The sequence below is a fragment of the Candidatus Nanosynbacter lyticus genome (genome assembly GCF_030253515.1).
Classification (GTDB): Bacteria; Patescibacteriota; Saccharimonadia; order Saccharimonadales; family Saccharimonadaceae; genus Nanosynbacter; species Nanosynbacter lyticus_A.
This window is the reverse complement of sequence record NZ_CP124549.1, coordinates 1-115,343: the sequence shown is the minus strand read 5'-3', so window position 1 is coordinate 115,343 and position 115,343 is coordinate 1. Positions and strand designations below refer to the sequence as shown.

General features: G+C 50.3%; 112 protein-coding genes and 6 tRNA genes (1 of these 118 running past the window's edge). 37 read left to right on the top strand and 81 right to left on the bottom strand.

From position 1 onward, the window contains the following. On the bottom strand, positions 1-43 hold the beginning of the coding sequence (locus NLML1_RS00590; RefSeq protein ID WP_285441655.1) for a nucleoside-diphosphate kinase. 485 nt of this gene lie to the left of the window's left edge; 43 of the gene's 528 nt are visible here — the first part of the coding sequence; the start codon lies at positions 41-43; its stop codon lies beyond the left edge, outside the window. A gap of 83 nt (positions 44-126) precedes the next feature. Between NLML1_RS00590 and xerA the strand changes: the two genes are divergently transcribed. Then, positions 127-1,047: a site-specific tyrosine recombinase/integron integrase gene (gene xerA / locus NLML1_RS00585; RefSeq protein ID WP_285441654.1), complete on the top strand. Its 921-nt coding sequence runs from the start codon at positions 127-129 to the stop codon at positions 1,045-1,047. Positions 1,048-1,054: 7 nt separating this feature from the next. Here the strand turns inward: xerA and NLML1_RS00580 are convergent, their stop codons facing one another. The 16 genes from NLML1_RS00580 to NLML1_RS00505 form a co-directional block, all read right to left on the bottom strand. Beyond that, entirely contained in the window at positions 1,055-2,209 is a 1,155-nt protein-coding gene (locus tag NLML1_RS00580; protein ID WP_285441653.1) for a hypothetical protein, read from the bottom strand. Next, entirely contained in the window at positions 2,202-2,936 is a 735-nt protein-coding gene (locus NLML1_RS00575; RefSeq protein ID WP_285441652.1) for a PilW family protein, read from the bottom strand. Before NLML1_RS00575 ends, NLML1_RS00580 begins: the two co-directional genes overlap by 8 nt. Beyond that, positions 2,920-3,480 carry a PulJ/GspJ family protein gene (locus NLML1_RS00570; RefSeq protein ID WP_285441651.1) on the bottom strand — a complete coding sequence of 187 codons (561 nt, stop codon included), beginning with the start codon at positions 3,478-3,480 and terminating at the stop codon, positions 2,920-2,922. Before NLML1_RS00570 ends, NLML1_RS00575 begins: the two co-directional genes overlap by 17 nt. Continuing rightward, complete coding sequence (locus NLML1_RS00565) at positions 3,464-4,201, bottom strand: type II secretion system protein (RefSeq protein ID WP_171270895.1); 738 nt, start codon at positions 4,199-4,201, stop codon at positions 3,464-3,466. The genes NLML1_RS00570 and NLML1_RS00565 overlap by 17 nt, the downstream gene beginning before the upstream one ends. A gap of 27 nt (positions 4,202-4,228) precedes the next feature. Next, complete coding sequence (locus tag NLML1_RS00560) at positions 4,229-5,095, bottom strand: prepilin peptidase (protein WP_285441650.1); 867 nt, start codon at positions 5,093-5,095, stop codon at positions 4,229-4,231. 78 nt (positions 5,096-5,173) lie between these two features. Then, positions 5,174-5,647: a type II secretion system protein gene (locus tag NLML1_RS00555; protein WP_138076206.1), complete on the bottom strand. Its 474-nt coding sequence runs from the start codon at positions 5,645-5,647 to the stop codon at positions 5,174-5,176. Between the two features lie 65 nt (positions 5,648-5,712). Further along, the gene (locus tag NLML1_RS00550; RefSeq protein ID WP_162453963.1) at positions 5,713-6,924 is read right to left on the bottom strand and encodes a type II secretion system F family protein; all 1,212 of its coding nucleotides are present in this window, start codon (positions 6,922-6,924) and stop codon (positions 5,713-5,715) included. 3 nt (positions 6,925-6,927) lie between these two features. Beyond that, positions 6,928-7,998, bottom strand: a complete 1,071-nt coding sequence (locus NLML1_RS00545) for a type IV pilus twitching motility protein PilT (protein WP_138076202.1) — start codon at positions 7,996-7,998, stop codon at positions 6,928-6,930. An 18-nt stretch (positions 7,999-8,016) separates the two neighbouring features. Further along, positions 8,017-9,780, bottom strand: a complete 1,764-nt coding sequence (locus NLML1_RS00540) for a GspE/PulE family protein (protein ID WP_285441649.1) — start codon at positions 9,778-9,780, stop codon at positions 8,017-8,019. A gap of 12 nt (positions 9,781-9,792) precedes the next feature. Then, positions 9,793-10,023, bottom strand: a complete 231-nt coding sequence (locus NLML1_RS00535; RefSeq protein ID WP_162323030.1) for a hypothetical protein — start codon at positions 10,021-10,023, stop codon at positions 9,793-9,795. Further along, positions 10,020-10,697 carry a hypothetical protein gene (locus NLML1_RS00530; RefSeq protein WP_162453961.1) on the bottom strand — a complete coding sequence of 226 codons (678 nt, stop codon included), beginning with the start codon at positions 10,695-10,697 and terminating at the stop codon, positions 10,020-10,022. Before NLML1_RS00530 ends, NLML1_RS00535 begins: the two co-directional genes overlap by 4 nt. Continuing rightward, positions 10,697-11,428 carry a hypothetical protein gene (locus NLML1_RS00525; RefSeq protein WP_285441648.1) on the bottom strand — a complete coding sequence of 244 codons (732 nt, stop codon included), beginning with the start codon at positions 11,426-11,428 and terminating at the stop codon, positions 10,697-10,699. The genes NLML1_RS00530 and NLML1_RS00525 overlap by 1 nt, the downstream gene beginning before the upstream one ends. Next, positions 11,425-12,471 carry a type IV pilus assembly protein PilM gene (pilM, locus tag NLML1_RS00520; protein ID WP_285441647.1) on the bottom strand — a complete coding sequence of 349 codons (1,047 nt, stop codon included), beginning with the start codon at positions 12,469-12,471 and terminating at the stop codon, positions 11,425-11,427. Before pilM ends, NLML1_RS00525 begins: the two co-directional genes overlap by 4 nt. A gap of 40 nt (positions 12,472-12,511) precedes the next feature. Further along, complete coding sequence (locus tag NLML1_RS00515) at positions 12,512-14,521, bottom strand: hypothetical protein (protein ID WP_285441646.1); 2,010 nt, start codon at positions 14,519-14,521, stop codon at positions 12,512-12,514. Beyond that, positions 14,522-16,180, bottom strand: a complete 1,659-nt coding sequence (locus NLML1_RS00510) for a hypothetical protein (protein WP_285441645.1) — start codon at positions 16,178-16,180, stop codon at positions 14,522-14,524. Next, complete coding sequence (locus tag NLML1_RS00505; protein WP_285441644.1) at positions 16,158-16,652, bottom strand: hypothetical protein; 495 nt, start codon at positions 16,650-16,652, stop codon at positions 16,158-16,160. Before NLML1_RS00505 ends, NLML1_RS00510 begins: the two co-directional genes overlap by 23 nt. Before the next feature lie 64 nt (positions 16,653-16,716). On the opposite strand from NLML1_RS00505, the gene ychF reads away from it, so the two are divergent. Further along, a complete protein-coding gene (gene ychF / locus NLML1_RS00500; RefSeq protein WP_285441643.1) occupies positions 16,717-17,796 on the top strand; it encodes a redox-regulated ATPase YchF in 1,080 nt (359 codons plus the stop codon). 17 nt (positions 17,797-17,813) lie between these two features. Here ychF and NLML1_RS00495 read toward each other — a convergent pair whose 3' ends face one another. The 5 genes from NLML1_RS00495 to rpsF form a co-directional block, all read right to left on the bottom strand. Further along, entirely contained in the window at positions 17,814-18,584 is a 771-nt protein-coding gene (locus NLML1_RS00495; protein ID WP_285441642.1) for a TlyA family RNA methyltransferase, read from the bottom strand. 445 nt (positions 18,585-19,029) lie between these two features. Beyond that, on the bottom strand, positions 19,030-19,590 hold the full coding sequence (gene efp / locus NLML1_RS00490) for an elongation factor P (RefSeq protein WP_285441641.1): 561 nt from the start codon (positions 19,588-19,590) through the stop codon (positions 19,030-19,032). 281 nt (positions 19,591-19,871) lie between these two features. Beyond that, positions 19,872-20,075 carry a 30S ribosomal protein S18 gene (rpsR, locus tag NLML1_RS00485; RefSeq protein WP_138076177.1) on the bottom strand — a complete coding sequence of 68 codons (204 nt, stop codon included), beginning with the start codon at positions 20,073-20,075 and terminating at the stop codon, positions 19,872-19,874. Between the two features lie 11 nt (positions 20,076-20,086). Beyond that, positions 20,087-20,515: a single-stranded DNA-binding protein gene (locus NLML1_RS00480; protein WP_162453954.1), complete on the bottom strand. Its 429-nt coding sequence runs from the start codon at positions 20,513-20,515 to the stop codon at positions 20,087-20,089. 37 nt (positions 20,516-20,552) lie between these two features. Next, a complete protein-coding gene (gene rpsF, locus NLML1_RS00475) occupies positions 20,553-20,912 on the bottom strand; it encodes a 30S ribosomal protein S6 (protein WP_162453953.1) in 360 nt (119 codons plus the stop codon). Between the two features lie 136 nt (positions 20,913-21,048). Here rpsF and NLML1_RS00470 point away from each other — a divergent pair, with 136 nt between their 5' ends. After that, positions 21,049-21,858, top strand: a complete 810-nt coding sequence (locus NLML1_RS00470) for a prephenate dehydratase (protein ID WP_285441640.1) — start codon at positions 21,049-21,051, stop codon at positions 21,856-21,858. 1 nt (position 21,859) lies between these two features. Here NLML1_RS00470 and NLML1_RS00465 read toward each other — a convergent pair whose 3' ends face one another. The 8 genes from NLML1_RS00465 to NLML1_RS00430 form a co-directional block, all read right to left on the bottom strand. Then, entirely contained in the window at positions 21,860-22,474 is a 615-nt protein-coding gene (locus tag NLML1_RS00465; RefSeq protein WP_285441639.1) for a hypothetical protein, read from the bottom strand. A gap of 362 nt (positions 22,475-22,836) precedes the next feature. Further along, positions 22,837-25,059 carry an FtsK/SpoIIIE family DNA translocase gene (locus tag NLML1_RS00460; protein ID WP_285441638.1) on the bottom strand — a complete coding sequence of 741 codons (2,223 nt, stop codon included), beginning with the start codon at positions 25,057-25,059 and terminating at the stop codon, positions 22,837-22,839. 71 nt (positions 25,060-25,130) lie between these two features. Beyond that, positions 25,131-27,299: a ribonuclease J gene (locus tag NLML1_RS00455; protein WP_285441637.1), complete on the bottom strand. Its 2,169-nt coding sequence runs from the start codon at positions 27,297-27,299 to the stop codon at positions 25,131-25,133. A gap of 140 nt (positions 27,300-27,439) precedes the next feature. Continuing rightward, entirely contained in the window at positions 27,440-28,018 is a 579-nt protein-coding gene (locus NLML1_RS00450) for a uracil-DNA glycosylase (RefSeq protein ID WP_285441636.1), read from the bottom strand. Between the two features lie 63 nt (positions 28,019-28,081). Then, positions 28,082-28,960 (bottom strand): hypothetical protein, encoded by an 879-nt coding sequence (locus NLML1_RS00445; protein ID WP_285441635.1) that lies wholly within the window; start codon positions 28,958-28,960, stop codon positions 28,082-28,084. A 60-nt stretch (positions 28,961-29,020) separates the two neighbouring features. Continuing rightward, the gene (locus NLML1_RS00440) at positions 29,021-31,138 is read right to left on the bottom strand and encodes a polyribonucleotide nucleotidyltransferase (RefSeq protein WP_285441634.1); all 2,118 of its coding nucleotides are present in this window, start codon (positions 31,136-31,138) and stop codon (positions 29,021-29,023) included. A gap of 128 nt (positions 31,139-31,266) precedes the next feature. Further along, on the bottom strand, positions 31,267-32,034 hold the full coding sequence (locus tag NLML1_RS00435; RefSeq protein ID WP_285441633.1) for a hypothetical protein: 768 nt from the start codon (positions 32,032-32,034) through the stop codon (positions 31,267-31,269). Between the two features lie 21 nt (positions 32,035-32,055). Further along, a complete protein-coding gene (locus tag NLML1_RS00430; RefSeq protein ID WP_285441632.1) occupies positions 32,056-32,676 on the bottom strand; it encodes a hypothetical protein in 621 nt (206 codons plus the stop codon). Positions 32,677-32,796: 120 nt separating this feature from the next. Here NLML1_RS00430 and NLML1_RS00425 point away from each other — a divergent pair, with 120 nt between their 5' ends. Further along, positions 32,797-33,390: a sortase gene (locus NLML1_RS00425; RefSeq protein WP_285441631.1), complete on the top strand. Its 594-nt coding sequence runs from the start codon at positions 32,797-32,799 to the stop codon at positions 33,388-33,390. Between the two features lie 60 nt (positions 33,391-33,450). Here NLML1_RS00425 and rpsO read toward each other — a convergent pair whose 3' ends face one another. The 4 genes from rpsO to NLML1_RS00405 are packed head-to-tail and all read right to left on the bottom strand — an operon-like array spanning position 33,451 to position 36,708. Next, a complete protein-coding gene (rpsO, locus tag NLML1_RS00420) occupies positions 33,451-33,717 on the bottom strand; it encodes a 30S ribosomal protein S15 (protein WP_285441630.1) in 267 nt (88 codons plus the stop codon). 52 nt (positions 33,718-33,769) lie between these two features. After that, a complete protein-coding gene (locus tag NLML1_RS00415) occupies positions 33,770-34,264 on the bottom strand; it encodes a type II secretion system protein (protein WP_285441629.1) in 495 nt (164 codons plus the stop codon). 17 nt (positions 34,265-34,281) lie between these two features. Next, positions 34,282-34,938, bottom strand: a complete 657-nt coding sequence (gene truB, locus NLML1_RS00410) for a tRNA pseudouridine(55) synthase TruB (RefSeq protein ID WP_285441628.1) — start codon at positions 34,936-34,938, stop codon at positions 34,282-34,284. Between the two features lie 3 nt (positions 34,939-34,941). Beyond that, entirely contained in the window at positions 34,942-36,708 is a 1,767-nt protein-coding gene (locus tag NLML1_RS00405) for a hypothetical protein (RefSeq protein ID WP_285441627.1), read from the bottom strand. A gap of 170 nt (positions 36,709-36,878) precedes the next feature. Between NLML1_RS00405 and rpsT the strand changes: the two genes are divergently transcribed. Further along, on the top strand, positions 36,879-37,247 hold the full coding sequence (rpsT, locus tag NLML1_RS00400; RefSeq protein ID WP_285441626.1) for a 30S ribosomal protein S20: 369 nt from the start codon (positions 36,879-36,881) through the stop codon (positions 37,245-37,247). Positions 37,248-37,311: 64 nt separating this feature from the next. Here rpsT and NLML1_RS00395 read toward each other — a convergent pair whose 3' ends face one another. The 7 genes from NLML1_RS00395 to NLML1_RS00365 form a co-directional block, all read right to left on the bottom strand. Then, positions 37,312-38,169: a hypothetical protein gene (locus tag NLML1_RS00395; protein ID WP_285441625.1), complete on the bottom strand. Its 858-nt coding sequence runs from the start codon at positions 38,167-38,169 to the stop codon at positions 37,312-37,314. A gap of 96 nt (positions 38,170-38,265) precedes the next feature. Next, positions 38,266-39,177: a DNA polymerase III subunit delta gene (holA, locus tag NLML1_RS00390; protein ID WP_285441624.1), complete on the bottom strand. Its 912-nt coding sequence runs from the start codon at positions 39,175-39,177 to the stop codon at positions 38,266-38,268. A 51-nt stretch (positions 39,178-39,228) separates the two neighbouring features. Continuing rightward, positions 39,229-40,110 (bottom strand): hypothetical protein, encoded by an 882-nt coding sequence (locus tag NLML1_RS00385; RefSeq protein WP_285441623.1) that lies wholly within the window; start codon positions 40,108-40,110, stop codon positions 39,229-39,231. A 26-nt stretch (positions 40,111-40,136) separates the two neighbouring features. Further along, the gene (gene mutM, locus NLML1_RS00380; protein WP_285441622.1) at positions 40,137-41,024 is read right to left on the bottom strand and encodes a bifunctional DNA-formamidopyrimidine glycosylase/DNA-(apurinic or apyrimidinic site) lyase; all 888 of its coding nucleotides are present in this window, start codon (positions 41,022-41,024) and stop codon (positions 40,137-40,139) included. A gap of 9 nt (positions 41,025-41,033) precedes the next feature. Then, positions 41,034-41,681, bottom strand: coding sequence for a hypothetical protein (locus NLML1_RS00375; protein ID WP_285441621.1), 648 nt, complete (start codon positions 41,679-41,681; stop codon positions 41,034-41,036). A gap of 118 nt (positions 41,682-41,799) precedes the next feature. Next, positions 41,800-43,572, bottom strand: a complete 1,773-nt coding sequence (locus NLML1_RS00370; RefSeq protein WP_285441620.1) for a DUF262 domain-containing protein — start codon at positions 43,570-43,572, stop codon at positions 41,800-41,802. A 17-nt stretch (positions 43,573-43,589) separates the two neighbouring features. Then, entirely contained in the window at positions 43,590-46,124 is a 2,535-nt protein-coding gene (locus NLML1_RS00365) for a DNA polymerase I (RefSeq protein ID WP_285441619.1), read from the bottom strand. Positions 46,125-46,158: 34 nt separating this feature from the next. Between NLML1_RS00365 and NLML1_RS00360 the strand changes: the two genes are divergently transcribed. Beyond that, entirely contained in the window at positions 46,159-46,746 is a 588-nt protein-coding gene (locus tag NLML1_RS00360; protein ID WP_285441618.1) for an AAA family ATPase, read from the top strand. A 61-nt stretch (positions 46,747-46,807) separates the two neighbouring features. Here NLML1_RS00360 and rpoD read toward each other — a convergent pair whose 3' ends face one another. Both rpoD and dnaG read right to left on the bottom strand, forming a co-directional pair. Continuing rightward, on the bottom strand, positions 46,808-47,773 hold the full coding sequence (gene rpoD / locus NLML1_RS00355) for an RNA polymerase sigma factor RpoD (protein WP_138076119.1): 966 nt from the start codon (positions 47,771-47,773) through the stop codon (positions 46,808-46,810). After that, positions 47,770-49,503 (bottom strand): DNA primase, encoded by a 1,734-nt coding sequence (gene dnaG / locus NLML1_RS00350; protein ID WP_285441617.1) that lies wholly within the window; start codon positions 49,501-49,503, stop codon positions 47,770-47,772. Before dnaG ends, rpoD begins: the two co-directional genes overlap by 4 nt. 54 nt (positions 49,504-49,557) lie before the next feature. Between dnaG and NLML1_RS00345 the strand changes: the two genes are divergently transcribed. Further along, entirely contained in the window at positions 49,558-50,178 is a 621-nt protein-coding gene (locus tag NLML1_RS00345; RefSeq protein WP_285441616.1) for a hypothetical protein, read from the top strand. Positions 50,179-50,249: 71 nt separating this feature from the next. On the opposite strand, the gene NLML1_RS00340 is transcribed toward NLML1_RS00345, so the two are convergent. From NLML1_RS00340 to orn, 3 genes are all read right to left on the bottom strand, one after another. Beyond that, a complete protein-coding gene (locus NLML1_RS00340; RefSeq protein WP_162453930.1) occupies positions 50,250-50,585 on the bottom strand; it encodes an MmcQ/YjbR family DNA-binding protein in 336 nt (111 codons plus the stop codon). Positions 50,586-50,600: 15 nt separating this feature from the next. Continuing rightward, positions 50,601-51,314 (bottom strand): hypothetical protein, encoded by a 714-nt coding sequence (locus NLML1_RS00335; protein ID WP_162453929.1) that lies wholly within the window; start codon positions 51,312-51,314, stop codon positions 50,601-50,603. A gap of 86 nt (positions 51,315-51,400) precedes the next feature. Next, the gene (orn, locus tag NLML1_RS00330; RefSeq protein WP_285441615.1) at positions 51,401-51,955 is read right to left on the bottom strand and encodes an oligoribonuclease; all 555 of its coding nucleotides are present in this window, start codon (positions 51,953-51,955) and stop codon (positions 51,401-51,403) included. A gap of 43 nt (positions 51,956-51,998) precedes the next feature. On the opposite strand from orn, the gene NLML1_RS00325 reads away from it, so the two are divergent. Then, positions 51,999-52,703 carry a uridine monophosphate kinase gene (locus tag NLML1_RS00325; protein ID WP_285441614.1) on the top strand — a complete coding sequence of 235 codons (705 nt, stop codon included), beginning with the start codon at positions 51,999-52,001 and terminating at the stop codon, positions 52,701-52,703. A gap of 94 nt (positions 52,704-52,797) precedes the next feature. Here the strand turns inward: NLML1_RS00325 and NLML1_RS00320 are convergent, their stop codons facing one another. The 10 genes from NLML1_RS00320 to NLML1_RS00275 form a co-directional block, all read right to left on the bottom strand. Further along, positions 52,798-53,232 carry an MscL family protein gene (locus tag NLML1_RS00320; protein WP_162322991.1) on the bottom strand — a complete coding sequence of 145 codons (435 nt, stop codon included), beginning with the start codon at positions 53,230-53,232 and terminating at the stop codon, positions 52,798-52,800. Positions 53,233-53,278: 46 nt separating this feature from the next. Next, the gene (locus NLML1_RS00315) at positions 53,279-53,671 is read right to left on the bottom strand and encodes a hypothetical protein (protein WP_285441613.1); all 393 of its coding nucleotides are present in this window, start codon (positions 53,669-53,671) and stop codon (positions 53,279-53,281) included. Between the two features lie 96 nt (positions 53,672-53,767). Then, positions 53,768-54,358 (bottom strand): hypothetical protein, encoded by a 591-nt coding sequence (locus NLML1_RS00310; RefSeq protein ID WP_285441612.1) that lies wholly within the window; start codon positions 54,356-54,358, stop codon positions 53,768-53,770. Between the two features lie 23 nt (positions 54,359-54,381). Next, complete coding sequence (gene argS / locus NLML1_RS00305; protein WP_285441611.1) at positions 54,382-56,013, bottom strand: arginine--tRNA ligase; 1,632 nt, start codon at positions 56,011-56,013, stop codon at positions 54,382-54,384. A 30-nt stretch (positions 56,014-56,043) separates the two neighbouring features. Then, on the bottom strand, positions 56,044-56,199 hold the full coding sequence (locus NLML1_RS00300) for a hypothetical protein (RefSeq protein ID WP_162420377.1): 156 nt from the start codon (positions 56,197-56,199) through the stop codon (positions 56,044-56,046). A gap of 53 nt (positions 56,200-56,252) precedes the next feature. Further along, positions 56,253-57,830, bottom strand: a complete 1,578-nt coding sequence (locus NLML1_RS00295; protein ID WP_285441610.1) for a CTP synthase — start codon at positions 57,828-57,830, stop codon at positions 56,253-56,255. A 49-nt stretch (positions 57,831-57,879) separates the two neighbouring features. Continuing rightward, on the bottom strand, positions 57,880-58,053 hold the full coding sequence (locus tag NLML1_RS00290) for a hypothetical protein (RefSeq protein WP_285441609.1): 174 nt from the start codon (positions 58,051-58,053) through the stop codon (positions 57,880-57,882). 58 nt (positions 58,054-58,111) lie between these two features. Then, positions 58,112-58,510, bottom strand: a complete 399-nt coding sequence (locus NLML1_RS00285; protein WP_285441608.1) for a pyridoxamine 5'-phosphate oxidase family protein — start codon at positions 58,508-58,510, stop codon at positions 58,112-58,114. 5 nt (positions 58,511-58,515) lie between these two features. Beyond that, positions 58,516-59,493, bottom strand: a complete 978-nt coding sequence (locus NLML1_RS00280; protein ID WP_162453920.1) for a ribonucleotide-diphosphate reductase subunit beta — start codon at positions 59,491-59,493, stop codon at positions 58,516-58,518. Between the two features lie 137 nt (positions 59,494-59,630). Continuing rightward, entirely contained in the window at positions 59,631-62,033 is a 2,403-nt protein-coding gene (locus tag NLML1_RS00275; protein ID WP_285441607.1) for a ribonucleoside-diphosphate reductase subunit alpha, read from the bottom strand. Positions 62,034-62,231: 198 nt separating this feature from the next. On the opposite strand from NLML1_RS00275, the gene NLML1_RS00270 reads away from it, so the two are divergent. Further along, entirely contained in the window at positions 62,232-63,470 is a 1,239-nt protein-coding gene (locus NLML1_RS00270; protein WP_285441606.1) for a bifunctional folylpolyglutamate synthase/dihydrofolate synthase, read from the top strand. Positions 63,471-63,474: 4 nt separating this feature from the next. Here NLML1_RS00270 and NLML1_RS00265 read toward each other — a convergent pair whose 3' ends face one another. The 3 genes from NLML1_RS00265 to NLML1_RS00255 form a co-directional block, all read right to left on the bottom strand. Beyond that, entirely contained in the window at positions 63,475-64,290 is an 816-nt protein-coding gene (locus NLML1_RS00265) for a hypothetical protein (protein WP_285441605.1), read from the bottom strand. A gap of 30 nt (positions 64,291-64,320) precedes the next feature. Next, the gene (locus tag NLML1_RS00260) at positions 64,321-64,548 is read right to left on the bottom strand and encodes a hypothetical protein (RefSeq protein WP_285441604.1); all 228 of its coding nucleotides are present in this window, start codon (positions 64,546-64,548) and stop codon (positions 64,321-64,323) included. Between the two features lie 21 nt (positions 64,549-64,569). After that, a tRNA-Ser gene (locus tag NLML1_RS00255) sits at positions 64,570-64,661 on the bottom strand. 71 nt (positions 64,662-64,732) lie between these two features. Between NLML1_RS00255 and NLML1_RS00250 the strand changes: the two genes are divergently transcribed. Both NLML1_RS00250 and NLML1_RS00245 read left to right on the top strand, forming a co-directional pair. Continuing rightward, on the top strand, positions 64,733-65,899 hold the full coding sequence (locus tag NLML1_RS00250; RefSeq protein ID WP_285441603.1) for an ABC transporter ATP-binding protein: 1,167 nt from the start codon (positions 64,733-64,735) through the stop codon (positions 65,897-65,899). Further along, positions 65,896-67,113 (top strand): ABC transporter permease, encoded by a 1,218-nt coding sequence (locus tag NLML1_RS00245; protein ID WP_285441602.1) that lies wholly within the window; start codon positions 65,896-65,898, stop codon positions 67,111-67,113. The genes NLML1_RS00250 and NLML1_RS00245 overlap by 4 nt, the downstream gene beginning before the upstream one ends. Positions 67,114-67,208: 95 nt before the next feature. Here NLML1_RS00245 and NLML1_RS00240 read toward each other — a convergent pair whose 3' ends face one another. Then, positions 67,209-68,246: a bifunctional phosphoglucose/phosphomannose isomerase gene (locus tag NLML1_RS00240; protein ID WP_285441601.1), complete on the bottom strand. Its 1,038-nt coding sequence runs from the start codon at positions 68,244-68,246 to the stop codon at positions 67,209-67,211. Positions 68,247-68,323: 77 nt separating this feature from the next. On the opposite strand from NLML1_RS00240, the gene NLML1_RS00235 reads away from it, so the two are divergent. After that, the gene (locus tag NLML1_RS00235) at positions 68,324-68,794 is read left to right on the top strand and encodes a hypothetical protein (RefSeq protein ID WP_285441600.1); all 471 of its coding nucleotides are present in this window, start codon (positions 68,324-68,326) and stop codon (positions 68,792-68,794) included. A gap of 113 nt (positions 68,795-68,907) precedes the next feature. Here the strand turns inward: NLML1_RS00235 and groL are convergent, their stop codons facing one another. The 4 genes from groL to NLML1_RS00215 all read right to left on the bottom strand — a co-directional run bounded on the left by groL (position 68,908) and on the right by NLML1_RS00215 (position 71,960). Beyond that, complete coding sequence (gene groL / locus NLML1_RS00230; protein WP_285441599.1) at positions 68,908-70,551, bottom strand: chaperonin GroEL; 1,644 nt, start codon at positions 70,549-70,551, stop codon at positions 68,908-68,910. Between the two features lie 19 nt (positions 70,552-70,570). After that, positions 70,571-70,837 carry a co-chaperone GroES gene (locus tag NLML1_RS00225; RefSeq protein ID WP_162322973.1) on the bottom strand — a complete coding sequence of 89 codons (267 nt, stop codon included), beginning with the start codon at positions 70,835-70,837 and terminating at the stop codon, positions 70,571-70,573. Positions 70,838-70,906: 69 nt separating this feature from the next. Next, positions 70,907-71,326 carry a hypothetical protein gene (locus NLML1_RS00220; protein ID WP_162322972.1) on the bottom strand — a complete coding sequence of 140 codons (420 nt, stop codon included), beginning with the start codon at positions 71,324-71,326 and terminating at the stop codon, positions 70,907-70,909. A 28-nt stretch (positions 71,327-71,354) separates the two neighbouring features. Next, entirely contained in the window at positions 71,355-71,960 is a 606-nt protein-coding gene (locus NLML1_RS00215) for an MjaI family restriction endonuclease (RefSeq protein ID WP_285441598.1), read from the bottom strand. Between the two features lie 394 nt (positions 71,961-72,354). Between NLML1_RS00215 and NLML1_RS00210 the strand changes: the two genes are divergently transcribed. Together NLML1_RS00210 and NLML1_RS00205 are read left to right on the top strand one after the other, a co-directional pair. Continuing rightward, positions 72,355-73,641 (top strand): UDP-N-acetylmuramoyl-tripeptide--D-alanyl-D-alanine ligase, encoded by a 1,287-nt coding sequence (locus NLML1_RS00210; RefSeq protein ID WP_285441597.1) that lies wholly within the window; start codon positions 72,355-72,357, stop codon positions 73,639-73,641. After that, complete coding sequence (locus NLML1_RS00205; RefSeq protein WP_285441596.1) at positions 73,641-74,168, top strand: hypothetical protein; 528 nt, start codon at positions 73,641-73,643, stop codon at positions 74,166-74,168. Before NLML1_RS00210 ends, NLML1_RS00205 begins: the two co-directional genes overlap by 1 nt. On the opposite strand, the gene NLML1_RS00200 is transcribed toward NLML1_RS00205, so the two are convergent. The 6 genes from NLML1_RS00200 to NLML1_RS00175 form a co-directional block, all read right to left on the bottom strand. Continuing rightward, complete coding sequence (locus tag NLML1_RS00200; protein WP_285441595.1) at positions 74,157-74,456, bottom strand: hypothetical protein; 300 nt, start codon at positions 74,454-74,456, stop codon at positions 74,157-74,159. The two genes, NLML1_RS00205 and NLML1_RS00200, sit on opposite strands and share 12 nt — an antisense overlap. A gap of 1,622 nt (positions 74,457-76,078) precedes the next feature. Further along, entirely contained in the window at positions 76,079-76,372 is a 294-nt protein-coding gene (locus NLML1_RS00195) for a hypothetical protein (protein WP_285441594.1), read from the bottom strand. Then, complete coding sequence (locus NLML1_RS00190; protein WP_285441593.1) at positions 76,362-78,029, bottom strand: GDSL-type esterase/lipase family protein; 1,668 nt, start codon at positions 78,027-78,029, stop codon at positions 76,362-76,364. Before NLML1_RS00190 ends, NLML1_RS00195 begins: the two co-directional genes overlap by 11 nt. Before the next feature lie 19 nt (positions 78,030-78,048). Next, the gene (locus tag NLML1_RS00185) at positions 78,049-79,575 is read right to left on the bottom strand and encodes a hypothetical protein (RefSeq protein ID WP_285441592.1); all 1,527 of its coding nucleotides are present in this window, start codon (positions 79,573-79,575) and stop codon (positions 78,049-78,051) included. Positions 79,576-79,650: 75 nt separating this feature from the next. Further along, complete coding sequence (locus tag NLML1_RS00180; RefSeq protein ID WP_285441591.1) at positions 79,651-81,807, bottom strand: RNA ligase; 2,157 nt, start codon at positions 81,805-81,807, stop codon at positions 79,651-79,653. Between the two features lie 3 nt (positions 81,808-81,810). Then, the gene (locus tag NLML1_RS00175) at positions 81,811-83,109 is read right to left on the bottom strand and encodes a UDP-N-acetylmuramoyl-L-alanyl-D-glutamate--2,6-diaminopimelate ligase (protein ID WP_285441590.1); all 1,299 of its coding nucleotides are present in this window, start codon (positions 83,107-83,109) and stop codon (positions 81,811-81,813) included. 40 nt (positions 83,110-83,149) lie between these two features. On the opposite strand from NLML1_RS00175, the gene NLML1_RS00170 reads away from it, so the two are divergent. The 3 genes from NLML1_RS00170 (at position 83,150) to NLML1_RS00160 (ending at position 88,062) form a co-directional block, all read left to right on the top strand. After that, complete coding sequence (locus NLML1_RS00170) at positions 83,150-84,394, top strand: tRNA (adenosine(37)-N6)-threonylcarbamoyltransferase complex transferase subunit TsaD (RefSeq protein WP_285441589.1); 1,245 nt, start codon at positions 83,150-83,152, stop codon at positions 84,392-84,394. Positions 84,395-84,412: 18 nt separating this feature from the next. Next, complete coding sequence (locus NLML1_RS00165; protein WP_285441588.1) at positions 84,413-85,336, top strand: lipid II:glycine glycyltransferase FemX; 924 nt, start codon at positions 84,413-84,415, stop codon at positions 85,334-85,336. A 170-nt stretch (positions 85,337-85,506) separates the two neighbouring features. Further along, a complete protein-coding gene (locus NLML1_RS00160; protein WP_285441587.1) occupies positions 85,507-88,062 on the top strand; it encodes a valine--tRNA ligase in 2,556 nt (851 codons plus the stop codon). Here NLML1_RS00160 and NLML1_RS00155 read toward each other — a convergent pair. Then, positions 88,049-88,402 carry a hypothetical protein gene (locus NLML1_RS00155; RefSeq protein ID WP_162322958.1) on the bottom strand — a complete coding sequence of 118 codons (354 nt, stop codon included), beginning with the start codon at positions 88,400-88,402 and terminating at the stop codon, positions 88,049-88,051. The two genes, NLML1_RS00160 and NLML1_RS00155, sit on opposite strands and share 14 nt — an antisense overlap. A 195-nt stretch (positions 88,403-88,597) precedes the next feature. After that, positions 88,598-88,690: transfer RNA gene (locus tag NLML1_RS00150), tRNA-Ser, on the bottom strand. Positions 88,691-88,798: 108 nt separating this feature from the next. On the opposite strand from NLML1_RS00150, the gene NLML1_RS00145 reads away from it, so the two are divergent. The 7 genes from NLML1_RS00145 to NLML1_RS00115 all read left to right on the top strand — a co-directional run bounded on the left by NLML1_RS00145 (position 88,799) and on the right by NLML1_RS00115 (position 91,495). After that, positions 88,799-89,206: a hypothetical protein gene (locus NLML1_RS00145; protein WP_171271611.1), complete on the top strand. Its 408-nt coding sequence runs from the start codon at positions 88,799-88,801 to the stop codon at positions 89,204-89,206. Between the two features lie 31 nt (positions 89,207-89,237). After that, on the top strand, positions 89,238-89,768 hold the full coding sequence (locus tag NLML1_RS00140; RefSeq protein ID WP_171271610.1) for a hypothetical protein: 531 nt from the start codon (positions 89,238-89,240) through the stop codon (positions 89,766-89,768). Between the two features lie 107 nt (positions 89,769-89,875). Next, a tRNA-Arg gene (locus tag NLML1_RS00135) sits at positions 89,876-89,952 on the top strand. Between the two features lie 9 nt (positions 89,953-89,961). After that, a tRNA-Ser gene (locus tag NLML1_RS00130) sits at positions 89,962-90,049 on the top strand. Between the two features lie 23 nt (positions 90,050-90,072). Further along, positions 90,073-90,162 (top strand) — tRNA-Ser (locus NLML1_RS00125). 11 nt (positions 90,163-90,173) lie between these two features. After that, positions 90,174-91,046 carry a GDSL-type esterase/lipase family protein gene (locus tag NLML1_RS00120; protein WP_285441586.1) on the top strand — a complete coding sequence of 291 codons (873 nt, stop codon included), beginning with the start codon at positions 90,174-90,176 and terminating at the stop codon, positions 91,044-91,046. Next, positions 91,043-91,495 carry a 23S rRNA (pseudouridine(1915)-N(3))-methyltransferase RlmH gene (locus NLML1_RS00115; RefSeq protein ID WP_285441585.1) on the top strand — a complete coding sequence of 151 codons (453 nt, stop codon included), beginning with the start codon at positions 91,043-91,045 and terminating at the stop codon, positions 91,493-91,495. The genes NLML1_RS00120 and NLML1_RS00115 overlap by 4 nt, the downstream gene beginning before the upstream one ends. On the opposite strand, the gene NLML1_RS00110 is transcribed toward NLML1_RS00115, so the two are convergent. Beyond that, on the bottom strand, positions 91,428-92,192 hold the full coding sequence (locus NLML1_RS00110) for a ComF family protein (protein ID WP_285441584.1): 765 nt from the start codon (positions 92,190-92,192) through the stop codon (positions 91,428-91,430). The two genes, NLML1_RS00115 and NLML1_RS00110, sit on opposite strands and share 68 nt — an antisense overlap. 95 nt (positions 92,193-92,287) lie before the next feature. Here NLML1_RS00110 and NLML1_RS00105 point away from each other — a divergent pair, with 95 nt between their 5' ends. Continuing rightward, positions 92,288-92,776 carry an Hsp20/alpha crystallin family protein gene (locus NLML1_RS00105; RefSeq protein WP_162453891.1) on the top strand — a complete coding sequence of 163 codons (489 nt, stop codon included), beginning with the start codon at positions 92,288-92,290 and terminating at the stop codon, positions 92,774-92,776. A gap of 112 nt (positions 92,777-92,888) precedes the next feature. On the opposite strand, the gene NLML1_RS00100 is transcribed toward NLML1_RS00105, so the two are convergent. The 6 genes from NLML1_RS00100 to NLML1_RS00075 are packed head-to-tail and all read right to left on the bottom strand — an operon-like array spanning position 92,889 to position 95,213. Then, positions 92,889-93,269 carry an Mbov_0395 family pilin-like conjugal transfer protein gene (locus NLML1_RS00100; RefSeq protein ID WP_162453890.1) on the bottom strand — a complete coding sequence of 127 codons (381 nt, stop codon included), beginning with the start codon at positions 93,267-93,269 and terminating at the stop codon, positions 92,889-92,891. A 58-nt stretch (positions 93,270-93,327) separates the two neighbouring features. Further along, positions 93,328-93,702 (bottom strand): Mbov_0395 family pilin-like conjugal transfer protein, encoded by a 375-nt coding sequence (locus tag NLML1_RS00095; protein ID WP_171271605.1) that lies wholly within the window; start codon positions 93,700-93,702, stop codon positions 93,328-93,330. A gap of 17 nt (positions 93,703-93,719) precedes the next feature. Then, a complete protein-coding gene (locus NLML1_RS00090; RefSeq protein WP_285441583.1) occupies positions 93,720-94,085 on the bottom strand; it encodes a hypothetical protein in 366 nt (121 codons plus the stop codon). Then, positions 94,082-94,381, bottom strand: coding sequence for a pilin (locus NLML1_RS00085; protein ID WP_171277449.1), 300 nt, complete (start codon positions 94,379-94,381; stop codon positions 94,082-94,084). The genes NLML1_RS00090 and NLML1_RS00085 overlap by 4 nt, the downstream gene beginning before the upstream one ends. Then, positions 94,378-94,836, bottom strand: a complete 459-nt coding sequence (locus NLML1_RS00080; RefSeq protein WP_285441582.1) for a pilin — start codon at positions 94,834-94,836, stop codon at positions 94,378-94,380. Before NLML1_RS00080 ends, NLML1_RS00085 begins: the two co-directional genes overlap by 4 nt. Continuing rightward, positions 94,836-95,213 (bottom strand): hypothetical protein, encoded by a 378-nt coding sequence (locus NLML1_RS00075; RefSeq protein WP_138076025.1) that lies wholly within the window; start codon positions 95,211-95,213, stop codon positions 94,836-94,838. Before NLML1_RS00075 ends, NLML1_RS00080 begins: the two co-directional genes overlap by 1 nt. Before the next feature lie 97 nt (positions 95,214-95,310). Here NLML1_RS00075 and NLML1_RS00070 point away from each other — a divergent pair. The 12 genes from NLML1_RS00070 to NLML1_RS00015 all read left to right on the top strand — a co-directional run bounded on the left by NLML1_RS00070 (position 95,311) and on the right by NLML1_RS00015 (position 112,633). Continuing rightward, positions 95,311-95,388 (top strand) — tRNA-Asp (locus NLML1_RS00070). Positions 95,389-95,584: 196 nt separating this feature from the next. Beyond that, on the top strand, positions 95,585-96,562 hold the full coding sequence (locus NLML1_RS00065; protein WP_285441581.1) for a hypothetical protein: 978 nt from the start codon (positions 95,585-95,587) through the stop codon (positions 96,560-96,562). 97 nt (positions 96,563-96,659) lie between these two features. Beyond that, the gene (locus NLML1_RS00060; protein WP_285441580.1) at positions 96,660-99,800 is read left to right on the top strand and encodes a TrbL/VirB6 family protein; all 3,141 of its coding nucleotides are present in this window, start codon (positions 96,660-96,662) and stop codon (positions 99,798-99,800) included. Positions 99,801-99,843: 43 nt separating this feature from the next. Next, on the top strand, positions 99,844-102,459 hold the full coding sequence (locus NLML1_RS00055; RefSeq protein WP_285441579.1) for an inorganic phosphate transporter: 2,616 nt from the start codon (positions 99,844-99,846) through the stop codon (positions 102,457-102,459). A gap of 9 nt (positions 102,460-102,468) precedes the next feature. Further along, entirely contained in the window at positions 102,469-103,368 is a 900-nt protein-coding gene (locus NLML1_RS00050; protein WP_285441578.1) for a PrgI family protein, read from the top strand. Between the two features lie 11 nt (positions 103,369-103,379). After that, complete coding sequence (locus tag NLML1_RS00045) at positions 103,380-104,453, top strand: TraC-like domain-containing protein (protein WP_285441577.1); 1,074 nt, start codon at positions 103,380-103,382, stop codon at positions 104,451-104,453. Beyond that, positions 104,446-106,308, top strand: a complete 1,863-nt coding sequence (locus NLML1_RS00040) for a VirB4-like conjugal transfer ATPase, CD1110 family (protein WP_138076015.1) — start codon at positions 104,446-104,448, stop codon at positions 106,306-106,308. The genes NLML1_RS00045 and NLML1_RS00040 overlap by 8 nt, the downstream gene beginning before the upstream one ends. Positions 106,309-106,323: 15 nt before the next feature. Then, positions 106,324-109,539 (top strand): C39 family peptidase, encoded by a 3,216-nt coding sequence (locus NLML1_RS00035; protein ID WP_285441576.1) that lies wholly within the window; start codon positions 106,324-106,326, stop codon positions 109,537-109,539. Beyond that, positions 109,536-110,030, top strand: coding sequence for a hypothetical protein (locus NLML1_RS00030; RefSeq protein ID WP_285441575.1), 495 nt, complete (start codon positions 109,536-109,538; stop codon positions 110,028-110,030). The genes NLML1_RS00035 and NLML1_RS00030 overlap by 4 nt, the downstream gene beginning before the upstream one ends. An 8-nt stretch (positions 110,031-110,038) precedes the next feature. Beyond that, the gene (locus NLML1_RS00025; protein WP_285441574.1) at positions 110,039-110,506 is read left to right on the top strand and encodes a hypothetical protein; all 468 of its coding nucleotides are present in this window, start codon (positions 110,039-110,041) and stop codon (positions 110,504-110,506) included. Continuing rightward, positions 110,491-111,837: a phage tail tip lysozyme gene (locus tag NLML1_RS00020; protein ID WP_285441573.1), complete on the top strand. Its 1,347-nt coding sequence runs from the start codon at positions 110,491-110,493 to the stop codon at positions 111,835-111,837. The genes NLML1_RS00025 and NLML1_RS00020 overlap by 16 nt, the downstream gene beginning before the upstream one ends. Beyond that, entirely contained in the window at positions 111,824-112,633 is an 810-nt protein-coding gene (locus NLML1_RS00015) for a hypothetical protein (RefSeq protein WP_285441572.1), read from the top strand. Before NLML1_RS00020 ends, NLML1_RS00015 begins: the two co-directional genes overlap by 14 nt. Position 112,634: 1 nt before the next feature. Here NLML1_RS00015 and dnaN read toward each other — a convergent pair whose 3' ends face one another. Further along, the gene (dnaN, locus tag NLML1_RS00010; protein WP_285441571.1) at positions 112,635-113,735 is read right to left on the bottom strand and encodes a DNA polymerase III subunit beta; all 1,101 of its coding nucleotides are present in this window, start codon (positions 113,733-113,735) and stop codon (positions 112,635-112,637) included. A gap of 261 nt (positions 113,736-113,996) precedes the next feature. Continuing rightward, entirely contained in the window at positions 113,997-115,343 is a 1,347-nt protein-coding gene (dnaA, locus tag NLML1_RS00005) for a chromosomal replication initiator protein DnaA (protein WP_285441570.1), read from the bottom strand.

Below are 115,343 nucleotides of genomic sequence, written 5' to 3'. Positions count from 1 at the left end.
TTCGTTCAATGCCACACATATTCTTTTCTTTTGATTCAGTCATATGTCTCCTTCGTGTATTATTTTCTTCATCATAACAAAAAGTATTCGTTTGATAAACGGTATAGATGTTGTTAAAATTAAACTATGTATCTCTCAGAAGCATTAGCAGATTTCCTAGAACATCTCGAAGTTGAAGGTGGTCGCAGTCCGCGCACCATTGAGAACTACAAATTATACCTTGAGCGCTTCATTGATTTTGCTGGTGATATTGATGTTGCAAAAATAACATCAGAGACAATTCGTAAGTATCGCCTCTGGTTAAACCGTTATAAAAATAGCAACACCGGTGAAGAATTGTTGTTAATTACACAAAATTACCACTTAATTGCCCTACGTGGATTATTGACGTATTTATCACAACGAGATATTCCATCGCTGGCAGCCGACAAGATCATCCTACCAAAAACCGTTCGCAAACAAGTCACATTTCTCCACTACGACGAGGTGGTACGGCTCATCGAGCAGATCCCATTGGACAATGAACCAGGCCTTCGCGACCGCGCAATTATTGAGCTTTTGTTTTCAAGCGGACTGCGCGTGTCAGAGCTTGTTAACCTGAATCGTGACCACATCAATCTCGCTCGACGCGAGTTTATGGTGCGCGGTAAGGGCCAGAAAGACCGGCCGGTATTTGTCTCGATGTCCGCTGCTGAGCATGTCAAAAACTACCTTGATTCGCGCAGTGACAGCCTACCGGCTCTATTTATCAGCTATAGCAGGCGCCTAACAAAACCATCAGTTTCCGGCGATTATCGTCGGCTGAGTGCTCGCTCGATCCAGCGGATGGTATCACACTACGCCCGGCTTGCTGGCATCACCAAACACGTTAGCCCGCACACTATGCGCCATAGCTTTGCAACCGACCTTCTGATGAATGGAGCAGACCTGCGGGCGGTACAATCAATGCTTGGCCACAGCAATATTGCCACGACTCAGATTTACACACACGTCACCGACCAGCACCTCAAAGATGTCCACGAGCGCTTTCACAGTGACACCAGATAGGTTCATGCTACGGTCGACAATTACCCGGTGTCACACTACCCTCGGTCACCGAAAAGTCTTTACAGAGGCTATTCTCAAGATCAATAGCATTTTCAGGATACGGGAAGTCGTCACCTATCTGAAGGCGCGCCTCAACCCGCCGAAATACATTACTAGCACGACCAGTTGCATCAACCGCTGGCTGAACACCATCAAATTTAACCGGTTCTGCACCATTATATAGGGCAATTCGCACGTGTGACATGCGATATAGCGGCGTCAGACGCAAGAATGAATTAACGCTGGCGGCAGCCGTAACAGGTGATATATCAATTGTGACTCGGCACGAATAACCACTATTCGCAAAATCCGGAGAACAGCTCACCGGTGTCGGAGCATTATTAAATTGCCCACCACCGCCCGCTCGCGGTAGATTAATTGCCGATACACCTCCGTTCGTCGGTCCGGGGACACTCAGCGTCCGTGGATAAAGGAACATTGTCGCAACACGAGAGCTATCAAGACTAGCAAGGTCGAATGTATCGCCTGGAAAAATCATCTGAGTGCGCAGTAGCGCGGGTGCAGGACGAGACGGCGACTCATCCCAGTCACTGTATGCCGGCAGCGAAGTTGATACGGAGGCAGCATTTTTTACTCGTCCAGCAGCCACGTTGCCGTTCGCGTCCTCTTTAGTAAACCACTCGAGGACAATTTTATTAAATTCAGATTTGGCTTTCAGCGGCACCAAACGAGATGATCCTTCGGGTATGCTAACCAGGAAATCTTCCGTGTCCATCGTGATGTTGACGCAGGTATAGGCTTGGTTGAACTCTTTACCATCCCCTGAGCGACGTGACTGAATCAGCGTCTCGTTAGCGGCCACATTACCGGCAACGCCCGCACGTGCGACCACTTTACAGTCATCAGGCAGTCGTAACTGTTCGCAAGCCTTGCCACCGTTATCTCCTTTTTGACAGGCACGCACGACTCGCTTGGCGTCTTCAACACCGGACAGGGCTGCATCATACGCACTTTGTGACAGCTCATTGTTCAGGGCCTGTCGCTGATCAACCATTATGAGCCGCATGAAGCCGAGCATCAAAACCGTTAGTAACAGTGTCGCAAAGATCACTGCAAATAACGACACCGCACCTGATTGATTATTTCTCGCTATTTTATCCATTTGTCCTCACAATCATCTCAAAACTATTTATCGCGCAAAAGTCGAGATTCTCACTGTTATCCGCCGGTGGCTTACAGGTGCCATTAGCGGTGTTAACTGCCTCAAGCTGACTGGTTCCAAGGACAAATTCCAAACGATACAGACTGTCTGCCCCGCTATCACCCGCCACTCGCGCTGCTTTCATTTGATGAATTGCCAGCACCACATCATTCGACCCGGCTGGCTTGAGAAGATGTGTCACTTTATCCGTCGCGACTGTTGACATGTACGCCCCCGTTGTTTCATTTTTCTGGCACAGCATACCATCTGGGTCAATCACTCGAGCAAAATTAATCGGACGACCAGAATGCGGCCCACCAACTTCGGTAATAATACCCGCACCGGCCTTCACTTCTCCAGAGACAACCTTTGGCACATTCCAGACATATGAATAGTCACCGAGGCAGAGTCGGCCGCTCCGATCAGCACCACCCGCCTGCACCATGACAACGGCCGAATTAGCATTACCACTTATCTTGCCAGCATTAGCCTGCAAAAAGTCACGCCGCAAGCTATCGCTAATTTCGCGGCCGGACTGATTGATACTTTTGAGCGTGAGGCCTCGATTATACAGCTTGCCGGCCTGGATTGCTATCGTAGCAATCGCCAGTAGCAACACCGACACGAATGCCATCGCCAGCATCAGCTCAACCAAGGTAAACCCATATCGTCTATACCGCCGTGTCATACATCCTCACAATCGTCCCCGTGGTCATCGGCCGGTCGGTCCCCACACTCATCCAGCAGGCCTGAATGTACGCATCATAGGCGCGGCCGCCTTCAACACGTACCAGCTGAATTGAAATGCCCTGAGAAATTGGATTTCGAGCAGTTGAAATCTTGGCATATGTCGGCGATAATTCATACTTATTGGTAATCAACTGAAAGGTATTTTTGCTGGGTGCTAGTGCGAATCCCCCACTCGGCATTGCCTCTGGACATCGATTAACATTCAGTAGCGAATTGGCGTGGTCAATAGTCCGACCTTTCATCGCGTCCCAGAGGGTAGCAAATGAGCTGCCGGCCTGAGATGACTTGTCGTGAATGTAGCGCAGCATTTCTGCTTGACTATCAATCTGTTGCCGCACAAGCGTCAACTCTAATGATCGCTGCGCCATAGCAATACCGCTATTCATGAGTGCCATGATACCGATCGCCAGCATGCTAAACATCGCTACCGCCATCACCACTTCAATGATCGTGTCGCCCTGCGCGCTATGCCGTCGCTTCATTATCGCACCCCTTTGTCGCATGACCAACTGTCACTGCCTCGCTCGAGCCAGCCTTTGCTCCCAAAAAGACTGACAGCCTCTGGCCAACCGACCAGCCAGTATCATAGATACAAAACTCTCGCTGCCGCAGCTGTAAATCAGCCGTATACATACCGCCATTCGGCTGCATATTGCGAATAAAATTATTAATATTAGCTGGTGAATACGGTGCGTCATTCGTGCGTACGATAACCTGCCCGCTATCTGGGTCGCGGTATATTAATAAAGCCAGTTCTCTACCAATGGTATTGGTTGCCGTGAGTGATCGTACCTGCGCACCCCAGCCAACCGTATAGGTATTTGCCTCACTTTCACTATAGCTATACGTCCACACTCCCGAGCGTTTCAGAGCATACAGCGGATAGGCGGTAAATGAACGTGCCTCGGAATTCGTCGACTTGACATAGCGACCAACGACAACGCAATTCGACTGGCCCCGAGCTCCGTCGTTTGTTGCACCCTTAACAGGACATGTGTCGCGATCGCCCCGATCATTCTCGATACTAATCACTCGGCTATACTGATCACGAATAAAGCCGGCGAACGATTGAACAGCGTCATGATACTGCTGTTGACGCAGCGCAGCGCTCACGCCAGCTAACAAGCCAACGGTCAATAGACCGGTGATCGCCAAGAACAACACCACTTCAACGATTGTAAACCCGGATTGCCACCGCTTCATATGCTCATTATTATAGCATAAGCACTATCAAATCACGATAAGCCAATCCACGATCCTCACGCCGAAAAACCACGAAATAAGAAAGCCGACGATTAGTAGCGGCCCAAATGGGATTCGCGCTCCACGCTGCACTGTACCCCGAAGCATCCCCGGTAGTACCAGTAGCGTGCCGAGTAAATTCGCTAAAAAGAGCGCGAGAAATGCTAGCCGCCAATCCATCAAAAAGAGGGCGAGGCCGAGTGTCAGCTTGACATCACCGAACCCTATCCAGCGACCACTCGACACAACGTAGAGCGATGCGTACATGCCACTGAGGATAACAACCGCCGCTATCAACCCCAGCACTCCGCCCGGCAGCTGGCCAGTTGCTACGTGAATCCCAGCAAATAGCGCCCCCAACATCACGAACGGCCAATTCGCCACGTCCGGAAGCAAAAACCACCGCTTGTCATACACGAACAGGAACGCTAGATACGATAGCCCCATCAACATAATCGCAACCTTCGTTATCACTAGTGGCGCCGTAAACGTCATCATGCCATGCCACGTCACTGCGACAAACAACCCGGCCATCGCCACCTCGAGCCCCAGCTCCATCCAGCCAATCGGTGCCTGGCAGTACCGACAGCGACCTCTAGCAACCAGCCAGCTCACCACTGGCAGCAAATCATACCAGCGTAGCTCGTGCCCGCAGGAAAGACACTGCGATCGATCGTCCTTGAGAGGTTTGAGCAGCGGCTTCAGGCGGCGGAGCTCCAGCGTATCAACCGGTTCGCCGGCCTGCTTGTCTTCAACGAGCTGCCGAGCACGGACTCGCCACACCTGAGCACCGATAAAACTTCCCGTCACCGCGCCGAGGATCGCCACGCCCACCAGTATTGTCACTATCATCATACTGTTAATGGTAACAAGAAATCATGAAAAAAGCAGCCCCCTGATAGTAGGAGGCTACCAATAATTCGTTGTCTCTGGTTAGTTTTGGTTGTCTTTACAAAACGCACCGCTTCCTTCCAGCTGCACCTTGACGGCAAATGACCGCGGTGAGCCACTTTTGGCAACAATATTTTCGCCATCACATTGAGCGCTCGTGGCATATACCATCTTCTCGGTCGTTGCCGAGCCCTGCTGAGCGACGCCAGTTACCACGCTGTAATTATTGCCGGTCTGCGGATCCTTGAATTCACCATTGCCACGCTTCATATACGAATCGAGGAAGCTATTAATCGATCCTGTATCGGTTTTCGGAATACTTCCCTTGTTGTTCGTCGCGTAACTATTCACCTGCGAGACAAACCTGGTCACATCGCTCCGTCGTTGTGTATCGCGCTGACTGCGCTGCAGGGCCGGCCATGCCAAGAATACCATCAAGAATATCAGCCCAGCGATTGCCAGCACCAACACGACCTCGATGATTGTGAATCCTTTATTTGCTTTTTGCTGAGCCATGAAGTTGCCCACCTTTCTGTGACTTAACTTTCTCTTGCTATTATACTGTACTGCTTATGGATTGTCTAGAGGCTAATGTCTCCGACCAGATTATAAATTGGAAAGATTATCGCACCCACCATCACGCCGGCCACGACCGCCAAGACCACCATCAGCACTGGTTCAATGGTCGTCGTGATCGCCTTGATCTCTTCATCCAGCTCATCTTCGTAAATCTGCGCACACTTGCCCATCATCTCATCAATCTTACCCGACTGTTCGCCAATCTTGATCATCTGCGGCACCATTGGCAAGATATAGTCCTCATTTTTTAAGGACACCGACAGCGCCTTGCCGCCCTTCACCTTCTCGCTAGCATGCTCAATGCCTTGACGGATAACTGAATTATTGACTGCCCGAGCGGTGATGCGCAGCATGTCCAGCATCGCCACCCCGCTATTGAGAAGCGTTTGACCGGTACGGGTAAAGCGAGCCATGTACAGCTTGCGGAACATGGCGTCAAACACTGGTATGTTCAGCTTGAACGTATCTTTAGCGCGAATACCAGCCTCGGTTTTGAGATACTGCTGAAAGAAATACAAACCGATACCAAGTAAAATCACCAGCGCCCACCAAAACTGCGCCAAAAAACCAGCGACGCTGACCATGGCCTTCGTTGTAAACGGTAGCTCTTTATGTAAGCTACCATACAGTCCTTCGACCTGCGGCACTACCATCACGAGCATGAATACCACCACCGCGATGATCACTAACAGCACAATCGCCGGATAGACCATGGCGCCACGCACTTTGCTAAGCATCGCTGTATCTTTTTCTTGTTGTGACGCGATGCGCTTAAGCGCTTCATCCAACGTTCCTGATACCTCACCGGCCGCCACCAATGCTACATACACATTGTCAAATACTTCTGGATGCTTCTCGAACGCACTTGATAATTGCCGACCGCCTTCGATATCGGAAATTATCTCCTGAATGATACTCTGCATCCGCTTGTTTTGCGTCTGCTCCAGTACCGTATGCATGCTCTGCGCCAGCGGCAACCCCGCACCAATCAACGTCGCTAGTTGCCGCGTAAAGACGATCTTGTCCTTGGACGATATTTTATTTGACAATCGCTGAAAGAAGCCCTCACGCTCATCCTGCAGCTCAATTTTCAGCGGCACGAAACCCTGAGCGCTCAATAGCTTCGCCGCAGCGACCTCGCTCTCAGCCTGCACAACCGACTTGGTAATCTTTTGCGTGGCTGAATCCCTGGCTTCATAGTAATATTTTTTCATGTGCTATCCCCTGATAAGCCGCTCAAACTCCGCTAGATCAACCGCAAACTCACGGGCACTATCATAGGTAATCGTACCGTTTTGTACCAGATTTACCAGCGTCCGATCCATGGTCTGCATACCCTGATCAGCACCCGTCTGAATGACGGCATCCAGCTGATGGCTCTTGCCTTCGCGAATAATGTTACGCACCGCTGGATTAGCAATCATGATCTCGGCCGCCACCACCCGACCGCCACCGATAGACGGCACCAGCCTCTGCGAACAAATTGCCATCAGGATGTTTGATAGCTGCGCCCGGATTTGCGGCTGTTGATGCGGCGGGAAGACGTCGATCATACGGTCAATCGACTGCGCCGCCGAGTTGGTGTGTAGCGTCGCAAACACCAAGTGCCCGGTCTCGGCAATGGTAATCGCCGCCGAGATTGTCTCGAGGTCGCGCATCTCACCGATCAGCACCACGTCTGGGTCTTGGCGCAGGCTTGAACGCAGCGCCGCCGAGAACGAATAAGTGTCATAATGAACCTCACGCTGCACCACCACTGATTTTTTTGACTTGTGCGTAAATTCGATCGGGTCTTCGATAGTAATGATGTGCTGCGACTTTTCGGCGTTAATTTTGTCGACCAGCGCCGCCAGCGTCGTCGATTTACCAGAGCCAGTCGGCCCCGTCACCAACACCAAACCGCGTGGGAAATCGGCAAATGTATTGACAATTGGCGGCATGCCCAGCTCCTGCGCAGTCTTGATCTCGTTTGGAATTAAGCGCAGCGCCGCTGCCAAATTACCCCTCTCGTGAAAGGCATTCACCCGGAATCGTCCCAGTGTACCGAACGCAAACGAAAAGTCAAACTCCTTATCTTTGAGCAAAATTTGCCGCTGATCCTCATCAAGAATCTGAAATACCAGCCGCTCCACGGTTGCCTCATCAAGCGGCTGCGTGCCCGTTGCTGCGACCAACGTTCCGTCAATACGCAGCATCGGTGGCAGGCCCACTTGAATGTGAAGGTCTGAGGCCCGCTTTTTAACCACCTCTTCGAGTAAAATTTCGATGCGTAATTCTTGATTGTTCATAATCGTCCCCCTTTTCTTTTATGCTGTATCGGCTGCTACCCGATTTACTTCTTCTAATGTTGTCACGCCACTGAGCGCCTTGAGATAACCATCTTGACGCATCGTTATCATGCCTTGCTGAATGGCGAGCCGCTGAATCTCGGCGCTCGTTGCCCGCTTGACGATCAGGTTTTGAACTTCCTCAGTGACGTCCATAACCTCGTACAAACCGCACCGGCCAGAGTAACCTTGCGGCGTCTGCGGCATATCGCGGCCCCTGACTAAAGTATAAGCGGCTTGACCAGATAATGGCAAGGCCTTGTAGCCCAAATCCTGCGAAACGGTCGGTATATCAGCCTGGGTTTTCGGCAGGAGATGACCGACCGTTGACTTAATAGTCTCCGTTTCAAGTGGTGACGATTGATATGAATCATATTTTGGCGCCACTCGCCTGACCAGCCGCTGACCAATAATGGTGTTCACGGTACTAGCAATCAAGAACGGCTCAATCCCCATATCCAGCAGCCGCGGCAGCACACCCGCCGCCGAATTAGTGTGCAGTGTCGAAAATACCAAGTGTCCGGTCAATGCCGCCTGCACCGCCAAGTTCGCTGTCTCGGTATCGCGGATCTCACCGACCATCACCACGTCAGGATCCTGCCGGAGGATTGACCGTAAGCCCGATGCAAACGTCAGTCCAACATCAGCGTGCACCTGAATCTGATTGACGCCGTCAATCTTGTACTCCACCGGATCCTCCAGCGTCACAATATTGATCGAGTCGTCCTTGATTTCCTTGATCAGCGCATATAGACTGGTTGATTTACCTGAACCGGTCGGCCCAGATGTCAAGATCATTCCGCTCGGCCGCTTGATGCCTTTTTGGATGGCTCTCAGTGCGCGCCCGGCGTATCCCATATCAGTCAGATCAAACGAGTTACCTGTCTTATCCAGCAGACGAATCACCACCTGCTCTCCCCATACCACCGGCGAAATCGCGATACGTAGGTCGACGTCCTTGCCGGCTACATTGACCGCGAACTGGCCATCCTGCGGAATTCGATGCTCATCAATTTTGAGATTTGATAGAATTTTAATACGGCTAACTAGCGCTGGTTCAATACTTTTTGGTAGCTGCATAATTTCCCGCAACACGCCATCAACACGGCAGCGAATTTTCAACGCCTTTTCTAACGGCTCAATGTGCACGTCCGAGGCATGGCTCTTTACTGCATACTCTAGGATTGTACTAAGCGCCCGCGAGATCGGCGAATCTTGAACGATCGTCACAATGTTCTGCGACGACTCATCCAGTGCTTCGCGCTGCGAGTCTTCCGCTGCCTCATTGACCGATGATAAGTCTGTTCTGTACTGGCCAAGGACATGACGGATGCTTTCTTCGGAGGCCATAAATACCTTGAGCGGTCGCTGGATACGATTTGCTAGGTAATCAACCGCCTGGACATTATTAGCATCAATCATCGCCACCGCCAAGCGCCCCTGCACCTCGGCCAGCGGTACCGCCATAAATCGCTCGGCAACATCCTCCGGCAGCAGGTTCAAGATGTGCTGCTCAATCACGCTGCTTGCGAGATTAACATACGGCACACCAGACAATTGCGCCACCGCATGCACCAATAATTCATTCTCCAAAAGGTGCTCCTCGGTCAACAGCGACAGTAACGGCTTACCCAACTCGCTGGCACGCTTTTGCGCCTCCTTAACAACCGACCGCTCAATCAAGCCCTCGCTCGTCAGCAAGCCAATCAATTTTCCCTGCATATCATCCGTCAGTAGCGCCATATCACCTCCGCGCTAACTACCAGTCGCTTTACCAACAATTGCTTCCACCGTTGGGTTAATAGCATCGCGATGAAACACTGCCTTATCCGGCTGCTCAATATCTGGACTAATTTTTGATATCGTCTGTACTTCTACACCCGATGATGGTACGCGCAAGAACGGAATACTACTGGCAACGAAATATGCCACTACAACGCCGAGACTGGCTATCAACACAATCATTGCTATATCGCTCTTCTTCATGGCTTGATCACCTTCTTTCCTAATCCAACTTTTTGCGCCGGCTCAAAATAAGCCTTGCCAGAGATATCCATCGTCATCTTGCCGTCCTCGCTGGCCTGCATCTCGATCTCGGTAATATTGATAACCCGAATTGATTTTTCAAAGCGCGTCAATAGCTCCTTGAGGCTCGATGACGTGCCGCTCACTGTCATGGTAAAACTCACCGCCGAGCGACCATCACCAGCGTCCTCTTGCTCCGCACCCGACTCATTCGCCGTATAGTGGACCGAGATACTTTCTAGTGACAGACCGGCGATGCCATTAACGAACTTCTTCTGGATGGATGCACCAAGCGCATCGGCATTCGCACTAGCCGGCAGTGCATCAAGAATCGTCTGCAATGGACTACTACTATCCTTTAACTTCACTGAGTTAAGCGCCTCATTCGCCTCTAGTGAACGCACATTATCTTTGAGCGACTCGGCCGCCTTTTTATTATTCTCCAGTGTGTTGATGGTGTCTTGCTTCGCAAGGACAACTGCGCCATGAAACAAAATCTGCCGCACGAGGAAGAACGACACCACAATCGCTACCCCGCTAACAAATGCCGCACCCGCCACGAACAGAAACATGGTTTTCTTTGATGAATCAATCTGCTGGCGCTTACGGATGGCAACGTCTTTATTTTCAGGCATTAGTTTTTCTCCTTATTTGAAGCGTCTTTTGGCTTCTTGGCAAATAGGCTCTCTGGCACCCCCAGCCGCGAATCAGTCACATCAACTTTACCGTTTGGCGTCGCAATCACCACTGAGCTACTCGTTTTCGAGAATAATTCTGCCGGATAGGTAAACGTGAACGAGAAGCGCAACACCTTCTTACCGTTGGCATCTTCACCAAAGCTAGCCTCACCCGCCTGCAGATTCTCAGCCAGCGGTTGTTTAACCTCTTGCCCATTTTGTGTTGTCTGCACAGTCGTATTAGTAATCGTCTTCTTAAATATCTCCAGCGCGATATAGCCATTCTCGGCTGATCCCTCAATAGTAATTGTCCGTGACTCTGGTTTGAGCTTTAGCGTCGCAATTTTAATACTATTTGGCGCCACCGGATTGACTGCCGTCATCACGTCAAATAGTCGCGAATCGGCCTGACGCTCACTTGATAGTTTGTTAATTGTCGCCAGCTGATGCTGGATGGTCACTAACTTATCGAGATCTTCGATCGACGTCAGCTCGCGCGTCTTACTCTTAATTGTTCCATCATGCAGTGCCTCTAAGGCTATCTGACCACCAAAGATTAAGCCGAGGGCAACCGCCACCCCGACCGCGATCATGCTGACGGTTATCGACATCGCTGTCACGGTGTTGCGCATCATTTTTGCCCGAAGCAGCTCGCGCTTGACATCGGGAATCAAGTTAATCTCAATCACGACCCACTCCTCCGCTGCGCTAGACCAACAACCGTCGCAAACTCCGAGGCAATTGGTGCTAATTTTTGCTGATCGGCCTGCCCAAGGCTGACATGCTGCCACGGATCAGCCGTAGTCGCCGGTATGCCGGTCTTGCTAGCAATATAATTATCCATCATCGGTATCGCCGCGCCAAAGCCTGACAGCAGAATTCCTGACACGGAAATACTCGGATAGCGCGTCTGAAAGAACTTGATTGATTTGGTCAGCTCGGTCGCAAAGTTATCCAGCACGCCGTCAATCGCCCTGAGGACTTGCCCTTCAAGCCGGTCAGGCGCCAAACCAAACTTGATAATAAACTGGCGAGCCTGATCATCCTGCACGTTGAGATTTTGCACCGCCGCTCGCACCAACGCCTGCAATCCGCTCGGCACCGTGCGCACTAACCGCGGCATATCGCCATAAATGACCGCCAAATCGGTCGAGTGTTCGCCCATATCTAGTACTAACTTTGCGGTCGCTCCATCAGTCGGCGCTAATGCCCGAAGCATCGCGATCGGATCCGGCTCCTCAGCAACCACATTAAAGCCAAGACCTTCGATGAACTCAAGCCGCTCCTCGACATAGCTAATCGCTGCACTCGTCAATAACACCTCATACTGGCCTTGCTCGCGCAAACTGTCACCGAGCAGCGCCCAATCAACCTTGGCATCCTCAATCGCCATAGGAATGTACTGATCGACCTGGTATTTCATGGTCGCCTTTAGCTCTTGGTCTGACACTTTTGGCACATCAATAATCGCCGTAAAGGTCTTGCTCGACGGTAGTCCAATCGCTACATTTTGCGTCTTGATACCGCTCTGTCCGACAGCAGTCATGATCACTTCACCAAGCTTACGCTGCGCCTCTGGCGAATCACTACCCGTAACCTTCGGGTCAACAGGTGCATAACCATAGTGCAGCAGATTCCATCCGTTGCTCGTTCGTGCCAACTGAACGACACGCACCGCATTCGTCCCGATGTCTAATCCGAAAAAGTCGCCCAGCCCTTTAGCTAATTTCATACTATTCTATTATACATAAGCATATTGAAATGTAAAACCCTTAAAATCGTGGCGGTAGCTCTTTTAGATGCATCGTTTTGATAGCCCCCGATTCTTTCGACCGCTCATTTCCCCACAAATATGCATCAGCACGCAAATTCAATATTTCCGCCGGCTCGCCCGGATTATTGCCAGAGGTATCGCCACCCTTGGTAAAGGTACGACGCAAAAAGAGGTGCTTCGCGATAATCGGACCGTTGATCCGCAGCTGTTTTTCGCAGGTTTTTGCATCCAGCCCCAACAGCCACTGACGACTATCACGAACTATGGTATCACAGGTATTGATTGTACCATTCTTGGCCACCAGCCAAGCATCAAGCTGCGTGACATTCGGCTCAATGATAATATGCCGAGCGCTGATAATCAGCTGTGGCAAATCTCGAGCCGCCGAATAGTTACCGCCCTCCTGCTTTACGTCACCCTTGATAGTCACCACGCCGCCCGATTTGATAACAATTTGCCGGCCACGCTTAATTTCTCCTCCGGTAATTGTCAGATTGCCAGCCTGATACACGCCACTAGCCACGTCGCTCATAGACACCGCCCCAGACAAATTTCCCGTGTTCGTAAAATAGGCATCAGGTGTTCGCACGGTCGGCATCTTGTCACGGAAATTACCAAACGGGGTGTTAGTGTTCTGAAACGTCAGATCATTATATTGCCGTGCCTCAATCGCCCCCGTTCGCCCTGTCGGCGTAGATGATAGTCCTGCTCCCGAAGAGGAAATAATTTGTCCAGGCGCACTGATGGCATATTCTGCCCACGATCCGTATAGCCGCGGCTCCCCTGGCACTGGCTGCCACCCCTTTGGCGCATACACACCGAGCAGCCACCGAGCAGCCGCATTAGCATTGGCGAGGCTAGTTGGAGCAATCGCATCTTGCACCTCTAGAGCAATCACATTATCACCAGCCCGTAAATAATCCGCGATGATTCTCTTCATCTCGACACCAGACGACGCTTTCGGATTGGCAAAGACTGGCTTGCCATTAATGTATACCGCAGCATAATCATCAACCGCCAAACGCAAGTATAATCCCGATCGTCCGTCGTTCAATAAATCCAGCTGGCGAATCTCTTCAAGCTGCTGGCTCGTCAGCCGGAATTTCTGCCGAAATAGTGTTATACCAGACGACTTCACGTAATTTCCACCGTTGGTATCAGCTTGCGGCGCATTATGACGCCGAGTCAGCACCTCTTTCAACTTTGTCTCGTCCTTACAGCGCGCGCCCCAGAGCGGCTTTGATTGGCCGCCTTGATCATACATTGACTGCCGAAAAGCCCCGTCAGTCGCCCACGCCGATGTCCCCGATTCCTTGGCAACCCCGCCGCATTCGGCAAACTCAGCCGCCCCAGTCACGCCCGATCGCTGGGCAGGTACACCAAATGGTACTTTCGTCGTGGCATTAGCATCCGTCGCCCAGCCACCATACGCTCGTGGATTAACATATGCTCCACCCGCTCGACCACCGCTATTGGCCGCTACCACATCGTCAAACCAACTCGGTGCTGGCGTTGCCGAAGACGTGCTATTTTCACCGTCCGGTGCCGTCCATGCTGACACCGATCCGCTACATTTATCCTGACCGACTGTCCGATTACCAGACATCGGTGTTGGCATCATCGTAAACCCACCATAATTAAACGTCCCGCCAATACCATCGACCACTGTCGTAGCATTTGCGTTCACACGACAGTCAGATCCACCATCCCCGGCCGTTGGCCAACTACTAATCCGTTCTGGCGTTCCGCCGATCTGCTCTCTCTCGCCAACCGGATATTTCTCCCATGGCATGTGATATGACGTGGCTGGGCCATAACTACTGCCGCCCGGTGGCGTTGTCGTACTTGCTGCTAGCACCACCCTCTCGACGTGAGTTACGTCAGGCGCTACTTGCGCCGTCACGCTGATATAATGACGCCAGATATACACTCCAAGGCTTCCGAATACCACTAACCCAACGGTACCAACCCCGATCCACCACCTGTGGGTTTTTAACTGCAGCGCCATCTATCGCCTCACCCTCGTCAGTGATGTCCTGACTTCCGCATTATTGTTACCCGCACTACCGTCTATCCCGACACCAACTCGCACATCCGCCCCCCAAAACTGAACTTTTGGCCGTCCGGCAACCTTTGCACAGTCTACCGCATAGCGAAACGTACTGGTATTCACATGTTGGTTGTATGTACTCACAATAGTCATATAACACAACTGGTCACCAGTCGTCATCGTCACTCCACTCAAATTATCCTTACCGAGCGGAATTTCCAGCCCACCTCGCTGGATAATTGTTCCCGCGCCATTACGTGCCAAATTATTTGATGTACAATCTGCCACTTGTAAACCTGGTCGACTATTTTTAATCGTGTTCTTGGCGATATAACAATCCCAATCGCCCACTAAATTACCTGGCGAACGTCTATCATACGGCACAACAACTCCCTCACCGCCTGGCACGGTATAATTTCCACCGCCCCTTAACACAAACCGCACCACAGCATAATTTGCCCGATTTGACCGTGTCGATCCTGTATGATTAATTCGCGCAGTCACGCCACTCACCTCAATCGTTCCTTCATTAATATAATCTGGCGCCTGCACTTCAGGTCGCAACTCATAGTCATACGGCACCGACGCACAGGCATTCGATGAGACCCCCCAGCCATCAGTATTCCACGCGCCCGGCAGCCATAAAATCTTTTGACACACTGTTTTACCGACATCATCCTGCGTCACGATCCCCTCAGCCCCAAAGACATTATTATATGGCTTAACATCGCTCGGCTCATAAAACGTATTCCACGGACTAGCACTATGCGTATACGGCGACGCCCACGCGTGATGCGTTGTCGTACCATTAACATCCTGATTAATTCCTATGCGCTTTAGGGTGTAGGGAGGAATCGTATATGAAGAATTATTCCGTAGATAATGAAAAAATCGTACGCGCTGTCCTGGCGCAGCGGTCGCGTTTTGCACTAAACTACCACCATTGATTGATACTCGCGATTGTCCTTCGACAGTCCATTGGTTTGGCGCCTGCTCACGCTTAATCCACACCTCAACATCTTGTGTCGCACAAACACCGCTACCGCCTGGACTACTATAGAAACAGCGCCGCACCTGCAAAATGATACGGCCGGAACTTCCTGGTGCAATTACGCCAGATATATCAATCCCATTTACTCGAATGCTGCTACCGCCATCAACCCAGTGGTACGCGCCCGATGGATGCGTCCCACGATCAAGCGTACCGCCAGATACTAATGTCCGACCATTCTGACTAACCGTTACATTTGTCGCCCACACCCGCGCCTGCGACTGGCCATTACCATTCACCGACCCCCTCAAGTCGAGTGATAATGACGTCGCATTCCAGCTAGCAGTGTTAATAACATCATTCGTATACGACGTCCCAGGCGACGACATCCACATCGCACCGCACCGCGTTCCGCCGCCCTTACAGATATATTGCACCGCAAACCGTTCACCATCATTGCGCGCATTAATACACATCAAATGTCGTCGACCGCTCAAACCGCTACAGTCCACCGCCTCTGCTTTATCCGCACCAATAATCACCAACGTCGATGCGACAACCACAAGTGCCAGCATATAGCCAATAATGAGCCGCAGTCCGACCCTAGCCCTGACCCGGTGTACCATCCTTATTCCCCGCACCCGCATCAGCCTTACCGATCTCGACCAGTGCCTTTACCGTATCCTGATTAATACCCAGTCGATAAAACGGCTCGACCGCCTGGCGCATCTTCATTGAGTTGATCAACCCTTGATGAATCTGATCAATCCGCTGGCGATCATTCCGTAGTGATGCATCGTGAAGCACAATATAGTGACACACCGTATCGTCACCCGGGCCGCCACGCTCTGAAATCTTCTTCACCAGCCCCTCAAGCGCTGTCGGACCATACCCATTCGGTGCAGCGATAATTGATTGATATTCTTTTATCATATCCTCGCCACATATCATCTTAGCGGTTGGCGCGATATCTTGGCTCGGCTCTTTTAATCCAACATGCAATCGCCCCATCACCATCATGATAACGGCGACTATCGCCCCGACACTCAACACGATACCCACTATCATAAATATTCGCGAGACAATAATCTTATTCATACTGCTTATTCTAATACATATTATATACTGAGGCAAGTTTGTATAATTTGTTATAATACACGATATGAGTCTATCAATCGGAATCGTCGGCCTGCCAAATGTCGGTAAGTCGACCATATTTAATGCACTTACTAACAATAATATTCTAGCGGCTAATTACCCGTTTGCCACCATTGAACCGAATACTGGCATCGTACCGGTTCCCGATGAGCGGCTCGATGTACTCGCAAAACTGTATGATACGCAAAAAATTATCCCCGCGACCGTAACGTTCGTCGACATCGCTGGATTGGTAGCTGGCGCCTCAAAAGGAGAAGGGCTTGGCAATAAATTCCTGCACAATATTCGCGAATGCGACGCCATTATCCACATCGTTCGCGCCTTTGAAAACTCAGATATATTACGACACGACAATACCCCGATTAACCCTCAAGCCGACATTGACATCATCAATACCGAACTTATCCTTGCCGACATCCAAACCATAGAACATCGTCTGCCTCGTCTCCAAAAAGAAGCCAAAGCCAAGCCGGAGGCACGACAGGTCGCTACATACCTTGAAACACTCCTGACATCACTTAATTCAGGTACGCCGATAGCATCCATAGAAAATATCAAATATGAGATAATTAATGATCTTCATTTACTCACTGCCAAGCCAATTATTTATACATTTAATGTTGACGAGGCGGGGCTCGGCGACCATGTCCTACAGGAAAAACTTGCCAAACTCGTCGCGCCAGCTCGAGTATTATTTATTTGTGCCAAGCTTGAAGAAGAGCTCAGAGAATTGTCAAATAATGACGCCTTGGAACTGCTCGATAGCTACGGGGCTTCCGAAACTGGATTGTCGCAGCTTATCCATGCCGCGTACGACATACTTGGTCTACAAAGCTATCTCACGGCAGGTCAGAAGGAAGTTAGAGCATGGACAATACATAAAGGCTGGACGGCGCCACAGGCTGCTGGCGTCATCCACTCAGACTTTGAGCGCGGATTCATCGCTGCACAAGTCATTAGCTACCACGACCTTGTTGCCGCAGGTTCAGAAGCTAAGGCCCGTGAAGCGGGTAAAATACGTACTGAGGGTAAAAATTACATCATGCAGCCTAACGATGTCGTCGAATTTCGGTTCAATGTCTAGCCTTATTGTATAGTATACTACGTTGCCCTAAATACAACGATGCTATTTTTACTACAGTTATTACCTCTGTTTATTTTTAGCTGTAGCTTATAGAAGCGCTCAACGTTACCCTTACTGCCAGCGACGGTGCTATCCTTTTTATCAAGAACTACAAAATACTGTTTTGCCCATTGCTCAAAATCGGTCAGGATCTTTCGTCGTATAGCGGCATTTTTTACAACACCCTTTTGTACCAAATGACGCCCTGCCTCAAACTGCGGTTTTACCATTGCTACAAGCACCGTCGCACTGCCCATCAGCCGTTTTGCAACGTGTGGTAGAATGTCGCGCAGACTAATAAATGACACGTCTCCCACGATAATGTCTGGTGGACAATCAAGCTCAAAGTCACGAATGTCTGTCTTTTCGTGTAATATTATACGCCGATCGTCACGCAGTCGATGATGCAACTGATTCGTGCCCACATCAACAGCATACACGCGTCGGGCGCCATGACGCAGCGCAAAATCAGTAAATCCACCAGTACTCGACCCTATGTCCAGCACTGTTTTCCCCTGAAAGTCCAACCGAAAACTATCCGCCACACTCGCTAGTTTGAGGCCTGCACGCGAAACGTACCGCTCACGAGTCAGCAATGTAATGTCTGCTGTATCATTAACGAAACATCCGGGACGCGTCGCCACCCTACCATTGACCATGACTTGCCCTAAGCCTATCCAATTCTCTGCTTCTGAACGCGATTCAACCAACCCGCGTTCTAGTATCATTTTATCTAATCGCTGCTTCATGTCACTTCTCATTGTAGCCTGAATACATATTTTTCTCAATCACTAGTGACCTATTGTGATAGTAGAACTGCTGTTATAAATACATCAATAATTATTCTTACTCTTACCTATAGGCCGATCTTCGCTATCGTTAATTCTACGTTAACTAAAATACAACGTTGTATACTACACATCAGTGTACTTTATACATCAATAGTTATATTTACCTCTGTACTAGTCAAGAAGGCTCTCACCATTATCGCGAATAGGCCCATAATTTTCATGAAAACAATTATCATATGTATCACTAAAAACACTCTACCAGCTATATATATTATTACGTTGTATTTTTAGCATCAATATCTAAAATCTTGTTCCATTCTTTATCGTTATTTGATGTAGTTACAACAACGAAAAGCGTCGCCCGAACACTCTGGGCGACGCTTCCGACAAGAAGGTCCTTTTGTTATTTTTTGCGCTCTCGATATTCACCCGTCGCTGTGTCAACACTGACAATATCGCCCTGTTTAATGAATGCTGGTACCTTAATAACGAGGCCCGTCTCAAGCGTTGCATCCTTAAGTACGCTTGAGGTTGTATCGCCCTTCACGACATCTTCGGTATATGTAACTTCGAGATAGAGATTTTTTGGTAATTCAACATTAATCACTCGCCCGTCAAACACCTGGAGATTCAGCTCACAACCCTCTTTCAAATAATCTTTCGCCTCATCTACCACATCATTAGACAATTCAAATTGTTCAAAACTTTCTGGATCCATGAAGCAGAAGATATCTCCGTCATGATATAAATATTGAACAGTCTTGCTAGCCACTTCAGCTGGCTCAATTTTGTCTTGACCCTTAAAGGTCTTCGGGATGACACTTCCATCCAGTAAGTTTTTCAATTTAACGTTCACAATAGAACCTCCACGCCCCATAACCTTCTGTCCATATTCAATGACGCGGTATGGCTTACCGTCAATCTGACAAACCGTACCCTTTTTAAGATCTGTCGGCTGATACATATTGTTTTTCCTTTCCTATAACCATTAAGCTACCGTACCTAATTCTAACATTCTTTCGGACGGCAGAGTATTTCTCGCTGACTGAACATATTTTTTACCCAAACATCCCACAGTGGGCTTAGTAGCATCACATAATACTATCTTGTATCAAAAAATAAAAATACGCTGTACAGCAGTCCACAAACAACAGTGGCCCGTGCCTTACCCTGCACAGACCACTCGACTCTCTTTCTTATCTATAAATACGTTCGGGGGCTAGAGAGTTCCCTCAACGTATACTTTTATTGCCCTTGCGATACAAACGGCAACAATGCTAAGTGCCGAGCACGCTTGATTGCCACTGCCAAGCTACGCTGCTGCTTGACACTGAGACCCGTCTTCGCTATCGGCTCAATTTGACCATACGCATTAACATAGCGCATTAATGTTTTAACATCCTTATAGTCAAAAACCGTTGGGGTGTCCTTCTTTAATCGTTTTGCCATTTTGTTCTCCTTTAGAACGGTATCTCGCTAAGATCGATCGGCTTATCGTCAATATCCGCTACGGTCTCAGCCTGCTTGGTATTAGTATTACGTGGTGCGGTTGTATTCGCGCTATCGCCGCTCGGAGCGTCAAGGAATGTTACGTCGGTCGCCGTCACTTCAATACGCGAGCGGCGCTTGCCGGTTTCTTTATCATCCCAGCTGTCCTGTCGCAACCGACCCTGGACCAACACGCGGCGGCCTTTTGACAGGTACTGCATCACCAGTTCGCCCAATTTTTCCCACGCGGTAACGTCGAAAAAATCAGCTTGATCATCCTGTCCGGCACGATCAACCGCGATACTAAAGCTAACAACTGTCCGACCTGATGGCGTTGTCCGCTGCTCTGGATCGCGCGTTAACCGCCCTAGTAAAATAACTTGGTTGATACTTCGTGCCATGATGACCCTCCTTTTTTATTATGTATCGCGTCGAATATTAGGCTTCTTTATCAGCCGCCTCGGTAGCGACCTTAGCTTCGCGCTCTTTCTGCTCAGCAAGCGCTCGACGTGTCTTCTCGTCGGTCTTAACCAACAAATAACGAAGCACCTCGTCGGTGATATTCAGAACATTTGATATCTTGAGCGGCGCACTGCTTGGCAACTTCACCTCAAAGTAAACATACACCGCAAAGTCTTCACGACGAATTGCATAGGCTAGCTTTTTCTTGCCCCAATTGTCTTCTTTAGTAATTTCGCCACCATTGGTAGTGACAAGCGACCGGACCTTGTCTAGGGCCGTATCCAAATTTGCTTCCAAATCTGGGTGAATAAGAACAGTCAGTTCGTATTCGTTCATGTTTCCTCCTTTGGAATCCATTACGGATGGTTATGTTATCGCACATAACCTTAGGTTATTATTCCTCCGTATTATACGGTAATCTAATGCAAAAGTCCAGTGATGCACCCCGCCAGACCATGCTACAATAGGGTCCATGCGTATCGCCATTCAAGGACAAGCTGGGTCATTTCACGAACAAGCGGCAAAACAATGGTATGGATCTGACATCACCATTGTTCCGTGCATGACCTTTGGCGATGTCTTTCAAACCTATGCTCGCAGTAAGGCCGACGCCGTTGTCGTGGCAGTGGAAAATACCATTTACGGCACCATCAACGAAACTTACCGTCACATTGAATCCTGCAGTGCTCCCATCGTCGGGGAAGTAACACTTACCATTCAACAAACACTCATCACCAATCTGGGCACAAAACTTGAAGACATTACCGCTGTCTATTCACATCCTGTCGCTCTGTCGCAATGCCATCAATTTCTCCAAGAACGCCTGCCACAAGCCACACAAATTGAATATTTTGATACCGCTGGCGCTGTCGAATTTATCAAGCAACAGGGTTCACCACACCTGGCAGCCATCGCTAGCGAAGCCGCTGCCCAACTATACAATATGCCAATTCTTAAACGCCACATCCAAGATGCCCAGGACAACATCACGCGTTTCCTGGTCCTCGACCAGATAACGACAGTGACTGATGCCAATCGAGCAACGCTCGTAGTGACCACCGCCCATCAGCCAGGCAGCCTCCTTGAAATACTCCGCACATTCGCCGATCAGTCCATTAACCTCACCAGCCTCCAATCCCAGCCCATCGTCGGCCAACCGTGGAACTACAAATTCTTTATGACCGTCGATGCTGCCGGCCCGTCATTGCAGCGTGCCATCAATAAAATCACCTCAACTGGGCACAAAATAACATTACTTGGTGAATATCTGGCGGCACGTTAGTTTACTGAGAAGGCAAAAGATCGGATATATCACCATCGGTCGCGAGCCGATTGAATAGGCTTTTTGCCGCATCATATACCTTAGCACTCTCCACGGCCCGACCATTAATCTCTCCCTTAGCCGGTACCGCCGCTATGCTCTCATAATCTGGTCTCGATGGCGAGACAGACTTTGGTGAAACGATTGTAATTTCCTTAGTCTCCGACCAACCATCAGCAGTCTGTCTGTGCGACCATTCCACTTTCGTCGGTAACACGCCTTCTAGAGCCGGTAGTAGTGCTTCTGGAGATTCAATATGCTGATGTGCCACAGGTTCTGGAGACAAAAAATCCAACCGCCACGTTATCCGGTCCGTCTGTCTACTCTTTGCGCCGACCTCAATCATATCAGTGGCAACTTCTACTGCGATCTCACTTCCACCAAGCCTTTTGTCGCCTTGAGTAACATCAACCGATACCACATTTCCCCTATCATCTGTAATCGCTATTGACTGCTGTTTAAGCCTATTGTGATCATCATGATAATCTTGGCGAGTAAGTCGAGCGGCCTTACTATCAACCAACTTCCCCGCAGCAGTAAGCACTCGTCCGGCAATACCGCGTGCCTGTCGAAGCATATCAGGATTCTTTAAAAAGACCTCTGCCTCTTGACGGCCTTCGGTGTCTGGTAGCGTAAATGTAATTTCTTCCGCTCTCGAACTATCATTGGACTCTTTGAATGTTCCACCATCGGTATTTTCTACTGATGGTGCGGGCGGAACATTGTGTGACCGGCCAAGACTATACCCAAGTATACCTGATACGGCTAACGTGACCGCAGCAACCCCACCACAAGAGGCCTCCTTAACTTGTCGGCTCTACTATTAGGAGATAATTCTCCATTATTTCTACAACTTATGCGCGCCACGTAGCCATCCTTCCACATACAAATCAATTTCTCACTTAGCGTATTATAACCTATAAAAATAATTATGTCAAGCTAGCTATTACCCAGCTCGTCTATACTTGAGACCAAAACATCACGAGCTTTTGAGCCGTTCGCTGGGCCGACGATGCCACGCTCTTCCATCTCTTCAATCAGTCGCGCTGCCTTGCCGTAGCCAATCCGTAGCCGCCGCTGCAAATAGCTGGTAGAGGCCTTGCCACCCTCAATCACCACTCGCACCGCGTCCATAAATGCTTCGTCTTCACCGCCGCCGCTAAAGTCAACTGCCAGGCCGCCCTTGCCATTTAGTTGTACTGGCTGCGCCACCACCTCATCATTATACTGCGGTGCTGACTGCATCCGCAAATGGTCAGTAATTTTATTGACCTCGTCATCGGTCACCCACGCGCCCTGGATACGTTTTGGCTTACTCATGCTCGGCGTATACAGCAGCATATCACCCTGGCCAAGCAGTTTCTCGGCACCAATTTGGTCAAGAATGGTCCGCGAGTCAACCTGCGACGCCACGGTAAAGCCGATACGCGCCGGTACGTTCGCCTTGATCAGGCCAGTAATTACGTCAACACTTGGCCGCTGCGTTGCCAGGACCAAGTGAATACCCACCGCCCGCGCTTTCTGCGCCAAGCGAACAATCAGTGCCTCGACGTCGCGTGCTGCCACCATCATCAAATCGGCTAGCTCATCAATTACAATAACGATGTACGGCATCGCCCCGTCTTCGTGCTGTTGAATGTTGCCATCAGCGTCCGCTACCGGGATTTTTTTAGCTCGCGTGGCTAGCCGTTGATTATACCCTTTAATATCACGAATCTTCTCCGCCGCCAGTAATTTATAGCGCCGCTCCATCTCATTGACCGCCCATTTCAAGGCCGAAATAGTCTTTTCTGGCTCAGTAATCACCGGGGTCAGCAAATGTGGAATGTCTTCATACGGCGCCATTTCCACCTGCTTTGGGTCAACCAAAATCAACTTCATATCGCTCGGGCTGTTGCGATATAGCAAACTGGTCAGTAGGGTATTAATCATCACCGACTTACCAGAACCAGTCTGTCCAGCGATCAACATATGTGGCATTTTGTTGAGCTCACCGACCACTGCTTCACCAGAGATGTCCTTACCAATTGCAAAGCTCAGCGGCTCGCGAGCATTCTTCCACTGCTTAGAATCCAACACGCCATACAGCCGCACATCAGCCGCTCGGCGATTTGGCACCTCAATACCAACGGCTTTTTGCCCAGGAATTGGCGCTTCAATCCGCAAGCTCTGTGCCGCCAGATTCAAAGCAATATTCGTCTCCAGTGCCGTGATGCGTGTCAATTTCACACCACTCGGCGGCCGCAAGGTATACTGCGTCACCTTTGGTCCAATATTTGCGTCTTCCATCTCCACATCAATGTTAAATTCTGCCAAGGTATCATGAATAATCTGCGCATTCTGCCGAATATCACCAGCATCAGCTGGACTTTGCTTCTTCTCCAATAGATCAAGGCTCGGTGCCTGCCAATTCGGGTCGTGTGCCGCCACCAGTGCTGCCTGCTCCTCAGCTGCCTTATCCCGCGCTACACTACCACGCAGACTGCTCAACGGCGATGCCTTTTTATCCTTTGGCGTAACCGGATCGACGGTTGGGACGCCGGCATTCAACTTGATGTCGCTCGATGATTTGGCGCTGGCCGCATCTTCACGAGCCGCCTTCTTCATCACCGCCGCATTGTTATCCTCCTCGGAGTGGTCGCGCTTGAGCGCCTCGGCGATTTTCTTGATCACCATAAACGGCGACGTCTGAGTAATAAATAGCGCGGTAATAATGATGAGGACCACATATATCAAAGCAGCGATGCCCGGGTCGACCATGGCGCTCATCGCCCGATTGGCCGTATCACCGATAAATCCACCAGCATTTGGGCGGGTTGGTGTCTTTAATAATCCAAACAAACCAGACAACCACACCACCTCGAGGATGGCTGCTAATTTCATCGCCAGCGGCAACCGATTATTCTCCGCCCGGAAAATCTCCACAGCAATATATATCAGCAAAATCGGCAGCCCATACATCGCGTAACCAAGCATGCTCAGAGTCGCCTTATGTAGCCACTCCAGCACCGGGCCACCAACACCAAACCACGCCACCATCAGAAGAAGCGACAACACAACGAGAAGCACCGCGCCGACTTGCGCCCAAAAGCCGCTCGGCACATCATGCTTTGGAGCTGTGGAAACTGATTTCTTGCGGGTAGATTTTCGTTTTTTTGGCATAACTACTTTTATTATATCACTTTACCGACATTCACATTGTAGCATATTTTACAACAAATAGCAAGCGTGAGCTAGTACGCGCGCACTCGGCCGACCTCTCGAGCCTTGGTATCATTCGCCTCGGTGTCTGGCACCTGGCGGCGCGGGAAACGGCGGCGCGGCATAGTTGGTAGCGTCATTTTCGGTTCCGCCGCCGAGTTAGTCACAACCTTTTTACTGCGCGCCGGTGCTTTTGTGGTAGAAACACTCGAGGTAGCGGCCGATTTTACTGTCTTCAAGCCACCCACCTCATTAATTACCGGAATAACAATCGGTGTCCGGCGCGTCTGGTCGTACAAAATATGCGTAACTTCGTCCTTAATTTCTTTCTTTACTACATCAAGGTCGTACTTGCCAGCAAAACTGCGCGCCGCTTTTTGCTTCAAGTACTGGCGAATCATATTCATCAATTCCTCGGAATCACGCAGGTAGATGAAACCGCGGGAAATAATGTCTGGACTGGTTAGTAACCGCCCGGTGCCGCGTTGCACCGTCAATACCACCACAAACATTCCCTCTTGAGACATGTGAATGCGGTCTTTCAGCACCACTTCGGAAACCACTGCGCCCGTATCATCATACATCACGCCGCCAGCCTGAATTCGACCGGCTTTCTTAGCCTGCCGTTCAATATCAATTTCAATAATATCGCCAGCGTCGCACACAAAGATATTCTTCCTCGGAATACCACACTCTTTCTCTGCCAGCCGCGCATTGTGCACCAGCATGTGGAATTCACCGTGAATTGGCATGTAGTATGTTGGGTTCAACGCGTTAATCAACTTGACGTGATCATCGTAATAACCATGTCCCGACAAGTGCAGCGGCCCAATCCCCGTCAAGTGTGTCTTGCCGTTCTGAATCACATCAGAACCTTCGCGCATCAAACCATCAACGGTTCGCACTACGTTTTTCTCATTGCCCGGAATCGGATTAGAGCTAAACACCACCACGTCAGAGCCTTTAATCTTCATGTATTTATGCGCGCCAGTCGCCATACGACTGAGCACGGCATTAAACTCACCCTGCGAACCGGTACAAACCACGGTGATCTGGCTATCCGGCAGCTTGATGATATCTTCCATCTTCATGACAGTATTTTTCGGGATCTTAATGGTGCCTGAACGCAGCGCCACTTCCAAGTTCTGGATCATCGAAAATCCCGCAAACGCCACCTTGCGTCCATGCTTATGCGCTTCTTCCAAAATCAATTGCAAACGATGCACCTGCGACGAGAAACAGCTTAAAATCACTCGGCTGTTACTGAATTTATCCATCACCTGGCCGATGGAATATTGAATATCAAACTCGGTGTGAGTATGCGTACCGGCCGATTCACAGTTGGTCGATTCGTTCATGAACATTAAGACGCCTTCTTTGGACGCCACTTCAGTCATCCGCTTGAGGTCAAATTTCTGACCGTCAACCGGACTTTCCTCAAATCGCCAGTCGCCAGAGTCAATAATCACACCCAGCGGGGTTCGAATAATCACCGCCGTTGAATCTGGAATTGAGTGATTAACCCGTACCAACTCCACGGAAAAATGCTTCGACACCTGAATAATTTCATGGCTCAATGGATCCATCACCCGAAAATCTGGCTGAAAATCGGTATCCGCATCAGCCATCGACTTATCTAGCATACCGATAGTGAACTTTGACCCGTACACCGGCGCTGGAATTCGGTGAATAAAGTGCCGGAAAGAACCGATGTGATCAAGGTGCCCGTGGGTGAACACATGCGCCTTGATTTTATGTTTATTTTCCTCCAGCCAGGTGATATCTGGCGTGATGTAGTTGATACCTGGATAATCACTACCCGGAAACAGGAAACCCATGTCCACAACGATGATTTCATCGTCATACTCAATGGCGTTCATGTTTTTTCCGATGCCCATTTCGCCGACACCGCCGATTGGGATAATCCGTAGTTTTGGCTTGCCGCCGCGAGTGCGTTTTGGCTGCATTTTGGCGCTAAATTGCTCGCCGCCATAGCCGTTGTAAACTGATTTATTGACCGGAATATCGATCACGTGCTGCGACGCCCTGAGATTAACATTCTCGCTCGTCCGCCGCTGCGCCCGAAACACCTCGCCCTTGCGAGTAGTGGTACTATTCATCACCGCTGTGTTACTTTTTTTGGCAGCTGGTCGTTTTGACTGATCATCGCCCTTCGGCGTCGCAAGTCGTCTCTGGCCCATGCGTATTGTTCTCCTTTTATAAAAATATACCTTGCAAAATTAGAATGACAAGTGATAGACACGGGGGCAACGTACAACAAATCTATCCCTTAACAATTAAGACCATTCTAGCACAGGATGCCAGCTCTTGTCAAAATAGCCTAAGCGCTGGCTTGGACGGCCAGTTGTGCTGCCCGCACAAAATCATCAATTAACGTCTGCCGCAACGCCCCGTTATACAGCGCCGCTGCCGGATGATACAGCGGAATTACCAAGAACTTCAAACCGTTGAACTGTGCCCAGCGCGGATTGCCATGATCACGCGAGATCGCCAAGTCAGGAATGAATGCCATGCCACTATGCCGACCCAGTGTGATGACTACCTTTGGTTGAATAATTTGCAATTGGCGCATCAAATACGGCCAAAAAGCGCGCTTCTCCTCCGGCAGCGGGTCACGATTGTTTGGCGGCCGATATTTAACGATATTGGTGATATAGACATCTTGACGACGTAACTGGGCTGCGGCTAACATCTCGTCAAGAAATGTACCAGCTGCCCCAACGAATGGTTTGCCCTGAAGGTCTTCGTTTTTTCCTGGCGCTTCACCGATAAATACAATGTCTGCGTCAGCCCGACCATCACCCATCACCAGCTGCGTCGCCTGCAGCGCCAAGTCATGACAAATATCACCAGCGATAATCTCTGCCGCCAAAACCTCCAGTTGCGCTGCCTCATCCATATTTCTATTATACAAAACACCTCGTCACTATGCGAGGTGTTTTGCTTGATGCTGAGGCGAAAATTACTTTTCAGCTTTTTCTTTCACTAAGTTGATGAATTCTCGCTCGTGTTTCTGTAGGTTTGACTCTTGAATCTTTTTAGCAAAGCCGGCCAGTGGATTTGAGCTACCCGACGGTAGACGCGGTACCCGAGTAGTGTAGTCTTTATTAGCGCGTGCCACGAAGTAGTCACCCAGCAACTTGTAATACTCTTTCATTTGCTTGCCAAAGTCCTGTGCTTCTTTCTGTTCTGATTTGGCAACGTTATCGAGTAGCTTATAGCAGTCGCTCATCTTTTCATCGTAGAGCTTCTTTACTTCGTCTCCTGACTTACCGACATAGCCGAAGAAGCTTGGTGCGCACTTCTTAGAAAAGTCCTTCATATCTCCTATCAGACTGGCAATGGCAAGCAAATTCGGGCGTACTTTTTCGTAGGCAGTTTTGTATTCACCGAAAGATTTTTTAGTCTCCTCGTCGCGCATAATCTTTGATGCATCAAGTTTTTTCATCATTGTATCAGCACGCTCCACCGCCTCTTCAATCAGCTTCTTTGCGTTATCAGCATTCGACGACTTGAGTGCCGAGTTGAGGCTGTTGCCGTCAAACTCTTTCATGGCCTTAGCAGCTTCTTGGTAATCAGCCTTTGATGGCCCACCAAGGAATATAACTGCCAACACGATACCAACGACAATGACTATCAAACCAATTGAGCCACCGATGATACCCCATAGCGCACCCTTGCTCAAGCCCTTTTTGGGCTGCATTGGCGCACCCTGCTGCAGCGGCTGCTGCGATTGTGGAGCCGATGGTACTGGCTGTGGTACTACTGGAGCAGCCTGCTCATTTGCTGCTGGCGGTGTTGCTGTCGGTTGTGGTACGTTTTTATTATTCTTATCGTCCATAATCCCCCTCAATTAGTCTTATATTCTCCTATTGTAGCGTACTTTGCTAAAAAGCAAAAGTTACAACCCGATCATCGTCAAGTTAATCTTACCGCGCTCATCAATACCAGTGATTTTCACGCGAACGGTTTGTCCTTCCTTGACCACATCAGTCACCTTAGCCACGCGATGATCGGCCAGCTTCGAGATATGCACCATCCCGTCAATCCCCGGCAAAATATTCACGAAGGCCCCGAAATCTTTGATGCTGACTACCGTACCTTCGTAGATTTTACCAACTTCTGGCTCTTCGACCAGGCTTTTAATCCAGTTGAGCGCCTTCTCAATTGATTCGCCGTTCGGACTGGCGATGGTGATCAAGCCGTCTTCCTTAATATCAACCTCGGCGCCAGTCTCGCTGGTGATCTTGTTAATCACCTCGCCGCCCTTGCCAATGACCGCACCGATTTTATCTGGGTCAATTTTTAGCTTTTCAATCCGCGGCGCGTATGGGCTGAGTACTTCGCGCGGCGCTGGCAAAATACTTAGCATATGGTCAAGGATAAATGCCCGGCCAGCCTTACTCTGCTCAATCGCTTGGCGCAGCACTGCCACCGGCAAACCATGCACCTTCATATCCATCTGCAGCGCCGTGATGCCCTTGGCTGTACCAGTCACCTTGAAGTCCATGTCACCGGCAAAGTCCTCGGCATCGGCAATATCGCTCAATACGTACGGTGTATCACCGTCCATCATCAGACCCATGGCGATACCGCTAACTGGTGCCGAGAGAGGCACGCCAGCATCCATCAACGCCAGACAGCTCGAACAGGTCGCTGCCATCGACGTCGAACCGTTCTGGCTCATAATTTCGGTAACGCTGCGAATGGCGTACGGGAAGTCTTCTTCGCTCGGCAACACCGGCGTCAAGGCTCGCTCCGCCAAGTAGCCGTGGCCAATCTCGCGCCGGCCCGGGCTGCCCATCCGCTTGACCTCGCCAACCGTATAGCCCGGCGCATTGTAATGATGCATGTAGCGCCGTTCGCCGTCGTTGACCTCCATAGTATCAACCAGCTGCGCGTAACTCAACGGCGCTAAAGTCACGATATTCATACCTTGAGTCACGCCGCGAGTAAACAAGCTCGAGCCGTGCGCTCGTGGCAGCAAACCAACTTCTGAGCTGAGCGGGCGAATTTCCGTCAAGGAGCGGCCATCTGGGCGCTTACCTTCCTCAACGATACCGCGGCGCACATCTTTGTGTAGCGCCAATGTGAACGCCTCATCATAATCATTGCGAACTTCACTATATTCTTCTTCGTCTATGCCAAGTTTTTTGGCCATCGCTTCATGAAATTCAGCGCAAATATTGCTAATCATTTCGTTGCGCTCCGGATATGGTCGGCGAATTTTCTCGCCCAGCTTGCCATCAACCCACGCATCAGCCGTCTGCTGAATTGCTTCATCAGGTAAAACTAATTCATATTCTTGTGCGGCTGGCGCCACTTTGGCTGCCAACTCTCGCTGCACCTGAATCGCTGGCTGCATCATCTGGTGCGCCCACACCATCGCATCGACGATCACCTCTTCTGACACCTCCCGAGCGCCGGCCTCCACCATGGTGATACCACTCTCGATACCAGCCACCACCAGATCCAAATCAGATTGCTCACGCTCCTCCGGCGTCAAAAAGGCCTTAAACTCGCCGTTCACACGACCCACCCGCAGGCCCGCCACCGGCCCGTCAAACGGCGTGCCGGTCAGCATCAAGGCACTCGACGCTGCAATCATCGCCACCACGTCCGGGCGGAAATCCGGATCCATGCTTAAGACTGTCGCCACTACTTGCACTTCTTGGCGGTAGCCCTTTGGAAACAGCGGCCGAATCGGACGGTCGATCAACCGGCCGATCAGCACCGCCTCGTCGCTCGGCCGACCCTCGCGCTTAATAAACCGCGAGCCAGAAATTTTACCCGCCGCATAAAACCGTTCTTCATAATCAATCGACAGCGGGAAATAATCTAGCTGCACCGGCCGGCTGCCCACCTGAGCACTGCCCAAAACCACCGTATCACCATAGCGCACCAGCACACTACCGGTCGTCCGAAAACCAACACGGTTGACCTCCAGCGTCAACGGCCGCCCGCATAATTCCGTCGTAACCGAAAAAATCTCCTTACCACTTGGATTAATAATTGCCATAGATCCTCTCTTTCTCGCAAAGACAGTAACAGGTGTACGCGTGCTGGTTTACTATCAACACACCACACATCCATCACCGTCTGCGGGTTATGCTTCGTACCATCCATTATATCACAGCGCCACACACGTTATAGAAAGTCAGCCTCACGAAGCTCGTTCTGAATACTACCAAAAACTTCACTAACACCAGAGAGCGTTTCATCTGTCGGTGAAAGCCACTGTAACCCATGCCCACCTCGATGACTAATCGTAAAGCCCTCCACACCCGGTGCCAGCGTATACCTCTCATAGTTCTGCTCGCTACCATGTGAAACGTGTGGCGGCCGCTCCAACTCTGGCACGAAAGACAAAGCAATCACGTCTGGAGCATACCGCTCGATATGTTTCAAAAAATCCTTATCCGTTCGCATCGCCACCCGCGCTACAGTCCACGTCGCATTCATTTCAGCTACCGTAAGGCTTGGCTGGCCAGTTTGGAGCAAAAGACGAATCCCCACTTCAACTTGTGAATCATCGTCAGGAGCCGACACCATCACAGACTCCATGTGAAAACTACTCTTACCATTTTTCACCACTGCTTCTCCGGTCATAAATCCATACCCCTTCCCGCCAGTGCGCGATACTGAGGCTGGCGGTGGTAGCGCTAATGGCTCACGACCAGTAAATACGGGAGTCGTAGGCACTTCTCTAATACATCGTAGGAACATATCGTACGCCGCATTATATATCTCATACGCCCCATCAAGGTCAAGCTTCGGAGCATTCGTCTCTACCGATACTCTCCGTTGACTTTCATCGCCACGATTCATAAGCAGCCCACCAGCTGTGGCCGCCGCTACCCCAACCGCACCACATAATAGACCGCGCCGACTTACCCTTGGTGGCTCTGCATTCATATTTCTTACCATGACAAACTCCTATTTGCACAAATACTCATGCGCACTTGAGCACTCAACTTCAATAACATTTTGTTGAGTAACCGTATGTAGTGCCAGCACATAGAGCATAAACATTGCCTCCTTAAGATCGGCAAGGTGCTCTTCATCAGCTGCTGACTCCAGGGTAACAAGTTTGTGGCTATCAATATTGGTATCCTCAAATAACATCCCAAACAGCTGCTGAACCGATGTGAGGAGTTCTCCTCCCGCCAGCTTCAACCGTTGTCGCGGTGGTTTGCTTAGCACAACCGAGCCCAACAGCTCATCCTTCTCAAACATTTCATCCGGAAAGAAGTACTGCCAAAAATTATTAACAAATTTACTCGGCAGTTTTTCAGATGTATCAGATTCGTCTTGTGACGGATTTGCTCGCGACGGATCCATACCGTTTTTCCAAAAATCATCCGCATCTGTAAATCTTGAATTATGATCATCAGCACTCAGCTCTTCCAACCTCTCAAGATGCAGCGGGCCATCACTTAATCGTCCCCCATCCGGACCAATCTGCTTCTTAACAGCAGCCACAACTTCACTGACTCTTGCCGCTTGTTTAGCCACATCTGGCGGTAATTTATCAGCCCGCGGCGCGTATTCATTCATACTTTGTAATTTAGCATAAAAACTATAAAAAGTCAAACAACACCAAAAAACAGATCGGCTCACCCCGGTAAAACAACGACCCATGCTGCTAGGCTGACCCGCCCATGCTACAATTAACAAGTGAAGCAGACAACCCACGCCAAAAACCGCCGCCGATGGCTCAGTATGAGTCTGGCTATCATCATGCTCGCTGGCGGCGGCTACACACTCATCACGGCGTTTAGTCCATTCTTTCGCGCTCAGCTCATTGATCCAACGCGTAACGAAACCACCCAGCTTCTCGCCGCTACGCCAGAAACCAGCATCACCGAGGACCGCCTCTACATCCCCAAAATTGACATTAGCGTACCGTACGCTACTGGCGGCGCCGAAACTATGGAGCGAGGTGCATGGTGGCGTCGGCCAGAGAATGGCAATCCAGTCGACGGCGGCAACTTCGTCTTGTCGGCCCATCGATTTATCATGGGCCTGACGCCGCAGCAAACCATCCAAAAATCACCATTCTACAATATTGATAAACTACGCATTGGCGATGAAATAATCATTGACTACCGTGGCAGGCGCTATACCTACGTCATATCCCGGCTATTTGATGTCAAGCCGGATGCCGTTCACATCGAAAACCGAACCAACAAGCCACAGCTCACCCTCTATTCATGCACGCTTGGCGGCGCAGCCGACGGCCGGACGGTTTTTGTAGCTACGCCACGTTAAATCAAAATATCCACCTCGTGATATATCAAGGTGGATATCCGTACAACTACCGAGGCGCGACTATTTACGCAGACCCAGGGCAGCCACAACCGCTTTATAACTCTCAAAATCAGTTCGCTCCAGGTATTTGAGCAGGCGCTTACGCTTGCCAACCATCTGGATTAAGCCACGGCGTGCCATGAAGTCGTGCTTATTCGCCTTCAGGTGCTTGGTGACCTCTTTGATACGAGCCGTCAAGATCGACACCTGCGCCTGCGGGCTGCCAACGTCGTCCTTGCTGACCTGAGTCAAAGCAATTGCTTTCGCTTTATCGTCTTTGCTAATCATAGCCTCGTCATTATACCAATGCTACGCTAAAAACGCAAATCAACCGCATTTACTAAAATGTCTGCACGTAATTATAGGCTGGTTTACCCGTAGTCGGCACGGCTGCGCCCGGAATGTTGCAGGTCGCCTTGACCGCATTAACCTGAGCTGCCTCCTGCGGCTTGGCGGAATTAAGGGCCGCAAATACCGCAATACCTGTTATCTTACCAGAGGTATCTTTGCACGGATACCAGACAAAAATATCATCCGGACCAGACGCGTTCTTGCTGCTGACACCCTCACGATATCCTGGCTGGATATACTGCGGTACAAGCGAGTCAACGCCATTAGCGTTATTGAACGTCCCCTGTCCTGACGGCAGCGTTCGTTTCTGTGTGTCATATATCTGCAGCGCATCCCCAGCAATCTTGACGATGGAACGGATCTTAGTATCAGTAGCATCCTGGCGCACGCCTGAATACGCCACAATACCGATGGCCGCCAAAATCGCGATCACGACCATCACAATTAATAATTCAACGATTGTAAAACCTGTCTGCCTACCCATGCTTTGATAATAGCACTTCAAGACAAAATCCCAAAATCCGCTAATGGTTTTGCCTGGGCAACGTCATACTCGGCGATAGCCTGGCGGCGTAGCTGGCAGCAGTAGGCCCCTGTTCCCAGCTTCTGACCAATATCAACCGCTAGGCTCCGAATGTACGTACCGCTCGAAACATGCGCTCGAATCACCAGGCGAGGATACGCATAGGTGACAAGCTCCAAGGCATAGATCGACACGGTGCGCTCTGGCATATCGACCGGCTGACCCTGACGTGCCAGCTGATAGGCCCGACGGCCATTGATCTTGATAGCACTAAACACTGGCGGTCGTTGTTTGATTTCACCCACAAACGTACCGAGTACCGCTTCAACCTCACTGCGAGGCGGCTGCCGCTCCGACACGCGAGTCAGTTCACCCTCAGGATCACCAGTCGTCGATATCTCGCCAAGCATGATTTCTGCTTCATACCACTTATCGAGCTTGGTAAAGGTATCGGCCTCGCGACACTTCTTGCCCGTCACAATAATCATCAGTCCCGTAGCAAACGGATCGAGCGTACCAGTATGGCCAACTTTCACTTTCTTGCCCGCCGCCTGGCTGAGCACTCGCCGCAACCGCGCTACTACCCCGAAACTCGTCATACCAGCTGGTTTATCAATGAGCAGCACCTCATCCATGGGCTATTTTTGCCCCGGGATCTGGAACTGGGACGGATTAAAGGTGCGCGACTGTGTAGAGGTGGACGGCACTGAAGGCGATGTGTTCAACGCTGGTAGTCCACCATCTGCAGTACCGACCGGAGCTGGCGGCAGTGGTGGCAAACCTGATCCTGAGAAGTCAGAGAAATCAGGCAGCGGTGGCAGGCCATGCATCACATTAGACTCAATATCGGCGAGCGTAGCCGGAGCAGACGACACTGTCGGTAGTGGCGAAGGTGAAACTACCGGAGCGGGCGAAGCCGCAGATTCAAGCGGCGGTGCAGCAGCCAGCGCCTCGGTAATTGCCGCTCGGGCGTCGCGCTCAGAATCTGGCAGTGATGGCGGCGCGGTAGATTGAGTCTGCTTGTCAGCCAGCGCCTGCGTTTCCTCCTTCAGCGCGGCAATGACCGCTTCGTCTTTGTTGGTGGTCGCAAACGGGTCAACGCTCGGTGGTTCATCAGACTTCCCCATGGCAGCATTCAACGGCGATTCGCCGAGAGCCGGCCGCGACGCACCGACATAGGTGCCATGATGCAAGATAGTCTTGTTTTGATCAGTATCAAGATCGCGGCGCTTATCCTCAGCCGCTCGCTCGGTTGTCGCATTCAGTGTTCCGCCCAGCAGCGGAGCAGCTGTCTCTGGCTCAGCCGACACCGACGCACTGATTGGTTGCGATGTCGATGTCGCACTGCTCCGTCCGCTCGTCGCTGACGCTGCTCGAAGGCGCTCAAGCTGCGCCGTGGCCGCGCGGGCCGCCGCATCTTGCTCTTCGGCCCGAGTCTGCTTGGCCACCTCATCAAGGCTACCCCGCCGCTCGTGACTGATTGATAGCGCGCTATCATCCCTCTTTGGCTCGGCTGGCTTCGAGCGTTTCCCTCGTTCAACCTTAAAATTAGCGCCATCCTGGCCGTCATTATCCGTCTTATCATCAGCTACATCGGCCGCCTGCTTTGATTGCTCTGACTCTGAGTGCTCCTCAGCTTCGATCGCCTGCCCCTCGGCCAACTTAGTAGCAATCAGTTGCTGGTTCGCGCCAACCGCCATCAGCTCCGCCGCCAACGTCATCACCCGCGACGACGTCAAGTTATTACTAAACCGCTCCGTCGCCGCCACAACACCGGTCAGTAACGCCGTTGCGATCTGCTCATCCATGGTCACTTTCGGTGTTCGTAACTCATCAATCAGGTCAACCAGCATCTCGCTGACGCCTGACGCCTTATCGTCATGCCAATCAACCGTCCCGAGATTACTCCTCACCATACCGGCGGTCACCGTCGATACCACTGCATCATGCAAAATCTTGCCATGAGCCGTCAGCGCCTTGTCGAGATGATCCTGACTCTCAACGTTCAATGCGAGCACCAATTCAATGTTATAATCGCCCTGCGAAAACTCTAGATCAGCCTCGGTAATTGTCGCCCGGTACGGCGTGATAAAAATCTTCACTGCATCATCAACCACCTTGTAGCGCAGATGGTCGGCTTTTTCCTTATCAAGCGCGATGATAAAATCACGCAGGCTGTCCGCTGTAGCTTCAAACGTCTCGTCAGGCTCGAGGAATGAAATCGCCGGCGGGACTTTGCCACTAAAAACAGCCGTGGCGTGCTTGCCCAGTTTATTTAGGAAAATTGTCAGCCCCAACGCTGCCGACAGCTCGTCCACCGATGGGTCAGCGCTCACCGTCACCAAGATATTAGTCACATCTTTGATGCTCTGAATGATCTGCTGCTTTTGTGACTGGCTCGCCATTGTTGTGTCCCTGTTTATTTTTGTTTATACCGTTGAGTCACATTATACATAAGCATTTCAGGAAAGTCAATAGATTATCGTCAATGCGAGCCACTCTTTACTTTTATTGGGTTTTTCTGTATAATCCATCCTTGATTAGCGAAACAAATTTATAGAGGTAAAGGAAATCTATGCCAATCATCAAATCCGCCATCAAACGGGCCAAACAAACCCTAAAGCGCCGCGAGCGCAATATCGGTATCAAGCGCGACATCAAGTCAGCCGTCAAAGCTTTCATGGCTGAGCCGAGTGCTGAGGCGCTAGCCGCTGCTCACAGTGAGCTCGACACCGCTGTCAAGAAGAACCTGCTGAAGAAAAATACTGCTGCCCGGCGCAAGAGTACCCTCTCAGCTATCGCGAAAAAAGCCGGTGTTAAGCCTGAAGCGACCAAAAAACCAGCTGCCAAAGCCCCAGTAAAGACGGCGGCAAAAACCACCGCGAAATCAACCGCTACCAAAAAATCAGCTGCAAAAAAGCCAGCTGCCAAAGAGGCTAACTAGCCATTCACGTTTGCATCAACAATACTCCCGTCGGTTGGCGGGAGTATTTTACAATTTGTGAGCCCTAGTACCGAGAAAGTCTAGTGCTTGTTCGCGGGCCAAGATCCTCCTTTATTCTATGGAACAAGTCATCCATATTAACTCGCTCCAACAGAACCCCTTGTGGCAAGCCCTTATCTACCTCGAGCGTTGTTATCATCCGAGTTACGAGCTGTGGGTAATAATTGTCCGTCTCACAAAAAACTCCACGAATCACATGCTCTTTTTTCCCTATAACCAGCTTTACCGCATCATAAAGACTTTCATCAGCAATTCTCAGTGTTTGCTCCTGTAGCTCATCAATGTCAGACACTCGCCCTGAGTTAAGTCGCATTTGTTGATATATCTGACTCTGCGGAGAGTCTGGGTGATAAACATAATTAAAATGAACGGATGCCACGGCCATTTTGTCAAAAAATTCCTTAGGAAGCCCGTTCCCCATCATACTTTCATACAAATACTGAGTTTTATAACCGTCACCACGTGGACCTCTTGAGCCAATTGGCGGTGCAGCCCTTCCCTCGGCCCACGTATCATAGTTATCCTTGATCTCCCCGGCAATCTCATACAATTCTTCGGGTCTTGTTTCATTTAACCTTATGTCTATATTTGCCGCTAATGAGCTCAGATGTTTGTCAGATAGTCGCATACGTTTAGTCTCCTCAAATACCTGAACGAGATGAGGACACTCTTCGCCAACATACTTTGCCATCTCGGCGATCACTAACGCAGGCTCATTGTCAATAGCTCCTCGGCTAATCTCTGTTTCTTTTCTAGCCATTTTCTCCTCGAGCCCCAGCTCCATCCATTGCTTTTGCCGTTCGTCTAAAGACTGTTGTTTATCAGACCCCTGCGTATCAAGCTCCGTATCTTTGAAGACCATGGCTAATTCCTTTTTACCTTTCTAGTAAACTAATAGTAGTTTGCATTGTACTATATCATACTTATTTTGTCAAGCATATAAATGGCTTATGCTGGCTTAGCGATCTATCCTAGTCACATCAATCAGCGCCGCCTCAACCAACAGCCACGGCGACACACGGGTTGTCTTCATATGTTCATCAGCCTGCGCCAAGGCAGAGTTAATTACCGCAAGTTGCGTCGATGTCGTCCGCGCTGCATACGGCGCTACCTTTCTTAGCGCATACGGATGGGCCGCAAAATCACGAGCCACCGCCTCCGTATCACCACCAGATAGCACCAACGCGTTCAGCTGCACCAACTGTGAAACCAACAACCCCAGCGTCTGGTACGCCCCATCATCACCGCTCTCCGCCTCGAGATAGGTAATGATCGCGCGCACTTTTCCCTGGTCACCATCCATCATCGCCGCAAACAGCTCAAACGCACTTTCAGCCGGAGCGAGCGGCACCAGCATATCAATCAGCTCATCATTCGACTCGCCAGCCAAGGCTAACTGCTGCAACACCAAATCAAGTCGCAGCTGGTCAAACCCCAACCGATCGATCAACGTTGTTGCCTGTGCCTCTGTCAACACGGCCCCATACACCGTGGCCCGCTCAACACACCAGGCGCTCAGCTGCGGCTTTTGACGTTCAGTGAAATGAGCGTATTCCCTTACCTCGGCATGGCTTTGCAGCCACTTATACGTTTTTGTGCGCTTATCAAGCTTCGTCTCCAGAAGGACAACCGTGGTTGCCGTATCACCCAGTAGCTCCGGCAAATCACGCCACAGAGCCACATTCTGACTCGCATCAGTAATGACCACTGCTTGCTTGACGGCGAACAAACTTTGCCCCATCACCACCTCACAGACCTCGGCGGCCGTCAGTTCTTCACCGTCACGCCGCACCACCTCCATATCACCAACCAGCGCCGCAAGCGCCGCCCGTTTCTCAAATTCGTTGTCGCCATAAAAGAGATAGATCACGACTTAATTATACCAAATACCCCCTTAAGCCATGCCTTTCGGTGTACTGATTTATTCTTCCGCGTTACTCGGCTTTTGCATAATCTCTTTATGTGCAGCTATTAGCTCAGTGATTTGCTGATCGGATAAGCCAATACCCTTCAGTTCTGCCATATAATTTGAGTATAAGAACCCCTCTTTATGACCCTGACCGCCCTTCTCTTCTATGACCGCAAGGCTAGTCACATTGCTTGCCACAGACAACATCTGCTCATCAGAGAGCCCGCCACCAGTTTCCATAAATATACCATCAAGAAGCTCGAGAAATTTAGCATCCTGATCCCCTGTCTTATTGGCGGCGGCTTGAGTCTTCATTGCCTGTTCCACCTGTTCTGGCGAAACATCCTCACCACCAAGTACTTCATTGAGAAAACCAAACCAAGGCGAGCGGACCGTCTCCTTAAGGTCGAGCAGACGCTCTGTGATCACGACTATTTTCCTCATTGGTTCAATCGTATTACCTGTTATTGTACGAGAAGCCATTTCAACTAACGACACGCCTATCGCGGATCTCTCCATCAAGACACGCTCGAGAATTTGATACATTATTACTTGTCGAGCGGTTGTCCTCTTTAGTTCTGGATCACCATTGCAATGGCCTTCATAATCTGATAAATCCAACGTGCTAAAATCATTACTTTCTAGGCGTCGTAGACCACTATTAAGAACGCCCCTCCCTCGCTCAAGCAGCTCTTCTCCGCTCAATCCTGGCCGATAAATTGTGTCCACTTCGTGCTTGTCTAGCATGCCATTGACCTTCAGCCGAGCCTCTCTAAGTCCGGAGACTGTCTCTTCTCCTTCCCCCATCGCTATCAGGTATTTTACCCACTCTTGATCTAAATTAGCCCTTGGCCGATCAAATTCACCATGTAATGGGTGCTCTCCTCTTGTCATAATATTGTATTCTACACTATAAACTACTATTTGTCAAATATCGGTGTCTTCTGGCACACTGGACAAATATGCGTACCGCGACCGCCGACTTTTAGCTTGATGATTTCTTGGTCGGGGTGGCGATGGCAGGCTTGACCTTCGCGGCGAAACACATGAGCAAATGTTAGATAATTTCCTTTTCGACCCTCGGCATCAACGTAATTTTTATCAGTCGAGCCGCCCTGATCAATACTGAGTTGCAAGATGCGCCGTAGCTCAGTAAATAATGTATTCAGCTGCTGGTCGCTAACGTTTTTCACCCGCGTCTGTGGATGAATCTGCGCCGCCCACAATGCCTCGTCAGCATAAATATTGCCAACCCCAGCGATCACCGTCTGGTCAAGAAAAGCCGGCTTAATCATCGAGTTTTGACGGTGACGAATCCGCTGGATGAAATCCTCGGCGCGTGTCTGAGGATCAAGCGGTTCCGGCCCTACTTTTTGCATGAACGGCAAGTTCTTCACCTCATCAGTCGGCAGCAATTTTACCCAACCAAACTTACGTTGATCGTTGAAAAACAGCCGTGACCCATCGATAAAATCAATCTGCACCCGCGTCGACCGATCCGGCAGCTTGCCAATCAAACTATCGTTTGGATGCCCGCCAGCAAAACTTTCTTGCCCACGAAAGATAAGCTGCCCCGTCATCTTCAAATGCACCACCAGCGAGTAGCGAGTGTCCAGATCAATCATCAGTACTTTCGCTCGCCGCCGCACCGCCGTCACGCGCGCACCATACAAAAATTGTTCAACATCAGCCGGCGCATTCGGAAAGCTTTTTGGCGAATCAAACACTGCCACTCGCGCCACCACTCGACCCGGCAGTAGCTCCGCCAAACCGCTGCGAACTGTTTCGACTTCGGGAAGTTCCGGCATCAGACGCCCCTAAAACTTGAACAGCGTATCCCGCTGGTACAGCCCGATAGCGGTGGCCATTTTGCTACCGTCAGGGATTTGCTTGATAAACATATCGACGATTTCCTCGACATTAGCAACCGCCGAGCCTTTAGAACCACTACAATCCGACGTCCACAGCGCCTTGATCGATGTTCCATTCATCAACAATTCAAATTTATACACCTTGCCCGTCGCACAAATACCGCGCAGGTCATTCTGCTCATCGCTCAGCTGTCGCCCTTCCATCATCTTGCGCTTATCCAGTGCGTACACCAACTCTTCATAAGCCTTGGCGTTATTATTCAGCTGCTTGGTGTTCAGCTGCTTCTCGACATATCCTTCATACGTCGTCATCACCCGCGACGACGGCGCAATGGTTATTTGATACGAACGGAATTTCTCATTAGCGACGATCGGGCCACGCACTGTCAGTCTGACCGCTCGACTCTCGTCGGTTTGTAGCAAGTCGCTTTTTTTCTGCTCAGTCGTCTCCTGCTGCTGTTTTTGCTCGTCGCCACCAAATATCGACCGGCTGATGCTGATAATTGCGACGATCGTCACGATAGTGATAATGATGACTAGTAAAATCGGCACAAACCGAGAAAAGGAATTAAAAGAATTATACGTACGCCTCATGGGGCGATTATACCATAATATTAGATTTTTTGCACTAGTCACCAGGGATATCCTACATTATTTAGTACAGTCAGATTAGCATACTAATACCTTAATATTACCTTACTTAGGGCAGTATTTATCTTTTATCTACAGACCAGATACCATCAGATGCTTCTGCAAAAGCATTTTGTCTTTCTATTATTTCGTCTTTACCCCAATCGCTTTTTTTATTTATTAGATCAACCAGATCACCATTCATCTTTAAGTCTGAATCTTTAAAATGACGAATCTTTTCGTTAATTGCTTTATTGCTTGCAGATGAGTTTGACGCACCTTTTAGGATTGTCAAATTACCAAGCATATTAACACAGTTTTTATGATCGGTTTGCGATATATTCCACCCCTTGTTTAACCTCTGGGGCATAATATGCTCAATTGTAACAACTTCTTGAGTAACGCCCTTCTCGCCGCTGCTTAACTGATTTTCTATTTGGGTTAAAATGTACCGAACAAGATTTTTATTATTATTAGGTTTTAGGCACAATAAACCAAAATCAGCAATAAACTGTTCTCTTGGAGGTAGAAGTTTATCTTGTTCAATTCTGTCCAAGATCCCCTTATCTAATAAAGTTGCTATTCTTTGTTTATCTCGAATATCGGACAATTTAAATAATTCATTTGAAAATTTAGCATACATTTTTTCAACACGATTTGCTGGTAATTTTGAAACTACAAAATACCTAAATGAAAATCTTTCTATTTGACCAAGCGATCGAGCAAACATCTTAAGACTAATAAATTCTTTATTTCGCTTAGCTGCTATAGACATCAGCCAAACCATATAGCTCTGAGTATTCATAACCCTCAAAGCACGTAATGAGTCACTTATAGATTTTGCATATTCTGCTTTCGCCTCCGGGTGCCCAAGAAAATCCCTTATCTCATACGGTGATCCATTAAATAATACCCTTAAAGCTTCTGCTATCTGATGCATATCAGATAGCAATTCCCTATAGTTCTTCGTTTCTTTCTTAATTTTCTTGTAAAGCTGACGCTCGCCTATAAACGAGTGGTTTCTTATCCAATAATACCTAATAAACGTATTGATCGTAAACTTTGGGATCCGCAATTCTGTAACTATCTGAATAATATTATCCCACTCTTCAAGCGCTCTTGTTTTTTCTTCTTCTGTTCCTTTTATCTTTTGTAGAAAAAGGTTTTTAAACAAGTCCGAGATAGAAAGATCTACGCCACGAGCATTGAACCCCTCAAACACTTCGTAAGCATCGTCCTCATCATCAAGAATAACCAGCACTAGATTAGTATCTAGAAGATTCTCAAGTTTTTGTAGCAGCAACTTTTTTCGTTGATTATCATTAGCTTGATTTGCATCATACGAGTCACGTAACTTATCTTTGAAGTAATTATATGCACGATGAAGATTTTTCTGATCTTCGTTCTTATACTCCTTTTTAGTACTTCCTGAAATAATCATGTCAATATAGCATTGCTTCAAGCTGCCCGCAACATCTATCTTAAAGATGGCACTATTGCTCCCTAATACCCTCTTTTTAATAAATCTTTCTAAAGAGAAATATTCTTCATCACGACCAAACTTTTCGCTCCAAACATCTTTCAAGGCTGTTATAAACACCGAGCTTGTAATAAGACGTTGTTGACCATCCACAACCCCAAAAGAACGTTTTTGTTTTGTCCTACTGACAATGATTGAGCCGAGTAAATAAAGCTGTCCTACTTCTTTACGTTCAATAAAATCATTCCAGAAATTCTCCAATTCGTCCTGGCCCCACACATAGCTGCGTTGATAATGCGGAATTACAAACTGATCATAGTCACCACTGTCAAATAAGTTTTGTAATGTTGCTTCACGAGCCTTAAATCCAGACACTAGTCTAACCCTCCTTTTTATAGACTACCCCAATTATACCCCACTTCAATATCAACCTTCAATCGAATTGGCAACTCCGGACAAATACCTTCCATTTCTCTGCGCATGATTTCACCGACTCGCTCGGCGTCTTCCGGCGCGCATTCCACCAAAATTGAGTCGTGAACCTGCAGGACTGGCTCAGCCAGCCCAGCCAACTTGTCCTCCAGCCGAATCATCGCCAGCTTCATCAAATCCGCTTCCGTTCCCTGAATCGGCATGTTCATCGCCGCCCGCTCCGCCGCTGAACGCACCATAAAGTTGCTCGACTTAACGTCGGGCGTTGGTCGGCGCCGACCAAAATAGGTCTCGACAAAACCTCGTTCACGCGCTTGAACTAAAATTGTGTCCAAATACTGGCGGATTGGCTGGCGTACCGCAAAATAGTGTTCAATAAACTGTTTCGCCTCAGTAAAGGTCATGCCGGTAGCTGCCGCCAAGCCGTGCGGACTCATGCCGTACAGCACACCAAAGTTGATCACCTTGGCCGCGCGCCGCTGCAATTTTGTCACCTCAGCCATTGGCACGCCGTAGGTCTCGGCCGCCGTCTTGGTATGAATATCCACGTCGCTATTAAAATCGTTAATCAGCTGCTCATCGCCCGCCAGTGCCGCCGCCAGCCGCAGCTCAAATTGTGAATAATCCACACCAACAAACACCTTGCCCTGACTGGGCACAAACGCCTGACGAATCTTCCGGCCCAGTTCTGTGCGCACCGGAATATTCTGTAGGTTGGGATTGGTACTACTCAACCGCCCGGTGCTGGTGACGTTTTGATTAAACGTGGTGTGAATCCGACCGTCCTCAGCCACCAATTTCGGCAGCGCTTCAATGTAGGTGCTGATCAATTTAGTCAGCTCCCGATACCGCTCAATCAGCTCAATGATCGGGTGTCGCCCGCGCAGCTTATCCAGCTCTTTCTGCCCCGTCGAATAGCCGGTTTTACCTTTTTTGATACCGGTCGTCGGCAGCTGAAGTTTGGTAAATAACACCTCAGACAGCTGTGCCGGGCTGGCGGCATTGAATTCACGCCCAGCCATCGTATACATTTGTTGTTCAAGCTGGCTCACCTCCGCCCTCAGCTCCTCACCCATCTGTTCAAGCAGCACTGTGTCCAGCTTCATGCCGCGCTTTTCCATCTGAAACAGCGGCCAAATCACTGGAAAATCAAACTCGCGAAGCACCCTGGCAATCTGCTGATGCGCCGCCATATAATCCTGCTGCTGGCGGTAAATTTGACGAAGCCGCGCCAACTGCCGCAACGCGGAATTATCCTCAGAAAAATCGCCCGCCAGCGCCGCTAAACGACGGTCGCGCCTCAGTGGATCGATCAAAAACGCCGCCTGCCCAACATCCCACACCTCATGAAATCGCACCGTCACACCGTGAGTATCCAGCGCGTGATACAGCCCCTTGACGTCCACCGCGATCACCACACCCTGCGCCAACAATTGCCAAACCGACCAGCCAATTTCACTCATCTTCGCCCGCCACGCCACGCCAGGCTTGGAATTAATATAGACTATGTCCGGCTCCGATGGATCAATATAGATACTATTTTCTGCCTCAAACAGCGGCTCAGCCGGTAAATTTTCAACACGTGGCAACTCCAACTCCGCCGTCTCCACTGCCTCATCCACCGCCTGCATTGTCTTCGGCAATCGCCCAATCAGCGAATGAAACTCCAGTTTCCGCAAAATCTCCGCCACTCTAGCAAAGTCGCAGTCGTTAACATCAGCCACCTCCCAGTCTAGCTCCACCGGTGCGTCCGTCCAAATCTCCGCCACCTGCTTGGTCAAATACGCCGACTCGCGGCCCGCTTCAAGCTTTGTCCGTAGGGCGCCTGTTTGCTCATCCACATGCGCATACACGCCGTCCAGCGTGTCATATGCTTGCAATAATTTCACCGCTGTCTTTTCACCAACTCCCGGCACGCCCGGCAAATTGTCGCTGGAATCACCCTTCAGCGCCTTCAAATCCAAAAACTGATCCGTCCGAATGCCATATTTTTGTTCAAAATATTCCGCCGTAAATTCCTCTATGTTCCTCAGACCATTTTTCATGGCGTAGACTTTGGTCAGCGGCGACACCAATTGCAGCGCATCCAAATCCGACGTCAGCAGACAGGTCTGCACGCCGCGCGCCTCCGCTTGCCTGGCAAACGCGCCCATGATATCGTCCGCCTCATAATCATCGAGTTCATACAGCGGCCAGCCAAAGGCATCCAGCAGTTCCATCAAAATCGGAATTTGCTGATAAAAATCATCCGGTGCTGGCTTGCGACCGGCCTTGTAGTCTGGATATAGTTCCCGCCGCTTACGGATGTTGGTGCCGCGCTTGTCCCATGCCACCGCCACATAATCCGGCTCTAATTTTTTGATCAGCTCAATCGCCAAACTTACAAACCCATACACCCCGCCAGTCGGCGTACCATCCGCCGTACTGAGCCCCGGCATGGCATAATACCCTCGGTAAAACACTGATTTTCCGTCGATAACCGCCAAACGTTTCATATACTCAGTATAGCAAATTTGCTATACTAGCAACATGACACAACCACACGCAAAAATCATCGCCCTCGTCGGTCTGGCTGGTAGCGGCAAAAGTTCGGCCGTCGAATATTTAACAAAAAAAGGCTTCCCCAAAGTTTATTTTGGCGGTGTTATTTACAAAGCCATGGAAGAAGCTGGTATTGAACCAACCTGGGACAATCAGCAAAAATTCCGCGAAGAAATCCGCCAGCGCGAAGGCAAAGATTTCGTTATCAAGCGCGTAATTAAGAACATTCGCGATTTGATCAATGCCGGACAAAATAAAATTGTCCTGGATGGCTTATACACTTGGAGCGAGTATAAAATCCTCAAGCACGAATTCCCCGGCCAGATGTCCGTCATCGCCGTCGTCACACCAAAGCACCTGCGCTATCAACGCATGGCCAAACGCCCCGAGCGGCCGATGCAGCCACGCGAAGTCGACCAGCGCGATTGGTCAGAAATTGAAAACCTAGAAAAAGGCGGGCCAATCGCCATTGCCGACTATTTTGTGATGAACGACCGTGGGCTAGATAAACTGTACGCTCAGCTAGAGGCCGTCACTCACCACGAGCATTTTTGTAAGGCACCTGAGCAGTGTTAAATCACAACGCACCAAAAAGGCCAGACATACCCGCCTGGCCTTTTTATTATCGCCCGTCAATCTAGCTCAAATACTCATACAACTTCTTAGCGTCTTTGTGCTTCCTCAGCTTCGCCAAAGCCTTCGCCTCGATCTGGCGGATACGTTCGCGCGTCACAGCAAATTGCTGACCGACTTCCTCGAGCGTATGGCTTTTACCGCCATTATCCAGCCCAAACCGCATGCGCACAATTTTTTGCTCGCGATCAGACAGACTCGACAGCACCTCGGCGACCTTTTCTTTCAGCAGCTGATTGGTCGCTGATTCTTCTGGCGAAATTGTATCTTCATCCTCGATAAAATCGCCCAACACCGAATCTTCCTCGTCACCATCACGCCCAATGCCAGCATCCAAACTCGACGTCTCTTGTCGAATTTTATTGATGTATTCAATCTTTTCCGGCTCCATGTCCATCTCCTTGGACAATTCTTCCATCGTCGGCTCGCGGTTCAGTTCCTGGGTGAGCCGTCGCTGCGTCCGCACCAGCTTATTAATTGTCTCAATCATATGCACGGGGATGCGAATCGTCCGCGCCTGATCAGCGATCGCCCGGGTAATCGCCTGGCGAATCCACCACGTCGCGTAGGTCGAAAACTTAAAGCCCTTGTCCGGATCAAACTTCTCCACGGCCCGAAGTAGACCAGTATTTCCCTCCTGAATCAGGTCCAGAAAATCCAACCCACGGCCCGAATAGCGCTTAGCGATCGACACCACCAAACGCATGTTCGCCTCGGCCATCTTGTCCTTGGCCTTCTTATCGCCCTCAATGATCCGCCGCGCCAGCTCCATTTCCTCGTCCGAGCTTAACAGCGGGATTTTACCAATCTCACGCAGATACAACCGCACCGAATCGTCCGAAATGTCATCCAGATACTGGCCAGCGCTCAACGCCTCGAGATCTTCTATCTCCTCGTCATCATGTACCGCCGTCAGATCTGGCTCGAGTGGATCGTCATTGGTCGGGGTGTATTGCTGGTCGTTGTTCACACATTCTCCTTAATCAGTGCGTTCAGCTGCTGCCGCAAGATACGCGCCCGCGCCTCATCGCTGAGCTCCTCAGCCTCACGCAAATCTTCTAATAATTGTTGTTTTTTTGTGTCGCGGTGTTTACGTATCAATTGCTTTACCAAACGCGCCATTTCACTGTCCAGAGCTTCCGGCTCCCAGTCCATGTAGCGGCGTTCACTTTTTAACTGTACTATTTTCACATACTGCTCAAATTTTTGCAAGGGACGGGGTAATTTTTCTATGTCAAGTAGCGGCTCAGCCTGCAGCGCCGTCACCACTGCTCGAGCTGGCTCGTCCAAGCTAGCCGCCTCGAGCGCCCCGACCCAGCGCCGAGTCGACGGCTGACTAAGCGCCAGACCGACGATGATGTCCGCTAATTCGTCACGAGGTTTACTCGGAGTCGCCTTTTCAATCTTTGGTTTTTTAAGCTGAGCGGGCGGCGTTGATCTCTCAGCGCCAAGCTTCGCTCGCAAGACCGCGAGACTAGCACCAGTTTCTTTAGAAATTACCGCCAAGTAATGCTCTTGCTCCACCGGATCTTTCAGGCCGCGCACGATTCTCAATGCAGTTGTCGAAAATCGCCGCTTCCCTTCGGCCGTCGCCAAATCTTCCATCTCGGCGTGCCGAGCGATTACCCAGTCCACCGCCGGCTGCGCCCGCTCAACCGCCGCTTGCCACAGGGCTGGGTCTTTTTGGATCAATTCATCCGGGTCTTTCACGCCGTCCGGCAGACTCACCACCTCTAATTCCACACCAATTTCCTGCGCCAAATTGATGGCCCGCTCCGTCGCGCTCACGCCCGCCCGGTCGCCATCAAATGCCACACGAATCCGCCCCGCCAACCGGCTCAGCACCTTCAGATGTTGCAGGGTCATCGCCGTTCCCGCCGTCGCCACCACGTTTTTGACGCCAGCTTGGTGGCTACTAACCACGTCCAGATTCCCCTCGACAATCACCGCCGCGTCGCTCCTACGAATCGCCTCTTTCGCCTGATACAGCCCAAAAATATGGCGCGATTTATCAAATAGCAGGGTCTGCGGCGTGTTCAGATACTTTGGCGCGCGCGGATCATCACGAATAATTCGCCCCGTAAAGCCAACCACCTCGCCGCTGCTATCACTCAAGACCACCATCATCCGCCCCCGAAACAAGTCGCCGCCAAACCGATTCACCAGCCCCGCGTCAGCCAGTTCCCGGCGCGAAAATCCCCGCTTTTCCAGCGCTTTCGTCAGCGCATCGCCCTGATCCGGCGCATAGCCGATGATAAAATCACCGATCGTCTGCCGATTCAGCCGCCGTTTTTTCACCGCGTATTCTCGTGCTGCCGAATTTTTCACCAAATTTTGCTGATAGAAATTCGCGGCCAATTTCAGCGCCTCCCCTGCCCGCGCCCGCCGCTTGGCCGTGCGCCCATCACCATGAGAAAACAAACTCAAATCCACGCCTGCCTTGCGCGCCAAATGTTCCAACGCCTGCCGGAAATCCATCCCCTCCACCAGCATCACGAACGTAAAAATATCGCCTCCCTTGCCCGAAGAAAAATCATGCCAAATCTGCTTTTCCGGACTGACCATAAAACTCGGCGTCCGCTCATCAGTGAATGGACTCAGTCCCTTCAAATTACGACCCGCCCGCTTCAGCTGAACATATTCGCCGATCACGTCCTCGATATTTAGCCGCGCCCGCACTTCTTCTTTGGCATCATTCATGGTTTTTATTATATCACTCTTTACCTCTGTTGTTGTTTATGCTTTAATGGGTATATGCAGCCACACAATGACTACGACGTGCCAACCGGTATTGATTATCTCAATCAAATTTCTGCACCGCCAGCACCGCAAGGCTTTGATAAAAAGACAAAGATTATCTTGCTCATTCTCGGCATCATTGGACTACTCGGCCTGGCCTTTATCATCAACGCCACCCAAAACGCCTCCCGCGGCCCTTCATTAAATAACCTCATTGCTCGTCTACAAAAACTCCAAACCGTCTCTGAGAAATTTACTTCCCGCCTCAAATCCAGCCAGCTCCAAGACGCTAATAGCTCGCTCACGGCCGTACTCACCACTGCCAATAAGTCCATCGAGACGCCGGCCGCCGCCCAGAACATCGACGTCAAAAAAGACCTCAAAAACATCACCGCGCTCGACCCACCGACAAAACTCGAGGAAAAATTTGAGGAGGCCTATCTCAATGCCGACCTCGACAACACCTATGCCTACACCATGAATACCGAACTGGCTGATACGCTCTTGATGATGAATCGTATCAAAGAGGGTTCGCGCAGCAAAAGCACAATTGACTTTCTTGAGAAAACCATTTCCGACCTCACCAACGTACGCAAGCAGCTCATGGCGATCACCGGTGATTCGGACAAGTCATAACCACGCACGATGCGGCACAAGTCGGTCGGAGCAGCACTATTTCTCCCGGCACTCAGTTTATGCTGTTTTACTCACTCCGCCACCAGCTGATAACTTAGCCGCACCAAATCAAAAATTTCTTCATCACTCAATTGCCCCGAGCAAATGATGGTATTCCAATGCTTCTTATTCAGATGATACCCCGGCAGCACCGTCTCGTACTTCTCGCGGAGATTCTCAGCCAGTAGTGGGTCGCACTTCAGACTAACCCTGAGCGGCTTCGAGCCCTCAGCCACCAGAGCTACCATCTTCCCTGCGCCGTCATTATTCTTACCAAACTTATACACCGCAACATCCTCGCCAAACGGATAATCCAGCCACACACCGGGCAAACTCAGGATAAACTCTTCAAATTGTTTATGGGTCATGCTCTCAGTATACAATCACAATGTCTTGAGAGCAATTTTCTCAGCCATGCCCCGCGTCGCGCCAAATCGGCTCGCAGCATTTACCGCCACGGCCGCCATACCACGAAGCGCCGCTCGTGTTCGCGCCCTGAGAACATCTCGCCCAGTCAAGCCCTTTTGTTGATCCCGCTCTGATTGCCGAGCCAATCGAATTGCCCGGCCCGCCAGCGCCAAGCCTCGCTGCTTGTCACCCACTAGACTTTCAACCATACCCCAGCGGGATGCCATATTTATCTCGTACTGGTCAGCGTCCTCTTCTTTAGAAAGCTGGTTTACTTTTGCCATGTCCTGCTCGGCCTGCCGCGTCATGAGCCGCGCCTTGTCCGCCAACGCTTCATCCCGACCCTCCGCTAACAGATACGCCTTTAAAGCAAACACACCAACATACGATGCCGTGGCTGACCGCTCGCGTAGCGTCTCAATCCCGGGGTCATTGTTAGTTGCTATATCATGGATGTCATATGCCTGATCGATATAGTTAAGCGCCGCGTCAGTTCGGCCCAAACGATCACTTACGGCGGCCATATTGCGATACACCTCCCCTAGCAGTGACTCGTTACCCTCACCATGCAGCTCCTCCATTATCAGCGCTTTCTCGCCAAGCCGCACAGCCTCATCAAAATGACCGCGCGAAATCTCATTCGTTAGCCCGGTCATATATTGCTGTAACTCAGAACTTACTGCATGCATTTTCCAACTCCTTTTCTCAGGAGAGTATCAGATAAGTACACTCTTGTCAAATAACTCAGCAGCCGTGAATATGCCGACTGGTAAACCTAGCGTTTCACCTTCTTCAAATAATATTGTAATTCTTGAATACTACCGCGGATGTCCTCCAGCGCTCGATGATCCTCTGGCTTGGCAAATTTTTTGCCATATTTACCTTCAAATACCACCTTCCAGGCACTAACATCCAGCATTCGGTAGTGGAGGCGTTTTGAAAATTTCTTGAACCAATGATCGATAAAGCGCCGGTCTTGATGAATTGAATTACCCGCCAATAAAATTGGTGCATCATCAAAATACTCATCCAAAAATGCCAAGATATCGCGCTCGAGCTGCGCCTTAGTTGTCTTGGTGATCTTGTTTTGCGCTATCAGCTGCTCTCGCGCAGCCGCACCATCGCCATACCAAAATGATTTATTCTTATCAAATCGTGCTTGCATTTTCTTGCTACACCAGTGCGCTGCACCCTCAAAATGAGCAATTTCCGTAAACCCCCAGTCGGTCACAATCATCGCCACCTCAATCGGAAAATCCTCCACCGGATCTAGCCCGGTCATTTCCATATCCAGCCATAAAATTCGCTGCGGCTTGAATTTCGCTTTCATGTTTCTATTTTACCACTTCCTTGCAGCATGCTACACTAAAGTTATGGCAAAACGTATCCTTCTCAAATTATCCGGCGAGCAGCTCCAGGGCGAGTTCGCCAGCGGCTTCGATCCTAAGCGGGCTCGTTGGATCGCCGAACAAATCAAACCGGCCTTGAGCAGCGGCGCCGAAGTCGTCATCATGGTTGGCGGCGGCAATTATGTCCGCGGCAACCAAATCATTGGCCACGGTATCCAGCCCGTCTCGGCCCATAACATCGGCATGCTCTCTACTCTGATGAACGCCATCGCTCTGGCCGATGTGTTCAACGACGCTGCCCTACCGACCCGCGCCCTGTCCACCGTGGAGATTAATCAATTCATCGACCAATACACCTTCCGCCGCGCCCTTAGTCATATCAAGAAGGGCCGCATCGTCATCGTTGCCTGTGGCACTGGCCGACCCTTCCTGACTACCGATACCGCCGCTCTCAACCTCGCCCTCGAGATGCAGTGCGACGTTGTGATCAAAACGACGAAAGTCGACGGTGTATACGACAAAGACCCAGCTAAATTCCCTGACGCCATTAAGTTCGATCGTCTTCATTACGACCAAATTCTCACCAATCCTGACATCACTGTTATGGACAAGGCCGCCATTGGACTGGCCGCCGAGGAGAACAAACCGGTCATCATCTGCGACCTGCTCACCGACGGCAACATCGCCCGGGCCGCTCGCGGCGAGATAGTCGGCACGCTGATTTCCTAGCCTGCTGAGTACAGTACGCATCTTGTTCCAGCCTAGATCGTTTTACATAAAAAATCCGCCGTATTTATCCGGCGGATCTGTTTTCAAGGCCCAATTAGTCTTTTTTCTTGTCTAATTTATCCAGCTTCAAAAAGTGAATAATTGCATACACCACAAACGCCACCGCCAACAAAGTGATCAGCGAGCTAACGAATGCGCCGTACAGAAACTCACCCTTACGACCAGCAATTTCAACGGAGAATGATGCTGCCTGCAAACCTTCCTGCGAGCCGACAATCAGCTGAACGAGCGGATCGATAAATGCTGTCACCAATTTCTTGACCGTGTCACCAGCCGCAGTACCGATCGCCAGACCGACAGCCAAGCCAACCACGCCCTGCTCACGGATAAATGTCATAAAACCGCCGCCATGGCCCTTGACTGCTGCCGCTTTTTCTTTCAGTGCCGCCACACTTGGTTTTTTCACAATTGATTTCTTAGCGGTCGTCTGTTTAGTAGTCGCCTTTTTGGCTACTTTTTTCTCTGCCATAAAAACTCCTTTATGTTAAGTAGTACCTTGATTGTAGCATAAAACTTTACAAATTATCTAAAAGTTTTATGGCTGCAGCAAGCTTGCCGTTGCGCAGGCTATTTGGCGGTTTCGCCTCATATAGTGCAATGGCTTCTTGGGCAAGTCTCTTGTCGCCCTTCTGTTTGGCAATTTTTCGCATAACATCTGGCAAAAACAACTTATTCTTCGATTTGTCATCTGGGACCAAGCTCTCGTCCACCATAGTCGCTAGCTCAACCGCTTCGTCATACTTTCCTGCTATTATTAGCCGACGACACAACCCATCAACTTCTTTCAGGCCATTTCGCGAATCAACATCAAGATATATCCCTGATAATTCTGATAGCTCCTCGCTCGCCGTTTCGATTTCACCCCACTCCGCTCGCCGGGCAGCATTGTATTGCTGAATCAACAACATACGCCCCGGTACTGAGGGTAATGTTAAGAACTGTAATATCCGATTTCGGGGCTTATATTCGTGAGATTGTGCCGCATCAATAGCATCAAATGACAGTCATGGCCTTGAGCTCATAAACTTTTGCCTATCGATCGACGGCGGTAGTCGTTTCAAGAGTTCCCCCGAAAAAAATGTATTCACTGCCCGCAACTCACCCATCGCCAGCTGGTCAAGCGGGTTGGGCGCACCGCTGCCAATCACGCCGGTCATATCACAGCACAACTCCTCTGTTGCCACATCGAGCAAAAAGGCTCGCCTACTACTCCAATCAAATAGTGTAACCATAGCGTGCTGATTCGCATAACTAACAAAATGCTCAATGCCGAGCTGCTCCAGACACTCTGACGCAATAATGACATGGCCAAAACAATTTGTAGCCTCACAACCAGCAACTTCAACTGCATCGAGTAGCGGTGAATCAGCCGAAGTCGGAGCAAAATCCACCGTTTGTCGTACCACCCGTGCTATATCAACTGCCGCCTTCGTTGCAGCATCATACGTCTGCGGAGACTGTTCATACACTGCACGAATCAACTTCAGCTGCTGCGAGTCTAATAAAAGTTCACGTCGTAGTCCTGGCTCAGCCTTAACTAATTGCCGTTTAGGCGTCATCAAATTAGCAGAAATATACTTTTCCATCTCTGACATATCATACAATATTTACTAATATTTTACAACTTATCGGGGGCGACGATACCAAGAATGGTGAGTCCCGCCTTCAAGATGTCAGCATACACCGCTACCAAGCCAACGCGGTGCGCTTCTTTGTCGCTGCCAACAACTTGATTTTTCTCATAGTAGCGGTTGAATTCTTGTGCCAGCTCAAACAAATAGGCGCAGATATGATGCGGCTCCAAACTTTCGGTAGCACGGTTAACCGCCTCAGCGTATTCGCTCAGTTTCCTAACGAGCAGCCGATCTTCGTCGAACAATTCCGTCGGGAACGCAACTGCTTGCTCAGATTTCGCCAAGATACCCCGTGCCCGAGCGTGTGCATACTGTAGGTAACTACCGGTGTTACCTGTCAAACTAACCGCATCGTTAATGTCAAAGACCACATCGCTACCAATTTTGACCTTCAAAAATTGATAGCGCAGTGCGCCAGCCACTACTTCGTCGGTTGGTTCACCGCCAGCTTGCGTGATGGCCTTTTTAAACTCGTTAAATAACCAATCGATGGTAATCACCTCGCCAGTACGCGAACTCATTTTACCAGTCGTTAATTTGACGAGGCCAGTCGCATAATTAAACAATTTACCCTTCAGTTCTGGAATTGCCAATTCACTAGCGGCAATCACCCCGCGGAAATACGCCGCCTGCTCTTCGCCATTGACGGTAATTGATAGGTCTAGGTTTGGATAATCTTGGCGCTTCAGCTGGATCAGCCCCATGTCGTGCGCACCATACAACCCGTTGCCATGCGAACCGATGAACACATTATCAAACGCACCGTACTGGCTACCCTTGAAGATATATGCACCGTCCGACTCAGTAAAGACCTCTGGGGTTTTTTCTTTGATCAAGGCCTTGCCTGGCACTTCAGTTTCGCTCTCGACGTAGCGTCGCTCAATTGGCACATTACCCAGTCGTGCCACATTGGCGTCAATTTCATCAAAACTCCAGGCCTTACAAATCTCATACACCTGCTTATACAACGGATCGTCCAGCACAAATGACTGTTTGGCCAGCTCATCAATCTCCGCCCGCGCCTCTGGCGATTCCTTGGCTGCCCGCGCCCCTTCAACGTACATACGGCTCATAAACTCGTTGCGCTTATCAGCTGGAATAGCGTCTAGCTTGCTGACATCGCCATCAATTTCGCGAAGAATCGCCCACATACTCTTGCCAACATGCGTACCGACATCGCCGTGGTAACTCACTCGGTGTACCGATGCACCATCCACCGCCAACAAATTCGCCATGGTGTCTGCCAAAATCGCATTCAAAGCGTGACCAATGTGCATGGCTTTGAACGGATTCGGGCAGTTGGTCTCAATAACGACCGTTTGACCTGAACGATTGGTGGCTGGTCGCACTTTCAACGACTCAAGCACCGCTTGATCGCTCAATTTCACATTGATAAAGCCTGGCCCAGCCACACTGACCTCGCTAAACTCCTGGCGGCCACGCAGCTCTTTGGCAATCGCCTCGGCAATCTCGCGCGGACTTTTGCCCAGTGGTTTCGCCAACTGCAGCGCCACATTCGTCGCAAAATCACCAAATTTTGGATCAGGGCGCGTCAACTGCACCGATACATCCTGATCAAAAAGTTGCTTCACCGCCTGAGAAATAATCTGCTCCATACCTTTCAGTATAGCAGACAACAAGCAGTTTTACTCTTGACTCATTTCTTCCAGCTGCAGCAGCGTCACCGAGCTCGGACTCGAGCCCTTGACGTGACGCAAAACATACCCAAGCGCCGAGGCATCGTCATGACTTAACGTCGTCCCATCAAGCGGATCATGTGTTTCAATTGTTTCTTCAGCCATTTTTATTCCTTTTTATGTTAGGTACTATCTGGCCGTATGTTAGCATAAGTTTTTTACTTTGTCAAGCTGGCTCGAATCAGCCCGTCAAATAGTGGATGCGGGCGGAACGGGCGCGACTTAAATTCAGGATGAGCTTGCGTGGCCACGAAATACCGATGATGCGGCGCTTCGATAAATTCCACCAGCTGACCGTTCGGCGACGTGCCAGAAATCACCAGGCCGCCCCTCTCAATCGCTTGAACAAAATCTTGATTCACTTCGTAGCGATGGCGATGCCGCTCAATTACCTCTGTTTTACCATAAATTTTAGCAACAAGCGAACCAGATTTCAGCACCGCCGGATAATCGCCGAGGCGCATCGTGCCGCCGGTCGACTGCTTGCCCTGCTGTCCGTCCATGATGTACACCACATCCGCGCCAGGCTCAGCGCCAAACTCTTCACTGTTAGCATTCGCCACGCCGCCCAAACGCGCTGCCGCAATGACCGCCACCTGCAGGCCAAGACAAATTCCTAGATACGGCTTGTTGTTTTTTATACAATATTCAGCTGCTTTAATCTTCCCCTCCACGCCGCGCGTGCCAAAACCGCCCGGCACCACGATAGCGTCAACGCTGGCCAAATCAGCTTCGCTGGCTGTCTCAGCGTTAATCCACTTAATAGAAATCTCACTTTTGTTCGCCCAAGCAGCAGACTTCAGCGCCTCAGTCACCGACAAGTAGGTATCAGAATTATCAATGTATTTAGCCACCAAGCCGACGGTTACCCGCTTGGCATATTCAGTAGTATCGCGCTGAGCTAGACGTTTCCATCGCTGTAAATTTGGCTCCACTGAATTGTCAGTAAACTCGCCAAGCAGCTTGCCCAAATCACGGTACACCGTCAATGGCACTTCATATACTGTATCGACATTTGGCATCATAATAATTCCCTCCTGGCGCACGCCAGACGAAATAGCAATTTTTTCGCCGATACTGCGCGGCGGCTTGTCGTGACCCTCGGTCCGCACCGCCACCACATCCGGCATAATGCCAAAACCGCGAAGATCCGCCAGCGCATTCTGAGCCGGCTTGGTCTTGTACTCGTGCGACGCCTCCAAAAACGGCACATATACCACGTGCACGAAGAGGCAATTTTCCCGTCCCACATCCAGCGCAAAACCGCGAATCGCCTCGATAAAGCTCAGACCCTCGTAGTCGCCGACTGTGCCGCCAATTTCCACGATATGAACGTCACCCTCGGCCGCCTCGCGGATGGCCGCCTTGATAGAATTAGTTAAATGCGGCACCATCTGTACCGTCTGGCCGCCAAACTTACCAGCCCGCTCATCGGCGATCAAATCGCGCAGCAATCGGCCCGACAGCGTGGTGTTTTTTCGCGTCAATTCCAAATCCAAAAACCGCTCGTAGTGGCCCAGGTCCAAATCGGTCTCGGCGCCATCCTTGGTCACAAAGCACTCGCCGTGCTCTTTCGGATTCAGCAGTCCAGCATCAACATTCAGATACGGATCACACTTTTGTACCGACACGGCGATGCCTTTGGCCTGCAGCACTGCACCGATACTGGCGGCCGTGATACCTTTACCTACGCCTGACAGCACGCCGCCGGTTACGAAAATATACTTCTTTGCCATCACTTCTCCAACATATCAAAAGAGGCGTCAAATCGACACCTCTGTTGTTTTATTCACAACCATCGCAAACCGTCAGACTTGCCGGATCAATGGGTGCAGCGACACTACCATTCGCTCTGGCCTGTTCGTCAGCCACCGCCTGCGCTGCCTGCATCGCCGCATCAATAGCACTCAGCTTTTCTTCCAGAGACATGTCATCAGTAATAATTTGGGCTGCATTCATTCTTATTTTCCCCTATATTTAGTATAGCCTTATGGCTATTGTACGCCAGTGATAGCGCTTACGCAATAAAATGCAGCCAATTTTCCGTTGTGGTTTTTTCATCAAGATTGCCAATTGGCATGATGTAAATTTGCCTATTTTCCACGCGCGGCATAAAGTCGCCCAGCTTATTGGCATAGACCCCCAAAGCCGCCGCCTCTTCTTCCTCTGGTAGCTCTCGCACCTTTGTTGTCAAAAAGACAGCACTCTTTTGGTCATTCCAAACCACAAATTCGACAACACCGCTGCGGTACGCATTAACAGCGTGACGGGATTGCCGGTCAGAAATCCAAATAATGTTGTCATTTTTATAACGCACAAAGTGGAGCGGCGTCACTAATGGTGTTCTGTCGCGATTGACGGTAGCCAAAGCACCAACTTCCACGGTGTCTAAAATATCTGTTGTAATTTTGTCCATAGTAGTTATTTTGTGGTATTCACCTCATAGCTAGTGTTAGTGCTTTCAAAGAAATTGACCAATTCCAGGGTGTCATTTGCCGTAGCCATCCATTTGGCCGGGTTGGCCACGTTGTACTCAGGCTCAAAACCAAGCTCGACCAAGCGGCGGTCAGTCATGTGCATGACGTATTGATTGACATAATCAGCGTTCAGGCCGAGGATTCCCTTTGGCAACATATCCTTGTTGTACTCTTTCTCCAGCTCCACCGCCTGCAGGATGAGGTTGCGGATTTCCTCGGCAAATTCCTGGGTTTGCAGTTCTGGGTTTTCGTCCAAAATAGTCAGCAGTAAATTGATACCAAAGGTCAAGTGCAGATTCTCATCCTTGGTGATCCAGTCCAGCAGCGTGCCGACATTACGCAGCAAGTTGCGCTGACGGAAACTCATGCCGACCATAAAGCCCGAGTAGAACCAAATACCCTCCAGCACGATGTTATATGCCACAAGTGAGCGGACAAAATCCTTTTTACCCTCCAGCGTGTAGATATCGAGGTTTGGATCAAGCATGACATCGAGGTGCTTGTTCTGGAAATCTGCCTTGTCGGCCAGCGATTTCTTGCCAAAGCCCGCCGCATAAATCTCCTCGCGATCAAATGGAAAGGTCTCAATGATATATTCAAAGGTCATGAAGTGGTTGGCTTCTTCCCACATCTGTTTTGACAGATAGAGCTGCGCTTCAGCGGCGTTGACGTATGGATAAATACCAAAGGCCAGCGACTTGTTGATCAATAGCTCGTTCGGGTTGAGGTAGCTAATCACCGTTTTGAGCGCGTGCTTTTCCTCATCGCTGAGTTTTTCAAAGTCCGCCAAATCCTGGACTAGCTGCACCTCGTTAGGAAACCAGGTGTTAGCCACCGCTTGGTTGTATAAGTCATACGCCCATGGGTAGCGAATTGGGTGCAGTGATAAACCGTCGCGTAGTCCTGAACCTAAAATACCCATTTAATTGTCCCCTTCTATGATGATAGCAAACAGCGCTTCCTGCCCAATAGCTCGTTGCGCCGCCTCCTTCGCCAACAGATCAATTCCCGGCAACGTATCCTGTTGATTTTGATATTCCATATCGTTCCTCCTTTATTTTATTTATTAACCTTGGCAAATCCAAACCCGCGTGTTTTAGCGCCAGTTCGAATCTTCTGTTCTGCTAATTTTTCCACCGACACTGTGGTCTGCTCTGACTGATGACGTGGCTTAACGTGCAAGTAGTAAGTCGTTTTCAAACCACGCCGCCAGGCTTCAGAATAAATTTCCACATACTCATCAATATCACGAGTTGCCAGGTACATATTGCGGCTAATCGCCTGATCCACCCACTTTTGCGCCCGCGCCGCCACCTCGATAAAAGCATACGGGCTGAGCTGGAAGCTAGTCTTGTAGACGTCACGCAGTTTTTGCGGAATGACGTCGATGTGCTGAATGTCGCCCTGATTAGCGAACACTTCCTCTTTTATGTCATCCCACAAGTTCAGCGCCTTAAGGTCGCGCACCAGGTTATTATTCACCTCCAAAAACTTACCGTTCAGCGTCGAACGGCTAAAAATCTGGGCAAATTGCGGATCAATTCCAGGGGTCGTCCCTGCCACATGACCGATGTTAGCGGTCGGTGCAATGGCCATCAATGTGGCGTTACGCATGCCTTTTTTAACTTTCTTACGTAGTTTATCCCAATCTAGACGGGTTTTGTTATCAATTTTCACCTTAACCTTGCGATTATTCGACAATTCCGCCACCGTATCAATCGGCAAAACACCCTTACTCCAGCCGCTACCGTTATATGTCGGATAACTACCTAACTTGGTCGCCAAATCCGCCGACTGGTCGATGGCGTGATAACTGATAAACTCCGTCAATTGGTCGATCAACTCATAGGCTTCATTCGACTCATAACAATAGCCAAGTTTTTCCAATACGTCCGAAAAACCCATCATGCCCAGGCCGACAGCTCGCGTCTGCTGGTTGGCGTGCATTGCCTCTTTAACTGGCGTCTCAGTAATGTCAATCAGATTATCCAATTGCCGAATCGCTGCCCGTGAAGCCTCTTGTAAACGGTCCCAGTCCCACGTCTTATCCTCACGCAAAAACGCCGACAGATTGATACTAACCAAGTTACAGGTGGCGATATTATCCTTGTCTTGAGGTAAGGTAATTTCCGTACACAGATTGCTCAGATGAATTGTACCAGTGTTATTATTCAGCGCCCGCACATTAATGGTATCTTTCCAGGTTAACCACGGATGGCTAGTAGCCTGCAGGCTAGTCAAAATCTGCTTAAATTGCTGGCGGGCTGACATCTTTTCAAAGACCCGCAATTTACCAGCTTCGGCTAGCTTAATATATTCCTTGTAACGCGCCGAAAACTCCTCACCGTACAACTCTGGCAAATCTGGCGTTTCCGCTGGGTCAAACAGATACCAATCCTGATCTTTTTGCACCCGCTTCATAAATTCATCAGAGATAAATACCGCGGTGTTGGCAAAACGCGTGCGCATATACGGGTCGCCAGAGTTAGAACGCAGATCAATAAACTGCCCAAAATTAAGGTGCCAGTTCTCCATATAAATGGCCGCCGCACCCGCCTTTTTACCCTTACGTGAGACCGCAAATAACGCCGTGTCAATCATCTTCATGAAAGGAATTGGGCCAGTTGATTCAGTATTAGTGGTTTTAACTGGGCTACCAGCTGCCCGCAACTTAGTAAAACCGATGCCGATGCCGCCAGTACCCTTGGCGATAAACATCGTATCACGCACACTCTTAGCAATTGATTCCATATCGTCATCAACATTTAACAAAAAACAATTGCTGAGTTGCGGGAAGGAGCCGCCAGCATTGACTCGTGTCGAGCCGCCTGGCAGATATTCCAACTTACTCATATGTTCATAAAACTCAATCGCTGCTGCAGTTGGATCTGGCTCATTATAGCTAAGCCCCATGGCGATGCGCATATGAGTAAATTGCGGTGTTTCCAGCGAGTCGCCGCTTTGTTTACGCAAGGCATAGCGGTTTTTATTCGTCATCACACCGAGATATTTACTGAGGTCATCACGTTCTGGCTGTAATGCTTCGCCCAATTTTTTCAAATCAAATCGCCCGTCGCTCATCCGCTTATCAAGTAAGCCATCTTTGACCGCCGCTTTAACAAATTTCGGAAACTCCCGAGCGTGCAATTTCTTTAATTCATCGGCCGTCTCGTAATCGCCCAAAATGCTCTTATAAATAGTCTTTAGCAGCAAGCGGGCTGCGATTTTATCATAATCTGGATCATCCTTGACATTCTGTAGTGTCGTCTGGATGACGGCCTGATCGAGCTGCTCGGTGGTAATCCCGTCAAATAGTGTCAGCTGCAGCTCGGTTGCCACCTGCACCACCTTAGAAACCTGATCTGGCAGCCCGTCGCAAGCCTTCAAAATCGCCGCGTTAATTTTATTGGCATCAAACGGCTCTTTTGTCCCGTCGCGTTTGATGACGTTGATTTGTTGCATGTACCCTCCTTAATTTGCCCTGCTAAAAATCAGCCGCCAGTACCCCATCTGGTGGCTCATTTGGATAATTTGCCTTTTTATTTATTTATGGGTTCGCTACATATATAGCGTACAACACTAACTATAGCCGCTACATATAGTGTTTTTCAAGACATTTGGTAAATTTTACAACCTATTTTTGCTATAATCAGATACGGTATGAAATTTGCCTCAATGCGCGACGCCACTTATTTTTTGGACGAGCTAATTGCTCATCCGCCCAAAAAGCATGATCGGCTGGCATATGTAGCGCATATTTTGGAAACCCTTGGCAGTCCGCAAAATCAAATTCCCGCCATCCACATCGCCGGCACCTCCGGCAAGGGTTCGACTGCTTATTATGCTACCAGTTTACTGAACCGGGCTGGCTATACTACCGGCATGTTAGTGTCGCCGCATATTGCCAGCGTCGCCGAGCGCTCGCTAATCAACGGACAGCCACTGCCTGAACAAGAATATTTGCATTATTTTCAAGCGTTTGCCAATCTTTATATAGTACACAACCTGCATCTATCGTATTTTGAATTTTTGACGATTTTTAGTTTTTGGCTATTTAAGGAAATGAGAGTTGATTATATCATAATTGAGGTTGGGATTGGCGGTCGGCTAGATACAACCAACGTGATTTTCCGTTCGCCAACGGTACGCGTCATCACTGATATCGGACTAGACCATACGGAATTATTAGGCAATACTCTGACAGAAATCGCCCAAGAAAAAGCTGGCATTATCCATCAAAGCGATTCAGTCGTTATGAACCGGCAAGCTTCTGAGATTGAAATGGTTGTTCGACAACGTGCAGAGGAGCAGCATACACAATTCTCGATTACTTCACCAGTGACTAGCGAATTCCTGAAAATACTGCCGGATTTTCAGCAGCGGAATTGGACATTGGCGTACCGCGCCGTCGAAAAGCAGCTGGCACTGAATAAAAAGCCGTCCCTGCCAAAAGAAGTTCTGGAAAAATCCGTGCATATCACTATTCCTGGACGGTTAGAGAAGCGCAATGTTGATGGAGTTAACATCATATTTGATGTTGCGCATAATCCCCAGAAAATCCGCGCTTTGATTGATTCATTGCGGAAATTATATCCGGATAAAAAGCCTATCTTCGTAGTAGCATTCGGGCAAAATAAGCAGTCATCAATAGCAGAATCGCTTGCTATAATTGACAACCTGGCGCAACTAACCTACGCCACCACATTTAGCACCAATTACGGCAAAAATCACCGCAACATGCCGCCGGAAATTATCCGCCATGTCATGAAATCTGCAGTCGAGATTGAACATAATACAGACAAGGCTCTCGCGAAAGCTATCAAGAAGGCCCGGCAACTCGATACGTACGTCGTTGTTACCGGGTCGTTTTATTTGGTGAGTGAATTTGCGGCAAGGTAGATCATTATAATGTTCGGAAGAATTTAACAAAAATATCTTCTAGCTTTTCCTGCTGAGCCACGCCGCTTGCCATAAATTGTTTGGCACCAGGCGTTGCGTTTACCTCTATTACGCCGTATTCGCTATCTGATTGCGTAATATCCTTACACGCCAAATCAACCCCACATATTCGTAAATCAAAGATTCTTGCCACCCTGACAGCTAGATCTCGCCACCGTTGATGCATAACTTCACCGACATCAACTGGCGTTCCTCCTGCTGATAAATTTGATATATCCATCAAACGAACATCTGTGCCTTTCGGTATAATATCGGTCATAGACAGACCCATTTTCCCCAATTTATTCATAATTATAGGTAGCTGCCTTTCAAAATGTATATCTCTACCAGAATCTACCAAGGTCTTATGTTTCAAATCAATTAGCTGTTCTAAATTACTTACTCCATCACCCTTAACAGAAAAAGGTCGTCTCTCATAGGCATTAACTACCTCATCATCAAAAACCAATATGCGATAGTCAGGCATTTTTAATTCTTCTTCAATGACAGCTACTTTAACGCGCTCCTCGTTACACTGGTTAAGAAGCTTATCAAGTTCTTCAGCGGTTTCAACTCTAGCTACACCAACTCCTTGAGAACCTCTGCTAGGTTTAATATAGACAGGAAATCCTAAAGATTCATCAATATAGCCAAGGGCTTCTTTTGTGTCACGCATAGAGTGATTAAACTGCTGACGGTCTGATTGACGCAGCATATCCGCCCACCAAGGTAAAAGAAATTCAGAACCTCTTGCACAATCTATGCCATTTTCTCTAAGCAAAAACTTTGTATACCCCTTATCATTAGCTAATTACTCTGCGCTTCCTGAATTAAACCCAGGATCATGTCCATATAAAACTCTGTGTTCTCCAGAATTATACTTAATTGACGCCACATACCCATATTCAGGTTCGATAATAATATCTTTTATCTCTGGTAGCTTACCAGCATTATATGCGCCTATCAAAATATTGATTAAGTACGTATAATGTTCTCTTGTTTCTATACGCTTTTCTGTATGATGTTCGTATATTTCCATAATGCCCTCTCAAATATCTCTTGGCGGAAGGACGGGGATTCGAACCCCGGAGGCCCCGTGAAGAGCCTACACACTTTCCAGGCGTGCCAGTTCAACCACTCCTGCATCCTTCCGTGATGCATATTATAACAGAAAGTCCGCTAGCGGTTGCAACCGGAGCGGCTTTTTGTCTATAATAAAGGCAATGATGAACGATCCTTCAACGCGAATTAAACTTACTAATGTAACCAAACGATTTGGCTTTGGTGACGCCGAGCAGGTGGCGCTGGACAATGTCAATCTCGAGGTCAAAAAGGGTGAATTTATCGCCATCGTCGGCCCGTCCGGCTGCGGCAAGACGACCCTGCTTAACATCCTCGGGCTGCTCGACCACCCGTCAGAGGGCGAGTATTACCTTGACAATAAACCAGTCGAGGATCTGACGGCAACCCATCACGCCACGATTCGTTCGCGCGATATTGGCTTTATTTTTCAACATTTCAATCTCATCCCACGCCTGACGGTGATCGATAATGTTGCCCTGCCGCTCACCTATAAAGGCATCAGCAAGACCAAGCGCCTCCAGGAAGCCAGCCGAATCTTGCGCAACTTCCATCTGGGCGAGCGCGAGTATTATCTGCCGCATCAGCTATCTGGCGGTCAGGTTCAGCGCGTGGCAATCGCCCGAGCACTGGTCAACAGCCCATCAATCATCCTGGCCGACGAGCCGACCGGCAACCTCGATTCCAAGTCCAGCCACATCATCATGGAGGAGCTGTCCGACATTCACCGCCGAGGCAATACGATTATCATGGTGACGCACAATCCAGAGCTGCTGTCCTATGCCAGCCGGGTGATTTCTATGCTCGATGGGCGCATTGATACCGATACGCACCACATCAAGAAGATCTTTAAGCAAAAGCTGGGCGGCGATGACCAACCAGCAACTCCGGTGAGTTCAACGCCGACGCACACAGTAGCCGCCAAAGACACAAAAGACGAGTCAGAGGAAAAGGGCGAGAAAGTAGAGAAAGCCGAGCCAACCAAAACCACTCCTGAAAAACCAACGACCGAGAAGGCAGCCCCATCTGCTACTCCCAACAAGCCAGCTGATCCAGTGAAATCGCCGGATGATCTCCCACCAAAGCGGCCGCTTGGCGCTGCTTCAGCCAAAGCAACCACAAAGACTGTTAAAGCTGACAGCGATCATAGTAAAAAATCAATAGATTCTGACGCCGCAAAAACCGCTGCTCCGTCGACCGAAAAGAAACCCGCCCCTAAGTCCGATAAAGCCGACGACGCAAAAACCGATGCCGCCAAATCAACCAAGAAACCAGTCAAAAAAGAACGGAAAGCTACGAAAAAGTCATGAAAATGCTCCTCAATAATCACTTCGAGAACGCGACTGAATCGCTCAAGTCAAATAAAGTCCGCACCTACCTATCGATTTTTGGCATCATGGTCGGCATCGCCAGCATTACTATTATCTTGTCGCTGCTGACCGGCACGAGCCGCCTATTTGGTGATCAATCCGCCAAGATCTCTGACACCACCGCACTAATCCGGTCTGGCAGCGAGGCGCGGCCGGATTCATTGCTGTCACTCAGCTCCGGACACGCCGCCCAGATGGTGAACACACTGACCGAACAGGACGCCCGAGAAATTGCCAAGGCGACCGACAACAGCGCCGCACCACTGGCAACGTTTCGCACGAATATATCAACACCGGACGGCAAGACGAAGCTAGAGCGCACCACCGTTATCGGCAGCTCGGGCGAACTGGCCAAACTCGCCAGCCTCAAGTTGCGCGAAGGACAATTCATCGACGAGGCCAACGGCGTCGTGATCGGTAAACAGCTGTCAATTGACCTATTCGGCACCGAAAAATCCCTCGGCAGCGTCCTCAAGCTCCGCGGCGAGACGCTCACGGTGGTCGGCGTCCTCGACGAGCCGGAAACTGCGCCTAGTTACCTCGGTGTTGATTTTAATCGCTCTATCATCCTGCCGCTGGCCGTCAGCAAAAAGTTCACCCAAAACACCGCCCAAATCCAGCAAATCCTCATCACTGCCGACAACGGTACGGCGTTGCAAGCCAAAATTGATGCAGCCAAAAAAGTTCTTGCCCAGCAGCATCAGGGCGATACCGACTACCACACCTTGGTCGGCCAAGCCATCACCGCACCAAATTCACACCTAGTGAACGCGCTCTCAACAGCCATGGCGGTTATCGCCGGCATCTCGCTACTGGTCGGCGGCATCGGCATCACTAACATCATGCTGGTTTCGGTCGCCGAACGCCAGCGCGAAGTCGGTATCCGCAAAGCCGTTGGCGCCACCAACCGCACCATCGTCGCCCAATTCCTCATCGAATCAGCCATCATCGGCCTATTTGGCGGTATTCTTGGCTACGTTATCGGCCTCGGCGCGTCGTTCCTCCTCGGCATGTACCTACCATTCACCCCGGTTCTCGAGTGGCAAGCAGCCGCCCTGACCATCGGCGGAGCGCTGATCATCGGTATGCTCTTTGGCATCTATCCAGCCAGCCGCGCTGCCGGCAAAGACCCGATCGAGAGCTTGCGCCACTGATTCACACAAATCCGCCACGACCTTCAATGGGCTCTAAAATAAAAGCGACGCCCCACTCCCCGGGCGCCGCTTTTTATTCTCCGGCTCAAATGAGCCTACGACAATTCTCTCTTTAGCTGCTCCACCAGCGCCACTGGCTCTGGATTAACACCGTTGAGAATGCCCGCATAGATACTGACAATCTCGCCCAGCGCCAGCCCCCACAGCAGCTGCTCGAGCAGCGTCTTGCCCTGTAGCTCGACTACTTCGGCCTTCGGGCGCATACCCGACAGCAACCGATCGGTCAGCTCCATCCGCTCCCGAATTCGCGGACGCTCAAGGCTGCTCCGAAAATCCACGACCTTATATGGTTTATCGACCGGATGTGATGACCAGCCGATGAATTCATTGTGGCTGAACTCCGGATATTGATTCCAAAACGCCACGTTTTTCGCTGACTCGTTAAAGCTAATCTTCCACTTATACGCCAGCGGCCATGTCAGCTCGCCCGCATAAAACACCTGGGTCGAACCAACGAGCTTAAGCGCCAGTTGCTTGGCATAATTATCCGCCGTCGGTACATCCTCGGCCCACTGGCTCAGCTGATCTTTCAGCCACACACCACTGGTTGCGACCGCGTGGTACAGACTATCGTCAATCACCTCAAACTGACTGAGCAGCTTCAGCAGCCCACGCAAATGATAAATCGTTGACATCCGCGGCTGGCCGCCCGACGGGACGCGCACCCGCGGCAGATTATCGGCCTCGGCCGCCATAAACAATTTCCCGCCCGTCGCCATCACCGCCAACTGGCAGCCATGCTCACGAGCCTGCTGGTAACAGCTCATCGTCTCCTCGGTGTTGCCCGAGTGGCTGATAGCAATAACTAGTGTTTTTTCGTTCACAAAATTCGGCAACTGGTAGCCTTTCACTACCTCAAGCGGCACCATAATCCGATCCGCCGTCAGCACCTTGACCATATCTGCCGCCAGCGCCGAACCGCCCATACCCGCCAGCACCACATTAGCCACCTCACTAGGGGTCGCCGGTGACTCCACTTCAGCCGCAAAGTCCGTCTGCATCGTTACCGCCACCGCACTCGTTCGTGTACTGCCCGGATCGCGCTGCGCTAAAAGATTTTTATCGTCAAGCATCTTGAAATTCCTCCTTTTCCTGTGTTACAGTATAACATAGGAAGCAAGCGTAACCGTAATGTGAAAAGAGGTGGGGTATGACAATTCAAGACAGCGGACAAGTCAACAGCGATCGAGATCTAGCCAACGTGCTAGCGGGCGTCTCTGGTGGCAATGATGACAATCTACGATTTGAAGAAACCGGCGCCCAGGACGCCGACACGACCAGTCGCCCGACCAAGCCACAGACCGGCGTCGCACCCGGGTCGGCCGCACCAGCACCACGGCCAACTACCGATAACACTAGTCGGCCATATACCACGCCGACCGATATGTCACTTGATGATATCAAGCAAAATGCTCTAAATGAACTTCGACCACTGGTCAACAAGCTCAACGTCTCGCCCGAGGAAAAGTTCGACACCTACCTCCTATTGCTGCGCTCAACTGACGACACCTCGCTAATCGCCCCAGCACACGAAGCGGCCGTCGCCATCCCCGACGAGACCCGCAAAGCCCAGGCGCTGCTCGATATTATCAAGGAAATTGATTTCTTGTCGCAGAGCTGAGACTGCAGACTCAAACATAAACAGAGCGCAGGCCCAAGGTCGGTAATTCACTTCACGAGCAATATAAAATGTCCCGCTTCATACGGGACATTTTACTGGTAGAAGCAAGAGTCTTACATCATCCCCATACCTGGCATGCCACCAGGCACAGCTGGAGCTTCTGGCTCTGGTACGTCGACGACCAGTGCGCCCATGGTTGCTGCGGTTGAGGCGATAGATACCGCGTTCTGCACTGCTTCCTTAGTGACGCGCGCTGGGTCGATGACGCCAGCTTTTTTGACGTCCACCAGGCCTGCTTCCGGATCCATGACATTAACGCCAAAGCCAGCCTTGCCCGCCTCGACTTGCGCTAGCAGCGCGTCGGCATTCAAGCCAGCGTTACGCATAATCTGTAGGAACGGCTGCTTCAGGGCATCCTTTAGAATCTGCCGGCCAGCCGCGATGCTATCTGCACCGCTCACTTTCAAGCCGCCAGCCAAATTCACCAGCGTGACGCCACCACCGGCGACAATTCCTTCAGCCAAGGCTGCCTTGGTCGCTGCCACTGCGTCGTCCACCCGGAACTTCTTTTCGTCAATTTCTGTCTCGGTCGCGCCGCCGACTTTAATAACGGCCACCTTGCCGCTCAAGGCAGCTGCCCGCTTGTCGAATTGTTCTTTTTCGTACTCGCTGGAAGCATTGTCGGACAGCGCCTTGATCTGAGCGATTTGTTCCTTCACTGCTGACGGCTTACCCGCGCCCTCAACGATGGTGGTTTCATCTTTACCGACAATCACCTTGCGCGCCGAACCCAACACCTCTAAGCCAGCATTCTCAAACGTCAAACCATGATCCTCAGAAATCACCGTTGCGCCAGTCAACACTGCGATATCGCGTAAAATCTCCTTGCGGCGGTCGCCAAAGCTTGGTGCCTTGACCGCCACGGTGTTAAACACGCCCTTGAGCTTGTTCAGCACCAAGATACTCAGCGCCTCACCTTCAACTTCATCAGCGATCAGCACCACATCCTTTTTCCCACTTTGTGCCAATTTTTCCAGCATTGGTAGGAACTCTTGCACGCTGGAAATCTTCTTATCGGTGATCAAAATCGCTGGCTTTTCATAAACCGCCTCTTGCCGACCGGTGTCGGTGACAAAGAACGGACTGACCCAGCCTTTGTCCAGGCTGAAGCCTTCAACAACCTCAGCCTCCAGCTCCAAACCTTGGCCAGCCTCAACCGTTACCACGCCGTCTTTACCAACTTTCTCGATGACACCAGCGATCAATTTGCCAATTTCCGCGTCGCCCGCCGAAATGGTTGCCACTTCTGCCACACGCTCAGACTTGCCTTCAATTGGCTCAGCTAATTTGTTCAGCTCTTTGACAATTTCCGCACCGGCCTGCTCGATGCCCTTGCGCAGCTCCATTGGGTTGTGGCCCGCTGCGATCAACCGGTTAGCCTCCTTCAAAATCGAATAGGTCAGTACCGTCACAGTCGTGGTGCCGTCGCCAGCCTGCTTGTTCAAGTTCTTGGCCGCCTGTTTGATCAAATCAGCACCGACCTTATAACCCAGTGTCTCGTCGTCTTGCTCACCCAGCTCAATACCTTCCGCCACCGTTACACCGTCATGCGTCACGGTTGGTCCGCCAAACCCCTTGGCAATCACCACATTGCGGCCCTTTGGCCCGTAGGTTACCTTGACTGCGTTATACAGTGCCTCGGCACCGCCCAACACGCGAGCGCGCGCATCATCATCGTAAAAAACTTTTTTTGCCATAATAAAAACTCCCCTTTTCTCAAACAACCGTTGCTAAAATATCTTCCTCGCGGACGATCAAATATTCCGTGCCGTCAATTTTCAAATCCGTGGTCGAATATTCCTTATATACAATCTTGTCGCCCACCTTTACACTCTTGACATCACCGCCAACCGCTTTGACTTCAGCCACCACTGGCTTCTCCTTGGCGTTGTCCGGCAAATATAATCCGCTAGCCGTCTGCGTCTTCGCCTCCTCGCGCACCGCTACCACGCGGTCGCCGAGAGGCTTGATAGGTGTATCCATATCATCCTCCATTTCGTTAACAATACACCCATTGTACCGCACCAAATTAGCACTCGTCAAGCGTGAGTGCTAGAAATTGAACTTCATAGCCGCCTCACCTGGTTCCTCCGGATTCGCCAGCTTTTCATTAACATGCAGTTTTAATTGATCATTCTTATCTTTTTCAAGCCTCCCCGGGCCACAAACTGCTTTCTCTGTCCCAACCGTAACATTTCCAGTCGCTCGAATAGAGGACTCATCAAAACCCGTTGCATCAAGCACCATGGTTGCATTTAGCATAATTGTCTCAGCACTACCGTTCTGTTTGTGTCGCCGTGTCGCCAACTCATTACCATCAGAATTAGGAGTCACAACCAACCGAAGTGCAACCGCGCCTACCTTGCCAGGTATCTCAGTGCTACGCTTGAGCGCTTCTATATATTGTTGTCTCAGAAATGCTTCCGAGTTTAAATCGTCAGGGGTGATAATATCATATGAACGTATAGGCATCTTTAGTATTATAAACTATTCTGATATATCATGCAACATTATGTCCAACTTGCTGAATCACTACATCCATAACGGAGCGATAATAGCCTTGTTGATTTCTAAGCTGCCAATCCTCCAAAATGAGATTGCTACCAAAATCACAACCGGTAAACCCAGACCACACTGCCATGTACTTAGTATCTCTATGTTCTCTAGCGACTCTATTTGCTTTATCAGCGGCAGTTTGGCTTGATTTAATATCAATCCCAACCTCAATACCGTTATAATTCACGACAATATCTATACCGTCCAGTTCTTCCTCGTCGTTTGCACCCCTGATGCCATGCACTTCCTGCATTGAACTTAGCACGCTCTCTGCCGCAATTTCCTGTCTCATACCAACGAGGGTTATTTGTGCTGCATTTTCTGCATACCGAGCGACCTCCTCGCTCTCACTCATCATTAAAACAATGTCATTAACAAAATTAATCAACTGCTGCATCCCTGAACATTGTTCCGCGTCGATTATCTTACGAAGGGCATGGTTAAATGCTATTATTGGACCAAGTAATTTCTTTTTCTCAGGGCGTTCCATTGTTTTGCCATGTTTGTCAAGCTGTCGCTTCGCTAACAGCCAATTTGGTATCGCTGCCATAAGCGCTAATTGACGAGTTTGGTCGCTCTCATATTTATGGGTTCGCCCCACTCACTCCGACACGGCTTGTGCAGCCAGAAGAGTGACCGCTTTTCCGCGCAGCACACTAGGCAAGCTTTCGATAAGTCGTGCACCCCACTCTTCGGTATTACTCTCTTGTGCTGGCTGTCGCTCAGCTCTTTGAGACTTCACCTCATTGATTGTTTTTTGGTATTCTGGTGTTTTTGTGACAGCATATAATATGTCATCCACCCTGCCCCAACGAGGTGGTGCTAACCTTCGTGCTGATGTCCGTTCATGATTAAGCATAACTGTAGTGAATATTAGCATAAACTTGATAAAAAATCAAGTTCCTGATTCACTACCCATATTCAAAAGATGCTATACTATACTCATGAGACTCTTCAAAACCCTCATCTCGCGCATTCTCGCCCGCTCTGTCACCGCGTTCTTCCTGCATAATCCGCACATCAAGCTCGTTGCCGTCGTCGGCAGCGTCGGCAAAACCACTACCAAATCAACTCTCGTCAGCGTCCTAAACTCCAGTTATAAAGTCCGCACCAACCGCGGCAACTTCAACGCCGAGTTTAGCGCGCCGCTGGAAATTCTCGGTGTCGATTCACCGCAGAACCCCCGCTCGGTATGGAATTGGTTGTCGGTCTTGGGCCGAGCCCGCCAGGCCGCCCGCCGCCAGCATGACATTGATGTTGTCGTCCAAGAGTTTGGCATTGATCACCCCGGCGAAATGACCGCGTTCGGCCGCTATATTCGCCCTGACGTCACCATCGTCACCGCCATCGCACCCGAGCACATGGAGTTTTTCGGCTCATTAGAAACTGTTGCCCGCGAGGAATTTGCCCTCGCTGAATATAGCGAAAAAGTGATCTACAACCGCGACGACATTCGCCCCGAGTTCGTGGATTTCGCCGATTGCGGCCAAATCATTTCCTACGGCACCGAGCCGGGCGCCGACTACCAGATGGCTATCGGTAAATTTACTAGCGGCAAGGGCTTTCAGTGCCAGCTCATCCACGCTGACCAAACCTCACGTCCATTCATCATTCCTGTTGTCGGCGTGCATCAACTCCGCGTTGCCGGCGGCGCAGCGGCAGTGGCGTTAGAGCTTGGACTTGACATTGAATGTGTGATGACCATGCTCGAGAATTTCACGCCAGTCAGCGGCCGCATGAATATCTTGCCCGGTATCAACGGTGCAACCATCATCGACGATTCGTATAATTCCAGTCCCCTCGCTGTAAAATCCGCCCTGACGACGCTTTACCGGCTACCCGCCAAAACCAAAATCGCCGTCCTTGGCGACATGAACGAGCTGGGCGAGACCGCAGCCGACGAACACGCTGCCATCGGCGCGCTGTGTGACCCAAAACAGCTTGACCACGTCATCACCGTTGGCCACCTGGCCGAGCGATTCCTCGCTCCAGCCGCCCGCCAAAACGGTTGCACCGTCACTTCGTTTACTAAAGCCACCGATGCCACTGAGTTCCTCGCTCGCCTAGCCAATAAAGACACCACCTTCCTATTCAAAGGTTCCCAGGGTGGCATCTACCTCGAGGAAGCCATCAAGCCACTCCTCAAAAACCCCGCCGATCGCCAAAAGCTCGTCCGCCAATCAGACGCGTGGCTCGAAAAGAAACGGCAGTTTTTTGAAAGCGACCATTGATGACTGAAAATGCTCCATCAAAAAAATCAATTGCCACCCGCATCGTGCGTTGGCTTATTTACGGCCTGACGATCCTCGTTTTTGTGCTTGCAACTGCCCATAATGACCACCTACACAAGCTCAACTCTGACCAATTTGGTCCGCCCGACTATTATTATGATTACTATCTGCACGACTCAATGTGGTTCATTGTGGCCATGCTTATCACCTTGCTGATGATAGAGATAACGGACCGGTCAATCACCGCCCGCTGTCAGAACCTGCGCAATCGATGGCCGCTTGTTATAACAGGCATCCTGTTTTACCTCGCAATACTGATACTGCTCCTCGACATGACGATCGGCGGGTGGGGCATTCCTGGACGCTGCGGTAGCGGATTTTCCATAGGTAACTGCTTTCTGGCTGATGGGCTGGGAGAGTTTATATATCTATTCTGCGCGCCGCCACTTTTCATCTGCGGAACAATTCTTATGACTATTAATCGCCGCACCAAGTACCGCGAAAGTCGTAAAAAATCATTGCGATAATTTATAAAGAAACGCCAGCCAGAACAATGCCGCTACCGCAAGGCTACTAAACGCACAGAGTTTATATACACCCCTCAGCCACACTACCATCCACACTCCCGCCGCCGACAATAGCATCGGCAGCGCCATTGCTGCTATCTCAGTAACATGATATTCACGAATCCACCACGTATCCCACCTCGCCACGACAAAGAGCAGCACGCACAAAGCTATCGGTGCGACCACTAGCAAGATTACTATCGTATCGCTTAAGTATGGCTTGTCCGTCGTCGCTACATCATCTTTCATAACCTACCCCTCATGATAAATCGGCTGCGTTAGTTAATCAACCTATTGCTATGAGCAATGAGCCATCAAATGGTAATGGACCCCCGTTTGTATCCTTGGCGCTTTGACGTACCTATTGACTATTCTTCACGGATTAACCCCATTTCCAGTTAACTGCTAGATAATAATGAAAACCACCGACCAAGCCAAACACGATACACAACATTAGCAGGACAATAGCCAAGGTCCTCAATGTTCTAAGCCTTATTGCAATAATCACATTTATAATAACCCCGGCCACACCCAACCACTATATAGTCGCTCCCAGCAACATCCTGTCGTGTCTTGAAGCTGTATCAAGGTTTGGTATGCCGAGAAACTGGCACAATCCTAAAACCGACAGTATACCAGTATACAGCATGATTGAGTGCTTTATAACCTTCTTATTCTTCACAACCAACCCCCTTCGGTAGTGTATTTAGTTTTGTTAATCCTCGTAGCTTATACTTTTTTGATCCGGGTTTTAGTGCTGGCGATAGGTAATCTTCTGGTTTTAGGGCGTAGTAGCCTACGATAACTTCAGTATCGTTAACCCCGGCTTAGAACTGAAATTCCCTCAGCCCAATAGCTATGATGTAAGCTAATACCGCAATAACCCCAACAAGCATCCCAGGAATACACCATAATTTTATCCTGCCTCGACAACAAACTAGGATAGATCCCCCAATAACAAACGCTCCAATTCCTATAAGTAGATAATTGAAATGAGCTTCGGAGTAATATGGAAATATGAATTTTTCAGCTATTATCTGATGGATTACGAGCGTAGGGATGGGAATTATCCCTATAATTATAGTGATTACGTTTTGACACGTTTGTTTATTCTTTTTCACAACCACCCCCTTCGGTAGCTTGTTTAGTTTTATTAATCTTCATATGATGATTAGCCATGCGCTACTTCACCGTCCCCCTGCGAATGGCTGTGAAAACCAAAAATAATGAAAACATCCTTCTGCCAGTGCAAATGTGCATACGATGAGCAGCACTACGGCAATGGAGCGTAGACTTTTTATAAAAATTACCGTGAGCAGGTTTATAGCTATACCGATCACACTTGCCCACACAAGAATGATCCCTAACAGTGAGTTAACTTGCCTCGGATTCATGTCTAGATTCGGTATTCCCGCGAATAGGCAAAATGCCATTACCGCCAATAGACATGTATAAGTTATCGTGGCGTATTTTACAATCTTATTTTTCTTCACAGCCCACCTTGTTGAACATAACACATTTTACTTTCCAAGCTCACTAGAACCGTATCTCTTTTACAGCCTCGGACAAAAAATATCCAAAAACGAGTAATAAGCTGGCGACGATACTGGGCACACAACAAAATTTATAACCCCCAGAAGCTCTCACTAAAATGACAATGCCCGCTATCATAAATATAGCACTCAAAGCTAGCAACGAGCATTGTGCAACAAATATACTGATACCATCGGCCAATAGCGGACCGATTATGTAGTATTCTAGCAACAATATTAACATTGGGACAATAATTGATAATCCCACAATTATTTTCTTATTCTTCACAATTCACCCCTTATTTTTGTGTTAATTATGTTATACTTCACAAGTTAACCTCAAGCCCAGGTAGTCGCCAAATAGTAATGAAAACCACCGATTAAACCAGATGCAGCACATAATAGTAATAAAATAGTGGCCAGCGCTCTTAATTCCTGAATTTTCATTATAATAACTGCATTCATAGCAACACCAAATATGCCGAGCCACCATATAATTGCACCTAGCATTACCCTATCTTGTATTGAGATCATATCAAGGTTTGGCACACCCAGGAACTGACATATTCCCAAGACCGACACTACGCCTGTATATAGTACAGTTGAGCACTTGATTACCTTCTTATTCTTCACAACCAACCCCCTTCGGTAGTGTATTTAGTTTTGTTAATCCTCGTAGCTTATACTTTTTTGATCCGGGCTTTAGTGCTGGTGATAGGTAATCCTCTGGTTTTAGGGCGTAGCATTTTTCGTTTACGTCTTTGGCGAGGATAATCGGCGTTCCTTTTTTTATGTCACCGTCAGCTTCTTTCATAACGACCAGTTTATCGAATGCAAGTCCGCGTGTCTCTTCGCTTAAAGTATGTCCGACCAGCGCATCAGCGTTATTCTGGTTTTTTGACTTGTCAACGTAATCGTTCGTGATACCAGTCAAGTTAGCTGCTCGCGTATTGCGAAAGAGATAAATCCGATCCTCATCTTCGCCAAGCAACGACTTGCCGTTGCGAGCAGTGTAGAGGATGGGGTCGGTGATCTCAGGGTCGCAGGCGTCGTCGATGCCGTCAAGGTCTTCGTCTTTATTAGCGGCTTGAGCGAAAGCCCCGCAGGGTTGGAGTTTGTCTGGCGTATCATTTTCGTCGATATCCTCGGGGTTTGGACCTTTGACGAGAATGGTTTGGTATAGCTCTTGCTTCTTGCCATCTGGTGCTTCACCAGACACCACCAGCGTGTGATATCCAGCGGGCAAATCCTCAGGCAGTGCCACAGATCCATTAATTTCACCATTCTCATCAGCCTCAATCTCGCCCAAATCTCTTGGCTCAGAGTAAATCTTTACGTATACCTTTTTCCATGGCTTATACGGGCGCCTGGATGTTTTGATCTCTATGTGCTTTTCTTGAACTTTTGTCGCTGTCCCATTGGATAGTTTATAATAAGTAAACTTTATGTCTTCCTGCTCATTAGTAACGTTAAAATAAGGAGGTGTTGGTATATTATCCCTTGTCGCAGAGTTGTCAGGACAAGTCGTCGCGTCATTTTTACAGATTTTATAATCCACAGGATTAACACCGCCTAATTCTTTCTTAAAAGCACGAGCAATATCGGCGTGACCTTTAGCGTTTGGATGAAAGCTTTCTTGACGCTCAACGGGAGGGAGGTGGAAGTCTGGTTGCCTACTAGCAACCTCCTCAACCAACAGCAACGGGTTAACGTGAGTAGGTTTATCGCCACATAGCCAATGATTGCCAAAGGCATTTTCTACATCTATGTATTTTACCCCAGCCGCTTTGGAGGCTTGGCGGATCACACCATTAAGATAAGAAACTGAATTTGTTATCATCTCGCGCTCTCTGGCGTCAAGATAAAGAAGGCCCCTGCCTCCACACGGAGCATCAGGAGCTCCATTTATAAATTGCGGATAGCCAAGTACATATATTTTTGCTTTGTTGTCCGTTGCGGCTTTAAGTTCCTCATAGAATGACTTTAATCGCTCAAATTGATCAAGAATTTCGTTCTTTAGCTTTCGTCGCTCTTCAGTTTTTGCATACACGCAGGTACTAGGGAAGGGCACGCATGCTTTTAATTTATTTCCAAACCCCACATCATTCCCGCCCGCCGTCAGCGTGATCACCTTTGGTTGGTATTTCTTTACGAACTCGATTTGCTTGACGCGCCCCGGGATCATCTCGTTGAGCGCCATCTTCTGCAACACTCCTTTGTTGTCATAACCATGCAGCCGCCCGAGCGGGCTGTCCTGCCCTTCATAGCCACCCGAGTTGTCCCAATTCATGTCATACACCGTCGCCCCACTACACGCAACCGACGCCCACGCCGCCGACGGGCCGCTTACCCAGCCCCATCCAATTCGCCAGCTTGTACGGATACGAACGCGTACTGATATGACACTTTTCCTTCGGTGCACCCTTCGCCTTATCTTCTTTCACATCCGTCCACTGGCGATAATACTTTCGGTCAGTCGCCGGATTTTTGTCAGTATCACCCTCGCCGCTGGAGAAGGAGTCGCCAAGGGCGAGATACTTGATATTGCGTCGATCGCCAGGAATCGGCTTACCCTTATAGCCGTCTGGATATTCGACGTCAAAGGTTGAGGTGAAGATTTTCATATTATTGCCACCGCTCAACGGTATATACGACTCGTTAAACCGAGCAGTAGGTATATAGCCATTTAGATAATTTCCCTGCAAAAACTCAACTTCACAACCGCCACGTCCCCAGAGCGGTCCAGTGCTACCTGCGATCATACCGTACAACTTTGCACTGCTGCCCCACTTATGTGTAATGGTAGCAACTCTGTACGGAGCATCACCGTAAAACTTAATATGAAAGTCATTGCTATTTTCTGACCAAAATACCGTTATGAAATAGGGGTTTACTGTTTTACCATTAACCGTCGTTTGTTCATAAGCAACAGCATACGCTCCCGTCGCCATCGCCCGTTCAAGACTTGCCATATAACTTTTATGATACTTATGATTGTCAGGAATATTGGGATACTTAAACGCTGTAAACCAACTGTTAGAATAGTCTGATGGTGCACAAAATTTCTTGTGATAATTTATGTAATTTATTAATTTTTTTACTGTTATTTTGTCTGTAAAATCATCATATTGAGACGAGTCTGGCCACCATCCGATCGCTGAGCGATTGTCCGGAAACTTGGGGCCTGCATAGCCGCTCGGATAGTCAACAGAAAACGTAGACGTGAAGAGTTTTTTATTTGATCCTACAGATATATTCAGATCAGATACAAAAGCCTGCGAATGTTTATATCCCCACAAGTATTCAGGGTCACAATTACTACCATTACCACCTCCTAAAATCAACTTAGGGCTGGCAACGGTAGCCACATAAAGTTTCGACTGACTACCCTCCTTCCTCGTAAGATAAATCCCGCTTATTTGATGATTTTTATAAAAACGATACGTATAATCATCCTTACCGTCCTCTGTCCAAAAAACTTTTATGAACGATGGGTTTGACGTGTCGTTATGTTTATTATTCTGCTCATAAACAACCGCGTACGCACCCTTTGGCGACGACATAGCGCGTTCTAAACTTTCTACCGCCGCCTGGTGGTCTCTGGGGTCACCTGAATAATATCTCTTTTGCTTAAAGGCAAACAGCCACTTCTTCGCGTAATCGTCATCAGGACTTCCGCAGGTTTTACCCGAATAATTATCGATGTGATGGATCAATGTTTTCGTTGAAACCTTGTTGATGATATCATCATACCCAGAAGTCGCTCCAGCCGTCGCCGGCACCGCGATGCACACCGCTAACGTAGCCCCAATAACACTAATAATAAGTTTCCACATAAGCGCCCCCTCCGTTATGCTTATGTCAAAATTGTACCAGACCGCCCTGCGTAGAACAAGAAACCAACCTCTCGCCTACTCAAACCGTCGCCGCAGCGCGATAATGTCCATCCGCGCTAATTCCTCGGCGGGCAACTGCCGCATATATGCAATTACCCGCGCTGCCAACGCCGGGTCAGGGCAGTCGGGCCTCGTTGATGGCTGCCGACCAGCCTGCAGCGCCGCCAGTGCCGTCCGCATCTGCCGCCAAAAGGTATAATAATCAAGCTTGACCTTAACCTGATGGCCACCAGAATCTTCAATTACAAAACCCTCAATCCACTCGCCCCGCCACCGATACGCCATGCCGTGAAGCTGGCCAAACCACGTCATAAACTCTGCCCATGATGAAAACTCCGCCGCCAGACGCTTGCTGTTCGTCCCGATCTCGCGCGCAAATCGCTCCCGCTCCTGCCGGTCGACCGCCCCGTATGCAACCTGCCGCTTGACGATATCGAGCAGCACCAGCTGATCCGACTCATAGGCGATAATATGCGGATCAAATCGCGGCAACACCACCTCAAACAACAGGCACGCATTATGACTGCGCAGATAATCAGTGACGTATGGCAGTTTGTCTCGAAATTGCTCCAAAAATTCTTGCCGAAAGGCCGCCGCATAGTCACCCTCGGTCGTCGACTTTGATGCGATCACCAGCCCGCCCGCCGCCGAATCATACCCGACCAATCCTAAAAAGCCATTCTCCTTCACCCACGCCCGCACCGGAAAGACCATCGTCTGCTCCAGCGCCGCTAGTTCAGTATCGCGCCGCTCGCCAATGTTAAAAAACTTATCGTAGGCCCGAATCACAATCTCGTTCGTCAGCGTATTGAGAAACAGTCCGCGCGCCCGCATCGTTTGCGTCGTCCATGCCTGGCGATAAAATGCCTCGGGCTTGAAATTAAACGAGCTGATATCACCCGGCAGGATCGACTCACGAATGTAGCGATTCTGCCGTAGCTGGCTTAGGAACGCCGCGTGCTCTGGATATAGCCGCGCTGCTGCTCGTTGGTTTTGAATAGTGATTGGCGTCATGCCGTTCTCGTCCAGCCGCACTGTTCGCAGCTCGCCGCCAAACTCAACCCTTCCCTCCAAATTGTAGCAACGTTCGTTGTAGCACGTGGGGTAATTTTGCCTGTTGCGATGTCCGTGAATCTGAAACGTCGCGTCATCAGTCTGCGCCATAAATGCATCGTCCACCACCCCAACCTCATCATACGCCCCCACGCCATGGACCAGCTGGCTGGTCGCCACCAATGGTAACTGCTCCGGCAGCGTACTGAGCCCACCATGCGTCACCAAAACTGTTTGCCCTCGAAACTGATACAAAATATATTGATCCATCCGCCGCAGCAGCCGCGCTACCTTGCGCTTATCGATGCCCGCCGCCTCCAGCTGTGGCTGAGTTTGCTCACTAAATACCCGCGCCGTAACTGGCTGATCAGTCGCCCACTGCCAGAGATATAGCTCGTGGTTGCCCTCCACAAACCGCACGTTTGGTCGGTCAAGTAACTCGTCACAAACAAATCGCATCACCGCATCATTCTCCGCACCGCGATCTAATAGGTCGCCGACAAAAATATACAGTTCATCATCCCGAAGCGGATGCCGCTCGAAATATTCCTTCAGCGGCGCAAAACACCCCTGCACATCGCCGATGTGATGAACCGCCCGATACCTATCAACGTTCTCTGGCTGATTAGTAAGCAGTTGATTCACTTCCTCAGCCGTCCGTACCACCGTCACCCATTTTGGCAGTGAACTCTGCTGCAGCCGCCGATGCATACGCTCAAGGACGCTACTCGGCACCACCTTATGACTCGGCCGCTCTCGATTACGCTCTTGACACACCGCCAGCGGCACATCAGCAAAATCAATCACCACCAGCCGATAGCGATATTTCCGACACAGCTCGCCATACGTCTTGAAATAATTTGGCGTCGTGTGCGTTGCATCAACCACCGTCGTCTCACCCCGCGTCATCCGCTGCTCCAGCATCTCGTGTAGAAGCCGCCACACCATTGCGTCTTGACGCGACGGCATAGTCGTTTGTCCATCAGGCGTCAACTGCGGCGACGCCAGCATCAACCGTATCGCGTCCGGCGACAACGTATAGGTATCAAGCCCCTGCTCCGCGAGAAACGTCGACTTACCAGAGCCGGGAATCCCTCTGGTTACCAATAGTAGCCGCATACCTCACGCCGCCCGTTCCCGACCAACGATCTCGCGTACCACCTGGCCATCATTCCACGGCAGCCGCTGACCATTGACGATCCGATATTGCTCGTGGCCCATGCCGGTGATCAGCACCATATCGCCCTTCTTGGCGCAGCCAAGCGCTCGCTCAATCGCCCGGCGCCGATCGGCAATTTCCGTCGTTTTCGCGTCGCCGCGACCGCGCTCAATCCCCTCCATTAGCATCCGCCGGATTTGCTCCGGATCTTCGTTATAGCTTTCCTCGTCAGTCAGGAAAATCCGATCCGCTCCACGCGCCGCGATCTCGCCCATAATCGGTCGCTTGCCCTGATCACGATCGCCGCACGCCCCGAACACCAAGATCACCCGCTGCTTAGTGATACCACGGGCCGCCGCCAACAGTTTTTCCAGCGCATCCGGCGTATGCGCATAATCAACGATCACGTCATAACCCAGGCCCTCGACCGCTCGCTCAAACCGCCCCGGCACGGCCTCGACATTAGCCACCCCCTCCTGGATATCCTCCAGCTTGACACCCAACAGATACGCCAGCGTTGTCGCAGCCGTCATATTCATCACGTTGAACTCGCCCGGCAGATTCGTCGCTAGCTCCAAGTGCGTCTGATGATCCAGTACCACGTCGGCCTCGGTGCCCTTGCGGTACAACTTGACGTGGGTAATTTTTGCCTCAGCCTCCACGCTTCGACCGTACGTCATCTTTTGCTCGCTGGCGACAAACTGATTGAAATAGTCATACCACTCGTCGTCACGGTTGAGCACGATAAATCGCGGGCGCAATTGAAACAGCTTGCTCTTGGCCGCCGCATACTCTTCCATCGTCTTGTGATAATCCAGGTGATCCTGCGTCAAATTTGTCATCACCGCCGCCTCGATCGGCACGCCGTCCAGCTTATGCTGATCCAGCGCATGACTCGTCACCTCCAGCACCACGTAGTCAGCGTTCGCCCGCTTGGCATCGCGGAAAAACCGCTGCATCCGCGCTGTGCTCGCTACCGTAGCATTGAGATCATTGAGTTTTTGCTTGCCCGCCACCTCGATCACCGCTGTGGTAAACATCGCCGTCGTGAAATGAGCTTCTTTCAAAATCTCATTGATATAGCACGACGTTGTCGTCTTGCCATTTGTCCCCGTCACCGCGATCACCCTGAGGTGCTTTGACGGATTGCCATACCGCGCGCTAACCAGCTTGACGCGCAACCGCCGATACCCATTTTCTAACCGCCGCAGCATCCCGCCCGGCAGCACCTTCCTCACAAACTTCACCAATATGGCTTTCATATCCCTATTTTACCACTTATATTTGCTATAATAAAAGCAAATGAGGATTTTGGGAATCGAGTCCAGCTGCGACGAAACGGCGGCGGCGGTCGTTGAAGACGGCGAACGCTTGCTTTCTAATGTGGTCAATTCCCAGATTGACATCCACGCTGAATACGGCGGCGTCATCCCGGAAATTGCCGCCCGCAGCCACCTAGAGGTTATTAACCCTGTCATCAAAAAAGCCCTGTCTGACGCCGATTGTACTTGGGATGATATCGACGCCGTCGCCGTCACCTATGCGCCCGGCCTGATCGGCTCACTGCTCATCGGCACTCTCGCCGCCCGCACCCTCGCCATCATTCACGATAAGCCGCTTTACAAGATACACCATGTCGAGGCGCATGTGTATGCTAATTTCATCACCGAACAGAGAAAGAGAGGCGCAAAACATGCTAAATTGCTGGAATTAACAACATCTGCACAAACCCGAGAGGCGAGCTTGTCAGATTCCTTGCGAGACGAGGACTGTTTGAGTAAAGCGAGTCCCGCAGTCGCCAAAGAATCTGACGAAAAAGCATCTCGGCGTGCGGAAGCCGTTGTTAATTCTAGCGATTTGGAGCTGTCTTTACCACATCATCAACCCACCTTCCCCCTCCTCGCCCTCATCGTCTCTGGCGGACATTCGCAGCTCGTCCTGTTTCAAAATCACGGCAACTACCAGCTCATCGGCCAAACCCAAGACGACGCCGTTGGCGAGGCGTTTGACAAGGTCGCTAAAATCATTGGCCTACCCTACCCCGGTGGCCCCGCCATCGCCAAAGCCGCCGAACTCGGCGATCCCCGCGCCTTTCACTTACCCATCGCCAAGCTCGCCGGCGAGTACGATTTTTCCTTCTCCGGTCTCAAGACAGCCGTTCTGAGAGCTGTTCAGCGCGAGGTGGGCAAAGACTTCACCTTCCCGTCGCACGAGCTCCCTGCCCTAGTAAACGATGAACTGAGGCATAATATGGCAGCCAGTTTCCAGTACACCGCCGTTAAAACCCTGGTCGATAAGACTAAAAAAGCCTATGACAATTTCCAGCCTGCCTCCGTCGTCATCGCCGGCGGCGTCGCCGCCAATCAAGAATTACGCCGCCAACTGCGTGAGGTCTTGCCTATCGACATCGATTACGCACCCATCCAGCTCTGCACCGACAACGCCGCCATGATCGCCGCACTCGGCTATTTCCGCGCCCACATAGACCAGCCCGCCGACCCGTACGACCTGGAGGTCCAACCAAGTTTATCAATGACAGCAATCTAACGTTGTGAGGATTACAACATGAATCAACATTTTTTACAATCAACCGCCTGGCAAGCCTTTCAAGAATCACTCGGGCGCACCGCCTTTCGCGATAGCGGCCCGGGCTGGGAATACTTGGCTATCCTGGAGCGCAGCACCGGTAATTCCCGTCTGTACTGCCCGTACGGCCCGACTGCCGATGACGAACATTCGCTAGCAGCAGCTCTTGACTCTCTAGCTCAGCTTGGCAAAAAACATCATGTCACTTTCCTGCGCGTTGAGCCAACCAACCCTAACTTTACCACGCATCTCAAATCTCACGACTGGAAAAAGGTCACCTACCAAAAGCTCCAGCCCGAGCATTCGCACGTCATCGACCTGACCCAGCCGCAAGACCAGCTGATCGCCTATATGGCGCAGCCGGTTCGTAATGTGTACCGCAATTATCATAAAAAAGGCGTCTCTGTCCACCGCTCGACCGACCCGCATGACATTGATATCTTACTGAAATTCGTCCACCAAGTCGCTCGGCACCGTGGCATTACGCCGCACTCTGATAGTTATTTCCGCCAGCAAGCCGCTACCCTCTTCCCTCTTGGCGCGGCCACACTGTATTACGCCGCGCTTGATAATCAGCCTATCGCCGCCGCCTTGTTTTATCACAGCAGCAACACACTATATTACGCCCACGCTGGTGCCTCATCAGATCCAGCTCACCGCAAACTTAATGCCAGCACTGCCCTACTGGCCGAGGCGATCATTGACGCTCAGCAGCGCGGATTAGCCAAAGCTGACCTCTACGGCATCGCCCCCGACGGTGCCGACAAGAACCATCCTTGGGCCGGCTTCACCAAGTTCAAACGCTCATTTGGCGGGCACGACGTTACTTTTGCTGGGGCTTGGGATTTGCCATTACAGCGCAGCCGCTACTGGCTGTACCGCGCCTACCAAGCGCTGCGTTAACACCCCCAGCCAGGCATCGTCCGCGGTTTTGCCGCCCCTTTTTCTGTGGTATAATTGGCTTGGTAATATAACCGCGTGGAAAGACTATTTACGCCTATTGTCCGAGTTTTCACGTGAAAAATCTTGACAGTGGCGATGCTCGCTTTTCACGTGAAAAGTAGGAATTATTCATGCAACTAGCCAAACAATACACCCCAAACGATTACGAACCAAACATTTACGCCATGTGGGAAACCAGCGGCGCATTAGAGCCGACCGGCACCGGTAAACCATATTCCATCGTCATGCCGCCGCCCAACGCCAATGGTAACTTGCACATTGGCCATGCCCTGGACATGAATTTGAAGGATATTATGATTCGCTATCACCGCATGAAGGGCGATGATGCAGTATTTATTCCTGGGGCAGATCATGCTGGCTTCGAGACCTGGGTGGTTTATGAAAAAGAACTAGCAAAACAGGGAAAAAGCCGCTTTGACTTTTCACGTGAACAGCTGTATGACCAGGTTTGGCAATTTGTTGAAGAAAAACGCGGCAACATGGAGTTGCAGCTGCGCGCTCTGGGCGTCAGCGCTTCTTGGCAGCATTTGACCTTTACGCTGGACGATAAAGTCATCGCCACCGTGTATGAGACGTTCAAAAAAATGTGGGATGACGGGCTAGTTTACCGCGGTGAGCGGATTGTCAATTATTGTACCAAACACCAAACCAGCTTCGCCGACATCGAGGTTGAACATAAAAATGAAAAAGGGAAGCTGTGGCAAATCGCTTACCCGACGCTGGATAAAATCGGCGAAATCGTCATCGCCACCACGCGGCCGGAGACTATGCTGGGCGACGTGGCAGTAGCTGTTCACCCGGATGACGAGCGTTACAAACACCTCATCGGCACGCGAATTTTATTGCCAATCACCGACGAGGAAATCCCGATTATCGCCGACGAGTACGTCGACATGAACTACGGTACTGGCGCGGTGAAAATTACGCCGGCGCACGACCCAAACGACTTCGAAATGGCCGAGCGCCACCATCTGCCGCTCAAACAAATCATTAGCCAAGAAGGCAAGATGGTCAACGTACCGCCGCAATTCCTAGGCCTGACGCCGGCAGAAGCCCGCACTCGCGTGTTGGCGGCCTTGGAATCGCTAGAGCTGCGCCGCGGCGAAACAGACATTGAACATGCCGTCGGACATTGTTACAAATGCGGCAGCGTCATTGAGCCGATGGTTAAAGAGCAGTGGTTTATTAAAATGCAGCCGCTAGCTCAGCCAGCCATCGAAGCCTTAGAAAGGGAAGAGATTACCTTTTATCCGGCCGCCAAGCGCAAAGAGCTCATCGCTTATCTCAAGCAGCTGAAAGATTGGAATATCTCTCGGCAAATCCCGTGGGGAATCCCGATTCCCGCATTCGTCAATGAAAGCGACCCGCGCGATTGGATATTCAACATCCGCACTGACGAACGAAAGATAGTTGTAAATGGCACAACATATATCAGAGAAGAAGACACCTTTGACACCTGGTTCTCGTCTGGACAGTGGCCGTACATCGTTACCGATTACCTAAACGGCGGGGAACTGGCCAAGTATTTCCCAACCAGCCTGATGGAAACTGGTATGGACATTATGCGGGCGTGGGTAGCACGCATGATTATGCTTAGCCTGTACCGCACCGGCAAACTACCGTTCAAGGATGTTTATCTGCACGGTATGGTCAACGACGAACATAATCAAAAAATGTCCAAATCCAAGGGTAATGTCATCAACCCAATGGAATTAGTCTCAGAATTTGGCTCGGACGCCACTCGCATGGGCATCATCGCTGGCCGCGCGCCAGCCCAGCACCAAGCCTTTAACAAGGGCGCGGTCATCGCTGCTCGCAACTTCTGTAATAAGCTGTGGAATATCGCTCGTTTCGTCGAGGCGCAAATCGGCGATGAACACCAAATCGTTGACCTGGAGCCGCAGACGCCGGCCGACCACTGGATTATCCGCCAGCTGAACGACGCCGCCAACAATGTCGCCGTCCGTCTGGAGCAGTACCGCTTTTCTGAAGCTGCAGACACGGTTTATCACGCTATTTGGGACGACCTAGCTGATTGGTACATCGAATCGTCGAAAACCGCTATCAATCGCCCATTACTGTCATGGGCGCTGGCGACCAGCCTGAAAATCGCTCATCCGTTCGCGCCATTCGTCACCGAGACGATTTGGCAGACGCTTAATTACACCGACGGTATCTTGATGCGCGACCACTGGCCAACCCCAGAAAAGTTTGACCCCATCGCCGCCGAGCAGTTTGAACAGCTGAAAACACTGGTCGCGGAAGGCCGCTGGGTAATCGCTGAGTTGCCGGGCAATAAAAAATACCGCTTGTTATACGGTAATGACAGCCTCATCGCCGATAATCAAGACACCATCAAACACCTCATGCGCCTGGAGTCAATTGCACACACCGATCAACCGCGAGGCCTTAGGTTGGCGGCGGCAAACAGGGAAGCGTGGTTGGATATTGACGAGGAGACACTCTATCAGCACCAGACCGATCTGGAAGTGCGGCTAAGTGAAGCGCGGCGAACCCTGTCAAGCCTCCAAGCACGGCTGGATAATCCAACTTATGTTGAAAAGGCGCCAGCCCATCTCGTCGAGGAAACTCGCCAGCAGCTGGCCGAGCAAGAAAAGCTCATCCAGCGCTTCATCGGCGAGCTCGAAGTCATCAGCTCACGCTAATCGGATCGACTATCAGTCGATGCCCATCAATGTCACCATCGCCACCACGACTGACAAGCTTGGTGTGTAGGTGTTTGCGATCAGCGCTGCGCGGCGTCGTCCGCGGATGAGTTTGTCCGTCCTTTAGCACCCCTGAAAAATCATGATGGTCAGAGTGAGTGTGCGGTGAGGAATGCGGCTTGCTGTGATGGTCGTCATCAACCTGGCGCGCATCACTCATGAGTTGCCAAGCAGAAACAATCGCTTTATCAATATTCGTATCGTGTAGAAACACGCCGAGGCTGGTCGACAGGCCCAGTGCCATCGTGGTAGTAGTAATAATGTGTGATAAATATTTCATATTCTTTTTATGTTTATCTGTATGGATCTGGCCATAGCAATGTTAGGATAATAGCATAAGGTTTTTAATTTGTCAATAATATTTCCTGATTTAGATGGTGCCGTCGGCCCAAAATTCTATTCGATACCCACTCCGCGTACTAAACAAAACAATAAAATAAGTCCCGGATAAACCGAGACGGGAGCGGCATAACTCTGGCGGAGGAGGGGAGATTCGAACTCCCGCTACAGGTCTCCCCGTACTAACGATTTAGCAAACCGTCCCCTTCAGCCACTTGGGTACTCCTCCATGAGCCAAAAATAGTGTATCATAGAAGCAATGGTCTGGCTAGCCCCGCGGCTAGCAGGCGGGCCGCAAAACTTGACAATAAACCTAAGAGAGAGGATAATAACGCGCATGAAGAGGTTTTTCGCAGGTATCGTTAGCATCATGCTGACCATCGGTGTCGGCACGGTAGTTTTGAGCACTCCAGCGTTCGCGCTCGGCGAGGGCGGCGTCACTCGTGGCATCAATGATGCGCGTGGCGACGGCGTGCCAACCAACTTAACTAACGGTGACAGCTCGTTGGTGAAAAAAATTATCAACATCATGCTCTATTTTATCGGTATCCTCGCTGTGGTGATGCTGATTTTTGGTGGTTTTCGCTACGTTGTTTCTAGCGGCAACAAAGACGCCGTCACCTCGGCAAAGAACACCATTCTCTATGCCGTCATTGGTCTGCTCGTCGCCCTATTTGCTTACGCCATCATTCAATTTGTCCTCAATACCGTAATTGGTCTTGGCGGTAATTCTACCGACGTATAGCAGATCATACCGCTCGTGGTATACTAGACATATGGAAGAGCAGCCACACGCAACCGACACCGAAAACACCCAACAAGACGCGGCCCAGCCGATGACTGACTTATCGCAGCCCATCGCCTGGCAAGCTCCTGAGGGCGTGCAGGCCCACCGCACGACTGGCTGGTATATTGCTGTTGGTTTCGTAGTGCTTGCCCTGATGGCGCTGGCGATCTTTGTTTTTAATAGCTGGACATTCGCGATTTTGCTGCCGATTATGGCGGTGGCGCTCGTACTACTTCGATCCAAGCCATCAGTGATGGTCAATTACGCCATCAGTCCCAAGGGGGTTTACGTCGCCGACCGCTTGTATGATTTTAGTGAATTTCGAGCCTTTGGGCTGGGGCAAGACGGCGATCAGCACTCGGCAATTTTACTGCCGGTCAAGCGGTTCTCACCGGCACTGACCATCTATTTTTCTGAGGCCGAGGGCGAGACCATCGTCGACATGCTGGGGGCACGACTACCGATGCAAGAAATCGCGCCAGATGCACTGGAGAAGCTCATTCGGATCATCAGGCTATAGCTTGCCCCGAGTTAACAGGTGTGCTAGAATACAAAAGTTCATTGCCGCTGGCATTGAAAGTTCTTTATATTTTTGTTATAGCCAATCGGATTTCCGAAAGGCTGTATGCACCCGTAGCTCAGCTGGATAGAGCGTTGGCTTGCGGAGCCAAAGGTCGTACGTTCGAATCGTGCCGGGTGTACCATTTTTATTTGGAGAGGTGCAGGAGTGGTTGAACTGGCCGCTCTCGAAAAGCGGTATGGGGCAACCCATCGAGGGTTCGAATCCCTCTCTCTCCGCCAGAATCCAGTCGCTACGATTAATTGGAAGGGTGACCGAGTGGTTGAAGGTACCGGTCTTGAAAACCGGCGTGCGGTAACACGTACCGAGGGTTCGAATCCCTCCCCTTCCGCCAGATACGACATCATGAAAGAAAGATTAGAAACATTAGCCAAACGGGGGGTCGCTACGATAGCGGCCCTCGCTTCATTAGCGCTATCAGCGTCCAGCCGCCCGAGCATCTCGCCCGAGCAGGCGAAGCACACCTACGTCGTCGGCATGGGTGATTCAGTCGCCAGCGGGGCAGGGCTGGGGGGTTACGACGACACAACAAAAGAGTGCCGGCGCTCACCCGAAGCTTACGCGCGGCGACTCGAAGCATTCGGCATTCCCTCGGGTAACATCACCCTCGTGGCCTGTCGTGGCGCCGGGCCAGAGCATATCTCTAACCAGCAGTTTGACGACCAGCCACCGCAAATCAACGCCCTTAGCCCCGAAACCGATATCGTCACACTGTCGCTTGGCGCCAATATGGTTGATCTCAACGTAGTGTTCGACGCCTGTCTGCACGGACGATGTGGTACGCGCAGCGAGATGTATATCGATGTCTTTCGCCGACTGTACTCAGACGAATATCGTCAGTCGCTCGAGCAAGCCTACCGCGCCATTCTTGAACATGCCCCCAACGCCCAGCTATACATCAATCTCTACACCACGCCCATTCAGCCACGCGACATCTGTCCAACGATTATCAATAACGATACCGACCACTTTGTCGCCAGCTTTATCGAGACGGTCAATCAAGCTATCCGCGACGTTGTGGCCAGTATGCATGAACCGCGGATCACCTTGGTCGAGCCGCCAAAGAACGTTGATGCTTGCGCCACGTTTGGTCTTGGTGTGGTAGCCACGGGTGATGACGTCGGTCATCCGACCGCTTATATCCATCACCAAATCGCCAAGGCAACCGCCGAAGCCATCTTGCATGATAATAACGCCCCACCGAAAGCCCGCACATGAAAATTACTATTCTCACCATCGGCAAGCGGCACGAGCCCTGGGTGGAACCAGGCATTAAGCGCTTTTTAGAGCGCCTCAGAGCGCCATTCGCCGCAGAAATGATCATCATCCCACATTCCGGCCAAATCGGCGACAGAGCACGCCAGGACGAGTCAGAGCGCCTGATGTCTCGCCTCAAGCCGCACGACTTCGTCATCCTCCTCGACGAGCGCGGCCGCAACCTGAGCTCGCCAGAACTATCGCGGCTCGTCCTCGATCATACCGATCAGCACATCGTCATCATCATTGGCGGGGCCTATGGCGTTACCGAGACACTTCACCGGCGAGCCGACATCGTTTGGTCGCTATCACGCCTGGTGTTTCCGCACCAGCTAGTGCGGCTCATTCTCGCCGAGCAGCTGTACCGCGCCCAAGAGATCGCTCGGGGTGGTTCGTATCATCACGACTAGGATGTGGCGGTGTCTTTACAGTAGCCTTTTTATCGTTCCCCTGGCGAGCGATAATCCCCACGCGAATGTCCCGCGCACCAGCCGCTCGTAGCATTTGGGCTGCCGCTGCAATCGTTGAGCCAGTGGTGAAAATATCATCCAAAATCAGATAGGGAACATCGGCCCGAACGCCACGCGCGCGGAAAAACTGCTGCGCCTGCTTTCGCCGCTCAGCCGCCGAGCGGGCATAATGCTGCGTCACATTCGTCTGTCTGACCAGTGGCCGTTCGACCCTCAGTCCCCGCCGCCGGGCAAATTGCCGAGCAACCAGCAACATATGATCATAGCCGCGCTTACGAATATTGGCAGGAGCCGTCGGCACCGGCACAACCACCGTCGAGGTGTCGTATTCTGGGAGCAGTTCGTCTAGGAACTGAGCCAACACCCCACTGGCGGCACGCACGCGGTGAAACTTATAACCATCAATCAGCCGCGCCACCGCACCTCGCCGCCACAGCACACAGTCGAGCGCCTCGTAGGGCAGGGCATGTCGCCGACACGCATTGCCATTAGCGCACGGCTGTCCACAAATCACACAGACCTGATAGCGGCTCCGCTTTTCTGCCGCAAGACACGACCGACACAAAAGCGAGCCAGTCGCATCGCAACCATAACAATAATGCGGCGCGATATATGATAATAACGTATCAATAGGCATTTTTCGCTTTTTCGCCTTTCACTCTTGATTATAGCGCACATAACCGTTATACTAATAGATGATATTGTCAATCAGCCTATAAAGGCGGAGGAAACATGGCACGCAGAAACGACGATTTGTTAATCGAAGATGAGCTAACCGCAGCTTTCTTGAATGATGATCTGGCTAATGACGCGCCGCAACCAGCCGCACCCGCAGCAGCACCGGCTACCGCAGCGCCCACTCCTGAGGATGACTGGGAGGATGAGGCCGATGATTTGATGGGGCAGCTAGCGGTCGATGTATTTGAATCAGAAACCGAACTTATTATCAAGGCCCGGACCGCCGGCGTTGATCGTAACGACCTAGACGTCAGCATCTCCGACGGCATCCTCACGATCAGCGGCACCCTATCAAGCGGCGACGAGACCGACGTCAAGAACTGGCACATCCAAGAATGCTACTGGGGTGAGTTTAGCCGCACCCTGGCGCTACCCGTCGCGGTCAACGAAGAAGGCGTCAAGGCCGAACTCAAAGACGGCGTGCTCACCATCACGTTTGAAAAGATCAAGCAAGAACGCGCCAAGAAAATCCAGGTCTTGTAGTCCTTCGTCAAATCCGTTAGTGTCGTAGTCGTCGTATTTGACGCCGCCAGACAACCAGAATAAAACACCCTCGCCATAAACGGGGGTGAATTTGTCATAGACAAGATGCGGTTTATGAACTTACACCGCGCGATGTTGTGAGAACAAAGTTAACGATCGCATAGGCAAAGATCGCCACCACTAAACCAATTACTGCGTACATGATGGTGTTTTTAGCAGTAGTCACCTTATTCGAGTCACCAGATGAAGTCGTGTAAAGGATACCGCCCCAGATCAACATAATCACTGACAAGATACCGACGAAGTAGAGAATACCGTTGACGATACCCTTGACCAGTTGCTGTGGATCATCGACCTTCTCGGCAACCCGGTCACCCTTTGAGTCACTGATACCCTTATCCAGGTTGTAGTCTGCATGAGCTACTGGGACCGTTGCAAATGCCAATGCCAGAGTGGCCACAACGCCGACAACAATGAGTTTTAACTTGTTCATTCTTTATTCCTCGTTTATTATTTGATATGGTTTCAGCTGTTATTCTATCATCATTTAGCTACTTAAACAAGCCAAAGACCCAGTTAACGATAGCGTACGACATGACCACCACAACGATACCGATCACCGCGTACATGATGGTGTTTTTAGCAGTGGTCGCTTTCTGGCTATCGCCTGACGAGGTAATGTACTGAAAACCGCCCCAGATCACAACGATAACTGCCACCGCACCGACGAAGTAGAGAAAGATATTAACCACCTCGCCAATGGTGGTGCCAATAGGCTTCGTGCTCATCTCATCCGTTCGAGCTGCATCCAAACCGCTCTTAAATTGGGCCGACGCGGACGGCAGGGCGATCGGCATGACGACGGCCACGACAGCAACCGCTAATGACAAAACGGCGGCTACGAGGGTTTTTCTATATCGTTTCATACATTTCTCCTTTTTTCTTATATTTTGCCAAACACAAAATCAACAATGGCATACGATAGAAGCGCTACGGCGACACCGATCACCGCGTACATAATGGTCGACTTGGCAGTTTTAACCTTATTAGAGTCGCCGGCCGAGGTCACATACTGAAAGCCGCCAATGATGATCATGATGACAGAAATGGCGCCGAGGATGAGCAAGATAGCATTGATGAGGTTCCTAAACAGTGGCTGTACCGTCGCGCCACGGTTTTTACAGACTTCACCACTGGAGCCCGAGCAGGCGCCGTAAATGTCGACACTCTGGGCGGATACATTTGAGGTGACTACCAACGGGGCAATGAGCGCCGCTATCACGCCGATAATGACTACGAGTTTTTTCATATTGCCGATCCTTTCATGCCACTAATGACAAAGTTAGTAATGAGAAATGCGGAGAGGATGATAATAATGCCGATAACGGTACCAAGGATGGTGTTTTTCGCCTTGGTGAGCTTGTTGGTGTCGCCGCCCGAATTGGCGTAATTGATACCGGCCAGCACCAACATCAAAATCGCGATCGCCCCGGCAAAGAAATACACCGTATTGAGGATGTTGCCCAGTGCATCCGCCGAAGCACCGTTCGTCGGAATGCCCAGCGAATCTGGCGACCCCAATACACCGGCTACAAATCGCATCATGATCGTGGCAACCCCAATCCGTCAGCCACGACATTCACCAGCGCCACCGAGGCGATAGCAATCACCAGGCCGATCGCCGCATTAATCACCGTTTTCATGCCATTGGCCATCTGTCCCGGCTCACCATTGCTCGTCAAGTACAAAAAGCCGCCGTATATCACAAAGCCGACCGTCACAAAGCCCGCCAGCTGCAACAAATCCTCGACAACATTCAGTATCGCCCGCCAGATAAAGCCATTGAGCGTGGCGTAATTGTCCGGATCGTTTTGGGCGCGCTTATCGTTATTGTCGACAATCGCTTTGAGATTACAATCCGACTTGGTCAGCCCGTCGTACCACGGCTTGAGCGTCAAGATGTTGCCGCCACAGGCCGCGCTGGCCGGCGTTGCTTGAATCACCGACAGCATCAGTGACCCCGCGATCATCAGCCCCAGCGCGATCACAATATGCTTCATCAGAACACCCCCCCAGGAATCAGGAAATTAGTGATGGCTACAAAAAATGCAAAGATAAGAAGACCGATGGCAGTGTTAACCCAGAGCTCTTTGGCCTTTTTGATATTGTCTGGACTACCGCCAGACGCAGAATAGAGAATACCGCCGTATATCACCGTACCGACCGCCAAGATGCCGATACCAGCAGTCATGATCTGGATAACCATTTTGATGATACCGAGAATAGCAGCATCACCAGTCGCACCGCTACAATTAATGATCGAGGTCTTTGCGCCGCCGCATTCAGTATCAGCGAACGCAGGCATACCAGACAGCACGACGCCGCAGATAATGGTTGCGAGAAAGATAGCGGTGATGAAAATATTTCTTTTTGTCATAACGGATCTCTTACCCTAAATTGTAAAATAGTGGCGGGAAAAATGCAAACGATTTCTTGAAAAAGCCATAAAAGTTTGCTATCATACGGAAAGTTATGCGCCCGTAGTGAAGTTGGCCTATCACGCCTCCCTGTCACGGAGGAGATCGCCGGTTCGAATCCGGTCGGGCGCGCCAGAATTAGATTTTCGTTATCCAACAACCCGTTTTTCTAAAGCATAAGGGTTGTTTTGTTTATTTTGTTGCCGCGGGGTATTGCTAAATATTCATAATGTGTTACAATGATGTTATTCAGAGTTCCAATTATCTACTCTGAGGTGGGTTAAAACTACACTATGACTGGCCACCGGCCAGAGAAAGGACTCCAAGCGTTATGGAAGGATACAACCATGACCCAAGTAGTTCATTAAATGACGGTCCGTCTCTTGACAAGCCGTCTCTTCTTGAGAGGGCTAAGGATAAGCTTAAAAAGGCTTTAGCCGGGGTTACTCTCGGCGCTACAGTTGTAGTGGGCCTTGCGGGCTGTGGTGGGGGTGATCGCTTAGCAGTACCAGAGAAAAGCCCATCATCAAGCGCTTCATTAGACCCATCAGAGTCACCATCTGCCTCACCATCACCGTCTGAGACTGTTGATCCAAAGGATCTAGCCGAGGAGAAATACGATCAAGTCAGGGAGGAGTTCAAGGACATAACCCCAGAGAGGTTTGCCAACCTTCCACTAGAAAAGCGCTTAGTGCCGTATAGGGAGACACTTAAGAAGGACACGATATGGGGAAGAACCAAAAGCCCAAATAATGACTTATATAATCCGTCGGGGGCGGCCGTTAAGCCTGGCAAATACTGCACAGAGCCCGCATCGGAAACAGACTCCGCCGAAGAAGTTGCAGCCAAAATACTCGGTCCCGTGGTTGCAGGTTTTGACACTGGTCCGTGGGATCCTGACTTTGCAAGAATGGTTACATCTGCGGCATTTTATGGGAATCCTGAGCTAAGGAAGTCTGCTCTAGATGATATGCTGCGGAGCGGGAAGATATCAACTTCAGAATATGCCGCCAGAAAGACTATTGTGGCACTCCTGGATGCTAAGGATAAGAAGGAAGAGAGCGGCTATCAAAAAAATGTACCCGGCTCCGAAATGTTTAAGGTACTAAAGGTAAGGTTTGCAGAAGCCAAGCCCTATGTGGACCCAAAGACTGGCGAAACACTACCGACGCAAGGCCTCCAGCTTGTTTATGAATCAACGATTACCAATGGTGTAACTACCGGTTCTCTTTTCAGGGTGGTTAAGAACGGTGATCTGTGGCAAATTGTCGACGACGAGGTTACTGGCTACAGCGGTGTCGACTCCTAAAGTGAGCTGGTCGCACTCAGCATAGCAACATACCAAAAAGAGGGGATGAGCCCCTCTTTTTGAATTACTAGCATAAGCGTGGTAATATATTCTCATAATGCTTACGCAAAAAAAGACCCCGCATCGACGTATTCGCATTACCTTGGTTGGGCTGGCCGCACTATTAGTCGTTCCGATGCTCATGACGTTTTTTGCGCTGTCGCCAACCGCTAACGCGGCTCGGGCGCGGCTTGATTATTCGCCATATCTCGCCCAAGTCAAACAGCGCTCTCTCGCGTTGGCCATGAGCAACTGTATTAGTCATCGTCAAGGATTTGATAGTGGACTCACCCCAGCAAGAATTGCCAGCGGTGATTGGGGCGGCAGCTTCACCACTATTACTACCGTCGGTCCAGTTGCCGACGGTGACGATGGGCAGTTTAGCTGTAAAGAACTAGTGTCCGCCACACGAGATACATTTGGCTACAGTTCTTTTACCGACATGTTCTGCGCGCTAAAGGGTGAGTGGCGAGATAACGCCGGCCTTGACTGTATTAGCAATATTACCAAGGGTGAGTACAGCGGTGGTAGGTGGAATATACCAAGGGACAGGGGCACGTACGCAATTCAGGTTCTTGAAAAAAAGGCTGGTAAAAGCCTAAAGTTCGACTCGGCATTGGTTAATTATTCCACGGCGATGGCGGCACTCTTGTCGGCCCAAAACGCTGGTTGTAAGGCCGAGTGGCGAGGATATGATAGCGGGGATGACGCCGCAAGTAATGACATAAAGGCCGATCAGCGCAATAAAAAAACAGCGGTTGCTTTAACTGACAGTACGGCAGCTTATGGATATTTTTATCTCCCGGATGCAGGTAAAAGGGTTCGTATGTTTCATGGAGCTGACTCGCCTTATGGTCCTTCTGGTGGTGCAAAAACAGAGATGTCATGTGCGGAGATTGCACAGTGGGCATCAGACAACGCTGAAGCAGCCGCAAAATCAGCAAAAACCGAAGCCGCCGATAATACCCGCAAGGCCGTTTATGACACTCTCCTAAAAAAATGTATCGAGAAAAACGGCGGAGGCGTCGGAGGGCCAGCGGAGCAAATATGTAAACAACAAGTTGACAGCTGGATGAACGCTTGTAAGGATAAGATGCCGTCAAGTGGTGCCGTGGCGAGTTCTGATGAATATATAAAGTGTATCGCCAAACAGTCAAATTATTCCGATGGTGAGCTAAAAAGCGCCCTCTCTGGTATCTCCGCCGACACCCCCTCTGGCCAGAGCGGGGGCGACGAGAAAAAGCCAGAGTGTGCCGTCAAAGACCTCGGTTGGCTCATTTGTCCAGTCGTTAATTTCTTGGCTGATATTTCAGACGCGGCTTTTGCCATGATCGCCGATAACTTCCTAAAGATTGAGCCGGGCCTCGCCTCTGGAGGTGAGGTGCAAGCAGCCTGGGGAATTATGCGCAATATTGCCAATGGTGCGTTCATTATTATGTTCTTAGCGATCATTATCTCTCAGCTCACTGGCTTTGGTATCTCAAACTACGGCATTAAAAAGATGCTGCCTCGCCTTATCATCGCTGCAATCCTCGTGAACGTATCAATTTACATCTGTCAAATTGCCGTTGACCTGTCTAACATCCTCGGCTATAGCCTGCGTGCTGGCATTGGCGGCATTGGCGACGAGATTACCCGAGCAAATGAAATTTTTCAATCAGGTCAAGGACGTGGTACATGGGGGGGCTTTGCCTTAACCATCCTTGCCGCAGGCACCGCCGGGATTCTCGCCCTCGCAGTCTTGATTGGGGCGCTTGTTTCTGGGCTAGTTGTTATGGCGACCGTCGCTGTGCTGTTAATCGCCCGCAAAGCGCTCATCATCATCCTCATCGTCATCTCACCGCTGGCTTTTGTTGCCTTTCTGCTGCCAAATACCGAAAAATTATTTAGTAAATGGCGCTCAATCTTTGTGGGACTACTCATGGTCTTTCCGACAATCGGCCTACTGTTCGGTGGCGGCATACTGGCGGGGGCTGTCGTTAAGGCCGGGGGTGGAAATGACACGATCATGCAGATTGTCGGTGAGCTAATCAAAGTCCTGCCACTCATCGCCGTGTGGAGTGTCCTCAAGAAAGCTATCGACGTTGCCGGGGCGATCGGTCAGCACATCAACAACGCTGGCGGTAGTCTCGGTGGCAGCGCCAGAAACTGGGCAAAAGATAGGTATGATAGTTCACGGCTTGGCGAGATGCAAAAATTCCGCAAGCAGCGACGACAGCGCCGCAAGGCCCTCATGCGGGCCGGGGCATGGGAGGGCACCGGAGCCCTAGATAAATTCTGGAGAAATCGAAAATCTCGGTTCAGCAAAAGATTTAACGAGAGCGCCTTAGCAAATAACCGCTTCCTCGGAGGAGATTATGGTATTCGCAGTGCTGCCGAAGGTCAGGATGCGGTTGATGACGAAGAGCGCAAGACAGCAGAGCGTATGCTTGATTATCGGTACAACGGCGATGCGGCCGCTGCACTGAGAGGCGCTGGAGACAACGAGATACTTAAACACATTGCCTTTAAGAAATTAGAGTCAACTGGTAAGCGCGGTGCCGAACAAATGTACGAGTATCTCCAGGGTGGTGGAACCATCAGCAACCGCCGCATGGCAGAAACCCTTACCAGAATGAAAGATGACCATGCCGGTCTGTTTGAAATGGGTAGAACGGCTATCGACCAGATGGAACAGGACGGAGCAACCTCGGTCAGCTTTAGCCAGCAACAAATGGCCGAACTGACCGCCAAGGGGGTCAGCGGATTAAGTGATGAAAAATTGGCACGACAGACATCAAGTGCCATCAAGGTCGCTGGTGAAACTGAATTCACTAAGGGTGGCCAGAAAATGGTCGGTGTCTCCGCCGAGAGGGCAGCCTCAGTGCTTGACAATAAACGTATTAATACCTCGATATCGGGTAGTGCGCGCAAAGAGCTTGAAAATATACGAAACAGCGATAGAGTAGCCGAACCTCAGGAGCTGCGAGTACCGCATGACATGAGCGGCGTAACAGCAGATGACGTCAAAAATGCGATTAATTCTACGGTAGAAATTAACAATATCACCGAGGCAGTCCCATCAGACACCCCAACGGGGCGAACATTCGTCGCCGGAACAGGCAGAGGGCCAGCTCCACCGCAATCCCCACCTTCAGCACCGCCAAATAATCAAAATAATCGCAATAATCGAAACAGCAATCCACCTACCGCCAGCTAAAAACTATTGACTTTTCTCTGTAAAAATGCTACCATTGTCGGTAATGGAGTGGTTACGTTCACAAGGGCGATCGTCGATGCGATGGTTGCAGTGGTTTATATTGCTGGCGGTGGGCCTCCTAGTCAGTATTTTTTTGAGTACGGTCGTAACCTCGGGCCAGGCGCTGGCGGCGGACGCGAAGTGGGATAGTAGCAAAATATCCTACGACAACGAAACCTTTGAGCGAGTTTCCGACGTCGACAAACTAAAGGCCCTTAACTTAGGGTCTGACCAAGTGGTCTACATGTCAAAGAAAACTGTAGCCAATAATCAAGACGTCCGCGTCATTCATTTTCCGTCAACAGGCGACCTCGGATCAATGACCTCGGTGTCCCTAACGACATTCACGTATACTGCGCCAAACACCTACACAAAGAAAGAATCGACCACACTATCAATTGACCCACCGAGCCAAAACTCTGCATCTTCGTGCGAGGTTGCTGGCGGTATCGGCTGGATCCTTTGTCCCGTTTCGGCGTGGTTAGCTAGCTCCATCGACTGGATGTTTGGGGTGCTCAAAAGCTTCCTCGTGGTGCCGCCGCTTCAGACGGGTAATCAGACTAGCGGTATCTTTCTGGCTTGGAATATCGTTCGCAACATCGCCAACGGTATCTTTATCATCATGTTCATAGTCATTATTTATTCACAAGTTACTTCTATGGGCATCTCCAATTATGGCATCAAAAAGATGCTGCCTCGGTTAATTGTCGCGGCGATACTGGTTAATTTGTCATTCCACGTCTGCGCCATCCTCCTCGACCTGTCAAACATCGCCGGAAGTGCGCTCCAGGACATGTTCATGAATATTCGTAACACAGTCGCCACCCTGGGCGGATCGGCGCCAGCGTCTGAACCCATGACCTGGCAAGAGGTCACCTTCCAGATTTTGGGAGGTGCCGCTGGCGGTGCGGCGTTGGCTGCGGGGCTCCATATGCGAGCCGAGCTACTTCCTTTTGTTGTGCCGCTTTTGTGTGGTATTGGACTTGTTATTCTTCTCGTTGTTATCATTATGGCCGCCCGTCAGGCGTTGATCGTTATTTTGATTATCATTTCGCCGTTGGCTTTTGTGGCTTACTTGTTGCCGGGTACGGAGAAGTGGTTTGACAAGTGGAAGGACGTCTTCTTGACGATGCTGATATTCTTCCCGGGGTTTGCGGCAGCCTTTGGTGGAGCGCAGCTGGCAGGCTCAGTCATTATGCAAAACGCCGCAGGCCCGAACGGGGCAGTGATGTATATCCTCGGTATGGCAGTCCAGATCGCGCCACTCGCCCTGACGCCGTTGATGATTAAGTTGGGTGGCGGGCTCCTCGGCAAATTCACTGGTCTCGTCAACGACCGCAGTAAGGGATTATTCGACCGATCTAAGAACTGGGCAAAAGAGCAGAGCGAGATTACTAAACATAAAAAACTCAACAAACGTCCAAATAGCAAATTTACCCCAACGGCATGGCGACGCAGACTGGCGCAGTCATCACAAAACCGTAAGGATAGGCTAGAGGGGCTGCGTAATCAGTCAAACGTACAGCGCACCGAAACCGCCAGCTACAGAAAGCTTGACCAGTTTAGGCGCTCTGTTGAAGAAGATAAAAATATCGCCGAAGGGAAGCTGCAGTCAGCATGGAATGCGCATCAAAGTACTGACAAGGCGGCTATCGTTCAGGATTTCCAATCACGGTCCATTCGTCAGATGGTTGATGCTGAGAAGCAGGTGCTCGACAATCGCTTTACGGCGCTTCAGACTGGACACGGGGAATTGCCAGAAAATGTTGCCAATAACACCGCAGTCCAAGAGGCTGTACAACGAGCACGTGATTCACATCAAACTCTCGCGGTTCAAGGTTTGCGCAAGAGCGGTATCGATCGTGTCCTCAACGATCAGTTCGCTCGTGCCATGCGTGATGACAATACCGGCGCAGAGCTTCGATCGGCCGCTGGTGGTATCGAGGACGCTTACTACGCATCAATTCCAGGTATGAGTGATGATCTTGGGTCGCGACGCGCCGCCGCTGCTGCCGCTCAAACGGTGAGTGCCGCCTACGAAGAATCGGTCAAGAATGCCACCGCTATCCTCAACGGCAGCAACGTGAGCGATGCCGACACAGTAAGTCTCATCGGTGGCAATGCTGTTGGCAATATCCCAGCAACCGACGACATCAGGAATGCGGCTGGTCGCAAGATCGCAAGCAGTCGTGGTGCTAAACCGCTACTCGATATGCTCAGCAAGGTACAGATGAATAATTTGACAGACGACCTCGCCCAAGAACTTGGTGTAGCATTGAAAAACAATAGTGCACGACCATGGTGGCTAGGTGGATCGGAGTGTGTTGATATACAGGCCAATGCTATCAAGGATACCGGTGACGCCTTCAAGGTGCGCAATATGATAAAGGCTTTTGAGAAGGGTAAGTTGAGTGCCGACAAAGCCCTGGCAAGTGACGCGGTATTCCTTGAGGATACGCTTGATATGATGCAAAAGTACAATATTGCTGCGCAATTAACCCCTGATACAAAGGAATTCCTCAATGAGAGTATTGAAACCGTCCTAACAGACGAGCTCTATAAGGGTCGATATACTCGTGAGCAAGGAGACGCCCTCAAAGGCATTCAGAGTCTGCTATAATAATACTCAATGGCTGTCTACAAAGTTCCCCAGGATGTGGAAGCTGAAGACAAGCTGCTCGGGCCGTTTAGTTTCAAGCAGTTTATTTTCTTGATCGTCGCGATCGGCATGATTGCGCTGGCGTGGGGGCTGTTCTCGGTGCTGCCGCCGCTGGCGATTATCCCGGTGCCGGTTGCACTGTTTTTCGGAGCGTTAGCCTTGCCGCTGCGCAAGGATCAGCCGATGGAGGTGTACCTCGCAGCGGTTATTTCGTTCATCCTCAAGCCCAAGCAGCGACTGTGGCGAGCCGATGGCATTGAGCGAATGGTCGAGGTGATCGCCCCGCGGATTGAGGAAAAGCAATACGGCAAGGGGTATGACCAGGCCGAGGTCAATCGCCGGCTGTCGTATCTGGCAACGCTGGTGGACACGCACGGCTGGTCGGTGCGCGGTGTCGATAATCCAAACAGCTCGGTGATGAATAGTTCGATGCAGGCGGATTGGTACAACGAGGCCCAAACCGCCCAAGACCCGCTCGACCCAAGTAGCAAGACAGCCCGCGCCTTTGAAACACTCATTGAGCGAGCCGACGAAAGACGCCATGATAAAATTGTCCAGCAAATGCAGCGAGCCCAAACTACCCCAACCACCCAGACCACCCAAGACAGCCAAGACGACCAAGCCTACTCGCTACAAACCTCGACCTTCAACCCCTATCCAACTATGCAGCAGTCTATCATCACGCCCATCAGCGAGCAGACGACCGCGACGACTCACACCGACCAGGCGCCCCCTAGCACAGCACCCGTCTCGCCTGCTATAATGGATCTAGCGCGTAATCACAGCGATCTGTCGGTCGCCTCACTGCAACGAGAGGCCGGTCGTATCCAAAAAGAACATGATAAGGAAGTCGTGATTTCGCTTCACTAGGTGGGATGTCTATGCAACCAAATCAGCAACAGCAACCATATCACTATCCACCAGATGCAGCCGCTGCACCACCGTTTGGTGCAGCGTCAAATCCACCAACCATGCCGGGGGTTATTGCCTCTGGGCCTGACCCAGTCTCCGCAGAACCAACCTCACTGTACGCTCAGTACCCTGATCAGTTCAGCCCGCTGCCACAGCAATTACCGCAGGCGCCAGCCCAGCCACAGCCGATGCCAAGCGCACAACCCGTGGCACAACCAGCCCCCAACCCACCGTCCGCACCCGAGCCCAACCAACCACAGCAAACCCCGCAACAACCCGCCAAGCAGCCGACTGGCCAGGCAAAGCCTCAACAAAAAGGCCCGACCAGCACCCAGAACACACTGCTATTTTCTGAGATGCGCGAGAACATGATCATCATGAATGACGGCAGCTTTCGGGCGATTGTTCAGTGTCAGTCAATCAACTTCGACCTGATGAGTGGCCGCGAGCGTGAGGGAATCGAATTTAGCTACCAAAACTTCCTTAACTCGTTATATTTTCCGGTTCAAGTACTCATTCGCTCACGGCGCGTTGACATCGGGCCGTACATCGACCGCCTGATTGACATTCGCCGCAACCAAGACAATATGCTCCTGAACGTGCTGATGGATGACTACATCAACTTCATCGATGTCCTCGCCCAAGAAGCCAATATTATGGATAAGGATTTTTATATCGTTGTGCCGTATTATCAGAGTGGCGACATGCAAGTTATCAAGCAGCAGGCCAAGGGTCTATTCGATAGCTTCTTCGGCGGCAAGAAAGACAACACCGTCACCAAGATTGAACAAACCGCCTACGAAAAGGCCAAGGATGAAATTAAGAACCGAGTTGATTCGGTAATGAGCGGGCTGTTTCAGATGGGCGTAAAGAGCGCGCAGCTTAATACCAAACAGCTGGGCGAATTATTCTATAGTTCATACAACCCCGACGTGGCGCCACAGCAGCCACTCAGTGTTGGTGCCGATGAACTGGCGACAACCTATGTCCGCAAGGGGCAGGGCGAGTCGCCACATGGATATGGAGGAGCACGACATGGCTAGGAAAAAGAAGCTAGACGCCATTGATATCGCCGCCCAACAGCGGGCCCGCGAGCAGGCCGAGGTTGAGCAGGCCTTTCTCACTGGCGTGAGAACCTTGCGCGACTTTATCGCTCCGAGCAGCCTCGAGCTCAAGTCTGACCACTTCCGCCTCGGCTCAAAATACGGCCGCACCATGTACGTCTACGGGTATCCGCGCGAGCTATACACCGGTTGGCTCAGCTCGGTGATCAACATCGACGAGGTGCTGGATATCAGTATGTTCATTTACCCGGTTGATACCCAGGTGGTGCTCAACAACCTACGTAAGAAAGTGACTCAGCTCGAGGCCAGCCTTAGCATCAATTCCGAGAAGGGCAAGGTGCGCGACCCAGCCATGGAAGCGGCATTGCAGGACGCCGAGGAACTACGCAATCAGCTACAGATCGGCTCGGAAAAGTTCTTCCGCTTTGGCCTTTACATCACGATTTATGCCGACAGCATTGATGAGCTCAACTTTATCCAACACAAGATCGAGACAATTTTTGGCCAGCAGCTGGTGTTTTCTAAGGTTGCCTCAGCTCAACAGGAGCAGGGCCTCAATAGCACTATTCCACAGCTGACCGACCAGCTCCAGGTTCGCCGCAACATGAATACCGGCGCTATTTCCACCAGCTTTCCGTTTACCTCGGCCGACCTGACCGACGGCAAGGGCGTGCTCTATGGTATCAATATGCACAACAACGGCTTGGTAATTTTTGACCGCTTTTCCCTCGAGAATGCTAATATGGTAGTGTTCGCGAAATCTGGTGCCGGTAAGTCGTTCACGGTCAAGCTCGAGGCGCTGCGCAGCATGATGCTTGGCTCGGACATCGTGATCATCGACCCAGAAAACGAATACCAGAAATTGTCCGACGCCGTTGGCGGTAGCTACATTCGACTCAGCCTCAACAGCGATACCCGCATCAATCCGTTTGATCTGCCGCGGGTGATTGATACCGATGAGGCAGACGATGCACTGAGGGCGAATTTAGTGACGCTGCACGGGTTGCTGCGGCAGATGCTGGGTGGCTCACAGACGACGGCGGGCGGGCAGATTATCGCTGGACTGACGGCTGCCGAGGAGGCTGATATTGACCAGGCACTGATTGATACGTACGCCCGCGTCGGCATCACCGCTGACCCATTGACCCACCATTCGACACCACCAACCATTGCCGATCTCTACGATACACTGCTTCATATGGGTGGCACCGGGCCAAGCCTCGCTCAGCGGCTGCGCAAATTTACCTCCGGTACTTTCGCTGGTATCTTTAGCCAGCAGTCAAATATTGATATCAATAACACCATGGTGGTCTTTAATATCCGCGACCTCGAGGACGAGCTGCGGCCGATCGCTATGTATATTGTGCTCAATCACATCTGGAACATTACACGTACCGACCAAAAACGACGCATGCTCATCGTCGATGAGGCGTGGCAGCTGATGCGCTACGACGACTCGGCCAACTTCCTGTTTTCTCTCGCCAAGCGTGCCCGCAAATACCAGCTCGGCCTCACGACCATCACCCAGGACGTCGAGGACTTTATGGGCAGCAAGATGGGCCGTGCCATTGTCGCCAACTCATCGATGCAGCTGCTACTCAAGCAGTCAACCAGCGCCGTTGATGTCCTTTCCAGCGTCTTTAAGCTAACCGAGGAAGAGCAAAAACGCCTTGCCAATTTCCCCGTGGGGCAGGGGTTATTCTTTGCCGGACAAAACCACGTCCACATTCAGATCCAGGCTAGCGACACCGAATACGAACTCATCAACACCTCGCCGATCTCTCGACACCAACTACCATCAGAAACACCGCTCGGCGGGTACGGGGCAGTGTAGTATAATTGGAGGCATATGGCAACAGCAACAAAACCGCCGCGATTTGACACCACGACCGATCCTGATGCTGATGGGCGAGCAAACCCGTTTGAGCTACATGATGATTCATCGGAGCAACTGAATGCTGGTGAGCAAGCAGCGCTCGACCAGATAGAGGCTAGTCTACGAGATGATGGCCTTGATAATGATCAGTTCGGCTACCAGGCGAATCGAGATGCCAACATCGAGGGTGCTGCACAAAAAATAACAGACAAAGAGAATGGTACTGCAAATCAAGGACCACAAAGTGGTTTTTATCAACCAGAAAAATCTAATCGAACTATGCCCAAAAGTCAAGCCGCTAAGCTCATCGCTCTTGCTAAAAAACGCGGCGGTATCGCTGGTTTAATGATATTATTTGGTGTTGGTGGTGGTCTACTGGCTTCGGTGTTTGGTCCGGCATCAATGCTCATCAATCTCATGGAAAACCTAACTCTTGGCAACGATTCTAGTTCAGTTGTCTCTGAACGACGTCTCGCAAAAAACTTGGCGAATATGATCACAAAGCCCGGCGTTTGCAATAGTAAAAAGATGAAGTGCAAGGCCGGCACGATTTCAAATAAAGGTTTACGCCGTCTCGCAAAGCACGGTGTCGTGGCGGCCGATGCTAAAGGCAAACCGCTTAATCTAAAAAGGCTTGGCTACCCCAGTGGTAACCCAGAAAAGTTCATCGTTGACGGTAAACATATCAAGGCTCAAGACTTGCCCGGTTTTTTAAGTGCTAAAGAAAACCGTGGTCTTGCCGCCAAAGTCCTTGGTCGATCCGGTGCATTTAACATGCGATTTCGCGTTTGGTCAAGTAAATATCTCGCCAAAAAGTTCTTTAGTAAGTTTAAGCGCATAAAGCGAAACGGGGGAGCGGCCACGTGGGCCGAAGAAAACAAAAAGAATAACCGACAAAATCAAAGCCCAACCGGTTCTGACGGTGAAAAAAAGAAGACCCCATCTGAAGAATATCGTGCTGACGATAAAGTAAACCAAGCAGACATCGAAGAGTCTGGTAACAAAGCCAAAACGCATGCCGACAAAAAACTGAAGCGTGCGCGGCGTGCTGGCTCAGCCTATACCCTCGCAACAGGTGCCTGTATCGCTGGACATGTGCCCGACTTTATCGTTGGCGGTGTCGCTGGAGCGCAAATGGCGGCACTTATCCCACCGATAGCTAATATCGTTCTCTCACCAGGATCACAACAAAAGGCTTCAGGCCTTGATCCGCGCTTCGCAATGACTGCTGCTGGTATGGAGTTTGTTGGCACAATGTTAACCTCTCGCCACAAAGGCAGTAATGGCAAAGCCGAGTCAGCCCTTGATTCACCACTCCTGCTCTCTGCTATGGGTGTCAATAAAAATAAAGTTCCGCTATCTGAAAAATTTGCACCCGGACTTAAAGTTCGTCGTCATCCAGCCATCCAAGCGATGTATCAATATAAAGATGCCACCAAGGGCGCCTGTAACGTCATCATGAGCGACCAGGCTATGTACACAGCCATGGCCGTCGATGCAGCAGCGACAGCCCTAGCAGCGCCAACACTTATCGGCGGTATTGTCAAGGCAGTGGGTGATTTCGCAATCTCTCAGATTACCTCTGTCATTATAGGCGAAATAACCAAAGCGGCCACAAGTGCAGCTGTTCAGGCGATATTCAAAGCCATCGTTGGCGATAATGACATTGCAAATGCTAAGGGTAAAGAGTTTGGTGATATGCTCGGAACATCGGCTGGTGCATTTTTTGCAGCAGCAAACTCAGCAAAACATCTGCCGGTATTGTCTAAAAAAGGCCTCTCTAGTTTTAATCAAGTTCGTCTCGCTAACGAGCGACAACAACGTGAATACGACATCGCCTCACTCAGCCCATTCGACACCTCTAGTCGCCACACATTCCTCGGCAGCCTCACCTTTAACCTGCGTCAGATGATGCTCCAGTCTGGTAGTTATAATAATTCATTCGCATCAATCTTCTCTAATATCATCCACCTCCCAGCAATGGCGCTTTCATTTGGAACCGCCGCCAACGCGAGCGATAACTACTCGGCAAATTACTGTGGTTATGCCGAAGACTTTGGCTTAAAGTCCGAGGTTAATGGCCGCGACGTTACCCCGGCAGTGAACTTTGCCGGCGCTGGGTGTACGGGCTTCACTAAACAGCAGGACGATATGGGTGTTGAGGAGGCACGAGAGATCCTGGCAAAGGCTGGGTGGATTGATGAAAGTGTTGATATAGAAAAAGAAGACGACATTGAGGCATTGGTCAGTAAAGGATATATAAAAGACAATACGCCGCTAAAATCGTTTATTGAATCTTGTAGCGATGTCAGCTCAGCAGAATACTCGACCAATATGACCGGCTGCGTTCTCGATGAATCTAGTACCAGGCAAACTACTGGCAAACTCTCCAGCGGCGGTTATCGTCCTGTTGTCGAAAGCGAAAATGGCAAAACAAGCGCCGACACCGACTTTGGCTCAATTGACACCGCCGACAGCAGAACCCTCGCCGCCATCTCCGTCTTTTTAATGGATTATCAGATCCAAAATTCCATTAACGGCGAAGACGACGAAGAGCTTGTCGGCAGTAATCAGTCTAATGGCGCCTCAAACTCCCAAACCGGCGAAAATCTCGATCAAATTAAGATGTACTATCAGTCAGAAGAGCCATGGAAGAATAAAAAATACGGCATTGGTAATATTGGTGATTGTGGCTGTGCGCCAACCTCTATGGCTGCTATCATCTCGACTGTCGGCAATACAACCGTTGATCCAGAAAAAATGGCTGAGTTTTTCTATCAAAACGATGGCCAGAGGGGTGGTGAGCATTGTGGTTCGAATTGGATATGGGAAAGTAAAGCTCAGCTATTTAAGGATAAGTTCGGTATTACGATCAAGAAAGTACAGCCAAGCGCCGAGAATGCCTCAAGAGGTCTGTCCGAAGGTGGCCTAGTTCTTATATCAGTTGGCGGGAAAACACCGTTTATCCAGGGTGGTCACATTATGTTTATTCGCGGAAAAACTGCTGACGGTAAGTTCCTCGTTGGTGATCCGAATAAGCGCTCCAACACCGAAAACAAAGCCGGCTTTGCGGCGAGCGAATTTCACTTTGGTGAAAAGGCAGACAAGGGTAAAAATGAAGAGAATGATGGCACAACAGGTATGTGGGTGATCACTGGACCGAAAAAAGTTGGAGGGCGGTCATCGTGAGAGAGTTCCTTTTAGCACACAAAACAGCAATTATTGCTACGTTATCATTCATCATACTCTCCGCCTCAGTCGTTGTCGTCATTCTACTGCTACCACCCACCAACCCATCGGCCCCATCGCAATCGCCTAATAACAACCAATCAGAGGGTAAACAGTACGAGGGACCAACCGGCGGCAGTGGCCAGCCAACAACACAGCAGTTGATCCTCAGCGGGTGGGATACGAAGAATAGCGCCAATAAAACACTGGCCGCATTCATCAATGATGACACTCAAAATTCACTCGTTGCAGCGATTCTTCGCCACTACGTAAGTAAACATGCGACCTCTGATACCCTTGTGTCTGGAGCGATCACTAATGTAGTTTTTGATGAAAGGGTAATATCATTCACCGTGACCGTTAAGAACACCACCGCGTATGTCGTGCAGTTTACTATCGCGGATAACACCATCACCATTCGAACCGCAAGTGGGGAGCCAGTAGCGTTATGATAGATAACATGAGTTATTACTCCCAGCAGCCACGTGACGATAGGCGATCGTTGGCGATTATAGCCGGACTGTGCGTCGCGGCGATTGCGCTGATAATCGTCATTATTCTAGTTGTTATCCGCAACAACACTCCATTAAACCCAGGACCAACTAAAAATCTTACAATCCCAGAAAAAACATTGCGCGAATCGGCTTCCGCTGCTTTTACCAACCTACAAGTTACGACAACACCGCGACAAACATTTCTCGAAAAAATTGACTTCGAAAGTGAGTGGATTTTTCTGAAAGCAATTGCTGCCAATGTTACGACTACCAATCCATCGCGCACATTATATGTCATATTAAAGAAAGATGATCACGGCAATTTACAGCTCATCGCATATTCAACCGGCAGGGAGGCGTGGCGGGCAGCTGGTGGTAACATACTACCGGATAACGCGAGAGAGCGAGCGAGGAAATTATGGAACGAAAATTAGCCTTTCAAAGAGTCGCTATTATTATATCAATTATTTCGCTGCTTTTTGGGAGCTCACCGGTATTTGCCGAACTAAATACCGATCAACTGCGCGCGACATTTGAAGACAATAGTATCCTTTTTAGTAATAATTCTGAAGATACAAACTGTTCACCAAATGCTGCACAGTCAGCGAGTGGGGCAGCAGGCGAGCTAGTCGGCGAAGATAATCTAAAGAAAGCATTTAATTACTTTATATCCAAAGGTGCGCCAAAGTTTGTTGCAGCAGCAATCGTTGGTAATTTATATCAGGAGTCAAAAGGTAACCCAATTCTTCGTCAAAATAAAGGCTCCGAGCCAAATCCGCTCAAGGCCGGCGGTAAGTACCACCCATGGAACCCGAGTAAACCGGCTGGTATGGGTGATGCCTGGGGAATCGCCCAGTGGGACCCGGGCGTAGCCGTCCTTTATTGGCAACAGCAGGCTGGCGTCCAGGGTGATGTTACCAGCCTCGAGGTGCAACTAGCTATCGTCTGGTGGCAGCTCCAGAATCTTGCACCGACCTCGCGTAAAAACGTTCTTGCCGAAATGACGGCCTCGGGCAACGTAAACGAGGCAACCTCTATTATGGTAAAGAAGTTCTTTGGTGCTGGTATCCCACGAACCGATATTCGCGCAGCTTATGCTAACAAAGCCATGAGCTGGGAGCCAGATCCTTCTATCGCAGCCGCAGCAGCTTCTGGTGCCGCTACTAACTGCAGTGATGGTAGTGGAGGTGGAGGCGGCACCATCTCCGAAGGCGGCCTCAACGAAGAGCAGGCAAAGAAATTCATGATGAATTACGGCGAAAATAAGAACAATGAAAGCCAGAAGGCTATGGGTGGTTATCTGTGGAATAATTGTAATGGTGGCGGCTCGAATTGTGTGTCGTTCTCTGTATTCTTTTTAAACAAGTTCACTTCTACAAAAGGCGTCTATACACCCGGAAATGGAGAGGCGGTTGTGTCATACTTAAGGAGCAATAGGCGCGTGCCAACCGGCAAAACACCAAAGGTTGGAGCAATATTTAGCTGGAACGGTGGGCGGTATGGACATACTGGTGTCGTCCTCGGCATTCACGGTGATACTGTTATCGTTGGCCAAGCGAGCTGTAGTGGTCCCGGTAAGGGGCGCGGTGATGGTACACAATCGGGTGGTGGATCTGGTTTCATTCGCGTAGGTAAGATCAACGAGACAAAGGCGTGGCTCGGTCGCCTACCAGATGAGTTTGCCTACCCAGAAGTTGACATGTCGGCAGTAGCAAGTTATGTTGGAGCAAGCACAGGTGGAGGTGGTGGTAATGTTGCACTATAATAAAAAACTAATTTTCATTATCTTGGGGTTTATTGGTGTTGTTATTATCACTACGGTTGCCTATATACTACTGCTACGCAACCCTCTTGGTGGAGAAATGCATATCGAAAATCTCAGTACATATACAAATGGTAAACCGACCGACGCTAAAACCCTCGAAACAATCCGTCACGCATTATATACCGCCATCCGTAACAATTACGCTGGCAATTTGCCGGACAACTCTATTAAAGACATCCTTGTCCGCGACGGGTCGTTCAAGCAAACTCATGATCAAGCGAAAGACATCCACACCGTTAACTTCATTGTTGATATTAAAAGCCTACAGCAATCGTATCTTGTCGAATATACGTGGTCACAAAAAACCAATCTTGACGAGGATGCCCAGTATCAATATGGTACAACCGTTTCATGCCTACCAACTGATCAGCTAATATACGGTTATTTTGGCTGTAATGATGACTTTTCACGAATGCGTGGACTACGAAGCCCGTATCTAGTTGTCAACTGGAGCGGCCAAAATGATCAGTACGGCAATTCATTATCTAACCAACTAACCGGCAATGACACTGACTACATTGAGAAGCTAATCATGAGCGATTATTCTTATGACCACAAACTATCACGTATCGCTACACAAACAACGATAAAAGATATCGTACGTGATACATCATCAGGAAAAAATACGCTATCATTTACTATTACTGTTGAGGATAAATTAGCCTACAATATCACTATTGATTACGATAATAGTCGACGAATTGCCATTACTCAAGACGGTCGATCACTCAACTAGCCTAGCGCTTCAACGGCATAACAATATGCATACAATCTGGCGTGGGGGTCTGCTCGCGGATGACGCATGGCGACAGTTTGCCGTTAAACGAGAAGGTGACAGTCTCGCCATCAGTGGCGCCAAGTGACTCGATCAGATAACGAGAATTGAGCGTAATCTCGCCGTCGCTCGACACCTCGGCACTAGCCTCAGAGGTATTCTCACCGAGCTCCGAAGCAATTGAATGGATTGATAGTAGCGCTTGCTCGTGACTAGCCTTGAGGGTAATGCCGCCACCCGATTCGCGCGCAAAGAGACTGGCAACCTTGGTGATGCGCAGGAAATCGGCTTTTCTAATTACCACCTCGGTCTCGGCGAGTTTAGGAATCAGTTGACGATAGTCGGGAAATTTACCATCGATTAGCCGACTCACGATCTCTAAGTGATCCGTCCGAAACCCGACCTGTGTTTCATCAAAAAACAAACTTACGTCACTTGTTTCGGTATCGAGACTCCGCAGCACCTCCTGGAGTGTCGATGCTGGCACGATGGCGGTAATTTCACCGTCAAATCTCATCAGCCGTTTCTCCGCCAACCGATAACCGTCCGTGGCCGCTAGACACAACTCACCATTATAGGTATGCCAGTACACACCAGTTAACACCGCCCGCGTGGCATCACTAGACGTCGCGATAATGGTTTGCGAAACTGCCTTTTTTAGCTCATCGGCACTCATATCCAGTCGCACCGCCGTCTGCTCATCCACTGTCGGTAGCTCCGGAAACTCATCCGCCACGACACCATTAATAACGGATGAAAACTTGTCTGCGGTCAGATGTAGATGCTCGTCCTTAACCTCCAACTCGACCGTACCACTTGGCAGGCTGGCGACAAACTCGCTCACTAGTCGGGCTGGGATAGTTATCGAGCCGGGCCTCTCGACCTTGGCGCCAACATACTGGGTAGAGGCGATCTCCAGATTCGTCGCCGCTACGACCAGCCGAGAGCCATCGGTTCGTAATAAAATGTTATTCAGTATCGCCAGTTCGTTACGACTAGCGGCGATGCGCCCGACATTAGCGAGGGCTCTGGCGAGGTTTTCTTGGGTGACGGTGAGCTTCATATTCTTATTATAATCCTTTTTCTTATCTTTATTCAGTAGTTAGTAATAATAGGTACTGTGGAAACTGGGTAAAGATCGTGTTTGGACAGGGGTAGTAGTGGTATTGTGTCAGTGGAAAAGATAGTGGATTTGCTGGGTATGGTGTCGTGGACAAGACGCCGATTATCCACGTGATGCTGCTTAGCCCATTTGATGATAACCAGATTAGTGGATAGTCGTTCACAAGTTTGTCGCTGGTTACGCGCACGTTTTACCCAGGTTTTACACATAGAGCTTGTCCCGGATGTCGTTAATTTGTTCACGAATGTTGACGCTAATGAGCATCTCCTTGCTAATTTTGTCAACCGAATGAATGGCGGTGGTGTGGTCTTTGCGGCCAAGCTCTTGGGCAATTTTTGGAAAGCTCATCTTGAGCTCGCTGCGCAGCAGGTACATGGCAATTTGGCGTGGCTGCATGATGTATTTATCGCGCTTTGGTGAACACACATCCTTGACCTCAACGCCAAAGTGGCGAGCAGTTTTGTCGATAATTTGCTTGGCGGTGATATGTTGCGGGCGAGAGCGCTTGATATTACCAAGTAGCCCCTCGGCGGTTTCGGTATCGGGCGTGATGTTCTGCATCTCGGCGTAGGCTAGGAGTTGATTGAGCGCCCCCTCAAGTTCGCGAATATTGGTCTTGAAATTGGTGGCGAGATATTCGACGACATCGGCGGATAATTCGACATTGCTCAGGCCGGCCTTGGCAGTAACGATAGCGCAGCGAGTTTCATAATCCGGCATCTGCACGTCAATCGTCATGCCCCACTCAAAGCGACTGCGCAGGCGGTCGGTCAGGGTAGGGATGCTTTTGGGCGGCTTGTCAGAGCTGATGATAATTTGCTTGTCGTTTTGGTGTAGGTCGTTAAAGGTGTGAAAGAACTCGTCCTGAGTTTTTTCCTTATTGGCGATAAACTGCATATCGTCAACGATCAGGACATCGACGTTACGATATTTGTCGGAAAATCCTTTTTTCTTGAAGCGAATCGAGTCGAGAAATTCACTAACAAAGGTCTCGGTGGTGGTATATAGCACGCGGGCGGAGGGTTGGCGCTTAATAATCTCGTTACCAACGGCCTGCATTAAATGGGTCTTGCCAAGCCCCGAACCGCCATAGAGATAAAGCGGGTTATATTTGGTGCCAGGACTAGCGGCAATTGCTTGACAGGCGGCGTGCGCCAAGTCATTACTCGAGCCAACGATGAAGTTGTCAAAGGTATAGCGCGGGTTGAGGTTGGTTGCTGATTTTTTAGACTGCTTGATGATCGGTTGGGTGGCGGCCGCTGAATTTGGTTCATCACGGCTGAGGCGCTGCTTTCGAGCAGCTGTTTTTTTGGGTCGAAAATGAATCGTCGAGACCGCAAGGCCGCTTCGCTTCAAGCCGTCAGCGATGCGCTGATAGTAGCGTTTTTCCAGCTGTGTCAACACGAAGGGGTTGGGTGATAGGACGGCCACCTCATTAGCAGATATAATGTCAAGCTCGGTCGACTTAAACCAGGTCGAAAATGACGATGGCGGAATTGAAACCTCAATTTCACCCAGCACTCCCTGCCAAATAGCTTGACTATTCAC

What these genes read in the sequence shown, in the direction of transcription:
- xerA (WP_285441654.1), top strand. Translation starts at nt 127, where the DNA reads ATGTATCTCTCAGAAGCATTAGCAGATTTCCTAGAACATCTCGAAGTT.
- NLML1_RS00580 (WP_285441653.1), bottom strand. Translation starts at nt 2,209, where the DNA reads ATGGATAAAATAGCGAGAAATAATCAATCAGGTGCGGTGTCGTTATTT.
- NLML1_RS00575 (WP_285441652.1), bottom strand. Translation starts at nt 2,936, where the DNA reads ATGACACGGCGGTATAGACGATATGGGTTTACCTTGGTTGAGCTGATG.
- NLML1_RS00570 (WP_285441651.1), bottom strand. Translation starts at nt 3,480, where the DNA reads ATGAAGCGACGGCATAGCGCGCAGGGCGACACGATCATTGAAGTGGTG.
- NLML1_RS00565 (WP_171270895.1), bottom strand. Translation starts at nt 4,201, where the DNA reads ATGAAGCGGTGGCAATCCGGGTTTACAATCGTTGAAGTGGTGTTGTTC.
- NLML1_RS00560 (WP_285441650.1), bottom strand. Translation starts at nt 5,095, where the DNA reads ATGATGATAGTGACAATACTGGTGGGCGTGGCGATCCTCGGCGCGGTG.
- NLML1_RS00555 (WP_138076206.1), bottom strand. Translation starts at nt 5,647, where the DNA reads ATGGCTCAGCAAAAAGCAAATAAAGGATTCACAATCATCGAGGTCGTG.
- NLML1_RS00550 (WP_162453963.1), bottom strand. Translation starts at nt 6,924, where the DNA reads ATGAAAAAATATTACTATGAAGCCAGGGATTCAGCCACGCAAAAGATT.
- NLML1_RS00545 (WP_138076202.1), bottom strand. Translation starts at nt 7,998, where the DNA reads ATGAACAATCAAGAATTACGCATCGAAATTTTACTCGAAGAGGTGGTT.
- NLML1_RS00540 (WP_285441649.1), bottom strand. Translation starts at nt 9,780, where the DNA reads ATGGCGCTACTGACGGATGATATGCAGGGAAAATTGATTGGCTTGCTG.
- NLML1_RS00535 (WP_162323030.1), bottom strand. Translation starts at nt 10,023, where the DNA reads ATGAAGAAGAGCGATATAGCAATGATTGTGTTGATAGCCAGTCTCGGC.
- NLML1_RS00530 (WP_162453961.1), bottom strand. Translation starts at nt 10,697, where the DNA reads ATGCCTGAAAATAAAGACGTTGCCATCCGTAAGCGCCAGCAGATTGAT.
- pilM (WP_285441647.1), bottom strand. Translation starts at nt 12,471, where the DNA reads ATGAAATTAGCTAAAGGGCTGGGCGACTTTTTCGGATTAGACATCGGG.
- NLML1_RS00515 (WP_285441646.1), bottom strand. Translation starts at nt 14,521, where the DNA reads ATGGCGCTGCAGTTAAAAACCCACAGGTGGTGGATCGGGGTTGGTACC.
- NLML1_RS00510 (WP_285441645.1), bottom strand. Translation starts at nt 16,180, where the DNA reads ATGGTACACCGGGTCAGGGCTAGGGTCGGACTGCGGCTCATTATTGGC.
- NLML1_RS00505 (WP_285441644.1), bottom strand. Translation starts at nt 16,652, where the DNA reads ATGAATAAGATTATTGTCTCGCGAATATTTATGATAGTGGGTATCGTG.
- ychF (WP_285441643.1), top strand. Translation starts at nt 16,717, where the DNA reads ATGAGTCTATCAATCGGAATCGTCGGCCTGCCAAATGTCGGTAAGTCG.
- NLML1_RS00495 (WP_285441642.1), bottom strand. Translation starts at nt 18,584, where the DNA reads ATGAAGCAGCGATTAGATAAAATGATACTAGAACGCGGGTTGGTTGAA.
- efp (WP_285441641.1), bottom strand. Translation starts at nt 19,590, where the DNA reads ATGTATCAGCCGACAGATCTTAAAAAGGGTACGGTTTGTCAGATTGAC.
- rpsR (WP_138076177.1), bottom strand. Translation starts at nt 20,075, where the DNA reads ATGGCAAAACGATTAAAGAAGGACACCCCAACGGTTTTTGACTATAAG.
- NLML1_RS00480 (WP_162453954.1), bottom strand. Translation starts at nt 20,515, where the DNA reads ATGGCACGAAGTATCAACCAAGTTATTTTACTAGGGCGGTTAACGCGC.
- rpsF (WP_162453953.1), bottom strand. Translation starts at nt 20,912, where the DNA reads ATGAACGAATACGAACTGACTGTTCTTATTCACCCAGATTTGGAAGCA.
- NLML1_RS00470 (WP_285441640.1), top strand. Translation starts at nt 21,049, where the DNA reads ATGCGTATCGCCATTCAAGGACAAGCTGGGTCATTTCACGAACAAGCG.
- NLML1_RS00465 (WP_285441639.1), bottom strand. Translation starts at nt 22,474, where the DNA reads ATGCTTCGACAGGCACGCGGTATTGCCGGACGAGTGCTTACTGCTGCG.
- NLML1_RS00460 (WP_285441638.1), bottom strand. Translation starts at nt 25,059, where the DNA reads ATGCCAAAAAAACGAAAATCTACCCGCAAGAAATCAGTTTCCACAGCT.
- NLML1_RS00455 (WP_285441637.1), bottom strand. Translation starts at nt 27,299, where the DNA reads ATGGGCCAGAGACGACTTGCGACGCCGAAGGGCGATGATCAGTCAAAA.
- NLML1_RS00450 (WP_285441636.1), bottom strand. Translation starts at nt 28,018, where the DNA reads ATGGATGAGGCAGCGCAACTGGAGGTTTTGGCGGCAGAGATTATCGCT.
- NLML1_RS00445 (WP_285441635.1), bottom strand. Translation starts at nt 28,960, where the DNA reads ATGGACGATAAGAATAATAAAAACGTACCACAACCGACAGCAACACCG.
- NLML1_RS00440 (WP_285441634.1), bottom strand. Translation starts at nt 31,138, where the DNA reads ATGGCAATTATTAATCCAAGTGGTAAGGAGATTTTTTCGGTTACGACG.
- NLML1_RS00435 (WP_285441633.1), bottom strand. Translation starts at nt 32,034, where the DNA reads ATGAATGCAGAGCCACCAAGGGTAAGTCGGCGCGGTCTATTATGTGGT.
- NLML1_RS00430 (WP_285441632.1), bottom strand. Translation starts at nt 32,676, where the DNA reads ATGAATGAATACGCGCCGCGGGCTGATAAATTACCGCCAGATGTGGCT.
- rpsO (WP_285441630.1), bottom strand. Translation starts at nt 33,717, where the DNA reads ATGATTAGCAAAGACGATAAAGCGAAAGCAATTGCTTTGACTCAGGTC.
- NLML1_RS00415 (WP_285441629.1), bottom strand. Translation starts at nt 34,264, where the DNA reads ATGGGTAGGCAGACAGGTTTTACAATCGTTGAATTATTAATTGTGATG.
- truB (WP_285441628.1), bottom strand. Translation starts at nt 34,938, where the DNA reads ATGGATGAGGTGCTGCTCATTGATAAACCAGCTGGTATGACGAGTTTC.
- NLML1_RS00405 (WP_285441627.1), bottom strand. Translation starts at nt 36,708, where the DNA reads ATGGCGAGCCAGTCACAAAAGCAGCAGATCATTCAGAGCATCAAAGAT.
- rpsT (WP_285441626.1), top strand. Translation starts at nt 36,879, where the DNA reads ATGCCAATCATCAAATCCGCCATCAAACGGGCCAAACAAACCCTAAAG.
- NLML1_RS00395 (WP_285441625.1), bottom strand. Translation starts at nt 38,169, where the DNA reads ATGGTCTTCAAAGATACGGAGCTTGATACGCAGGGGTCTGATAAACAA.
- NLML1_RS00385 (WP_285441623.1), bottom strand. Translation starts at nt 40,110, where the DNA reads ATGACAAGAGGAGAGCACCCATTACATGGTGAATTTGATCGGCCAAGG.
- mutM (WP_285441622.1), bottom strand. Translation starts at nt 41,024, where the DNA reads ATGCCGGAACTTCCCGAAGTCGAAACAGTTCGCAGCGGTTTGGCGGAG.
- NLML1_RS00375 (WP_285441621.1), bottom strand. Translation starts at nt 41,681, where the DNA reads ATGAGGCGTACGTATAATTCTTTTAATTCCTTTTCTCGGTTTGTGCCG.
- NLML1_RS00365 (WP_285441619.1), bottom strand. Translation starts at nt 46,124, where the DNA reads ATGAAACGTTTGGCGGTTATCGACGGAAAATCAGTGTTTTACCGAGGG.
- NLML1_RS00360 (WP_285441618.1), top strand. Translation starts at nt 46,159, where the DNA reads ATGACACAACCACACGCAAAAATCATCGCCCTCGTCGGTCTGGCTGGT.
- dnaG (WP_285441617.1), bottom strand. Translation starts at nt 49,503, where the DNA reads ATGAATGATGCCAAAGAAGAAGTGCGGGCGCGGCTAAATATCGAGGAC.
- NLML1_RS00345 (WP_285441616.1), top strand. Translation starts at nt 49,558, where the DNA reads ATGCAGCCACACAATGACTACGACGTGCCAACCGGTATTGATTATCTC.
- NLML1_RS00340 (WP_162453930.1), bottom strand. Translation starts at nt 50,585, where the DNA reads ATGACCCATAAACAATTTGAAGAGTTTATCCTGAGTTTGCCCGGTGTG.
- NLML1_RS00335 (WP_162453929.1), bottom strand. Translation starts at nt 51,314, where the DNA reads ATGCATGCAGTAAGTTCTGAGTTACAGCAATATATGACCGGGCTAACG.
- orn (WP_285441615.1), bottom strand. Translation starts at nt 51,955, where the DNA reads ATGAAAGCGAAATTCAAGCCGCAGCGAATTTTATGGCTGGATATGGAA.
- NLML1_RS00325 (WP_285441614.1), top strand. Translation starts at nt 51,999, where the DNA reads ATGGCAAAACGTATCCTTCTCAAATTATCCGGCGAGCAGCTCCAGGGC.
- NLML1_RS00320 (WP_162322991.1), bottom strand. Translation starts at nt 53,232, where the DNA reads ATGGCAGAGAAAAAAGTAGCCAAAAAGGCGACTACTAAACAGACGACC.
- NLML1_RS00315 (WP_285441613.1), bottom strand. Translation starts at nt 53,671, where the DNA reads ATGTTGTTGATTCAGCAATACAATGCTGCCCGGCGAGCGGAGTGGGGT.
- NLML1_RS00310 (WP_285441612.1), bottom strand. Translation starts at nt 54,358, where the DNA reads ATGTCAGAGATGGAAAAGTATATTTCTGCTAATTTGATGACGCCTAAA.
- argS (WP_285441611.1), bottom strand. Translation starts at nt 56,013, where the DNA reads ATGGAGCAGATTATTTCTCAGGCGGTGAAGCAACTTTTTGATCAGGAT.
- NLML1_RS00300 (WP_162420377.1), bottom strand. Translation starts at nt 56,199, where the DNA reads ATGGCTGAAGAAACAATTGAAACACATGATCCGCTTGATGGGACGACG.
- NLML1_RS00295 (WP_285441610.1), bottom strand. Translation starts at nt 57,830, where the DNA reads ATGGCAAAGAAGTATATTTTCGTAACCGGCGGCGTGCTGTCAGGCGTA.
- NLML1_RS00290 (WP_285441609.1), bottom strand. Translation starts at nt 58,053, where the DNA reads ATGAATGCAGCCCAAATTATTACTGATGACATGTCTCTGGAAGAAAAG.
- NLML1_RS00285 (WP_285441608.1), bottom strand. Translation starts at nt 58,510, where the DNA reads ATGGACAAAATTACAACAGATATTTTAGACACCGTGGAAGTTGGTGCT.
- NLML1_RS00280 (WP_162453920.1), bottom strand. Translation starts at nt 59,493, where the DNA reads ATGGGTATTTTAGGTTCAGGACTACGCGACGGTTTATCACTGCACCCA.
- NLML1_RS00275 (WP_285441607.1), bottom strand. Translation starts at nt 62,033, where the DNA reads ATGCAACAAATCAACGTCATCAAACGCGACGGGACAAAAGAGCCGTTT.
- NLML1_RS00270 (WP_285441606.1), top strand. Translation starts at nt 62,232, where the DNA reads ATGAAATTTGCCTCAATGCGCGACGCCACTTATTTTTTGGACGAGCTA.
- NLML1_RS00260 (WP_285441604.1), bottom strand. Translation starts at nt 64,548, where the DNA reads ATGGAAATATACGAACATCATACAGAAAAGCGTATAGAAACAAGAGAA.
- NLML1_RS00250 (WP_285441603.1), top strand. Translation starts at nt 64,733, where the DNA reads ATGATGAACGATCCTTCAACGCGAATTAAACTTACTAATGTAACCAAA.
- NLML1_RS00245 (WP_285441602.1), top strand. Translation starts at nt 65,896, where the DNA reads ATGAAAATGCTCCTCAATAATCACTTCGAGAACGCGACTGAATCGCTC.
- NLML1_RS00240 (WP_285441601.1), bottom strand. Translation starts at nt 68,246, where the DNA reads ATGCTTGACGATAAAAATCTTTTAGCGCAGCGCGATCCGGGCAGTACA.
- NLML1_RS00235 (WP_285441600.1), top strand. Translation starts at nt 68,324, where the DNA reads ATGACAATTCAAGACAGCGGACAAGTCAACAGCGATCGAGATCTAGCC.
- groL (WP_285441599.1), bottom strand. Translation starts at nt 70,551, where the DNA reads ATGGCAAAAAAAGTTTTTTACGATGATGATGCGCGCGCTCGCGTGTTG.
- NLML1_RS00225 (WP_162322973.1), bottom strand. Translation starts at nt 70,837, where the DNA reads ATGGATACACCTATCAAGCCTCTCGGCGACCGCGTGGTAGCGGTGCGC.
- NLML1_RS00220 (WP_162322972.1), bottom strand. Translation starts at nt 71,326, where the DNA reads ATGCCTATACGTTCATATGATATTATCACCCCTGACGATTTAAACTCG.
- NLML1_RS00215 (WP_285441598.1), bottom strand. Translation starts at nt 71,960, where the DNA reads ATGGCAGCGATACCAAATTGGCTGTTAGCGAAGCGACAGCTTGACAAA.
- NLML1_RS00210 (WP_285441597.1), top strand. Translation starts at nt 72,355, where the DNA reads ATGAGACTCTTCAAAACCCTCATCTCGCGCATTCTCGCCCGCTCTGTC.
- NLML1_RS00205 (WP_285441596.1), top strand. Translation starts at nt 73,641, where the DNA reads ATGACTGAAAATGCTCCATCAAAAAAATCAATTGCCACCCGCATCGTG.
- NLML1_RS00200 (WP_285441595.1), bottom strand. Translation starts at nt 74,456, where the DNA reads ATGAAAGATGATGTAGCGACGACGGACAAGCCATACTTAAGCGATACG.
- NLML1_RS00190 (WP_285441593.1), bottom strand. Translation starts at nt 78,029, where the DNA reads ATGAATTGGGACAACTCGGGTGGCTATGAAGGGCAGGACAGCCCGCTC.
- NLML1_RS00185 (WP_285441592.1), bottom strand. Translation starts at nt 79,575, where the DNA reads ATGTGGAAACTTATTATTAGTGTTATTGGGGCTACGTTAGCGGTGTGC.
- NLML1_RS00180 (WP_285441591.1), bottom strand. Translation starts at nt 81,807, where the DNA reads ATGCGGCTACTATTGGTAACCAGAGGGATTCCCGGCTCTGGTAAGTCG.
- NLML1_RS00175 (WP_285441590.1), bottom strand. Translation starts at nt 83,109, where the DNA reads ATGAAAGCCATATTGGTGAAGTTTGTGAGGAAGGTGCTGCCGGGCGGG.
- NLML1_RS00170 (WP_285441589.1), top strand. Translation starts at nt 83,150, where the DNA reads ATGAGGATTTTGGGAATCGAGTCCAGCTGCGACGAAACGGCGGCGGCG.
- NLML1_RS00165 (WP_285441588.1), top strand. Translation starts at nt 84,413, where the DNA reads ATGAATCAACATTTTTTACAATCAACCGCCTGGCAAGCCTTTCAAGAA.
- NLML1_RS00160 (WP_285441587.1), top strand. Translation starts at nt 85,507, where the DNA reads ATGCAACTAGCCAAACAATACACCCCAAACGATTACGAACCAAACATT.
- NLML1_RS00155 (WP_162322958.1), bottom strand. Translation starts at nt 88,402, where the DNA reads ATGAAATATTTATCACACATTATTACTACTACCACGATGGCACTGGGC.
- NLML1_RS00145 (WP_171271611.1), top strand. Translation starts at nt 88,799, where the DNA reads ATGAAGAGGTTTTTCGCAGGTATCGTTAGCATCATGCTGACCATCGGT.
- NLML1_RS00140 (WP_171271610.1), top strand. Translation starts at nt 89,238, where the DNA reads ATGGAAGAGCAGCCACACGCAACCGACACCGAAAACACCCAACAAGAC.
- NLML1_RS00120 (WP_285441586.1), top strand. Translation starts at nt 90,174, where the DNA reads ATGAAAGAAAGATTAGAAACATTAGCCAAACGGGGGGTCGCTACGATA.
- NLML1_RS00115 (WP_285441585.1), top strand. Translation starts at nt 91,043, where the DNA reads ATGAAAATTACTATTCTCACCATCGGCAAGCGGCACGAGCCCTGGGTG.
- NLML1_RS00110 (WP_285441584.1), bottom strand. Translation starts at nt 92,192, where the DNA reads ATGCCTATTGATACGTTATTATCATATATCGCGCCGCATTATTGTTAT.
- NLML1_RS00105 (WP_162453891.1), top strand. Translation starts at nt 92,288, where the DNA reads ATGGCACGCAGAAACGACGATTTGTTAATCGAAGATGAGCTAACCGCA.
- NLML1_RS00100 (WP_162453890.1), bottom strand. Translation starts at nt 93,269, where the DNA reads ATGAACAAGTTAAAACTCATTGTTGTCGGCGTTGTGGCCACTCTGGCA.
- NLML1_RS00095 (WP_171271605.1), bottom strand. Translation starts at nt 93,702, where the DNA reads ATGAAACGATATAGAAAAACCCTCGTAGCCGCCGTTTTGTCATTAGCG.
- NLML1_RS00090 (WP_285441583.1), bottom strand. Translation starts at nt 94,085, where the DNA reads ATGAAAAAACTCGTAGTCATTATCGGCGTGATAGCGGCGCTCATTGCC.
- NLML1_RS00085 (WP_171277449.1), bottom strand. Translation starts at nt 94,381, where the DNA reads ATGATGCGATTTGTAGCCGGTGTATTGGGGTCGCCAGATTCGCTGGGC.
- NLML1_RS00080 (WP_285441582.1), bottom strand. Translation starts at nt 94,836, where the DNA reads ATGAAGCATATTGTGATCGCGCTGGGGCTGATGATCGCGGGGTCACTG.
- NLML1_RS00075 (WP_138076025.1), bottom strand. Translation starts at nt 95,213, where the DNA reads ATGACAAAAAGAAATATTTTCATCACCGCTATCTTTCTCGCAACCATT.
- NLML1_RS00065 (WP_285441581.1), top strand. Translation starts at nt 95,585, where the DNA reads ATGGAAGGATACAACCATGACCCAAGTAGTTCATTAAATGACGGTCCG.
- NLML1_RS00060 (WP_285441580.1), top strand. Translation starts at nt 96,660, where the DNA reads ATGCTTACGCAAAAAAAGACCCCGCATCGACGTATTCGCATTACCTTG.
- NLML1_RS00055 (WP_285441579.1), top strand. Translation starts at nt 99,844, where the DNA reads ATGGAGTGGTTACGTTCACAAGGGCGATCGTCGATGCGATGGTTGCAG.
- NLML1_RS00050 (WP_285441578.1), top strand. Translation starts at nt 102,469, where the DNA reads ATGGCTGTCTACAAAGTTCCCCAGGATGTGGAAGCTGAAGACAAGCTG.
- NLML1_RS00045 (WP_285441577.1), top strand. Translation starts at nt 103,380, where the DNA reads ATGCAACCAAATCAGCAACAGCAACCATATCACTATCCACCAGATGCA.
- NLML1_RS00040 (WP_138076015.1), top strand. Translation starts at nt 104,446, where the DNA reads ATGGCTAGGAAAAAGAAGCTAGACGCCATTGATATCGCCGCCCAACAG.
- NLML1_RS00035 (WP_285441576.1), top strand. Translation starts at nt 106,324, where the DNA reads ATGGCAACAGCAACAAAACCGCCGCGATTTGACACCACGACCGATCCT.
- NLML1_RS00025 (WP_285441574.1), top strand. Translation starts at nt 110,039, where the DNA reads ATGAGTTATTACTCCCAGCAGCCACGTGACGATAGGCGATCGTTGGCG.
- NLML1_RS00020 (WP_285441573.1), top strand. Translation starts at nt 110,491, where the DNA reads ATGGAACGAAAATTAGCCTTTCAAAGAGTCGCTATTATTATATCAATT.
- NLML1_RS00015 (WP_285441572.1), top strand. Translation starts at nt 111,824, where the DNA reads ATGTTGCACTATAATAAAAAACTAATTTTCATTATCTTGGGGTTTATT.
- dnaN (WP_285441571.1), bottom strand. Translation starts at nt 113,735, where the DNA reads ATGAAGCTCACCGTCACCCAAGAAAACCTCGCCAGAGCCCTCGCTAAT.